Origin of the sequence: Aquimarina sediminis (assembly GCF_002895435.1) — a bacterium.
Taxonomy (GTDB): Bacteria; Bacteroidota; Bacteroidia; order Flavobacteriales; family Flavobacteriaceae; genus Aquimarina; species Aquimarina sediminis.
In genome coordinates this window covers 173,014-288,356 of record NZ_POYJ01000003.1, presented here as the reverse complement: position 1 = coordinate 288,356, position 115,343 = coordinate 173,014, and the positions used below count along the sequence as shown (strand labels likewise).

Annotated in this window: 83 protein-coding genes (2 of these 83 only partly in view); 30 read left to right on the top strand and 53 right to left on the bottom strand. The window is 33.9% G+C overall.

Annotated elements, in window-relative coordinates; genetic code table 11:
• Together C1X07_RS09865 and C1X07_RS09860 are read right to left on the bottom strand one after the other, a co-directional pair.
• Positions 1–421 carry the start of a response regulator gene (locus tag C1X07_RS09865; protein ID WP_103069846.1) on the bottom strand. The gene continues 1,796 nt to the left of window position 1, outside the view, so 421 of the gene's 2,217 nt are visible here — the first part of the coding sequence; the start codon lies at positions 419–421; its stop codon lies off the left edge, out of view.
• Positions 422–811: 390 nt separating this feature from the next.
• Positions 812–3,022 (bottom strand): response regulator, encoded by a 2,211-nt coding sequence (locus C1X07_RS09860; protein WP_164914134.1) that lies wholly within the window; start codon positions 3,020–3,022, stop codon positions 812–814.
• Between the two features lie 225 nt (positions 3,023–3,247).
• Here C1X07_RS09860 and C1X07_RS09855 point away from each other — a divergent pair, with 225 nt between their 5' ends.
• Both C1X07_RS09855 and C1X07_RS09850 read left to right on the top strand, forming a co-directional pair.
• The gene (locus tag C1X07_RS09855) at positions 3,248–3,763 is read left to right on the top strand and encodes a C40 family peptidase (RefSeq protein ID WP_103069844.1); all 516 of its coding nucleotides are present in this window, start codon (positions 3,248–3,250) and stop codon (positions 3,761–3,763) included.
• 168 nt (positions 3,764–3,931) lie between these two features.
• Positions 3,932–5,980, top strand: a complete 2,049-nt coding sequence (locus C1X07_RS09850; protein WP_164914133.1) for a ComEC/Rec2 family competence protein — start codon at positions 3,932–3,934, stop codon at positions 5,978–5,980.
• Between the two features lie 11 nt (positions 5,981–5,991).
• Here the strand turns inward: C1X07_RS09850 and C1X07_RS09845 are convergent, their stop codons facing one another.
• From C1X07_RS09845 to C1X07_RS09820, 6 genes are all read right to left on the bottom strand, one after another.
• On the bottom strand, positions 5,992–7,263 hold the full coding sequence (locus C1X07_RS09845) for a serine hydrolase domain-containing protein (RefSeq protein WP_103069842.1): 1,272 nt from the start codon (positions 7,261–7,263) through the stop codon (positions 5,992–5,994).
• A gap of 247 nt (positions 7,264–7,510) precedes the next feature.
• Positions 7,511–8,923 (bottom strand): amidohydrolase, encoded by a 1,413-nt coding sequence (locus C1X07_RS09840; RefSeq protein ID WP_394335667.1) that lies wholly within the window; start codon positions 8,921–8,923, stop codon positions 7,511–7,513.
• 172 nt (positions 8,924–9,095) lie between these two features.
• On the bottom strand, positions 9,096–9,635 hold the full coding sequence (locus tag C1X07_RS09835; RefSeq protein ID WP_103069840.1) for a thioredoxin family protein: 540 nt from the start codon (positions 9,633–9,635) through the stop codon (positions 9,096–9,098).
• A gap of 89 nt (positions 9,636–9,724) precedes the next feature.
• Positions 9,725–11,290: a peptide MFS transporter gene (locus C1X07_RS09830; protein ID WP_103069839.1), complete on the bottom strand. Its 1,566-nt coding sequence runs from the start codon at positions 11,288–11,290 to the stop codon at positions 9,725–9,727.
• A 9-nt stretch (positions 11,291–11,299) separates the two neighbouring features.
• Positions 11,300–12,691 (bottom strand): peptide MFS transporter, encoded by a 1,392-nt coding sequence (locus tag C1X07_RS09825; RefSeq protein ID WP_103069838.1) that lies wholly within the window; start codon positions 12,689–12,691, stop codon positions 11,300–11,302.
• A gap of 13 nt (positions 12,692–12,704) precedes the next feature.
• Complete coding sequence (locus C1X07_RS09820) at positions 12,705–14,873, bottom strand: S9 family peptidase (protein WP_103069837.1); 2,169 nt, start codon at positions 14,871–14,873, stop codon at positions 12,705–12,707.
• A 346-nt stretch (positions 14,874–15,219) separates the two neighbouring features.
• On the opposite strand from C1X07_RS09820, the gene C1X07_RS09815 reads away from it, so the two are divergent.
• Together C1X07_RS09815 and C1X07_RS09810 are read left to right on the top strand one after the other, a co-directional pair.
• Complete coding sequence (locus C1X07_RS09815; protein WP_103069836.1) at positions 15,220–16,536, top strand: hydroxymethylglutaryl-CoA reductase, degradative; 1,317 nt, start codon at positions 15,220–15,222, stop codon at positions 16,534–16,536.
• Positions 16,537–16,538: 2 nt separating this feature from the next.
• Positions 16,539–17,465: a GYDIA family GHMP kinase gene (locus C1X07_RS09810; protein ID WP_103069835.1), complete on the top strand. Its 927-nt coding sequence runs from the start codon at positions 16,539–16,541 to the stop codon at positions 17,463–17,465.
• 805 nt (positions 17,466–18,270) lie between these two features.
• Here the strand turns inward: C1X07_RS09810 and odhB are convergent.
• Both odhB and C1X07_RS09800 read right to left on the bottom strand, forming a co-directional pair.
• The gene (odhB, locus tag C1X07_RS09805) at positions 18,271–19,485 is read right to left on the bottom strand and encodes a 2-oxoglutarate dehydrogenase complex dihydrolipoyllysine-residue succinyltransferase (RefSeq protein ID WP_103069834.1); all 1,215 of its coding nucleotides are present in this window, start codon (positions 19,483–19,485) and stop codon (positions 18,271–18,273) included.
• A 64-nt stretch (positions 19,486–19,549) separates the two neighbouring features.
• A complete protein-coding gene (locus C1X07_RS09800) occupies positions 19,550–22,324 on the bottom strand; it encodes a 2-oxoglutarate dehydrogenase E1 component (protein ID WP_103069833.1) in 2,775 nt (924 codons plus the stop codon).
• A 114-nt stretch (positions 22,325–22,438) separates the two neighbouring features.
• Between C1X07_RS09800 and C1X07_RS09795 the strand changes: the two genes are divergently transcribed.
• Complete coding sequence (locus C1X07_RS09795; protein ID WP_241507225.1) at positions 22,439–22,963, top strand: alpha-ketoglutarate decarboxylase; 525 nt, start codon at positions 22,439–22,441, stop codon at positions 22,961–22,963.
• A gap of 31 nt (positions 22,964–22,994) precedes the next feature.
• On the opposite strand, the gene C1X07_RS09790 is transcribed toward C1X07_RS09795, so the two are convergent.
• From C1X07_RS09790 to C1X07_RS09780, 3 genes are read right to left on the bottom strand one after another with little or no spacing between them, the layout of a single operon-like run.
• A complete protein-coding gene (locus C1X07_RS09790) occupies positions 22,995–23,615 on the bottom strand; it encodes a hypothetical protein (RefSeq protein ID WP_128755240.1) in 621 nt (206 codons plus the stop codon).
• A 13-nt stretch (positions 23,616–23,628) separates the two neighbouring features.
• The gene (locus C1X07_RS09785) at positions 23,629–23,979 is read right to left on the bottom strand and encodes a hypothetical protein (protein WP_103069831.1); all 351 of its coding nucleotides are present in this window, start codon (positions 23,977–23,979) and stop codon (positions 23,629–23,631) included.
• A complete protein-coding gene (locus C1X07_RS09780; RefSeq protein ID WP_103069830.1) occupies positions 23,972–24,946 on the bottom strand; it encodes a polyprenyl synthetase family protein in 975 nt (324 codons plus the stop codon). Before C1X07_RS09780 ends, C1X07_RS09785 begins: the two co-directional genes overlap by 8 nt.
• Positions 24,947–25,128: 182 nt before the next feature.
• On the opposite strand from C1X07_RS09780, the gene C1X07_RS09775 reads away from it, so the two are divergent.
• From C1X07_RS09775 to C1X07_RS09750, 6 genes are all read left to right on the top strand, one after another.
• Positions 25,129–25,728 (top strand): TetR/AcrR family transcriptional regulator, encoded by a 600-nt coding sequence (locus C1X07_RS09775; RefSeq protein ID WP_103069829.1) that lies wholly within the window; start codon positions 25,129–25,131, stop codon positions 25,726–25,728.
• A gap of 7 nt (positions 25,729–25,735) precedes the next feature.
• Positions 25,736–27,097, top strand: coding sequence for a TolC family protein (locus C1X07_RS09770; RefSeq protein WP_103069828.1), 1,362 nt, complete (start codon positions 25,736–25,738; stop codon positions 27,095–27,097).
• Positions 27,098–27,104: 7 nt separating this feature from the next.
• Complete coding sequence (locus C1X07_RS09765; RefSeq protein WP_103069827.1) at positions 27,105–28,271, top strand: efflux RND transporter periplasmic adaptor subunit; 1,167 nt, start codon at positions 27,105–27,107, stop codon at positions 28,269–28,271.
• A gap of 6 nt (positions 28,272–28,277) precedes the next feature.
• On the top strand, positions 28,278–31,775 hold the full coding sequence (locus tag C1X07_RS09760) for an efflux RND transporter permease subunit (protein WP_103069826.1): 3,498 nt from the start codon (positions 28,278–28,280) through the stop codon (positions 31,773–31,775).
• Positions 31,776–32,242: 467 nt separating this feature from the next.
• Positions 32,243–32,668, top strand: a complete 426-nt coding sequence (locus C1X07_RS09755; RefSeq protein ID WP_103069825.1) for a VOC family protein — start codon at positions 32,243–32,245, stop codon at positions 32,666–32,668.
• Positions 32,669–33,163, top strand: coding sequence for a GNAT family N-acetyltransferase (locus C1X07_RS09750; RefSeq protein ID WP_103069824.1), 495 nt, complete (start codon positions 32,669–32,671; stop codon positions 33,161–33,163).
• A gap of 281 nt (positions 33,164–33,444) precedes the next feature.
• Here C1X07_RS09750 and C1X07_RS25220 read toward each other — a convergent pair whose 3' ends face one another.
• From C1X07_RS25220 to C1X07_RS09715, 7 genes are all read right to left on the bottom strand, one after another.
• Positions 33,445–34,566, bottom strand: coding sequence for a DUF6882 domain-containing protein (locus C1X07_RS25220; RefSeq protein WP_206604225.1), 1,122 nt, complete (start codon positions 34,564–34,566; stop codon positions 33,445–33,447).
• 124 nt (positions 34,567–34,690) lie between these two features.
• Positions 34,691–34,990 carry a hypothetical protein gene (locus tag C1X07_RS09740; RefSeq protein WP_103069823.1) on the bottom strand — a complete coding sequence of 100 codons (300 nt, stop codon included), beginning with the start codon at positions 34,988–34,990 and terminating at the stop codon, positions 34,691–34,693.
• An 85-nt stretch (positions 34,991–35,075) separates the two neighbouring features.
• On the bottom strand, positions 35,076–35,486 hold the full coding sequence (locus C1X07_RS09735; RefSeq protein WP_103069822.1) for a hypothetical protein: 411 nt from the start codon (positions 35,484–35,486) through the stop codon (positions 35,076–35,078).
• Positions 35,487–36,359: 873 nt separating this feature from the next.
• Positions 36,360–37,763, bottom strand: a complete 1,404-nt coding sequence (locus tag C1X07_RS09730; protein WP_128755239.1) for a hypothetical protein — start codon at positions 37,761–37,763, stop codon at positions 36,360–36,362.
• A gap of 209 nt (positions 37,764–37,972) precedes the next feature.
• Complete coding sequence (locus C1X07_RS09725) at positions 37,973–39,142, bottom strand: hypothetical protein (RefSeq protein ID WP_103069820.1); 1,170 nt, start codon at positions 39,140–39,142, stop codon at positions 37,973–37,975.
• Positions 39,143–39,281: 139 nt separating this feature from the next.
• A complete protein-coding gene (locus C1X07_RS09720) occupies positions 39,282–41,093 on the bottom strand; it encodes a tetratricopeptide repeat-containing sensor histidine kinase (protein ID WP_164914132.1) in 1,812 nt (603 codons plus the stop codon).
• Positions 41,094–41,220: 127 nt separating this feature from the next.
• A complete protein-coding gene (locus tag C1X07_RS09715; protein WP_103069818.1) occupies positions 41,221–41,949 on the bottom strand; it encodes a LytR/AlgR family response regulator transcription factor in 729 nt (242 codons plus the stop codon).
• A 550-nt stretch (positions 41,950–42,499) separates the two neighbouring features.
• Here C1X07_RS09715 and C1X07_RS09710 point away from each other — a divergent pair.
• From C1X07_RS09710 to C1X07_RS09690, 5 genes are all read left to right on the top strand, one after another.
• The gene (locus tag C1X07_RS09710) at positions 42,500–44,926 is read left to right on the top strand and encodes a TonB-dependent receptor (RefSeq protein WP_103069817.1); all 2,427 of its coding nucleotides are present in this window, start codon (positions 42,500–42,502) and stop codon (positions 44,924–44,926) included.
• Positions 44,927–44,940: 14 nt separating this feature from the next.
• Entirely contained in the window at positions 44,941–49,962 is a 5,022-nt protein-coding gene (locus C1X07_RS09705) for a fibronectin type III domain-containing protein (RefSeq protein ID WP_103069816.1), read from the top strand.
• A 134-nt stretch (positions 49,963–50,096) separates the two neighbouring features.
• Complete coding sequence (locus tag C1X07_RS09700; RefSeq protein WP_103069815.1) at positions 50,097–54,941, top strand: hypothetical protein; 4,845 nt, start codon at positions 50,097–50,099, stop codon at positions 54,939–54,941.
• Positions 54,942–57,032 (top strand): fibronectin type III domain-containing protein, encoded by a 2,091-nt coding sequence (locus tag C1X07_RS09695; protein WP_103069814.1) that lies wholly within the window; start codon positions 54,942–54,944, stop codon positions 57,030–57,032.
• A gap of 52 nt (positions 57,033–57,084) precedes the next feature.
• On the top strand, positions 57,085–63,834 hold the full coding sequence (locus tag C1X07_RS09690) for a T9SS type A sorting domain-containing protein (protein WP_103069813.1): 6,750 nt from the start codon (positions 57,085–57,087) through the stop codon (positions 63,832–63,834).
• Between the two features lie 85 nt (positions 63,835–63,919).
• On the opposite strand, the gene C1X07_RS09685 is transcribed toward C1X07_RS09690, so the two are convergent.
• The 3 genes from C1X07_RS09685 to C1X07_RS09675 form a co-directional block, all read right to left on the bottom strand.
• Positions 63,920–65,125 carry a hypothetical protein gene (locus tag C1X07_RS09685; protein WP_103069812.1) on the bottom strand — a complete coding sequence of 402 codons (1,206 nt, stop codon included), beginning with the start codon at positions 65,123–65,125 and terminating at the stop codon, positions 63,920–63,922.
• A gap of 191 nt (positions 65,126–65,316) precedes the next feature.
• The gene (locus C1X07_RS09680) at positions 65,317–65,697 is read right to left on the bottom strand and encodes a hypothetical protein (protein WP_103069811.1); all 381 of its coding nucleotides are present in this window, start codon (positions 65,695–65,697) and stop codon (positions 65,317–65,319) included.
• Positions 65,698–65,882: 185 nt separating this feature from the next.
• The gene (locus C1X07_RS09675) at positions 65,883–68,618 is read right to left on the bottom strand and encodes a TonB-dependent receptor (protein ID WP_103069810.1); all 2,736 of its coding nucleotides are present in this window, start codon (positions 68,616–68,618) and stop codon (positions 65,883–65,885) included.
• Positions 68,619–69,055: 437 nt separating this feature from the next.
• Here C1X07_RS09675 and aspS point away from each other — a divergent pair, with 437 nt between their 5' ends.
• The 6 genes from aspS (at position 69,056) to C1X07_RS09645 (ending at position 74,652) form a co-directional block, all read left to right on the top strand.
• Positions 69,056–70,804: an aspartate--tRNA ligase gene (gene aspS / locus C1X07_RS09670; RefSeq protein ID WP_103069809.1), complete on the top strand. Its 1,749-nt coding sequence runs from the start codon at positions 69,056–69,058 to the stop codon at positions 70,802–70,804.
• A gap of 82 nt (positions 70,805–70,886) precedes the next feature.
• Positions 70,887–71,429, top strand: coding sequence for a hypothetical protein (locus C1X07_RS09665; protein WP_103069808.1), 543 nt, complete (start codon positions 70,887–70,889; stop codon positions 71,427–71,429).
• A gap of 37 nt (positions 71,430–71,466) precedes the next feature.
• Positions 71,467–72,237, top strand: coding sequence for a tetratricopeptide repeat protein (locus C1X07_RS09660; protein ID WP_164914131.1), 771 nt, complete (start codon positions 71,467–71,469; stop codon positions 72,235–72,237).
• Positions 72,238–72,252: 15 nt separating this feature from the next.
• Positions 72,253–74,037, top strand: a complete 1,785-nt coding sequence (locus tag C1X07_RS09655; RefSeq protein ID WP_103069806.1) for a chloride channel protein — start codon at positions 72,253–72,255, stop codon at positions 74,035–74,037.
• A gap of 74 nt (positions 74,038–74,111) precedes the next feature.
• A complete protein-coding gene (locus C1X07_RS09650; protein ID WP_103069805.1) occupies positions 74,112–74,369 on the top strand; it encodes a hypothetical protein in 258 nt (85 codons plus the stop codon).
• Positions 74,370–74,454: 85 nt separating this feature from the next.
• Positions 74,455–74,652 carry a cold-shock protein gene (locus C1X07_RS09645; RefSeq protein WP_103069804.1) on the top strand — a complete coding sequence of 66 codons (198 nt, stop codon included), beginning with the start codon at positions 74,455–74,457 and terminating at the stop codon, positions 74,650–74,652.
• Between the two features lie 54 nt (positions 74,653–74,706).
• On the opposite strand, the gene C1X07_RS09640 is transcribed toward C1X07_RS09645, so the two are convergent.
• From C1X07_RS09640 to C1X07_RS09625, 4 genes are all read right to left on the bottom strand, one after another.
• A complete protein-coding gene (locus tag C1X07_RS09640) occupies positions 74,707–75,483 on the bottom strand; it encodes a carboxypeptidase-like regulatory domain-containing protein (RefSeq protein WP_128755238.1) in 777 nt (258 codons plus the stop codon).
• Positions 75,484–75,598: 115 nt separating this feature from the next.
• The gene (locus tag C1X07_RS09635) at positions 75,599–76,264 is read right to left on the bottom strand and encodes a 3'-5' exonuclease (protein ID WP_103069802.1); all 666 of its coding nucleotides are present in this window, start codon (positions 76,262–76,264) and stop codon (positions 75,599–75,601) included.
• A complete protein-coding gene (locus C1X07_RS09630; RefSeq protein ID WP_103069801.1) occupies positions 76,264–78,183 on the bottom strand; it encodes a DUF294 nucleotidyltransferase-like domain-containing protein in 1,920 nt (639 codons plus the stop codon). Before C1X07_RS09630 ends, C1X07_RS09635 begins: the two co-directional genes overlap by 1 nt.
• 18 nt (positions 78,184–78,201) lie before the next feature.
• The gene (locus C1X07_RS09625; protein ID WP_103069800.1) at positions 78,202–78,651 is read right to left on the bottom strand and encodes a nucleoside deaminase; all 450 of its coding nucleotides are present in this window, start codon (positions 78,649–78,651) and stop codon (positions 78,202–78,204) included.
• Positions 78,652–78,846: 195 nt separating this feature from the next.
• On the opposite strand from C1X07_RS09625, the gene C1X07_RS09620 reads away from it, so the two are divergent.
• The 3 genes from C1X07_RS09620 (at position 78,847) to C1X07_RS09610 (ending at position 82,391) form a co-directional block, all read left to right on the top strand.
• Complete coding sequence (locus tag C1X07_RS09620) at positions 78,847–80,613, top strand: 1-deoxy-D-xylulose-5-phosphate synthase (RefSeq protein ID WP_103069799.1); 1,767 nt, start codon at positions 78,847–78,849, stop codon at positions 80,611–80,613.
• Between the two features lie 26 nt (positions 80,614–80,639).
• Positions 80,640–81,650: a Kelch repeat-containing protein gene (locus C1X07_RS09615; RefSeq protein ID WP_103069798.1), complete on the top strand. Its 1,011-nt coding sequence runs from the start codon at positions 80,640–80,642 to the stop codon at positions 81,648–81,650.
• Positions 81,651–81,926: 276 nt separating this feature from the next.
• Positions 81,927–82,391: a lipocalin-like domain-containing protein gene (locus tag C1X07_RS09610; protein WP_103069797.1), complete on the top strand. Its 465-nt coding sequence runs from the start codon at positions 81,927–81,929 to the stop codon at positions 82,389–82,391.
• 54 nt (positions 82,392–82,445) lie between these two features.
• Here the strand turns inward: C1X07_RS09610 and C1X07_RS09605 are convergent, their stop codons facing one another.
• The 4 genes from C1X07_RS09605 to C1X07_RS09590 all read right to left on the bottom strand — a co-directional run bounded on the left by C1X07_RS09605 (position 82,446) and on the right by C1X07_RS09590 (position 88,724).
• On the bottom strand, positions 82,446–83,789 hold the full coding sequence (locus C1X07_RS09605; protein ID WP_103069796.1) for a deoxyguanosinetriphosphate triphosphohydrolase: 1,344 nt from the start codon (positions 83,787–83,789) through the stop codon (positions 82,446–82,448).
• Between the two features lie 179 nt (positions 83,790–83,968).
• On the bottom strand, positions 83,969–86,431 hold the full coding sequence (locus tag C1X07_RS09600; protein ID WP_103069795.1) for a ribonucleoside-diphosphate reductase subunit alpha: 2,463 nt from the start codon (positions 86,429–86,431) through the stop codon (positions 83,969–83,971).
• Between the two features lie 349 nt (positions 86,432–86,780).
• Positions 86,781–87,758, bottom strand: coding sequence for a ribonucleotide-diphosphate reductase subunit beta (locus C1X07_RS09595; RefSeq protein WP_103069794.1), 978 nt, complete (start codon positions 87,756–87,758; stop codon positions 86,781–86,783).
• 396 nt (positions 87,759–88,154) lie between these two features.
• Positions 88,155–88,724: a DUF3109 family protein gene (locus C1X07_RS09590; protein WP_103069793.1), complete on the bottom strand. Its 570-nt coding sequence runs from the start codon at positions 88,722–88,724 to the stop codon at positions 88,155–88,157.
• A gap of 114 nt (positions 88,725–88,838) precedes the next feature.
• Here C1X07_RS09590 and C1X07_RS09585 point away from each other — a divergent pair, with 114 nt between their 5' ends.
• Positions 88,839–89,411 (top strand): MarC family protein, encoded by a 573-nt coding sequence (locus tag C1X07_RS09585; protein ID WP_103069792.1) that lies wholly within the window; start codon positions 88,839–88,841, stop codon positions 89,409–89,411.
• Positions 89,412–89,765: 354 nt separating this feature from the next.
• On the opposite strand, the gene C1X07_RS09575 is transcribed toward C1X07_RS09585, so the two are convergent.
• From C1X07_RS09575 to C1X07_RS09560, 4 genes are all read right to left on the bottom strand, one after another.
• A complete protein-coding gene (locus tag C1X07_RS09575) occupies positions 89,766–90,071 on the bottom strand; it encodes a hypothetical protein (RefSeq protein WP_103069790.1) in 306 nt (101 codons plus the stop codon).
• Positions 90,072–90,085: 14 nt separating this feature from the next.
• Positions 90,086–91,669: a S41 family peptidase gene (locus tag C1X07_RS09570; RefSeq protein ID WP_103069789.1), complete on the bottom strand. Its 1,584-nt coding sequence runs from the start codon at positions 91,667–91,669 to the stop codon at positions 90,086–90,088.
• Complete coding sequence (locus C1X07_RS09565; protein WP_103069788.1) at positions 91,670–92,101, bottom strand: deoxycytidylate deaminase; 432 nt, start codon at positions 92,099–92,101, stop codon at positions 91,670–91,672.
• Between the two features lie 85 nt (positions 92,102–92,186).
• Positions 92,187–92,771, bottom strand: a complete 585-nt coding sequence (locus C1X07_RS09560) for a HupE/UreJ family protein (RefSeq protein ID WP_103069787.1) — start codon at positions 92,769–92,771, stop codon at positions 92,187–92,189.
• A gap of 386 nt (positions 92,772–93,157) precedes the next feature.
• On the opposite strand from C1X07_RS09560, the gene C1X07_RS09555 reads away from it, so the two are divergent.
• From C1X07_RS09555 to C1X07_RS09535, 4 genes are all read left to right on the top strand, one after another.
• The gene (locus C1X07_RS09555) at positions 93,158–93,541 is read left to right on the top strand and encodes a hypothetical protein (RefSeq protein WP_128755237.1); all 384 of its coding nucleotides are present in this window, start codon (positions 93,158–93,160) and stop codon (positions 93,539–93,541) included.
• A 60-nt stretch (positions 93,542–93,601) separates the two neighbouring features.
• Positions 93,602–94,147: a hypothetical protein gene (locus C1X07_RS09550; RefSeq protein ID WP_128755236.1), complete on the top strand. Its 546-nt coding sequence runs from the start codon at positions 93,602–93,604 to the stop codon at positions 94,145–94,147.
• Positions 94,148–94,551: 404 nt separating this feature from the next.
• The gene (gene tssD, locus C1X07_RS25010) at positions 94,552–96,147 is read left to right on the top strand and encodes a type VI secretion system tube protein TssD (RefSeq protein ID WP_164914130.1); all 1,596 of its coding nucleotides are present in this window, start codon (positions 94,552–94,554) and stop codon (positions 96,145–96,147) included.
• Complete coding sequence (locus tag C1X07_RS09535; RefSeq protein ID WP_103069783.1) at positions 96,137–96,799, top strand: hypothetical protein; 663 nt, start codon at positions 96,137–96,139, stop codon at positions 96,797–96,799. Before tssD ends, C1X07_RS09535 begins: the two co-directional genes overlap by 11 nt.
• A 98-nt stretch (positions 96,800–96,897) precedes the next feature.
• Here the strand turns inward: C1X07_RS09535 and C1X07_RS09530 are convergent, their stop codons facing one another.
• The 18 genes in view from C1X07_RS09530 to C1X07_RS09445 are tightly spaced (at most 33 nt apart) and all read right to left on the bottom strand, a layout consistent with a single transcriptional unit that may run on beyond the window.
• Positions 96,898–98,184, bottom strand: a complete 1,287-nt coding sequence (locus C1X07_RS09530; protein WP_103069782.1) for a phenylacetate--CoA ligase family protein — start codon at positions 98,182–98,184, stop codon at positions 96,898–96,900.
• Positions 98,181–99,866 carry a C45 family autoproteolytic acyltransferase/hydolase gene (locus C1X07_RS09525; RefSeq protein ID WP_103069781.1) on the bottom strand — a complete coding sequence of 562 codons (1,686 nt, stop codon included), beginning with the start codon at positions 99,864–99,866 and terminating at the stop codon, positions 98,181–98,183. The genes C1X07_RS09530 and C1X07_RS09525 overlap by 4 nt, the downstream gene beginning before the upstream one ends.
• Positions 99,867–99,874: 8 nt before the next feature.
• Positions 99,875–100,744 carry a cupin-like domain-containing protein gene (locus C1X07_RS09520; protein WP_103069780.1) on the bottom strand — a complete coding sequence of 290 codons (870 nt, stop codon included), beginning with the start codon at positions 100,742–100,744 and terminating at the stop codon, positions 99,875–99,877.
• Between the two features lie 11 nt (positions 100,745–100,755).
• Complete coding sequence (locus tag C1X07_RS09515) at positions 100,756–102,294, bottom strand: phytoene desaturase family protein (protein ID WP_103069779.1); 1,539 nt, start codon at positions 102,292–102,294, stop codon at positions 100,756–100,758.
• Positions 102,291–105,989 carry an MMPL family transporter gene (locus tag C1X07_RS09510; RefSeq protein WP_241507224.1) on the bottom strand — a complete coding sequence of 1,233 codons (3,699 nt, stop codon included), beginning with the start codon at positions 105,987–105,989 and terminating at the stop codon, positions 102,291–102,293. The genes C1X07_RS09515 and C1X07_RS09510 overlap by 4 nt, the downstream gene beginning before the upstream one ends.
• On the bottom strand, positions 105,986–107,173 hold the full coding sequence (locus tag C1X07_RS09505) for a DUF2062 domain-containing protein (protein WP_103069777.1): 1,188 nt from the start codon (positions 107,171–107,173) through the stop codon (positions 105,986–105,988). The genes C1X07_RS09510 and C1X07_RS09505 overlap by 4 nt, the downstream gene beginning before the upstream one ends.
• Positions 107,174–107,194: 21 nt before the next feature.
• A complete protein-coding gene (locus C1X07_RS09500; RefSeq protein WP_103069776.1) occupies positions 107,195–107,566 on the bottom strand; it encodes a hotdog family protein in 372 nt (123 codons plus the stop codon).
• Positions 107,567–107,599: 33 nt separating this feature from the next.
• The gene (locus tag C1X07_RS09495; RefSeq protein WP_128755234.1) at positions 107,600–108,217 is read right to left on the bottom strand and encodes a hypothetical protein; all 618 of its coding nucleotides are present in this window, start codon (positions 108,215–108,217) and stop codon (positions 107,600–107,602) included.
• Positions 108,198–108,824, bottom strand: a complete 627-nt coding sequence (locus tag C1X07_RS09490) for a LolA family protein (protein WP_103069774.1) — start codon at positions 108,822–108,824, stop codon at positions 108,198–108,200. Before C1X07_RS09490 ends, C1X07_RS09495 begins: the two co-directional genes overlap by 20 nt.
• A complete protein-coding gene (locus tag C1X07_RS09485; RefSeq protein ID WP_103069773.1) occupies positions 108,817–109,596 on the bottom strand; it encodes a polysaccharide deacetylase family protein in 780 nt (259 codons plus the stop codon). Before C1X07_RS09485 ends, C1X07_RS09490 begins: the two co-directional genes overlap by 8 nt.
• On the bottom strand, positions 109,590–110,606 hold the full coding sequence (locus C1X07_RS09480; protein WP_103069772.1) for a beta-ketoacyl synthase chain length factor: 1,017 nt from the start codon (positions 110,604–110,606) through the stop codon (positions 109,590–109,592). The genes C1X07_RS09485 and C1X07_RS09480 overlap by 7 nt, the downstream gene beginning before the upstream one ends.
• Entirely contained in the window at positions 110,606–111,805 is a 1,200-nt protein-coding gene (locus tag C1X07_RS09475) for a beta-ketoacyl-[acyl-carrier-protein] synthase family protein (RefSeq protein WP_103069771.1), read from the bottom strand. The genes C1X07_RS09480 and C1X07_RS09475 overlap by 1 nt, the downstream gene beginning before the upstream one ends.
• 1 nt (position 111,806) lies before the next feature.
• Positions 111,807–112,064, bottom strand: a complete 258-nt coding sequence (locus C1X07_RS09470) for a phosphopantetheine-binding protein (protein WP_103069770.1) — start codon at positions 112,062–112,064, stop codon at positions 111,807–111,809.
• Positions 112,064–112,687 (bottom strand): beta-ketoacyl-[acyl-carrier-protein] synthase family protein, encoded by a 624-nt coding sequence (locus C1X07_RS09465; protein ID WP_103069769.1) that lies wholly within the window; start codon positions 112,685–112,687, stop codon positions 112,064–112,066. The genes C1X07_RS09470 and C1X07_RS09465 overlap by 1 nt, the downstream gene beginning before the upstream one ends.
• Positions 112,684–113,829 carry a beta-ketoacyl-[acyl-carrier-protein] synthase family protein gene (locus tag C1X07_RS09460; RefSeq protein ID WP_103069768.1) on the bottom strand — a complete coding sequence of 382 codons (1,146 nt, stop codon included), beginning with the start codon at positions 113,827–113,829 and terminating at the stop codon, positions 112,684–112,686. Before C1X07_RS09460 ends, C1X07_RS09465 begins: the two co-directional genes overlap by 4 nt.
• 7 nt (positions 113,830–113,836) lie before the next feature.
• The gene (locus C1X07_RS09455) at positions 113,837–114,277 is read right to left on the bottom strand and encodes an acyl-CoA thioesterase (protein ID WP_103069767.1); all 441 of its coding nucleotides are present in this window, start codon (positions 114,275–114,277) and stop codon (positions 113,837–113,839) included.
• 5 nt (positions 114,278–114,282) lie between these two features.
• Positions 114,283–114,720, bottom strand: a complete 438-nt coding sequence (locus tag C1X07_RS09450) for a hypothetical protein (RefSeq protein WP_103069766.1) — start codon at positions 114,718–114,720, stop codon at positions 114,283–114,285.
• A gap of 10 nt (positions 114,721–114,730) precedes the next feature.
• A protein-coding gene (locus C1X07_RS09445; protein WP_103069765.1) for an LpxL/LpxP family acyltransferase crosses the window boundary here: on the bottom strand, positions 114,731–115,343 show its 3' portion. Its footprint extends 269 nt past the window's final position; only the last 613 of its 882 coding nucleotides appear in the window; its start codon lies off the right edge, out of view — the gene reads right to left on this strand; the stop codon is at positions 114,731–114,733.

The window sequence follows — 115,343 nt, the reverse complement described above, 5'->3', positions numbered from 1 at the left end:
ATGCTTGGTATCCTTCTTCTTTTTTTCCTTGTACAGATTTATGTACTCCTAGAGCCTCATAATACAACCCTAATTCCCTTTTATCTCCTACCTGTTCAATAATCTTAAGGTAATCAGCCAAATATCCTTCTATTTTTATTGTATCTCTACTGTTCAGAAAAAAATCGATTTTTTTTCTTTTGACTAACATTTTAATATAAAGATCAGGAGAGTTTTCTGCTAAACTTTCTGCAAGTTCTAAAAAATAAACACCTTCCTTATTTCCATCACTTGTTAATTTTGAAAAAGAATCTGAAGATTCCTTTAGGACTTTTCTTATACTATCAGAACTTATTTTACTATCAGAATTCTGTGCTTCCAAAAAGGCAATATTACAGTGCATTAGCAAACACATAATATATGGAAGCATCTTCAATTTCATCTATAAAGATTTAATAAGTATCTTACTATTAAGGTATTAAATAAAATTATCTTTTACTCTATTACCACAAATTAATCGATGAAAAACCGTAATTACATGCTGTACGAATACTTTGTACTAGGATAAAACATCTTATTTTGTCATTACAATCACCAAAAAAACATTTAGTAGTCTCTTAATCTTTTTTGAAAGATGTAGATAAAAATCTATTCTACAATACTTTTTTTTGCCCAAAAGTAAGAGTTATATCATTTTTCAAATCCTGAGATATTGACTTCCAAAAAAAAGCTTGATAAGAGTTTTTAGTCTTATTTCTAGAAGAAAAAACCAATACAACTAGAACAAGATTAGCCATTTTTTGAAGACGTAAGTAAAAACACCCATATAGTATTATTCTTTACAGCAATCTGCCAAAACTTCATATAGCTGTTCGGGAATTACTGGTTTCTGGAGAATTTTAAAAATCCCGACCTCATTAAATCGTTCTTTGTTTAATTTTTCTGATAATGCGGTTAATGCAACTATTGGTACTTCGGTATTAAACCCTCTTATGTTTTCTGTTGCTTCAAAACCATCCATTTTTGGCATCATAATATCCATTAAAATTATAGAATAATTTTGTTTTTTCACCATTGCCACTGCCTCTGTACCATCATATGCAGAATCGCAACAGAATCCATAATTAGAAATTATTTTTTTTGTTATTAATTGATTTACTTTATTGTCTTCTACCAATAAGATATTTACATTTTTCTTTAATGAATTAGAATCATTTGATTGATATGCGTTTTTCTCAGTTACGGGCTCTGGAACACCAAAATTTATTACGAACGAAACCGAGGTTCCTTCATTTGGTTTAGATTTTAAAACGATATCACTATCTAACAAATCTAACATCCTTTTTACTATAGATAACCCTAATCCCGTACCCCCATATTCTCTATTAATCTTTACTGATCCTTGATAAAAAGCTTCAAAAGCTTTATTAACCTGATCCTTTGTCATACCAACACCAGTATCTTTAACAGAAAATTCCACACTTGCATTGTTATCCGTTAAAGTAACTAATGACACTTCAATGTATATGCTTCCATTTTTGGTAAATTTGAGAGCATTTTCCAATATTTTAAGAAAGATTTTTGAGACCTTAAGCATGTCACTTATCAACAAATCGGGGATTGTGTTATCGATTTTTCTATAAATTTTGTTGTTATTATCTTTCACCATTAATGATGAATCAATTAAATTGTTTAGTAGTGATTTTAAGTTAAATTGTTCTTTTTTTAACTCTATAGCTCCCTTCTCCAAATCGTTCAAATGAATTGTATCTTTAATCAAGTTCAACAAAGTATCTGTTGACAAATTAATCAATTGCATTTGATCCATTTGATGCACCGACAACTCTTCTTTTTTCATTAAAAAGGTCGTTCCTTTTATAGTGTTTAATGGAGTAAGAAGCTCATGAGTTACAGAGTCCAAAAATTCTGATTTGGCTTTTAATGCTTTATCTACTTTCTTGTTTGCTTTAATAAGCTTTTTATAATTCTTCTTTAACAGCTTATTCATCTTTGTTTTATAAAAAGATACTCTGTATTGAAGAATACTCATCAAAACTAATCCCAAAATAACCAACGTTCCAAATAAAATAATAAAACGGCTATTTCTTAACTGCTCCGCTTTTAATTCATTTTCAATTTTGATTCTTTCATTCTCTTCTTTCTGAAGGCTCAATTCATTGGACAAAACAAGAGAGGTACTTACTTCTTTAGTTCTTTTATTATGGTACTCATAGAAACTATTTGAAGATTGACTGTAAAAGAACGCTGCTTTTTTATAATTACTTGTTTTTTCATAAAAATTACCTTCTGCAAATAATAATCTCCCTTTAAAGTGAGGATCATTAGCGTATAGAGAATCTCCATTTTTAATGTTCGCAAAACATTCCTCTGCCTTCTCAAATTGATTCAGATTAATATAATCTTCAGCTAAGTACAAGTATAAGTTATTACTTCTATTCTGTTTAATCCCTGTTTTTTCTATTGCATTCAAAGATTTGATACCATGTTTTAACGAAGCTTCCCATTTTTTCTTCTTGAGATAACCTAGGCATAGATTATAATTTACATCGATTACATCCTCTACTTCTCCATATTTACTCAATAACTGTTCTGCGATGAGTGCTGCCAAATGTGCTTCTTTCCTCTTCCCCAATGCCGAATTATAGACTCCAACATCTTCATAATACAACCCTAATTGCCTTTTATCTCCTATCTTTTTAATAATATCTAGATTTCTCGATAGATATTTTTTAATAGTTATTGTATCATCATTATTAAACAAAAAAGATATCCTTTCTCTATTAACCAAAACTGTAGTGTAAGGATCATTTAGCCTCTCTGCTAAATTTTCGGCAAGCTCCAAAAGGTAAATTCCTTTTTCTGTTCCTTCTTCTGTTAATTTTGAAAAAGAGGCAATTGATTCTTCTAAAATCTTCTCTATACTATCACGGTTCACTCTATTATCTGAAACTTGTGCGTATAAATGAGTCATCAAAAAGTACAAGGAAAAACAAGCAATATGTAGGGACAATTTTAATTTCATTTGAAGAACATTAAACATTCTTCAATAAGATATTAAAGTGTATTGATTTTTAACACAAAACATTAATAAAATAAATCAAAAACACCACTTTATTGTGTTTATTATTTTTTTTTAACTAAAAACTAAGAAATTTCTCACACCTTCTTGTAACCCTATTCCCTATAAAGAATAAATCTTTTGAAAATGTTACATAAAAATTCGTACTTTGTTATAAACCCAAATCTAATGAAAAAAGTAGTTGCATTCCTTTTAATTACTATTGCACTAACATCTTGTGGAAGTTCGTCAAAAAATAAAGCAGTCATATCTTCAAAAACCAAAACTGCATATAAAGCCAAACCCACTAGAAATAAAAACAGTAAGAAAATCAAAAGTATAATAAACTATGCCAAGACTTTTAGTGGTACCCGCTATAAATTTGGAGGCACTACCAAAAGAGGAATGGACTGCTCTGGTTTAGTATACACCTCATTTAAGAAAGAAAACATTATTCTCCCCAGAACATCTAGAACTATGGCCACGCAAGGTCATGCTATCTCATTAAAAAAAGTAGCTGTAGGGGATCTTCTTTTCTTCAAAACTAACAAAAGAAAAAATGTCATCTCCCATGTTGGATTAGTTGTTGAAAATAAAGGAGTTGTCAAATTTATACACGCTTCGACATCAAAAGGAGTTGTGGTATCAAGTCTTAACGAAAAGTATTGGAATAAGTGTTTTGCCCATGCCAGAAGAATCTTATAGCATTCACACGAAACACTCTTTTCTTTGAGTTTTTTTATTTTAAATTCTGATCCTTCAATCCAAAATTTTTAAAATCCCGAAAAATGAAACCGGCATCTCTTATTATTGTGATATAAAAATATAGCTCCACCTATATTTTACAGATCAAAATGATAAAAAGTGCCCAACTTGAAACTGATTAATATCCCATTTGTTGCCATTTCCATTTCAACATTAACTGGCATCCTTTTAGGATATTACATTGATATACCACCAAAAACAATATTCTCATTGTTTTCTATTACTGTATGCCTACTCAGTTTTTTCTGGAAACAATCAAAAAAAGCATTCTCAAAAGGACACTTTTTTTCAATAGTAATGATCATTGTTTTTATCTCTTTTGGAGCTACTTTAGTTACAATTCACAACCCTAAGAGTTATTCAAACCACTATAGTAATTACATTGACACAAATAACCTCACAAACCATAAGGTAGGTATCCAGTTTTACATTAAAAAACGATTAAAATCTACTTCATATTACAATAAATACATTATTTCCATTAACTATATTGAAAATAAAGTTACGCAAGGAAGTATACTACTTCAGATTCCAAAAAAGAACTCATCGAACCTTTTGGACATAGGTAACACATACACCTCCTTTACTACTATACAACCCATTTCTAAACCCTTAAATCCAAATCAATTTGATTATGCAAAATATATGCGTACCAAAAACATATACCATAAGATTACTCTCCTACCAAATCAACTTGTTTATAACCATAAAATCGAACATTCTTTACTTAGCATTGCAGATCAGATTAGGAAAAATATCAATCAAAAGTTAGCAAAACACAGTATTCATCCAAGGGAATTATCGGTAATAAATGCGCTGCTTTTGGGGCAAAGGCAAGATATAGATCAAGAAACATTACATGAATATAGAGATGCAGGTGCTATTCATATTTTGGCAGTTTCAGGGCTTCATATTGGCATATTGTTACTTATTTTAAATTTTCTTCTAAAGCCATTAAACAGGTTCAAAAAATTTGGAAAACCTATCAAACTAGTTCTCTCCATCATATTCATTTGGTCATTTGCAATCATAGCAGGACTATCACCATCGGTACTAAGAGCCGCCACGATGTTTTCATTTCTTGCCATAGGAATACAAATCCGATCCAAAACGAGTATTTATAACTCATTATTCGTTTCTATTTTTATTTTGGTCTGTTTTAATCCATTGTTACTATTTTCACCTGGTTTTCAATTGAGCTATCTAGCAGTTTTTTCGATAGTGTGGATTCAACCAATTATAGCCAACCTATATCATCCAAGGTTCTACATTTCAAAAAAACTCTGGGATATATTTACCGTTACTTTGACTGCTCAACTAGGTCTATTGCCTCTTAGCCTATTCTACTTTCATCAATTTCCTATTCTGTTTTTTGTGTCTAACCTGATACTTCTTCCTTTTTTAGGAATACTTCTTGGACTTGGCATTTTGGTAATTATGCTAGCGTCTCTAAATATACTTCCTGATTGTATGGCAACTTTATTTGCTAATTGTATCGAGACAATGAATAATTTTATTCAATGGATCGCACAACAAGAAACATTTATCATCAGAGACATTCCTTTCTCCTGGGGCATGCTTATCATTTCTTATTTTACTATTATTGTTTCTGTTCTTCTAATTCAAAAATATGAACGAAAGAAGTTTTACCTGATGATATCCAACATATTAATTATTACCATAACACTTGTATACAATAAGCAGGCAATTTCTAACAAAGAAGAATTAGTTATATTTCATAATCAGCGCAATACAACTATTGGTGTTTTAGAAAAGCGGATTCTTAAGGTTTATAGCAAAAGTACAATTACAGCAAACACAAAAGGATATCTATTTGGTAATTACCTCATAAGCAACCAAGCCACTATAGACTCTACTTTTTTATTAAAAAATGTATATAAATATAAAGAACAAGTCATCTTCATCATTGACAGTTCTAGTATTTACAACATTCCGAAACTACAACCCGATATTGTTCTCTTATCTAATTCCCCAAAAATTCATTTAGAAAGAGTTATTGACAGTCTACAACCGACGCAAATTGTGGCTGACGCCAGTAACTACAAGACCTTTCTTGATCAATGGGAGATTAGTTGTAAAAAATACAATATTAGATTTTATCGTACTGATAAAATGGGTGCATTTTTTCTTAAATAGTATTTTCAAGTTTATAATAAAACTAAAGATTCTTTAGAGTATTCTCGATTAGGCGTACTTACTATTCTCTGAATCATGTTATGAATTGTTGGAATACAGTCTTTAGCTATTTTATTTTGACTATTGAAAAGTACACAAATCCCTAGATCTTCTTCTGGGTAAATTGCGATTTCACTTCTATAATTATTAACACTACCGCCGTGATGTACAACCCTGCTTGGTTCTCCGGTTTTGGTATCGGTAAAAGAATGAACACGCCATCCTAACCCATAAAAAGATTTTGAATACCCTGGCCATTTTTGATAATACTTTCTTCTTCCTCCAACCTGAATTATTGGCTCAAAAACATCACTCATTGTATTAGGCATCATTACCTCTGGATTATTACCCAATAAGAATTTCATCCATTTACCCATATCGGCGATACTTGCATTGATTCCTCCTGCGGCAATAGCATTATTGTAATATTTTTTATTAATACGCATAGGTTTCCATCCATGACGCATTCGTTTATGAGGTTGTGCAACATTATCTGATTTTTCTATAGCTTCATAACTAGCAGAAGCCGAAGTCATTTGTAATGGTTCAAATATTCTATCATGGATAACCTCTGTTAAAGATTGACCGGTAACCTGCTCTATTATTTTTCCACTTAGGGCAAAAACGGCATTTTGATAACTATATATATTACCCGGTTTCTCAATTGACCTAACATTTTTAAAACGCTCTGCAATTGTAGTTATTGGCAGTCCTGCTTCAACGAGGTTTGTAAAACTATGATAAGGCAAACCGGTTGTATGTGATAAAATATGAGACAGGGTTACGTTCTTTGTTTGTTCCTTACTAGACAAACGAAAATTAGGTACATAATCAACAACTTTATCTTCCCAGTTTATTAAGCCTTCTTCTACATGAATACCTGCTAATATGCCAGCAAAACCCTTGGAGACAGAACCTATTCTAAATATTGTTTCTTCATTAATAGTATCTTTTAATGCTACATTTCGATTACCATATCCTCCTAAGTAAATTACAGAATCACATTTTACAATAGCTACTGCAGCTCCTATAATTTGGTTTTGAAGAATTGCTTTATTAAAATAAGCTTGAATAGAGTCAGCTAGTCGTTGTTTATATTTATCAGGAAAATCAATTTCTGGAATCTGAGATAATTCAGCGATTTGCGATTGTTGTGATAATTTTGGTTGTTTTGTAGGTACAAAAGAAAATAGTAACGCAATAAACAACATAGTCGGGGTGGCTATGATAAGTATTTTTTTCATAAGTAGGTTTACAATTCAAAAAAGGAAAACGTAGCCTAAAGAAACAAGTACAATTATAGTAGGTCTTAAAACTGTACTATTCGTTTATAGGTTTATTTTCATTTTATGAATCCGATTTGGGTATTAAATTAGGTTCATATTGATATGTAACGTATACAATTCCAATTAATTGTATCTCATTCACAATTTATTCGCAAAAATTTATTTTGTAATCAATTTAAAAAAGGTTTAATGTACTAAAATCTTTTTAATTTGATCCGACAGGAATGGGTGGTGGCCCATCGGGTAAAATAGCTTTGTATTGATAGTCTCCTTTTCTCTCCAGAAATTCAGTTTTTACAGCTTGTACCAGTTTTTCATTTTCATACAAATCCACCATCGTCATTGACAATGCTTTTGAAGCTTGAATCATTCCTTTATGACCAATAGACATCCCTCCACATGCCACAACTGCCCATGAATGCCATGGCGTATCAATTGGGGCTGTAGTAACCCCAAGTCGAATCACAGGGACTAGCCAACTCACATCTCCTACATCTGTAGATCCTCCACCAGGATGTTCTTTTGTTTCTTCCAACGGATTTATCGTAGCATCCATTCCTTTTTTTGGCTTCCCCGTGGCTTCTTGGATGCCATGTGCAAATTCAAGTTCTTTTTCGGTATACGTTATATCGCCAAGATATTCGAGATTCTTTTGCATTGCTTCGCCTCCTGTTCTGTTTACCAGAATTTCGTGAAGCCCAGACACCAAACTAATTTTATAATCTACATCAGCCATAATTGCTGCTCCTTCTGCCATTTTTTCTACTCGTTTCCATACTTCTTCCATTCCTTCTCGTTTAGTATCCCGTACACGAACCCATATTTTAGAATAATCAGGCACTACATTGACTACATCGCCTCCATGTTGAATATGATAATGAATACGCACTGTTGGTTTTATATGCTCTCTTAAATAATTAATCCCCGTTGTATACAACTCAAGAGCATCTACCGCACTACGTCCGTTCCAGGGATCGGCAGAAGCATGTGCTGCTTGTCCATTAAATTCTACAATAAAATCTACAAGCGCAAGAGAACTTTGTACATCAGCTTTTGTTTCGGCACTAGGATGCCAATCCAAGCATACGTCCAGATCATTAAACAGCCCTTTTCTAGCCATAAACAGCTTACCAAAAAACTTCTCTTCTGCCGGGGTTCCGTAAAACTTGATTGTTCCTTTTAAATCTCCTTTGGCAATAAGGTCTTTTATGGCAACCGCGGCAGATAAGCTTGCTACCCCAAACAAGTTATGACCACAACCGTGACCTCCTGCCCCTTCTTCAAGAGGTTGTTTGACTGATTGTGCTTTTTGTGAAATTCCTGGTAAAGCATCAAACTCTCCCAAAATACCAATAACTGGTTTTCCACTACCATAGCTAGCAACAAAACCAGTAGGCATTTCTGCCACTCCCCTCTCTACGGTAAACCCTTGGGATTCTGCATAATCTGCTAATATCTTAGACGATTCTTTTTCTTCGAAAGCGGTTTCTGCAAGCGCCCATATCTGATCGCTCATAGCAATCATTTTTTCTTTCTGCTTCGCTACAGCCTCTAAAACTAATTTTTTATTTGTACTGATTTCTGTTTTGTTCTGTGCGGAAAGATAAAAGCACATCATCACAAAAATAAAAGGTAAACTAGATCGTATCATAATTACAAGAAGTTGTGTGCTCTCAAGATACTAAATAATTATAATTAATCTAAGGTTGTTAACCAATGCAATATATATCAAAAAAATTCCCTTTTGCCTTAAAAAACAAAAGGGAATTTATACAAAATAGTATTTATTTCTAATTTGTAAAGGTACTTACAAACGATTTCTCATATTTCTGCCAAGCCTCGCTAGTAGTTAATTTTTTATAATCGTTATTATAGATCATTTTAAGATATATCTCTAATTGCTGTGGTGTTTTATAACCAACTACAGGAGCAATCAAGTTTGCTTTTTCATCAAAAAACACCATACTTGGATATCCTGTTATTTTTAATGCGTTTGCAAAAAAGTGTTGACTATTTCTTCCTTTCCTATCAGGCTTATAATTCGGGTTTGTATAGGTAAAATCATTGTATTTCACCTCTTCTGTACCTTCTGCATTAAACTTTACAGCATAATAGTGCTTATTCACATAAGACACTACATCTTTGTTATGAAAAGTTCTTTTATCCAAAAGTTTACAAGGACCACACCAGTTTGTATATACATCCATAAATATCTTTTTGGGCTCTTTTTTTTGTGCCTCTAAAGCTTCATTCATTGACATCCATTGTATCTCTTGTGCTTGAGTATAACTACACAACACACATAAGAAAATTAAAAGTAGGTTTTTCATAACTATATTTTTTTAACTAGTCGGAAACAAAAATCATTCCTTATTAAAAATTTATTTGCCTTTGGGAGACAAGTAAAGTTACATAATATTTATCGTACTCCATGCATTAGCTTTTTTAATACAGGATTAAGCAATATCATTATTCCTCCTGCCGCAGCTGGCACAACTGTAAATATTAAGAAAAACGTAGTTAATGAATATTTTGCCGTAATACCATCGATCATTCCACCTAACTGACCTGCAGACCAATTACCAATAAAAATAGCTAGATACCATACCCCAAACATTAATCCAATTAATTTGGCAGGAACTAGTTTACTAACATAAGACAATCCTACCGGAGACAGAAATAATTCTCCAAGCGTATGAAATAAATAAGCAAAAATCAACCACATCATACTTACTTTTGCAGTTTCTGCACCTTGTGGGATCGAGATAGCACCAAATGCTAACAAAGCAAAACCAAAACCTAGGAGTATTAATCCCAGTCCAAATTTAACTGCAGCAGATGGATTATATTTACTCTCCCATAATTTAGAAAACATTGGTGCAAATGAGATAATGAACAATGAATTTAGAATACCAAACCATGATGCAGGAACCTCTGTAGTCTCAGCACTAAATTCGCGATATAATTTCCATATCACTATTGCCCAAATAATTGCAAAGCTAAATCCTAAAATAGTATTGGATAAAGATATTTTTTTGAACGTCTGCGCAAAAAGTTTATACAACACCCAGCTAATAATAAGTAATGGGACTATGGTAATCAGTGTGTCAATTATTTTAAAAATATTCGCAGCATTTCCGACCAGAACCCTATTGGTATATTTATTTGCAAAAATGGTCATAGAACCTCCTGCCTGTTCAAAAGCTGCCCAAAAAAACACGGTAAAGAACGCCAAAACTCCAACAACAATGTATCTATCCTTTTGCACCTTTGAACTTACTTTCACCTCTTCTACAACTTCTTCTACGGTATCTTCTACTATATCGTCTATATCATCAAGTTCATACTTCTTTTTTGGAGGTAACCCTACTTTATCAAGAATGCTTCTTCCAAACCAGAATTGAAGCATTCCTAAAAACATGAATATTCCTGCCAAACCGAAACCAAAACTCCAGCTAACCTTTTCTCCAATATACCCACAGAGCATTATTCCCAAAAAGGCACCAGCATTAACTCCCATATAGTAGATTGTATATGCTCCATCTTTCTTTTCTTCATTTTTAGCATACAATCCACTAACTATTGATGTTAAGTTTGGCTTAAACAACCCATTCCCTAATATCAAGCAAGCTAGTCCAATATATAGAAAGGTAGGAGTTTCTAGAGCCATCGAAGCGTGCCCTAAAGTCATTAATAATGCTCCAAATGCTACCGCTTTTCTATATCCTAAAAATTTATCTGCAATAAATCCTCCTAAGATTGGGGTAAGATAAACTAGTCCTGTATACCAACCATAAAGCTTTAGAGCATCTTCATTACTCCATGCCCAACCCCCATTTACAATCTCACTTGTTAAAAACAGCACAAAGAGTGCTCTCATCCCATAGTAAGAAAAACGTTCCCACATTTCTGTGAAGAAAACCATAAATAGAGCTGGTTTATGCCCTAGTAAACTGAATACTTTTGAATCATCTTGAGCTGTCATAGTGTAATTTTATGCGTTATCTGCTAATTCAAAACCTTCTGCCTCTTCATGTATATTTCCTTCTTTATCCTCTACACCATGTGTAAGGATTTCTAGTTTTTTTCTAAACACCATTACCAATAATCCAAAGACTACACAAAAAACTGCTATTCCTGTAAAAATAGTAAACTCACCAAGATCCTCTGCTGATTCACCTAGTAAGCCCGCTAACTTGTTTCCAAGACCTGTCATTGCAAAATATACTCCCATCATTAAAGCTCCATATTTAACAGGGGCTAATTTGGTGATAAAAGATAAGGCTACTGGAGATATACAAAGTTCTCCAATAGTATGAAACAAGTAAGCTAATACCAACCAATACATTGCTGAAGATCCATTAGCATTAAACTCCATAGAAGCCGCCGTCATAAAAAAGAATCCTGTACCCATAATAACGAGGCCAACAATCATTTTAAACAAAGAACTTGAAATTTTTCCTTTTAATTTTCTATTAGCCCAATATAATGCAACTGTTGTTCCCAAGAAAATTATAAACATTGCATTTAAAGATTGAAACCAAGAAGCAGGAACTTCCCATCCCATTAACATCCTATTTGTTTTTTCTTTTGCATAAATATTCATCAATCCCCCTGCTTGCTCAAAGGCTCCCCAAAAAACAATAACCAATAAAAAAGAAATAAGAAGTACTACTATCCTATCTTTTTCTATTTTAGTTAATGGTTTTTTCATTGCTTCTTTATCTTCTGCTTTGTCAGAAGTTCCTAAAAAATTACCCACATGGGCAAGATATTTTTGACCTAAAAGATACTGTAATAACCCCAAAGCCATTCCAATACCAGCAAGACCAAAACCATAGTGCCATCCATGTACTTCTCCTACATATCCAACGATCAAACTAGATAAAAATGCTCCAAGATTAATCCCTATATAAAAAATAGTAAATCCTTTATCTCTTCGTATATCTCCTTGCTTATACAAGCCTCCAACCATTGTCGATATATTTGGTTTTAGCATTCCTACTCCCGCAATAATTAAACCAAGACCAGTATACCATGCCCACATTTCTTCAATAGCTAAAATACTATGCCCTGCTACTAGCAAAAGCCCTCCTAAGAGTACTGATTTCTTTTGTCCTAAGAATTTATCTGCAATCCATCCACCAGGAATTGACGCCACATATACAAGCATCGTATACCAACCATACAGTGCCAAAGCTTCTCCTGAAGACCACCCTAAACCAGGATTTTCATCTACAGTCTTAGTAGTAAGGTATAACACAAAAAGTGCTCTCATACCATAGTATGAAAAACGTTCCCACATTTCTGTAAAAAATAAAATGTATAATCCCACGGGATGCCCAAAAAGCTCTTTTTGATGAGCTGCTTTAACTGTATTTGCCATTATGTTTAATTTATTATAAGTTGTTTTTAATGAAGTTCGTCATTTTGTTGTATAAATGTAATCTTGTATTACCACCATAGATTCCATGATTCTTATCTGGGTATATGGCCCAATCAAAATCTTTATTAGCCTGTACCAACGCTTCAACCAGCTGCATTGTATTTTGTACATGTACATTATCGTCTGCACTACCATGTACTAATAAGAATTTTCCTTTTAATCCATCTACAAAGTTAATAGGCGAATTATCATCATATCCTTTTGGATTCTCTTGTGGGGTGGTCAAATATCTCTCTGTATATATTGTATCATAAAACCTCCAACTGGTAACAGGAGCAACGGCTATAGCCATTTTAAATGTGTCTGGGGCTTTAAACAAACAATTACTAGACATAAAACCTCCATAACTCCATCCCCAAATACCGATACGAGAAGCATCAATATAGTCTAATGCTCCAAAATGTTTTGCCGCAGCTATCTGATCCTTTACTTCGAGGTTTCCTAGATCATTTTGTGTAGCTTTTTTAAACTTAGCTCCTTTTAAACCTGTTCCTTTTCCATCTACACACACAACGATATATCCTTGCTGTGCCAACATCATATACCAATAATCATTGGCGCTATGCCAAGAGTTTTTTACCGATTGAGATCCTGGTCCAGAATACTGATACATTAATAAAGGATACTTTTTACCTGGGTCAAAATCTTTTGGCTTAATCATCCACGTATTCAACGTATCTCCATTAATCTGAATTTCAGAAAATTCTTTCGACAATACATTATAGTTCTTTAACTTTTCTAATAATCCTTTGTTGTTTTTAATTTCGCGAACAACTTTTCCTGTCTTTCCATCATTAAGCGTATACTCATATGGAGTTGTAGCATTAGAAAAATAGTTAATATAAAAACTAAAGTCTGCACTAAACTCTGCATCATTAGTCCCTTCTTTTTGGCTTAATCGCTTTTTGTTTTTTCCATCCAAAGTAATGGTATAGATATCCCGATTGATACTTCCATTCTCTACACTTTGGTAACATATTTTTTTATTCTTTTTATCGAAGCCATAGTAATTTGTTACTTCCCAAGAACCTTTTGTAACCTGGTTAATCAATTCACCAGTTTCTTTATAATGATAGATATGATTATACCCATCCTTTTCACTAGTCCAGATAAAGCTATTATCATCTAAGAATGTAAGGTTATCTGTTATATCCACATAAGCTTCATCTTTTTCATTAAGTACCACTTTAGGCGTTTTTGTCTTGGCGTCTACAAAAATTAAATCCAGATTATTTTGGTGTCTGTTTAGTACTTGTACACTCAAAACATCTGGATTAGCAGTCCATTTAATTCTAGGGACATAAAAATCTTTATAATCTCCCAATTTGACCTCATCCAAAGCCATTTTAGCAATGTCTGCTACAAATAAGGAGACTTTTGCATTCTTCTCTCCTGCCTTGGGATATTTAAAAACATCTTGTTTTTGATATAAATCAGTACCATACACATCCATAGAAAACTCTGGTACTTCTGTTTCATCAAACCTCAAAAAAGCAATTTTGTTACTATCGGCACTCCAATCAAAAGCTCTAACAATAGAAAACTCTTCTTCATACACCCAATCCGTAATACCGTTGATGATTTCATTTTTCTTACCATCATCAGTTAATTGCACTTCTTGTCCTGTTGTCAGGTTGAGCATATAAATATTATTGTCTAAAACATAGGCTATTTTATTACCATCAGGAGAAAGTAAAGGGGATTGAATTTTTTTATCGCTTACCTTAAAGATACTTTTAGAAGGAACATCATAAATATGATAAATTCCTTTTGAAGATCGGCGATATATTTGTTCTAACTGACTAGAAAGTAAAATCCTGTTTTCATTTTCACTAAATGAATATCCTTGAAATGTAGATAAATCATTAAGAGAAGAACTAATTAATGTTCTTGCTTTTTTGCCAGTTTCATAAGTATAAATCTCTATATTAATAGCACCAGAAATAGCATCTTGCTCTATCACAGAATACTCATTTCCATTTTTCATAGAATGTAAAGATTGTAGCCCTTCCGTTCTAAAAGCTCCTCCCCAAATTTCTTTTAACGAAAGTTCTTTTACTTGTGCAGAAGCCACAAGTCCAATAAAAAGTGTAATTATAAAATACAATTTTGTAATTTTCATATCATAATTTTAGAGACTGCTGACGCAAATAATATTTAAAAAATCGGTGAAAAATACAACAATTGCTGTTAAATACCATAAAAACACAGGTGCATCCCTGTTTTTTTTTAACATATTATCAAAAAAATCAAAATTTGCCTATTTGAGGTATCACTTCTTAATCAATATACCAATACCTATTAAGAACATTAAAGAATAGTCATTTTTGATAAAACAGATCTTAAGCAATACTCCTTATTAAAAGAAATCAATAACACAAAAACAGTTTAGGCACATCAAAAACCGTTTAGCTATTCATATGACAAAACAGAATAGTATCTTTGACGCATTACAAATAAAAAATATAATGGCACCTGTAGTTTCTGGCTTCTCTAAACTCTCTAAAACCGACAAAATCAAATGGCTAGCAGAGCATCATTTTAATAATGATCAAAATGCAATAGACACTTTGGTAACCTACTGGAACTCTGATCATGGACTTCAACAGCTTCATGATGAATTTACCGAAAATACTATTTCCAACTACTACCTTCCTTTTTCGGTAGCTCCAAATTTTCTTATCAACGATAAGCGATATACACTACCCATGACTATCGAAGAAAGCTCTGTGGTAGCTGCAGCCAGCAAAGCTGCTAAATTCTGGCAAACTCGTGGTGGGTTTAAAGCAGAGGTTCTATCAACGATAAAAGTTGGTCAGGTTCATTTTACCTTTACAGGAAGTCCTAAAAAAGCACAACAATTCTTTTCTCTAATTAAGCCCGAACTATTTTCTTCTGTATCTCATATAACTGAAAATATGAAAAAGCGAGGAGGAGGAGTTATAGACATTGAACTTCGGGATAAAACTACAGAAATTGACAACTACTATCAACTGCATTGCACTTTTGAGACTGTAGACGCAATGGGAGCAAATTTCATCAATTCTTGTCTGGAACAATTTGCCAAAACAATACAATCAGAAGCAAAAAAACACAATGATTTTTCTAATACAGAAAAAGACATTGAGATCATTATGAGCATTCTTTCTAATTATGTGCCCCAATGTTTGGTAAAAGCCCATGTATCTTGCTCTATAAAAGACTTACCGCACACAAAGACACTTTCTTCAAGACAATATGCTGAAAAATTTGTAAGAGCAGTTCGTATAGCAGAAATAGAACCTTACCGAGCTGTTACGCACAATAAAGGTATTATGAATGGGATAGATGCAGTTGTATTGGCAACAGGAAACGACTTTAGAGCTATAGAAGCTGGAGCTCATGCATACGCCTCCCGAAATGGTAAATATGCCAGTCTCACTCATGCAGAAATCAAAGATGATACCTTTACGTTTTCTATCGAGCTTCCATTAGCTCTAGGAACTGTTGGAGGTTTAACATCTCTTCATCCTCTTGTAAAACTAGCATTACAACTGCTTGAAAGACCTAATGCCAGTAAACTAATGGAAATTACTGCCGTCGCAGGGCTTGCTCAAAACTTTGCAGCAATAAATTCGTTGATCACAACAGGAATTCAACAAGGACATATGAAAATGCACCTTATGAACATCCTAAACCAATTTAAAGCTACTGAAAGGGAAAAAGAACAACTTGTAAAATATTTTAAAACAAACGCGGTTACTCATAGCGAAGTAGTATCACAGATCGAAAAACTAAGAGGTTAAAAATGAAAACATCTTTTTACAGTCATGGCAAATTATTACTTACGGCAGAATACTTAGTTCTAGATGGAGTAAATGCATTAGCAATACCCACCAAAAAAGGACAATGGCTTATTATTGAAGAGTGTGAAGGCAACCAAATTACATGGCAAAGCCTGGATAACGAGGGTAACTGCTGGTTCAAAACTAATTTAACACCAGATGGCATAACTTTTCAACAAGCTGAGGGCTCCACTGACAAAAATGATATCGAAAACACGTTAATCAACATTCTTACTTGCGCAAAAGAGTTAAATCCTGATTTTCTTACTAAACAAAATGGCTACAAAATTGAAAGCAGATTAGAATTTAATCGCCAATGGGGACTGGGATCTTCTTCTACTCTTATTAACAATATTGCTCAATGGGCAAAAGTTGATGCTTTTACCTTACTCGAAAAAAGCTTTGGAGGCAGTGGGTATGATATTGCTTGCGCCCAACATGACTCTCCTATATTATACAAACGAAATGAAGGAAAGCCTGTAGTAACCATTGCAAATTTCAATCCCTCTTTTAAAGAATCCTTGTTTTTTATCTATTTAAACCAAAAGCAAGACAGCAAAGCCTCTATTAAACATTACCAATCACTACCTCTAAAACATTTTGATCAGGCAGAAGCAGCAGTAAATGAAATCACCTCTAAAATAGTAAACTGCTCTACATTAGCTGAGTTTACAGCATTAATTGATTTGCACGAAGAGGTTATTTCTAAAATTATTAAAACCCCTACTGTAAAATCCAGATTGTTCCAAGACTACAAAGGAAGTATCAAAAGTCTTGGTGGCTGGGGCGGAGATTTTATCCTGGTTACTGGGAGCACTTCAGAAATGTCTTATTTCAAAGAAAAAGGATATCTCACAATCATTCCTTATAGTAAAATGATTTTAGACTAACATACCCCAACTACTATATCTATCCCAACCAAAAGCTGTATCGAAAATTATAACACGCAGGAGTAAAACATTCAACACAGAAGCCTTTTTACTCTCTACGGTCATGATAGCCGTCAAATACAAAAAAACGCCAAAGCAAAATTTACACTTTTGCAACTACCCTAACCTACACAAACATCGTAGTTATTATAAATACTCAAAAAAAATAGGGTATTCCATTATTTAGATGTTGTAATACATATAGAAGATAATTTTATAAATCATTTTTCATATTTAACACACCAAATCCATATATCATGAATCTAAAAATTTTATTTTTCATATCATTTTACACATTTAGTAATTTAGCTTCCTCCCAATCTTTAACAAGCACCCTCAATTCGAATCGCACTATAATATATCAACCAAATTATTTCTCCCTTTACACTCCCACAACACCAAATTTCAAAAGTCCTAAAATTACATATTCCAACAGTTTCCTATTTCATCATAATATACCTCTTTACTTTTATGACCAATCAATCAATAACAGCATTATGTATCAAAATGCTAAATCCTTATCAAAAATCCAGAATAAACCTATTAAACCAATATATATGAACAGAGAAGAACCATGGAGCAACCCCTTAAATGCAACATCACTTGAAAACGCTTTTCAGAGTAATTCCGTACAATTTTCATTTGATATTTTGGATTTATTTATTTAACACCATTTATACTTTGAATTTACCGTAAAAGAAAAGCTCCCTGTTTATTAGTAAACAGGGAGCTTTTCTTTTATAACTTGTTTCTTTCTAAAATTGAATTACAATTCTAATGCTCTCGTTACATTATTATCCATTAGTAATTCTTCTGGGTTTTCTAAAGCCTCTTTTACCGCTACAAGAAATCCTACAGACTCTTTACCATCAATAATTCTATGGTCATAAGATAGTGCCACATACATAATTGGTGCGACTACTATTTGTCCATCTCTAACTATTGGTCGTTCTACAATATTATGCATTCCTAAGATAGCACTCTGTGGTGGATTAATAATTGGTGTAGAAAGCATACTTCCGAAAACACCTCCATTAGTAATAGTAAAAGTCCCTCCTGTCATTTCATCAACAGTAATCTGACCATCACGAGCTCTTATTGCCAATCGTTTTACTTCAGACTCAACTCCTCTAAAACTTAAATTCTCTGCATTACGAATTACAGGCACCATTAATCCTTTAGGTCCAGACACAGCAATACTAATATCCTGAAAATCGTAAGAAATCATTTCTTTACCATCTATCATAGAATTAACTGCAGGAAACAATTTTAAAGCCCTAACACATGCAAGGGTAAAGAAGGACATAAATCCTAAACTTACTCCATGTTTAGCCTTGAATGTTTCCTTATACTGGCTTCTCAAATCAAAAATAGGCTGCATATCTACCTCATTAAAAGTAGTCAACATTGCCGTTTCATTTTTTACCGAAACCAAGCGCTCTGCCACTTTACGGCGAAGCATTGATAATTTCTTTCTAGTTTCTCCTCTACCAGCAAGACCTGGAGTTCCCATTGATGGTTTAGCATCCAATGCGTCAGCTTTAGTAATACGTCCATCTCTACCAGTTCCAGATACCTGAGAAGCATCAATACCTTTTTCTGCAAGTACTTTCTTAGCAGCAGGAGAAGCTGATCCTGTAGCATATGTTTCTGTTTTGGCTGACACAGCAGCCGGAGCTTCTTCTTTTTTGCTTTCTACTTTTGGTGCTTCCTCTGCTGGTGCAGCTGCTCCTTCTGGTTTAGCAGCATCTGTATCAATAAGACATACTACCTGACCTACTGCTACAGCATCTCCTTCTTCAGCCTTAAGAGTAATAACTCCACTTGCTTCAGCAGGTAATTCTAGGGTTGCCTTATCACTATCAACCTCTGCAATTGCTTGATCTTTTTCAACATAATCACCAGTTTCTACAAGCCACTGAGCTATTTCTACTTCTGTTATAGATTCTCCCGGTGATGGGACTTTCATTTCTAAAGCCATAATTCTGAATTTATCCTTTATATAATTTCCTTTGGAAACTTCTAACTATATGTATTTACTATATTTATCTTCTTTGATTATTCTTTGTTTTATCAAATACATAATCAATTACTTCTTGATGTCTTCTTTTAGATCTGGTTGCACTACCCGCTGCAGGAGCACCATAAGGTCTTCTACTTGCAAATCTAAAGTTTTTTGCCTGATCATAGTTCATTAACATATGACTCAAAGCTCCCATATTACGAGGCTCTTCTTGTGCCCATATTACCTCATCTGCTTTATACTTAGCAATTATCTTATCCATTTCAGAAACTGGCAATGGGAATAATTGTTCAATTCTTACCAAAGCAACATCTTTTCTATCTAACTCCTCTTTTTCTGCTAATAAATCATAGTAGAATTTACCTGTACAAAAAACTAATGATTTTACATCTTTTGCTTTTGCATCAGGGTCATCCAATACCGCTTGAAAGCTTCCGTTAGCAAATTCTTCTACAGAAGAATATACTTTAGGGTGTCGTAATAGGCTTTTGGGTGTAAAAACGATTAAGGGCTTACGATACTTAGCTTTCATCTGTCTACGTAGCAAATGAAACATATTAGCAGGTGTTGATACATCTGCAACAAACATATTATCCTTTGCACAAAGCTGTAAATATCGTTCCATACGTGCAGAAGAATGTTCTGCTCCCTGACCTTCATAACCATGTGGCAACAACATCACCAGACCATTTTGTAATTTCCACTTATCTTCTGCTGAGGATATATATTGATCTAGCATAATCTGCGCTCCATTACCAAAATCTCCAAATTGAGCTTCCCAAATAGCCAATGTCTTAGGGCTAGCCATAGCATACCCATAATCAAAACCTAAGACACCATATTCTGACAATAATGAATTGTAGATATAAAAATCTCCCTGATTTCCTTTTAGGTTATTCAATAATAATATTTCTTCTTCGCTATCTTCTACCTTTACTACAGCATGTCTATGAGAAAATGTTCCTCGCTCTACATCCTGTCCACTCATTCTCACATCGTATCCTTCTTTTAATAAAGAGCCATAAGCCAGTAATTCTCCCATAGCCCAATCTAATTGATCAGTTTCAAAGAATCTTTTATGTCTATCATTAATTATTTTCTCAATTTTACGAAGGAACTTCTTATCAGAAGGAAGCTTAGTAATTACCTCTGCAATCTCGGTCAATTCATCTTTTGGATATGTGGTATCCACCACTTCCATCATTTTATCTTCCTGCACTCTCTCAAAGCCAGCCCACTCATCTTGCATAAACGGAGTAATCACTGTTTTTTCTTGCTTACGAGAATCTTCCAATTCTTCTTCGAGAGAAGCTTTATATTCTTTCTCTAGTTGAGCAACATAATCTGCTTCGATAACACCTTCAGAAATTAATTTTTCTGCATAAATATCTCGTGGATTTTTATGCTTAGAAATCGCTTTATATAATTTAGGCTGAGTAAAACGTGGTTCATCACCTTCGTTATGCCCGTATTTACGATATCCTAATAAATCTATAAATACATCTCGCCCAAAGTTCATTCTAAACTCTAATGCAAAATTAGTTGCATGAACCACTGCCTCGGCATCATCGGCATTAACATGCAAAACCGGAGACAAAGTTACCTTTCCTATATCAGTACAATATGTAGATGAACGTGCATCCAGGTAATTAGTAGTAAATCCAATCTGATTGTTTACTACTATATGAATTGTTCCTCCTGTTTTATACCCATCCAATTGTGCCATTTGCACAATTTCGTACACTAATCCTTGCCCAGCTACAGCTGCATCTCCATGAACTACAATAGGCAATACCTGAGAAATATCGTTTTTATAATGCTTATCCTGTTTAGCTCTTGTAATCCCTTCAACAACTGCTCCTACCGTTTCCAAATGTGATGGATTTGGAGCGATGTTCATATTAATAGCTTTTCCAGAATCAGATTCTCTTTTAGAGGTCCAACCCAAATGATATTTTACATCTCCATCAAATACAGCCTCTTCATAATCTTTACCATCAAATTCGCTAAAGATATCTTTAGGGCTTTTTCCAAAAATATTAGTCAGAGTACTTAAACGACCACGATGTGCCATCCCCATCACAAACTCTTTTACACCAAAGCCGGCTGCTTTTTCTACCAATGCATCGAGTGCTGGAATAAGAGACTCTCCTCCTTCGAGGGAAAATCGTTTTTGCCCAACATATTTGGTATGCAAGAAGCTTTCAAACGAAACTGCTTGATTTAATTTTTTAAGGATGTGTTTTTTCTGTTCTGCAGAAAATCTGGTTCTGTCAGTATTGAAATTAACCCTAGCCTGTATCCACTCTCGTTCTTCGGGATTACGAATATACATATACTCGATACCAACAGAATCACAATACACTTGCTCTAAGTGAACAACAATATTGCTTAGCGTATTTGGACCAATACCCACAATTTCTCCTGCATTAAACACTGTATTAAGATCGCTTTGACTTAATCCAAAATTTTCTAATGCCAAGGTAGGAGTATACTTCCTTCTATCTCTTACGGGGTTAGTTTTAGTGAATAAATGACCTCTGGTTCTGTAAGCATCTATTAGCTTCACTACCTGAAATTCTTTTTGAACGTTTTGAGGAACGGCTATGGTTTCTTCAGAGGAAGTATCAACATACATGGTTTCTCCTGATTCGCTACCACTTTCTAATCCAAAATCAAATCCCTGAAAAAATGCTCTCCAGCTGGGTTCTACACTATCGGGGCTTTGCAAATATTGATCATACAAATCTGCAAAAAATGCGGTATTAGCCGCATTTAAAAATGAATATTTATCCATAAGTAAGTATTCAACTGTCTTTTAAATAATAAAACGTCACAAAAATACAACAATTAGGGTATATTAAGTATCGAATTATCTATATTTATATTATAATTTTTTATAAAATTAACAATGAAAGTAAATGTTCGTCAAAATACCAAAATCTTGGTATTAGTTCTCTCAATTATTTTTTCCTTACAAAAAAGCAATGCTCAACAAGATGATTTTTGGTCTAATGTAAGTTTTGGAGGTAATCTAGGCATAGGAATAGGTAATGATACGTTTAGTGGAGTAATTGAACCGGCTGCAATTTATAATTTCAATGAGCAATTTTCTTTAGGAGCAGGCATAAGTTTTGGATACCTAGAATCTAACGATTATACAGCCACTAATTATGGAGGAAGAATTCTTGCTTTTTACAATCCTCTTCGCGAAATTCAACTTTCTATGGAGTTTCAGGAAATGGGGGTTTCTAGAACTTTTGAAATTGCATCCGCAGAAGATTTAAAAGAAAATTATTGGTACCCTGCGCTATTTTTTGGAGCGGGTTATCGTATTGGAAATGTAAATGTTGGTGTGCGTTACGATGTTCTGTATGACGAAGATAAAAGTATTTATGGCAGCGCATATGTGCCATTTATCGGAGTATTCTTCTGAAAATCATCATATTCCTTTAGATCAATTACTCCTACCACATATAAAAAATACAGCTGGGTTTATTCCTATAGCTAATAAGTTTTGTTTCGGCTTTTCGAAGTAATCTGTATTTATAATGTACATCATCTACATTATCCTTTAAACAACTACTCTTATTAAAATCTAAAGACTTAAAAAGATCGTTGTCCCATTCTGACAATTTCTCCATATGTTTTTTCTCATAACATCCTGCAGTAAGATAATTATCGAAAAATGTTCGGAATTCTGTTACCTCTAAGACTTTTTCAATCGATGAAGAGTTTTCATGGGCGCTTTTAAAAGAAAAAGTATTAAACCTAGTAATTTCAGAAACCACTGTTTGCAATCTTAGTGTATCATTTTCTATAAAATAGTACTCTAAGCTAACATCCGAATGCTGTTTGTATAGATGTTTTATAAGTTTTAATTTTTCATCTTTATAATAAAAATTAACACTCCCTGAAAAATATTCAGAACATTTATATCGTTTAAACACTTGTTTTATTAAGGTATCTTTTTTGGCTACAGCCTCTAAGAATACTTCATAAGAAGTATTTACTTCATTTTGAGATAACTCCTGACCATATGTAAAAGTCAAAAACAACAAGAAAAAAATACTATTATATAACTTCATTTGCTTTATGTCTTTATAGCTTATTTCTATACCATACTTTTTGCCACTCTCTCTTTAAAATGAGGTAGGTCGCATATTCTGCAATATCTACACTATCTTCTGACCTTAGATTCTTTATTTCAACCTCAGATACATCAACCGCATACAGCAAGTTAATATATTCGTTAAATGCATTTTGCAATTTTTCAATAAGCAAGCTTCCTATTTCAGGAAATAGTTCTTGAGGTTTTTTACTTTTAATAGTATAGTCAATACCTGCCCTATTCAAATCCTTTTGAACCTGAGCCATAAACTGAGGATAAAGATCTGAGTTACCAACCTCATCAATTAATTGTTTTGCTGTTGTAATACTGTATTTAGACACTTCTGTTCATTAATTTCTCTCCAAACAATTTTAACGCAGTTTTCTTATCTTCTGTGATAGAAAGGTTTTCCAAAACCGCAAATGCTTTTGCTGTATATTTTTCGATTTCTAATCGAGTTTGATCTTTTGCTCCTGTGGTTTCAAAAATATGCTTTACGGTATTTATTTTATCCGTAGGATTATCCGGATTTAAGGAGAACAACCCTTTTAGTTGTTTTTGTTCATCTTTATTACCGAATTCGAGCGCTTTTAAATACAAAATGGTTTTCTTATTCTCGATAATATCCCCACCTACTTGTTTCCCAAAAGTTTTTGGGTCACCAAAAGCATCAAGATAGTCGTCTTGTAGTTGAAATGCTAATCCCAACAATCTACCAAAATCATAAATCGAAGCCCTACAGTTTTCTGAGGCATTAGCTACAATAGCTCCCATTTTCATGGCGGCACCTACTAAAACTGCTGTTTTATACTCAATCATTTTGATGTATTCTGAAATCGTCACATCATCTCTGGTCTCAAAATCAATATCATATTGTTGCCCCTCACATACTTCTATCGCTGTCTTAGTAAATAAAGTAGCCAATTCTTTAAAAACATCACTCTTATAATTTTCAAACAATTGATATGCATTGATCAACATAGCATCTCCTGAGAGAATCCCTGTATTGATATCCCATTTTTCATGCACAGTCTCTTTACCTCTTCTAAGAGGAGCATCGTCCATAATATCATCATGAATCAAAGAGAAGTTATGAAAAATCTCTATAGCCAAAGCTGCATCCATAGCCTCTTTATAAGATCCGTCAAAAATCTCAGATGTCATTAAAACCAAAATTGGTCGTAATCGCTTACCTCCAAGATTAAGAATATAATTTATAGGTTCATAAAGATTTTTAGGTTCTTTATCTATAGTTTTTTGAGATAGATATTCTAAAAAATATCCTTGGTAATCAGAAATTGCTTGCACTGTAAATTTTTATGCTAAAGTAATTGAAACTTTTTAAAAATTAGGACTAATTATCATCCCTAGGTCTAAACTTTTACTATCTCAAATTATCTATTGTGTTAAAAAATTGTAAAACCTTGGAAACTTTTAGTGTTTTTAAAGTTTCCATATGTACATTTGACCCAAAACAAGCTACCCTTTTAATGAAAGACAAGATAATAGAAAAGGCTAATGACATGTTTCTAAATTTTGGTTTCAAGAGTGTCACTATGGATGATCTTGCTACAGAGATGGGGATTTCAAAGAAAACTATTTATACCCATTTTCAAAACAAAACAGAACTAATAATGGCCACTACCGACTATTTGTTTTGCAATATATCATGTGGAATCGATGCTATCGTGGAGCAAAAAACCGGACCTATAGAAGAACTATATGAGATTAAAGCTTTTGTGATGAAGCATCTAAAAGACGAAAAAACTTCTCCGCAATATCAACTTCAAAAATACTACCCCAAAATATACAAAACCTTAAAAGTTAAACAATTCGAACTGATGCAAGATTGTGTCATCGAAAACTTAGACCGAGGAATAAAAAAAGGGGTTTTTAGAAAAAATATAGACATTCAGTTTATTTCGAGAATATATTTTAATGGAATAATTGGGATAAAGGATCAGGAGATGTTTCCTATACATATATTTCCCATGACTCAACTTATGGCAGATTATCTAGAATATCACGTAAGGGGAATTGCAACAGAAAAAGGGTTAGAAATTTTAAACAATCTACTAATAAAAGAGTAATATAAACATGAGAAACAACCTTTGGTTAATCTGTCTGGGTTGGCTATTAACAACCACAATATCAGCACAACAACCACCAACAAGTTCTTCTTATTCCTTTACACTGGATGAGGCTATAGAATTTGCATTAGAAAACAGTTATCAATCAATTAACGCAAGAAGAGATGTAGCAAAAGCACTGAAAAGAAAATGGGAAACTACCGCAGATGGTCTTCCACAACTTAGTGCAGCTGTAGATTATCAAAATCGATTAAAACAACCTGTATCATTAATACCGGGAGAAGTAGCTGGTGGAGAACCGGGAACCTTTGTCCCTGTTGTTTTCGGAACCCGACAACAAGCATCAGCAACAGCAACGTTAAGTCAACTTATTTTTGATGGATCATATCTAGTTGGATTAGAAGCAGCAAAAAGTTTTCTTCAGTATAATAATGATGTTGAAGAAAAAACACAACTCGAAGTTCGAAAAGGAGTAATCAATGCTTATGGTAGTGTATTGGTAGCGCAAGAAAGTGTGAAGATTCTTCAAAATAATGTATCCACTTTGGAGAAAAATTACTTGGAAACAAAAAAGATTTTTGAAAATGGTCTGGCGGAAGAAGAAGATGTAGAACAGCTACAAATCACTCTGCTACAAATTACTAATCAGCTTAGTAATGCAGAACGTTTAGAAAAAATCTCTATGCAAATGTTTAATCTAACACTGGGTGTGCCTGTAGACTCCAACATTGTGCTTTCTGATAACCTGGATGGTCTGGCATTAAAAAACATGGAGCAGTCTGTTATTGGCAAACCCTTTATTATGGAGAACAATATAGACTACAGGTTGGCTTATCTCGTTACCGAGCAAAGAAGATTAGAACTAAAATTAGAAAAAAGCCGGGCGCTACCTTCTTTATCTGCTTTTGTTAACTATGGTACTCAGGCCAATAGCAATTCTTTTACTTTTCTGGATAGCGATCAGCGATGGTTTCAGTCTTCTATTTTAGGAGCTAGTCTTAATATTCCTATTTTTAGTTCATTAAAAAGAAGTGCCAGAACGCAACAGGCTCGAATAGCTGATGAACAATCAAGAACAGATCTTCTTAGAACACAACGAGAAATCCAGCTTCAATACGATACCGCTATAAGTGATTATAAGTTTTCTATAGAAAGTTATGACACCTCAAAACAAAACCTTGCGCTTGCAGAGCGAATCGAGAAAAAAAATCAAATTAAATATACCGAAGGTCTTGCCTCTAGTTTTGAATTAAGGCAAGCACAATTGCAATTATACTCTTCGCAAAACGAAGTGTTAAATGCCATGCTTACTATTATCAATAAAAAAGCAGAACTAGAAACGATTTTAAACACACCAAACAATAAGTAACCATATTATGAAAAAGATACTTACCATATTATCTATATCACTTCTTATCATTTCATGTGGACAAAACAACAACAAGTCTATTGATAAAATTATAGAAGAAGGTAATTTACAAGACCTACGTACCAAACGAACAGAAATCGTGGCAGAGCAACAAGCGGTTGCCAATCAATTGAAACAATTAGATGATGCTATTGCTAAGTTGGATTCTGTAAAAAAACTGCCTTTGGTCACTACAATTATGGCAAAAGACACTTTGTTTAATCATTACCTCGAATTACAAGGAAATGTTGAAACCAAGAAGAATATAGTTCTATATCCAGAAATGAGTGGAATTCTTACCCGAGTATATGTCAAAAAAGGACAAAAAGTATCCAGAGGTCAGTTACTGGCTAGAATTGATGATGGTGGGTTAAGCCAACAATTATCCCAGGTAGAAGTACAAGCGCAACTTGCCAAAACTACTTTTGATCGTCAAAAAAGACTTTGGGATCAGAAAATAGGTTCTGAAATCCAGTTTCTGGAAGCAAAAACAAATTTTGAAGCACAACAAAATGTAGTAAATCAGATAAAGCGTCAACTGGCAAAAACTACAATAACTGCTCCTTTTTCTGGAGTTATTGATGATATCATAACTGAGCAGGGAAGCGTTGTTTCTCCAGGGCAAACACCGGTAATACGTATCGTTAACCTAGATGACATGTATATAGAAACAGAAGTACCAGAACGATATATCACAAATATCACAAAGGGTAAAGACGTAGAAGTGTATTTTCCTGTTCTAGGGCAAACAATCAGTACCAAAATTCGTCAGGTAGGAAACTATATCAATCCAAACAACAGATCTTTTACAGTAGAAGTTAGTATCCCTTCTAAGGGAGGTACTATAAAACCTAACCTTACTGCAAAAGTAAAAATCAATGATTACACTAACACAAAAGCCATATTGATCCCTCAAAGTATCATCTCAGAAAATGCAGAAGGAGACCAATATACCTACGTAACTTCTGACAAGGATTCCCAGAATATAGCTCAAGCCCGAAGAGTAATCGTAAAAACCGGAAAAACGCAAGGAGACTTGATAGAGGTTGTTGAAGGTATCAATAATGGCGATGCGATTATTAGTGAAGGTGCCAGAAGTGTAAAAGATGGTCAGAAAGTTAAAATTTTAAACTAACAATCTATGGAAGTTAATAAGAAAAAGGTAGATAAGGAATTTGGATTATCGTCCTGGGCGATAAACAATCCCACTACTATCTATGTAATGATCGGGATTTTTCTGGTCCTGGGGCTTTCTGCATATTTTTCTATGCCCAGAGAAAATTTCCCTGAGATTAATGAAACCAAAATATATATAAGTGTTCCCTATCCCGGGAATACTGCAGAAGATATAGAGCGTCTGATCATAGACCCTCTAGAGGACAAATTAAAGAATGTAAGTAATGTAGTAGAGATTCTTTCTACCTCGCAAGAAGATTATGGTATTATAACAGTAGAGTTTGATGAAGAACTCTCTGTACCTGCTGCCAAGCAAAAGGTAAAAGACGAAGTAGATTCTGAAAAAGCAAATGAAGATTGGCCTACTTTTAATGGAGCCAAGGTAGAACCTAATGTTTTTGATTTGAGTATTTCTGAAGAGACTCCTATTATGAACATTAATATTGCTGGTGATTACCCTGTTGATAAACTAAAAGAATTCGCTGAGTACTTAGAAGATGAAATTGAGGATTTACCAGAGATCAAAAAAGCAGATATTCGTGGGGCTCAGGAAAAAGAAATAGAAGTTGCGGTAGATGTATACAAAATGATGGCTGCCCAAGTGAGCTTTGATAATGTCATCAACACTATACGTAACGGAAATGTTACTATGTCTGCAGGAAATATGATTGCAAGTGGACAACGACGTACCATAAGAATACTAGGAGAAATCGAAAAACCTTCTCAACTTGATGGTTTTGTAGTAAAATCTGACAATGGAGCTGTATATCTGCGAGATATTGCAGAAGTAAGCTTTAAGGAAGAGGACAAAACTACCTATGCCAGAGAGTTTGGTCATAATGTAGTGATGCTAGATGTAAAGAAACGATCAGGAAAAAACATGATCGAAGCTGTAGAGAAAATAAATGTAATTCTCGATGATGCCAAAGAAAATGTGTTCCCGCAAGATCTGCAAGTTACTGTTGCCAATGATCAATCAGAAAAAACAAACAATCAGGTAAGTGATCTTGTTAATAATATCATCTTTGGTATCATACTGGTTGTGGGGGTATTAATGTTCTTTTTAGGATTTAGAAATGCCTTATTCGTTGGTTTTGCTATCCCGATGTCTATGTTTATGTCATTTATGATCTTATCGGCACTTGGTTATACGATGAATACAATGATTCTTTTTGCCTTAATTATGGGGTTAGGCATGCTGGTAGATAATGGTATTGTAGTAGTAGAAAACGTATATCGATTGATGGAAGAAGAAGGCATGTCTAGAATTCAGGCTGCCAAAAAAGGTATTGGCGAGATTGCCTATCCTATAATCATTTCGACAGCGACCACGGTTGCCGCATTTATACCATTAGGAATGTGGCCGGGAGTAATGGGACAGTTTATGATTTATTTCCCGATTACACTATCGGTTGTATTAGGGTCTTCTTTATTTGTAGCCATCTTTATCAACTCTATGCTAGTTTCACAATTTATGGAAGTTGGTGAAAAAGTACTAACCGTAAAACAGTTGATACGATTAAGTCTTATTCTTGTTGGGATTGGAGTTTTTATATTAATTTTTGGAGGAGCTGTTAGCGGACTAGGAAGTCTTATGATTTTTACCGCAGCTATGTTCTGGGTTTATAAATATGTATTGAAAAAAGCGGCAACTTTCTTTCAGAACAAAATTCTGGCATGGTTAGAAAACCAATATAAGCGCTTTTTATCTATGGCATTAAAAGGCTGGAGAATCTATGCTTTTACCATTGGAACTTTTGTTTTACTAATTGTTGTATTTGTCATGTTTTTTGGTTCGATGATGAGTCAACGTACTAAAGTAGAATTTTTCCCGGACAATAAGCCAAATCAAATTGTAGTCTATGTAGAATACTCACAAGGTACCGATATAGAAAAAACCAATGCGATCACCAAAGAAATTGAACAACGTGTATATGCTGTGGTTAATGACTCAGAATATATCGAAGGTCAGAATCACAATTTCCTTGTAGAATCAGCAGTCTCTCAGGTAGGAGAAGGAGCAGGAAACCCACAGACAGATGGAGGGAGTAATGCCGAGATGCCTCACAAAGCTAAGATTACGGCTACCATGAGGGAGTTTAAATACCGAAAAGGAAAAGATTCTGAATTACTACGCCAAAAGGTTCAGGAATCTCTAAAAGGGATCTATCCCGGGGTAGCAATCTCGGTTGAGAAAGATCCCGTTGGTCCTCCTGCAGGATATCCTATTAATATTGAAATCGAAGGTCCTGATTATGACGAGTTGATTAATATCGCAGAACAAATGCGTAACTTTATTAATGAAAAAAATATTCCTGGTATCGAGGAGCTAAAAATCGATGTTAATAAAGGTAAACCTGCTATGCAAGTGGTTGTAGATCGCGAAAAAGCAGGAGAATTAGGTGTCGCGGCAGGACAGGTAGGAAATCAATTGCGCCGTTCGATCTTTGGAGAAAAAGCAGGGGTGTATAAAAAGGATGGAGAAGATTATGATATCTATGTTCGCTTTAATAAAGAAAACAGATATAATACCAGTGCCTTATTTAATCAAAACATCACTTTTAAAGATCAGAACACAGGAAAAATTATCGAAATACCCGTTTCTACTGTAGCTAGGCAAAAAAACACCTCTTCGTTTAGTGCCATAAAACATAAAGATACTAAGAGAGTAGTAACCGTATACTCTGGTCTACAACCAGGATATACAGATGCAGGAGCAATTGTATCGCAGATACAAACTGAGATGGCTAGTTTTATAACTCTACCTAGAGGAGTGAAAATTGATTATACCGGTCAGATAGAAGAGCAAGGCAAACAAATGTCTTTCTTAATGGGGGCATTTTTCTCTGGTCTAGGACTTATTATGCTGATTCTTATTTTTCAGTTTAGTTCTATCTCTAAGCCTACCATTATTATGATTGCTATTTTCTTAAGTTTTATAGGTGTCTTTGGAGGAATCTTGGTAACAGGAGCTTCTTTTGTAATTATGATGACCATGATGGGTATTATCTCCTTGGCTGGGATTGTAGTTAATAATGGAGTAGTTCTTCTCGATTATACACAATTACTGATTGATCGTAAAAAGGTAGAGCTTGGTGTACTAGAAAATGAATTACTACCAAATGAAGAAGTAAAAAAATTAATCATCAAAGGAGGTAAAGCTCGTTTGAGACCTGTATTACTTACTGCAATTACTACAGTACTGGGATTAATTCCACTAGCGATAGGATTTAATCTGGATTTCTTCTCGTTATTTAGTTCTGGGGATCCAAAAATATACCTGGGAGGAGATAATGTGATTTTCTGGGGACCACTAGCATGGACTGTTATATATGGATTAATTATAGCTACCTTCTTAACTTTAATAATTGTACCATGTCTATTCTTTATTGTACATCGTATTAAAGTAAGATTTAGTAAAAAGAAAGTTGCGGAAGTATCCGTAGCTCCTGCGACAATATAATGAATTGTAAAATTGATTAGAAAAACGTCACACCAAGGTGTGGCGTTTTTGTTTTATATTATTTCCGGTCTCTTGCTCCTTACCCTTTTTCTCAGATGATAGGTGATCGATATCGACAACAAGTATCTACAGTACAATACACACCTACATAGCTGCAAGAACGATCTACAGCACTACAATACGCACCTACATCGCTGCAAGAACCATCTACAGTACTACAATACGCATCTACATCGCTGCAAGAACCATCTACGGTGCTACAATACGCATCTACATCACTGCAAGAACCATCTACAGTACTACAATACGCACCTACATCGCTGCAAGAACTATCTGCAAAAAATCATAGGTCATTTTTTTTAATATCCCAATGCATTATATTTACAATAGAGGAAATCACTATACTAAATCTCGACCATTGATAGATATAAGAGATATAGAAGCTTGTAAGTAATAAAACAATAATTATGATTGAAAATAAAGTAAAAGGATTAGGTGAAATTGTTTTACGAGTTAATGACATGGATAAAATGAAACAGTTTTATCAAAATATCGTGGGCTTAGAACTTTTTAATGAAACAAAAGATTTTACTTTTTTCAAGATTGCAGAAGGCTATAATGGGCATACCCAAGTACTAGCATTATTTGCCAAAACTAATGCAGATGCTTTTGATAAGGTACGAGATGATATAAAACAACAACATACCAGCTTACATCATTTTGCTTTAGAGATTGACAAAAAGGATTATTCAGATGTTCTCGAACGACTACAATCTTTGGATATAGACTGTGTAGAAGAATATTTTGAATGGGTACAATGGAAATCTATTTTTATAAAAGACCCAGAGGGAAATATTGTAGAGTTTGTGTGTTATAATAATAAAAATGAATAAATGATAGGTTTAGAAACAGATAGATTGATTTTCAGACAGTGGATCAAAAATGATTTTGATGCTGTCGCAGCCTTTTATAGTGATGAAAAAAATGCAAAATATGTAGGAAATGTAAAAACCGCTGAAGAAGCCTGGAGATTAATGGCTACCTATATAGGACATTATGAGTTAAATGGTTTTTCTTACTTGGCAATAGAAGAAAAAGAATCACATCAATTAATTGGAACGGTCGGATTATGGAAATCAGATCCTTGGCCCGAACCCGAACTTGGATATTGGTTACTTCCTAAAGCACAGGGAAAAGGATTTGGCGTAGAGGCAGGACTTGCTGTAAAAAAATATGCTTTAAACACTTTGAAATTGCCGTCATTAGTCAGTTATATAGATCCTAGCAATACAGCATCAGTGTCACTAGCAAAACGCCTTGGAGCCACATATGACAAAACTATTCATCTATTAGATTTTGGTCCACATGATGTTTACAGGTACAAGTAATTAGTGTAATTTTTATTTTAGGCACCCTTACTATCCAAGCCTGATCATTATAAAGAACATTAATGAGCTACCAAAAAAAGGCATCAAAATACAGAAGTATCTTAATGCCTTACTAAACAACAATAAAAAAAACTTGGGTTACTCTACTTGTCGAGTCTTTTAATAATATGATCAATACATCCTGTATTTATATCCCCAGGCTACAATGATAATTTCCTGGGGTTATTTTACCAGATCTGATGTAATATACTGATCGATATTTCATATATTTCTTTGCGGCATTACACCGTCATCAATGAATTAGATATTTTTACAAGACGTCCCTTAAGATCAAATATGCCTAGTATTTGATCCTCCCCTTTTACAGCAAAAACATTATTATCTGTTAATCTTACATCAAACCCTTTTTGTTGTAAATAATGGTAAAGCGCATGTTTATGAGAACATTCTATAGTAGCTATCATTTTTGTAAAATTAGAAATGATTAGAGAGGTGTCTTGTAACGCTTTTGTATCCAACACTTCCGTTTTTATCAACACATATACTTTCAATCCTTTAAAGCTTAATTGACAATAGCAGCTAGAGTTGGTTAGTGCGCTAGCTAATGCTCCATAAAAATGCCCCGGATCTTCATTACAATCTATTTTTGAAGTGTAAAAATCTTCAATATCTTTTTCGTTTCCTATATCTTTAAGCTCTATAGCCGTTTTTAATAAACGTTCAGGAATTCCACTTTGTTTATTTCCCCATGCCCATAACCATGATTTTTCTTTTTCTGAATAAGTAGCCAACATTTGTACAGGAAATTCCTGCTCTCCAAAAGTCACCGTTCCTGTTGCCATATTAAATTCCCAAGAGGACTCTCCTACCATATCTGCAAAAAGGCATTGTTTCTCATATGATAAAGCCAAATATTGGTTATGTAGCTCATCTATACTAACTGTTTTTTCTTCTTGAGAAGCTAACGTTTCGCGTATTGCTGGACTAACTTCTTCTAGGTTATTTTCTAAAAGAGTAACTATTTGTTTCGTTCGATCTTCGATTTTATCTGCATTTAGAATTGGACTATGATCTATAGTCAGTACTCCATTGCTAAAAGTGATTGCTTTTTCTGGATTATGGTAGTTATCATTATTTATGATAGTTACTTTTTTTAGTCCATCTTTTAACAACTCTTGTCCTAACTTATCAATACAAATAGTATTAAATGCTTCAAGTATCGGTAAAAAATAAATTTTTGGGAAGCTATCATGATATAAATGGGAAAAACGATCCTCTATTAGGGTATCCCACGCGACCTCTAATACCACATCAAAACCTGCAGCTTTGTTAATTCTATTTTTTAACTCTTGGAATTGCTCATTCTTAAATTCTTGAATAGCACTTTTTTCTTTTCCCCCCATACTTTTGTGCAGTATCTTTTATATGCTTTTTTGTATTTGTATTTTTTATTATGACTTGTTACAGTACTTTTTTAATCAATATGTTTATACATTGTATTTATCACCAAAATCATACTAGGTTACTCTAACACGATAGCATTGTATTTCTCGTCTCATTGGCTATGGTTGCTGTAGACAAAGGTTGCCTTATTGTTATTGCAATAATACTATTGGTTGAGAAATAGGTAATCCCGTTTTGAGGTTGATCAAAACAAATATTGTATCCTTGTTTTTCATTTAGAGCGATATCTATAATACTTCCTTCGAGATACAAACCACTTGCTAAAGAAACTCCAACTACTACACGAAACTTACTGGTGTATGCAAGATGTGTTATCTCTGCTATCGATTGTGTTCTGAATTCTTTTAGGTATTCATTTTCCATTTTGTTTAGTATTAAGGCAATTGCAGAAATACTGTTTATGATATTACGTTTCTACAATTGAGGTTATAGATATATTTACTATTAATTACAAAGCATTTTCTAGAATTTGCTGCAATACTTCTACACGCTGATCTACCTGATCTGCATTAAGTACTGGGCTAAAATCGACAGTAAGAATTCCATCTATAAAACTGTATGCTCTTTCTGGATTATGATGATCACTGGTGTTACAAATCACAATTTTTTTAAGACCTTCAGTAAGTGCTTCTTTACCTAACTCATCTTGTGTAATGGCTTTGAACGAATTGATAAGAGGTAGAAAATAAATCTTTGGATACGTCTCATTATATAGGTGCATAAATCTATCTTCAAAAAGAGCATTCCATTCTATCTCCATAGGAATTTCAAACCCCAGTACTTGATCAATTTCTCCTTTTAATACAGGAAATTTTTCTTCTTGAAATGCTTTAGTGAATCTTTTTTCTTTAAGTCCCATACTTTACTTCTTTTTTGTTTTTGATAAAAGGTTCATTCACGCTGTCAAAACCTTGTTTATAATTATACTTCAAATGTAGAGCGATATGCTGTGTAGCAGAACCCCCTTTATAGTGAATTTTGCTACCCCTGAAAAAAGGGGGGAATACGAGTAGCGGTTACTATATGCAGTAATATCATGTACCCTATAAAACAAGAAACCGACCTAAGATCATCAAGTAATGAGTGTAACAAGAAGAGATACTTTACCACATCAACAAAAAAGAGGGGCGTAAATGCCCCTCTACTCATCAACCATACTAAAACTACTTAGCCTTCCTAAGAAGATTTTGATTTGGAATAAAAAATAAATTAACTCAAGCCGTTTTTTGCTATCGGCAAAATATTAATATGGTCGAAACGGTAACTTCATAAAAAATGATATTAATTAATGGTTTTGGTTGTACTACTTAATCTTACAAACATTAAAAAAATCCTTTCTTTGTAAGATCTTGTTTTGGGGTAATTTATGCCAATTCACTGAATCGGGTCATTATCCTTTTCTATAAATTTATCGAGGCAAAACTAATAGTATGGGGCTCCTTTTCTAAATTAATATGGTGTACCTTATCATTTATTTGGTGAGCTATTGATTATTGATGGTGAGCATAAATAATCAGGATTTTGAGCTAAGTTATCTTATTATATTTACGCCAATTCTGATATAACTTATCTTTTAAAGAGACAATAACTCTTGTCATTTTTTATCTCTTTACTTTATTAGAATAATGCTTATATCAGTTTGTAGCGGTATATCTTTGGCTAATAAAGAAAAGCGAAGCATTAACAATCATAATTTGTAAATTGATGAATTCTATTTCATTCGAAAATAGTATTAATTTAACGGTATTTTGATTCCAGAAAGAAAATAATCCGGATTATCTGTGCCAAATGCCATATAGATATATAGCGTTTCGTTTTTTATAATTGGTGATGCAAAAGCACCCAAATGATCCCAAGCCCAATCATAAATAGGGTATTTGTTATGTAACTGTACAGGATTTATCAATAATGGACTTCTGCTATCATGGTTCCACTTGTTTCCATTCCAGTTCATTAAGCCATATTCTCTATTATTTGAGGTTAAATAATTTGAAGCCATTTCTTCACTACCTAGTAATATATATAATTCTGAATTGTACTTAATATATGATGCATCGTCAGCTTTACCTCTTAAGTAACCAGTACTATTAGTCCCTTTATGTATTAATCTAGAAGATATAATACTGTTATTAAATTCTAAGGCATCAAATAGATCAGTAGTAATTACTTCATGAATTTCTCTATCTACAAAATTTGAATTTCTTCTATGAAAAAGTATTCTGAATTTATTTTCGAATTTTGTTAAAGCTAAGGGGAAACTATTTTGATTTTCTCCATGCCATTCAGGAATCATAATTTCTTTTGGTTGTTGTATAATATTAAGATTTTCATCTATAATCATATATGCAGAAGTATAATTATTATTTGGTAATTGTACCCCGAGTAAAACTAGAAAATTTCCATTTTCTAGTTTGTATGGGTTATCAGTAGAGAATACATTTCCATTTGTTTTTGCAAATGGTATCATATTGGTGCTTAAAATTTTCTCATCGTGAAAAGTCCAATCTTCTAAATTATCACTAGTTGCATAATAAATACTCCTTTTTCTGTGAAATCCAAAAACCACAGGCGTTAAGAGGATATAGGTTCCATCAGATTTTTCAATAATACCTCCTGGTTGAATGTAATTAAAAATTCCTTCAGTAACATTAGTTGGATAAGGATTAAACAGTGGACGATCCTTTATAATACTATAATTAATAAAAGGGTTAAAAAACTCTATTTTAGCACCTACATTTTTATTTAAGGTCCCTAAAAAAGTTTCTCCTAAAGTAATCCAGCCATTGTTCAAATCTACATTTTCAACTTCAATCACAGTTGAAGCTTCACTACCTTGAATTACAAACCAACTTTGACCACTCTCGGTCTGAATCAATAGGTTTTCTAAATTAGAATAGTTGGTTTTGATTCGGTTGTTATTCTCATCATATTCTATTATACTTATGGGGTTTTCTCTCTCTATGTTATTGAATTTATCAGAAATTAAAGCATTGGAAAAAAGAAAATTAAGGCTTCCTTTTTGAAAAACTTCTTCTGAACCAGTCTCGGTTTCATTATTTTCTATCAATTTTGAATCGTCATTACTACAAGAAGTGATATGGGAAATTATAAAAACTAGTAAAAGTGTTTTTTTCATATGATAAACAAAAAGTACGGTTTGAGAGAATTTGCTACAAAAAAAAGAGGAGCTATTATACTCCTCTTCTAATTGAACCATGTTTAATTAATTTGTTTTACTAAGTCTAAACCCAGAATCATTGTATACACAATCAACATACACTTATTTCTGTTGAAAAATCAAATATGGTTATGGTTTTAAATACTAATTAGTATGCAGAAATAATATTACTTAACAATCTTAGCAGTGATATCAAGTTTTGCTGGTTCTAATAAGTCATCTATTTCTTCATGATATCTTATTCTAGGATAAAAAACTGCGGTTGTTTTGTAAGTTGTGGCTGGGTAAGTGTCTCCTTTTACAGTTACATTTACATTGGCACTATTTCCTGGTATCATTCCTACACTAGGCAATTCTCTTCTTATTCTAATCGCTCTTACAGGAGGTGCTGGATCTTGATTTTCCTCGGCATCTGCTTTGCCATAAACGAGCATATGATTTCCTTGATTTGTCCATTTTGTAACCTCAAAAGTTTGAGAAGCTCCTTCTGTTACGTCTGGTGTTGTTACAGATACTGTTTCTACTTTAAGAGGGTTTTTTACATCTACAATAACCGTAGTTGTTCTAAACTGATCATTATCACGATCTTTAACCTCTAAAATAAAAGATTTAGGGTATTTAAAGTCTATACTTTGGCCTTCTACTGGATATTCTGTACCGGCACCAGGTGTTTGCGAAGAATCCTGATAATAATACAGTTTTGTGCCATCATAAGTAATTGTTGGGATTAAATCTGTAAAATCTGTTCCTACAGGCACAAATATATATAGTTTATCTAACCCGGTGTCTTCAATAATTCTAGACATTTCTATATCACTTGGCAAGCTTGGATTTTTACTTTTTTCGAATTTAAATCCTGTTATTTTCAAAGTTTCCGGCTCGGGCACTACCTCTCTAATAATACTTACGTTATAGTGTAATAGCTCTTCTTTTTTGCCTAGTGCATTCATAATGGTATACACATTTACTTTTCCGTCGACGTATGATAACTGTACATCGTTACTAGGAGAAATCTCGAACTTACTTAAATTAAGCTCTGAAGATGTAATTGCCGCTCGTATTGCGTCTAAGGTTATCGTGGCAGGTACAGTAATTTTTATCTCGCCATATTTTACTTCTTTATTGTCTGTGATCTCAGGATCTACAATATCTATTGCTGTAGGGTTTATCCCGAATAATGGGAAGGCAGAAAGTTTTCCTTCGTCTATTTTTATTTCTTCTACAGTTGTATTTCCTGGATTCACAATAGGTGTATCATCATCAGAACTACAGGCTGTGATAAGGCTAATAGCTATGATAGCACTTCCTGTTTTTAATAATTTAATTACGTTTCTCATTCCTTATTTTTCTCTGTTTTCTTATTTAGACAAAATTAATATAATGAGATTCTGCATCTAAATTAATTGGGTATATTTTATGATTTTTTTGGTGAATTGACCCAAAAAAAGGGTAAGGAGATTGTATTCAATCTCTTAGTTACATTATCATATCAAATTTGATGGTATAGCAGGCTCCAGGATTAGAATCAATCTCTACAGTACCTTTAATTTGTCTGGTAAGTCCTTGTATAAGTTGCATCCCCAAAGACTGGCTATTTTCCATTTCAAAATTTTCGGGAAAACCAACTCCAGAGTCTTTTACCATAAGTACACAGGTGTCTTCATTTTTAGAAGCTTCTATACTAATATGACCACTTGCATCTTCTTCAAAGGCGTATTTAATACTATTCGCAATAATCTCGTTAACAATCAACCCACAAGGAACCAGATAGTCCATATCCAGATTAATATTATCTACATCTGTGCTAATTGTAATATTTTGCTGTGATAGGTCATAGCTTGTTTTAAAATAATTCAATAAGTTATCCAAATATGTTCCCAGATTAATTAATGATAAATCATTTGACTTATACAATCTCTCGTGAATTATGGCCATTGCTTGTATTTTATTTTGAATTTCCTGTAAGATTTCTACAGATGATTTATGGTCTCCAAACTTATATTGTAGGCGTAGTAAGCTCGAGACTATCTGTAAATTATTTTTCACTCTATGATGTACTTCTTTTAACAATATTTCGCGGTCTTTAAGAGTTTGCGATATTTCCTTGTTTTTTTCGGCAAGTACTCCATTGGTTCTCTGCTTATTCCTATAGCCATACAACAATGTTAATAGTATTATTGATAATGCAAATAATCCTATTATTAATAAAATCCGAGTAATTCTATGGCTCTTGTTTTCAAGAGCTTTTATTTTATTCTCATTGATCAATAGTTGCACTTCTCTTTCCTTACTTTCGATATCAAATTTTGCTTGTACCTCTTTAAGCTCTTTCTTCTTTTCTTCATTGAACAAAGAGTCTTTTACGATGTTATATTTTAATAGATACTCATATCCTTTTTGATAATCCTTTTGCCTTCTATAATACCCTTGAAGGGATTCGTATACTTTGGATAATTGCGGTAATGCTTTTGTCTCTATGGCAGTAGATAGCGCTTCATCATAATGGGATATGGCTGCAATGGTATCTCCTAATTTTTCATAAATATCGGCCAACCTAAGGTATTCGATAGCATTTTCGTAAACCTCTCCTGTTTCTAGTCTTAGTTTAAGAGATTTTTTTGCATATACTAACGCCTCTTGTAATTTATTTTCTTCTACAGCTATTGCAGATAAATTACTCAACCCCGTCATAATGGTTGGAGGAATATTAGTTTTTTCTGCAATCTCAATGGATTCCTTTATTACCTTTTTTGCCTTTTCAAAATTCTTTTGGCGCATATATACTTCGGCAACAGCTATCATAATTCCGGTTCTGTACTCAATATCGCCAATCTTTTCTGATAGTTTTAATGCTTTATTATAATACAATAAAGCATTCTCATCATCTTTTAATTTTAAGGAGTATAGTGAACCTACATTTTCCAAGGCACCAATTTGCAATCCTCTTTCATTACTTGCTTCATATATATTTGCAGCTTTTAAATATTCATCTAGGGCTTGATGATAATTTCCCATTTTTACATAAACCAATCCTATACTTTGGTGACTTTTAGCAACCCCCTGTTCATAACGTAACCCTTTGGCTATTTCCATTGTTTTATTATAATAAAACAATGCTTGCTCAAATTCAGACCTTCCATTACACAGTCTTCCTAGAATAAAGTAGAAATACCCTATGTTTTTAGAATTCTCGTCTTCTAACAACTCTAATCCTTGGTGTGCATACCCAAGGGCTCTAGCGGGGTCAGAATCACTAAGCTCTAGTGCTAACTGTTGAAGTATCCCCACCTTTTCTTGTTTTGAGGCGGTTTTTAATCTTTTTATTAAAGTATCTGTTTGACTTATTAATGAAATACAAGAGAAGAAAAAAAACAGACTTGTATACCTCTTCAAAAAGCGCGCAACTCTTTGCATACTACAAAATATCTAATCGTTCTAAAAGTTGACTTTTATAAGCTTTACTGACGGGGATACTTTTATTACCTACATAAACAAATCTATTTTCTATTTTATCTATCTTTTCTAGAGCAACCATATAGGATCTATGAATTCTCAGGAATTTGTCTTGCGGCATTTTTTCGTAAAACTCTTTTAAAAACATATTCACGACCACTTTTTTATTCTTAGTGATGATTTGAGTATAATTGTCCATGGCTTCTACCCATAAGATATCACTCATTTTTACTTTTATAAGTTGTGATTTATCTTTAATAAATAAAGTATCACCCAACTTGTTATTGGTTATTGAGGTTTCTTCTCTTTTATTCTCTACTTGTTTTTGTAAAGCTATTTGTAGGGCAAAAGACAGTTCTTTTATTTTAAAAGGTTTAAGTAAAAAGCCAAAAGGCTTCGTCTGCAAAGCGTCTTTAAAAGTAGTATCATCACCATAAGCGGTAAGAAAAACAACTGGAATTTTATATTTCTGGTAGATTTCTTCTGCAGTCTCAATACCATTTTTATCACCAGAAATATTAACATCCATCACTACGACATCCATGATAGTTTCTGATGCATATTTCATAGCTTCTGTATAACTACTCGCAATTCCAACCACAAAATACTCTAACTTTTCTAAGCTGATTTTTATATCTAATGCAATTGAAAACTCATCTTCTACTATTAATACCTTTCTGTTTTTTACCATAAAAAGACTCTCTTAACGTTTGTTACTCAAGCTATCCAAATACAAACTCGATAAACACAAAAAAAGTATTACTGTTTTCTAAAAATCGATAAAATTGCCTGTCCTATATTTTGTTTTTTCAATTCGTTTAATGGTGCGAAACTAGACCAGAAAGAAACTTTTACAAAAATAACTTGGTCAAGGGTGTCGATTTATTGGTGAATGGCACCAAAAGGAGGGTAGAATAATTTTATAGACTTCAAACAACTTGAATGATCAGAAAACTATCTATAGAATTTTCTTTTTGGTAAAAACCAAATAGTAAAAAGGCATAATATTCGCTTTTTTCACAAAACCTTTCTTATAACTCTCCATATTTTGAGCCCTTCAGACAACATCAATATAATGCACTAACAATCAATAGTATATATATTTTTTACGTACTAAATATTTATAAATTCTTACTACAATTTTATAAAATTTGAACAAAACTTCTTGCTTTAAAGTTGCTCATTAATCTATATTTGCCATGTTAATTTTATCATAAAAATTCCCCAAAACCATTAACATATTGAGATTAAAATTACTCATCTTCTTCCTAGGTTGCTCTTTTATTACTTCAAGTCAAAACCTTGAGCAGATTGGTAAAGTTCCATTATTACGGTTTAACGGAGGAATTTCTGGAAATAGTGTGTTTTATAATGGTACTGCAAATCGGGATCCATTTACTTATTTCATAAATGGTAATCTAAATTTTAATGTTAGTGGTGTTTACAATATTCCTTTGTCTTTTTCATATACCAATCAGGATTTAGAGTATAGTACACCTTTTAAAATAAATCGTTTAAGTATTCATCCATCTTACAAATGGGTGTCGACTCATATAGGTGATGTTTCTATGACTTTTTCTCCATATACAGTAAGCGGGCATCAATTTACAGGAGGCGGAATTGACCTTACTCCTAATGGACCATTTAAGATAAGTGCCTTATATGGTAGATTTCTTAAAGAATCTGAATACAATCCCGAAGTTCCTGAAGCCATACCTTCGTATAAAAGAATGGGGTTTGGATTTAAAACTTCATATGATTTTAAGAAAGCTTCAGTTGGGCTTATTTTCTTTACAGCAAAAGATGATGAAACATCGATCCAAAATGCAGTTCCGGTTGCATTAGAACTTACTCCAAAAGAAAATGCAGTGGTAAGTGTAGAAACCAATTTTATGGTATTTGAAAAAGCCAAAATAAATCTAGAATATGCTATTTCAGGAATTACCGAAGATACTCGGACATCAGAATCACGATCTACAACAGGAGCTCTTTCTTTTTTACTAAATGAAAACCTAACAACAAACTATCACAATGCTTTAAGGGCACAATTTGATTATCCCGCAGGTAATGGCTCTGTTGGTGTAGGCTACGAACGTATAGACCCCTCTTATCGAACTTTTGGTGCTTACTACTTCAATAATGACCTTGAAAATATAACGGTAAATGCTTCACAAAGTATTTTTAGCAATAAAATTAACCTTAATGTTAATGCGGGTCTGCAACGAGATAATTTGGAAGACACCAAAAGCTCAGAATTAAAACGTATTGTAAGTGCCGTTAATATTACCTATACCAGCTCAGAAAAATTGTCTGTCAATGCCGGATATTCGAATTTTCAATCCTATACCAATATTCAAGATCAATTTGATTTTATTAACGAAGTAAATCAATTTGATAATATAGATACTCTTAATTACCGACAAATATCCCAAAATGCAAATCTTGGGATCAATTACACCTTAAAAAAAACAGAAAGTAAACAGCAGGCAATTAACCTAAATCTCACCTACCAAAGTTCTGACAATAAACAAGACGGAAGAACCGTTGAAAATGGGTTATCAAATTTTTATAACATAGCTTCTGCATATACATTAGGTTATCCAAAAAATTCGCTTAATTTTTCGCTGGCTGCCAATGTTTCTTATAACACTGTTGGAGAAACCGACAATCTTACTTTGGGACCTACTTTTATGGTTACCAAATCTTTTTTTGATAAAAAACTTAGAGCCAATTTCTCTAGTTCATACAATTCTGCATTTAATAATGGAGACAAACAAAATGATATTTACAACCTTAGATTAGGGGGTAATTATACTATTTATGAGAGTCATAATCTTAACCTCAATATCCTTTCATTATTTAGAAATACAGACACGAATAGTAATACCGATTTCACTGCAACATTTGGGTACACCTATACTTTTGACACCTTTAAGATAAAGTTCAAAAAACGGAATAGAACCCTTTTGAATGAAGAGGCTATCAATAAGCTGGGCACTTTACAGTTTAGATATAGGTCTGTAACCTATAGCGGTACTATTCCTCAAGTAACAGAGCAACTGGCTAACGTAAAAAACAGTTCAAGATTTTCAAACATCCCCTCAGAAAAACAAAAAGAGCTTCATTTTTTATTTGCTGTGGTTGAGAAACAGTCTAAAACAGGGCTATATAAAGAAAAAGCTATAGCGTTTTTAACAGCATTGTATAGCTATGAAGATTTCTTAAAAGCTTATGACGCCATTTTACACGATGTTATCAAAAGTTTAAAAGATGATATGCAATATATTGATTTTAAGCTTGAAAGGAGTTTTGTAAAGACCAAGATAGAACTTGATGAGCTAAAAAAGGAGTCTCCAAATAATGTAAACGAAATAGAAGATCTAAAAAAAGAACTTGACAATAGACAAAAGAAATTAGTTGGTCATCGATGGATGAAGAAAAAATTTGACAGGTATACCAGCATTGAAGCAGTTATAAAACCAGATATGCTAGTCTTAGAGTTCAAAAAAAATGAAGCCAAAAATGCATATCGCCTCTATGAAGAAGAAACAGAGGTTAAAAAAATAAAATCATACTTAGAATCCCAAATTATTGATTTCTACTACCAAAAGTCATTAAACGAGGTTAATCCCGATTCTTTTGAACTTAGGTATATTGATAAAATCTAAAACGAACTTAACTTATGAAGAAAAGGTTATATTTTCTGTTCTTAATCGCATTGTTTACCATACAGGGGTCATTATCTCAAACCTTTCCTGTTACATTGGTGCCACAGGTTACTCCACCCTCTCCAATTTACTTTTCTTCATACGCAGATGCATCCAGCATTAATAATCCGTTACAACTTCAGATTATACTAAATGACCTTTCGGTAGCAAATCGGGAAATCAGATTAAAAAGCTATTTTGAAGGCAATGGGATTGCTTTTCAGAGTAAGGATATTGTTATAGGTGCACCTTCATTATTTGTAGAAGGTGGTATCCCCTTAACATTAACCAATGTAGAGCTTGCTCCTTATTTTACTTTCGAAAACATTATCGGAGTCTCACCATCAGTCTATGGTCAGGTAATCCCAGAAGGTTCCTACCAATTCTGTTTTGAGGTATTTGATGTTCTTACTGGTGCTCGTATTTCACAAAAAACTTGCGCTACAACCTATATTTTTCAAAATGAACCTCCTCTATTGATTGCTCCAAACAACAGAAATGATATCACAGAGCAAAATCCGTTAAATCAACTATTTCAATGGACACCAAGACATATAAATGTAAGTAATGTACAATATGAATTAAGTATTGTAGAAATATGGGATCAGACCATCAATCCGCAAGCTGCTTTTCTGGCGTCTCCCCCATTTTTTCAAACAACCACGACAAGCACTTCGTATTTATATGGTCCTGCAGATCCATTATTTTTACCCAACAAACGATATGCATGGAGAGTGCAGGCAAAAGCAATAAGCGGTGCAGAAGAGATAGGACTATTCAAAAACAATGGCTTTAGTGAGGTCTATTGGTTTAATTATATTGCTCCATGCGATACCCCCGATAACGCACGACATGAAGTAAAAGGAGCACAACAGGTCAATATTTTATGGGATGATTTTACTACCGATGTCCCAGAGTTTATAGTACGTTATCGTGAAAAAGGGAATAATAATGAGTGGTTTTTTTCGAGAACCAATGGTAATTGGATTACTCTATGGGATTTGCGCCCGGGAACAACCTATGAGTATCAGGTAAATAAAAAGTGTCTTATTTCTGAAAGTGAGTATTCTATTTTACAAACCTTTACCACATTAGAAGAAAGTGATGAAACCAGCCTTATAGACTGTGGTATTTCTCCCGATATGAATATCGAGAATATGGAACCCCTAGAACGGCTCCTTCCCGGTAGTACGTTTACAGCAGGAGATTTTCCTGTTAAAGTAACCGAAGTAAGTGGTGGCAACGGGCGATTTACAGGAAAAGGATACGTTTCCTTTCCATATCTTAAAAATATCAAAGTAGCCGTAAACTTCACCAATGTTTTCGTCAATAATGAAAATCAACTTGCAGAAGGTACAGTAGTAACCGTTTACGATCCCTCCTGGGGTAATATCCTTGATGTTGACGAAGTTATCGATGTAGCAGAAGATATTGCCGATGTCGTGACCGGTGGCGATAATATTGAAATCCCTCAACTGGACTACGATATAAATACCAGTGATATTAGTATCACAGATGGGCAAATAATTGTCACAAATCCAAATGGTGCTCAGGACACTTTTGATTATGATGAAGGAGATACCTACACCATAACCGATGCCAGTGGAGATGAATGGACAGTAGATGACAAAGGTAATGTTACTCAAACTGGTACTGGAGATCCATCTCCACCATTAACTTCGGATAATGCTAGTGGAATAAAACCTGGTCAGCATAGTGGTACCATAGAAGATCCTTATGTAGATGCAATTACCAATGATATTGTCAAAGTTACTTTTAGAGTACACAAAGAAGATGAAGATAAGACTCGATTTGCTCTTGATTTGGTTAATAATGTATATGAAACTTCTAATTATCCTAAAATAAATGCATCTGGAGATCAATCCTACTACCCTGTACACAAAGCAGCCGTACAAGGAGAAAATGATGTGTTTTATGCAGATATAGAGATTAGTGATGCCAAAATAAGTATCGATAGCCTTATTATCAAAACGGTAGAAAACAAAGCTATAAAACACGAAAGAATTGCAGGTACAAACACCTATAAAGTAACAATATCTGGTGCTAACCCATATCGCACCGAAGAATGTGTAGTTACCTACCTGGATCCTGCTGACAATACTTATAAAATAGCAGCCAGTTTCTTTGTTCATCATATCAAAAAACATACAGAAGTACCTGTACAGGTGGTGACCGTAAATGGTGGGAATGCGATTGCCAATTTTGAAACCGAACTCAATATTATTTTTGGTCGTGCTGGTGGCAAATTTAAGGTTAAACCCGATGTGATTAACCTTACCATTGCTCAAGATTCATGGGATACTGGTGACAAAAATGGTATCATAGATTATGATGGTAGTGGTATTTTATCAGATTATCCTACAGAACTAAAAAATATCTACAAAGAGTTTAAAAACCAATACCCCAATTATGACTCCAGACAGTATTTCATTTTTATTCTTGGAGATGAGTTTACAGTTTCTAAGCCGCTAAGTGGTTTTATGCCCAAAACCCGACAATGGGGATTCCTTTTTGAAAAACATATGGGTGACGGCTTAGAGAAAAAAGATTCTGCTCTCAAGGTTGCCGCTCATGAATTAGGACATGGAGTGTACACTCTAGATCATCCTTTTGGTGAAAATGCAGATAATGCAGGTCAAGCCAGCACTTGGCTAATGGATTATGGCAATGGTACCGAACTAGGGTATCCTAATTGGGCTACTATGAGTGATCCTAGTCTTAAGCTGATGTTGTTTCAGGATGATAGTGATGGGGAACTTATTCAAAATACCATAACAGAGTATTTAAGCATAGATAATAATTATTGGAGAGAATACTGCTACCTATCTCCTGTGGGAACTGCTATTTTATTAGATGATGCTTCTCATGTTTTATTCAATGAAGACGGTGCTGTACTATCATTCATTAAAAACAACGAAGAATATATAGGTACTTTCTATAAAGAAAGTCAAAAATTCCTTGGATATATAAAGAAAGATTACTGGAATAGATTTATCAAAGGAAAAATTGCAACTTCTAGTGAAGAAGCCTTAACTCTGTTTGAATCTCTAAGATATAAAGACATAAAATATGCTCCAGTTGGCAAACAAATATTTTCAATATTTAAAAAGAAATATAAAAATGCTTACTTGGATTGTATTGTTGAAGCACGATGGTCCAATAAAACACTTGCCAACACCCATACCGGTATTGCCTCCCCTCCGTTTTTCCCTGAAGGTGAAGGTATTTTGGTCATTAGTAGAGGAGGAAAACAATGTGGAGACGCAGAAGCAAATGGAGTAATAGACGGTCCAGGAGTGAAAATATATTACGCTCTCGATAATGACACTCCTGATAACCAAAAACAAGATCTTATTGAATTTTCCAATTATATCACTACTAAATTAAAAGATAAAACCTTTGCTTTTTACAATCATGAATTACAGAAAGAATATAGTAATTCTTTACATGGAGTGCTAAAGTATCTCAAAAAGCATAAGATTTATTCTAAGGATAAATTTACCTCTAAAGAGCACTTCCCTATTGAAACCTTTGCCAGAGATGCAGAAATAATATTCTCTAGTATTAATCTACGTGAAGGAATTCCAGAAAATTATAACAAAAACTCTAAAGATTGGAAAAAATTCAGAAAGGATCCTGTTAAAGTCCCGTATGAGTATTCCTTTAATGATTTGAAATCCCGGTTAGGAATCATAAACGGCGACACCGTATTTAAAACTGCAATACTAAACCTAGAAGAAAATGGAAATGCTGAAGCCATATCAATGAAAGACGGCTATATCCAATATACCGCTCAATTTGGAACTGATTCTGGTTTTTATGCTTGGGGTAAATTTGCCGTTGATTCGGGTAAAGATGTAGCAATGGCTGCTATGATTCATAGATTAATTGCACAACATGGGGTTCAAATATTAAGTAGGCTTGGAAGCCAAGCAAAGAAAGAGTTTATAAAGGGAGCAACAATAGAAGCCTTAGGAAATATAAGTGCGGGAGTTCTAATGGTTATGTTAAAGGGAGATAAACTAACTCAAGAAGAAATATCTAAAATCTTTTCTGTAGATTTTTTATTAGACATAACTATGGCTGGATTTAAGGAAATATATTCTGGCCCTACATATAAGTATTATGATTTTTTTTGGGGATGCGCTATAGGAATAGACTCCGGTGCGTTGTTAGATTTGATTTATAAATTCAAGCAAAAACCTACAGAAGAAATAATAGTTAGTATAATTAATTTATCTGGTGAATGTCTTATTTCTGGGGCAATTGGACAGCACTCTGATAAAATTAAAACTTTAATCCTAAAAAATACTCCGCTTGTCAAAAATGGCTTCCTCTTTTTCAAAGACAAATTAAAGATGGGAACTCCCGAAACTGTTCGACTACTAAAAAAAATGATAGATTTTGAAAACCTCTTCAAAAATAAAAACAAATATTATAAAGAAGCTATTGAACAAATGTTGGCTTCAAAATCAGGGGTAAAAGCTATAGATCTCCTTATAAAAGCTGATTTTAATATAACCCGACTTTCTGCATCCAATTTAAAAAGATTAACAACTATTATTGAAAAGCATGGTTACGAAGATAAACTTGTTAACCTGTTCAAAGGCGTTAATGATGTGAACAGGCTTTTGATTTTTCTAGAAAAAAAGATCTGTTCACCCGAAGAATATAAAAAATTGATAAACAAAATTTTAGAAAAAGGAAATAAGCAATTCAAAAATACTGTCACAATCAAAGGAAAAACGATGAGTTACAAAGATGTTTTTAATGACATAAGTGACGTATATAAATATTATCACACGGTTAAAGGAAACAGGCACTATTTTGCAAAAATTCATGAGAAAAATACAATTCTTATAGTAGTTGATTCTGGAATACTTGATGTTGCTGTCGGTACTGTGGATAATATTACTAAAGATTTATATAAAGAAGGGGTTGAAGAATTCTTCAAAGAATTTATAAAAGTGGATTAATCCCTCATAACTGGAAGAGTGCAAAAAAACTATGCTAACAGTATAAATTAAGAAGTAACATACTCAACAATAACTGTAAAATCGAATACTCGTTTGAGCAAGAAAACATTTAAAAATAAAATAACCTCCAAAGGATGAAAAATTACCACCTACTCATACTTACCCTACTCCTATCGGTGACCTGCCTTGCCAATACCGGTAAAGATTCGTTATTAGTATCCAAAAACAATACGGTACCACCCATATTCGAGAATCCTATGGCAAAAGGATTGGATGAAGAAGCTAGTAAACGGTTAGCAGCCTTCAAAGCAAAGCGTATCAAAGACCAGGCGGGTAGTGCCTATGCTTTGCGCACCTATGATACCAGGCAGTTTCGATCTTTTCCAAAATTAGAAACCTCATCAACGGGCGCTCCTACCGAAAATTTCTTTCAGGGACTAGCAGAGTTTACCAAAGATTACATCAAAAAAATCTATAAACCTACCCCAAAAACCGACTCCTTGGTGAGTAAAGCCAAAGAGCTCTTTAAAGAAATAGAAAAACAGGAAAATTTTATAAATATCATCAGTGGTAAAGAGTTACTTCAATTTCCTGTAGGAATCAAAAAACAGGTATCTCCCAATTCATCTATTACTATTGGTATTGTAAAAGCCAAACTGCATGCCAACTACTCAGAAGTAGATTTGTTTGCCAAACTTACTCTGGGTGAATTAAGTACCGAGTTATTTTTTGGAGCCAACAATGTAAAACTATCACACGAAGGAGGAATCTATGGCGAAGCACAACTCAACCTGCTGGGGGATTTCCCGATAGGGCAAAGTGGCGGGCAATGGATCATCACTTTCAAAGGAGGATTAGAAAATGATGGTAGCGCAACAAAACAAACCTATATCACTATAGACTGTACCGGTAAGGTAAAAGAGGTAGCCCTCGAAGCCGATGTGCGAATCGCCAAAACAGTAGCTATCCCACTAAATGAAGATGGCACCAAAAAATTCCCAGGAGAAACAACACCGCAAGACGGTAAAAATCCTGCTGGTAATGAAAGCTATGTTGGTGCCAGCTTTAGTTTTGTAACCTCCTCACTACAGGATCTTTTAATTGAGCTGGATTTACCAAAATTCGAACTTAAACCCCTACCGGGCTGGGCATTCAAAATGCACAATGTAGTGTTGGATCTTAGTGATACCAAAAATTCACCATTAGTAGATTTTCCTAAGATCTATGACGAACAACAATTGATCCCCTCTAGTCAAAAAGAGTTGTGGCGCGGTTTCTATGGTGAAGAAGTAAGCATTACCCTGCCCCCGGAGTTTCAGATTACAAAATCAAAAGAGCGTATTTCTTTTGGTGCCAAAGGTCTGTTAATCGATAACTTTGGAGTTTCTGGTAACTTTTTTGCCTCCAACCTCTTTAGTATTAATGAAGGGAATGCCAACAAATGGCAATACTCACTAGATTCTATAAATGTAGATATACAAGTCAATCATTTTATCAAAGCCGATTTTAGTGGAGATCTGGTACTGCCAATTAGCAAATCAGACTCCAAAGGTAATGGAGCTCTGGCATACAAAGGATTGATTACAGCAGACCAGCATTATAGTATTCGGGTCGAGGTAACGGATGATGTCGATTTTAATATTTTTAAAAGCAAAGCAAAACTATTTCCCGAATCCTATATAAAGATGGAAGTAGAAAACGGAAAATTTCATCCCGAAGCCAATCTAACAGGGCTTATGGCTTTTAACAAGGAACAAAGGGAGACTTTAGACAATACCTCTTCACAAAATATGGAGGATAATGAAATCGAATCCCTTAATTTTGATGGTCTCGCCTTTCAGAATTTTAAGATCCAAACCAAAGTACGCCCTTACCTCTCTATCAAATATATGGGATTTAAAGATACCATAGCACTTCCTAAACTTGCTGGATTCGAATTAGGTTTTTATGATATTAAGGCAAAAGTATATGAAGATGATCGCGCAGAAATAGGACTTAACAGCTACCTCAACCTTGATAAATCAGGGATAAAAGGAGATGTTAAACTTCGCATTATAGGAAAATTACATGAGGGCGACTACCTAAAATGGCAGTTTGATAAAATAGAAATCGATGAAGTCGAAGTCGATGTAAAACGAAAAAGCTTTGAGTTTAATGGTAAGCTTGCCTTCTTTAGAGACAACCCCATTTATGGCAAAGGACTTTCTGGAAAACTTCGATTATACTCTGAAAGTCTAAAAATAGAGATGGATGCCAAAGGAATTTTCGGTCGACAAGATGATTTTAGATATTGGTATGTTGATGCCTTTGGTAAACCTGTATCCGACAACAATAATAAAGCTTTAAAAATTTATGATATCGGTGGTGGTGTATATCACCACATGCGAAAAGCGGGAATGGATGAACGTGCAGGGAGTATGTCGGGAATCTATTATCGCCCTGATAGAGATACCGAATTCGGTTTTAAAGCCATGGCAGCTTTTAAAGTAAAAAAATCAGCAACCTTTACAGGACTCTGCGCTATTGAAATGAGCTTTAACAGCGAATCTGCCGGTGGAGGAATTAGCAGACTAGGGTTTTATGGTGGAGCTGCACTAATGAATTCTGATAGCGGAGGTAGTACTACCCCATTTGGAACGGTCGAGGGGATGCAGAAAAAATTGGCAGAAAAAGAACAGTCTATTAGCAATTTTCATGAAATGTCTATCGACAAAGAAGGCATTAAATACTTTGCTAGTGAAGTGTTTCCTAATATCTTGACCGGCAAGGAGCAATTTGCCGCACAATTGGCAATTGATTTTGATTTTAGAAATGATACCTACTGGGGGATGTTTGATGTATTTCTTAACCTTGGTATGATCAAAGGTGCCGGAGAGAAAAACAGATTAGGGTATATAGAGTTCTATGATGCTCCAGAGGATTGGTATATCTACATCGGTACTCCAACCAAACGTTTTGGTGTAGCCGGTATCCCGATTGGACCTTTTGATGCTTCTTTTGACCTCTATTATATGACAGGAACCATCCTTCCTGATCCTGCATTACCAAAACCTGAAGTTATAGATATCCTTAACCTAAAAGGAGACGAATTACTTTTTGGGAGAAACTTTAACAGCCAACTCGCACGAGGTACAGGATATGCTTTTGGAGCCTATGTAGAAATAGGAAAAAGCTTCGACTGGGGTATCATCTACGCATCGGTAAGAGCCGGTGTAGGGTTTGACCTTATGCTCAAAGATTTTGGCGATGCCCATTGTAAAGGAAAAGCAGGACCATTAGGTATGGATGGCTGGTATGCAACAGGGCAACTCTATGCATTCTTACAAGGAGAGATCGGTGCCCAGATTAAGATCTTTGGATTTAGAAAAAGAATCCCTATTCTAAAAGCAGGAGTAGCCGTTTTGGCTCAAGGTCAACTCCCCAACCCTTGGTTTGTAAAAGGATATGCAGGAGTAAAAGTAAGAATCTTAGGTATCGTAACGGTACAGGCACGACTTAAAGTTACTTTAGGTGAAGAGTGTGAAATTGTAGGTAAAACTGGTCTACAGGAAGTAGTCATTATTTCAGATATTTCTCCAGAAAACAATAGTGACAAAGTAGATGTGTTTGATGCTGTACAAGTGGCTTTTAATGTTCCAATAGGAGAAGTGGTAGAAATCAATGATGATCATGGCACTAAAAAATATCAGGTCGAGCTCAAAGAAATCACCATAAAAGATGGGGCTACAACACTACAAGGTGAACCTGTTTGGAATACCAGTAAAGATATCTTGGTCTTTGAGCCTAACGACATCTTACCTCCAGAGAAAAAGATAACCGCTACCGTAAAAGTGCAATTTAATGAATATAACGGAGGACAATGGGTTGCAGTTATGGAAAACGGTCAACCTATCGTAGAAGAAAAAACAATAGCTTTTACTACAGGTAAAGCCCCAACAAAAATACCACATAAGAATATCGAATATATGTATCCGATAGTAGATCAGCGATATGTGCTTCCCAAAGAAAGCAACACAGGATATGTACAACTAGAACGTGGACAGGACTATTTGTTTGGAACAGATGGATATAAAGATGAACTGTTCTTTATAACTGAAAATGGAGAATCAGTAAAAACACAATTTTCTTATGATCCGGCAGATAATATAATAACCTTTTCCCTACCACGACTACCAAACGAAACAGGGGTAGTATATAAATTAATAACTTCAAAGTTAGGCTCGGAAAGTGATAATAATACCGCTACAAAAACATATACCGATGTAAGTGAAGATGTTTCCATTTCTCAAAACACCCTTTCAGGAAGTGCTTCTTCTGATGCTTCCCTAACTCGATTGGAATTCAATTTTAACACCAGTAGGTATAATACTTTTAAAGAGAAAATAAGAGCAATGGATATAACTGATTACTATACCTTCATTGATGGTTCGTCAAATGCTGCACAACTAGAACTGCGAATTGCAAATTTTGAACCCTTTGATGTCAATGAAGTATTAGGTACCAGATATACTTCAAACAAGCCTTTAATGTCGGGTGTTGGTATGACCAATGATGATTATTATGAAAAAGAAATTTATCCATTACTATATCAAAACTATCCCCTGGATACTGATATCAGAGTGAATAGAGATGAATCCATATTGGGCACACCTCCTTTGAAAAATATCAAGCCTTCTTTAACCTATAGTGAGTATGTACAAAACAATCCTGAAAATGATTATTTAAGAGAACGCTTTCCATTTCGATGGAATCTTGCTGCAGCTTACAAAGAGGATTACGTACACCTGCAATATGTGATCGTAAACAGATATTTAAATACCAGCAGTATAGACATCAATGCTTATGAAAAATATAAATATATCATAGATGGTGTATTTCCGTATATAAATGTAGAAAAATACCAGGTAGAGTTTCAGTATACACTCCCAAACAAAGATTCTGGTAACAAAATCAAGGTAGACTATAAAAATTACTTCTAAATGAAATTAAAACATTGTATTATATATATAGCCCTCCTTTTAGGAAGTATTCCTCTTAGTACCTCTGCACAAGAAAAAGAAGCAAATGTTCCTAAAAAAATAGTGGTAAAAGCCTTTGCCAAAAAAGATGCTATACTATTGCGATGGGCAGTTACCGATAAATATGCCTGGAAATATAGTAACCAATATGGTTTTATCGTAGAGCGCACCACTGTTTTAAGAGATGGAAAACCGTTAACTACTCCTGAAAAAACAATACTTACCGGAGCCCCTATTACCCCCAAACCTCCTCAGGACTGGGAAAGTTTTATTCAGAGTAATGATATGGCAGCTATTGCAGCGCAAGCCATTTATGGAGAAACCTTTCAAGTAGATAATCAAGAAGAAAATCAGTTACTCAGAGTTTTTTATGAAAGTGAAGAGCTAGATCGTCGATTTGGATTCTCTTTATTTGCTATTGATCAGGATTTTGAAGTAGCACAGTACGCAGGATTGGGATATGTAGATACCGATATTAAAGAAAATGAAAAGTATCTCTACAACATCAAAAGTGCAATCCCAAAAGAACAAATGGTAGTAGAACCATCGGGTGTATTTATCAGTACCAAAGATGTTGAAGAGTTACCAAAACCTACAGACTTTTTCGGGTATTTCTATAAAAATGCATTTGTATTGGTATGGGAATATGATCAACTACTACCCTATTATACCGCATATAATCTGGAAAGATCTGAAGATGGTCAGGTATTCAAAAAAATTAACAATGTACCTATTACCAAACTAGCTGACACCCCATATTCTGGAGTTTCTTACACAGATTCTATACCTCAATACGGTAAAAAATATTGGTATCGCATTGTAGGAATCAATTATTTTAATGAAACCAGCCCTCCGTCTGAAGCGGCAGAACTAATAGGTTTTAAAGAAATAAAAACAGAGCCTCTGTTTTCGGCAACAACTATTATTTCTGAAAATGAAGTAGCATTAGAATGGACTTTTGCTAAGGAAGAACAATGGAAACTCAGAAAATTTGAGCTTTTACGTGCTGAAAAAGCAGTAGGTCCTTACAAAACTGTAATCGATAGCATACCTCCAGATCAGAAAAAAATCACCTATGGACCATTATCTGATATTAATTATTTTAAACTAAAAGCATATGGCAAAGATCAGGATTATAAAGAGTCCCCTCCTGCCATGGTACAACCCATAGATAGTATTCCTCCAAAAAAACCACAAGGGCTGCAAGGACTTGTAGATACATTAGGTATAGTGACTATAAAATGGGCAAAAAATGCCGAACTGGACTTAAAAGGATATGATATTTTAAGAGCCTATCGCAAAGATCAGGAATTCACAAAACTGAATAAAGAAAATCTTGTCAATGAAAGCTTTATAGATAGTATTGACATGACCTCTTTTGATAAAGCTGTATATTATAGATTAGTCGCATTAGATAATCGATATAATGAATCTGTACCTTCTGATACATTAACCTTAAAAAAACCAGATCGTATCCCCCCTACCTCTCCTGTTTTTAAAACGTATAAAATAGAAGAAGGTGCGGTAAATTTTTCATGGATTAATAGCTCGTCTGATGATTGGGCTGCAACTATGGTATATCGAAAAAATGTTACAGACACCCTCACTCAATCCTGGGAAAAAGTATATGAAACTACTTTAGATTCTATCACCAGTTTTACAGATACCAAAACTAATCCGGGCAGAAAATATAGATATACACTAATTACAGTAGACCAGAGTGGTTTGGAAAGTGAACCCACTCCCCCCATCATCATAAATATACCAGGGCAATTAATCAAGCCTGGCATAAAAGGGCTATACGCTACAGTAGATAGAGAACAAAAATTTATAGACCTCACCTGGAGATTTAATAGTGAGGCTGCAGTTGAGATACAAGTATATAGAAAAAGTATAGAAGAGTCTTTTACACTATACAAAAGACTAGCTCCCGAAAACAATAGATGGATAGATCAAAATCTAATCCCTAATACTACCTATAGATACGCCTTTAAAGCAGTATTTAATGATGGTAGCGTAAGTGAATGGAAAGAGATTGAAGTAAAATATTAATGACAACGATAAGATAGATACTATCGAATCAAAGTTATCATAAAAGTAAAATATGAAAAAAATAGTACTTATACTACTGGTTTTAACAACGCATGTTGGACTTTCTCAAGATTATGGGTTTTTAATAAGAACACATATCCAAGGATCTGCACATGCTAACCTTCTTAATATCCATGTAGCAACTGATTCGCCAGAGGTTTACCCGGGCATAGGGTATAACGCTACCTTCCAAAATGAAGGTAATATTTACTATGATTTTGTTGAATTAAACAACAATTTCAATACTGCTACTGTGCACCTTTACAGCCATTGGATCTCCCTTAGCGACCCTATTGACTGTACTTCTGATGACACCTACACATATACAAGAAATGAGTTTGAAAACAATCTGGTAGGGTATAATACTACAGATTGTAATTTTCGAACATTTGTATACCCAATTCACATTGTAGAGCCCTCGGCAAATGAATTTTGCCCTGATCAAGAAATTGTTCTAAAATATGGATATCATTGGCAATTCAGTTTTGATGGGTTAAATTGGGTAAATTTTCCCACATCCTTGAATACAAAAAGAGTAACAAGCTTTACACTAACAGAATTATTTAGTTTAAGCGGAATCCCAAATAGTCAGTGGCAAAATGAATCAAACATCAAATTCCAAACCGGATATGGTACAGAATTCACAAATGTTAGAAACATCAATATCATTAATTGCTCTCCCAAATTAGATGGTCCTGTTGTAGACATTCAACCCACCTGTAGTAATAGTATCAATACTAATGATAATAACAATGGTAGTTTTACAGTAACTTTTGATCGCGAACTTGATGATACTCAAAATGAAAAAATGAACCTACAGGTATATCGACAGGTTGGTTCTGTTTTTGATGGTTATGAATCCAAAGTACTTAGCAAAAGTGATTTTACTGGTCGTTCTTATACCTGGACCCCTAGAAACTTACCCGGGGGGACTTATAAATTATTCTGGCAAACCAAAAGTAATAATGGTGTTTTTGATAATATTGATACTACACCAGATGCATATGATCAAAGTGACCCGTTTACACTAACTCCTCCTCCTGCATTATCAGTTAATGGGACTCCCACACCTGTACAATGTTTTGGAGGGGATGATGGTAGAATAACGGTTTCTGCATCTGGAGGAACACCACCCTATCAATACTCAATTGATGGTAGCACCTGGCAAACAAGTACTCTATTTGACAATCTCATTAAAGGGGATTACACTATACATATTAAAGATAATAGCGGTTGCCAAAATTCTAGTAGTACAATAACCGTTATCGAACGTTTTGTCTCGATTCCAGATGTGGTTGGGTTATCCGGACTTATTAACAACCCTACCCTGGTTAATGGTAATAATGGTCGTATTGTAATCACTGTATCCGGTGGGTCAGGAAACTATACCAACTATGCCTGGACCAAAGATGGTAATCCATTTACACCTCCTACAGGATCAACCAATACATCACTGGTAAGTCTCTATGCAGGGGTATATACTATAATTGTAACTGATAGTAATGGATGTAGCTCCGAGGTCGAAACATTTACGCTTACAGATCCGGATCCCATCGTAGTCACTATTAACATGACTCCTAATACCCTTAATTGCTCATATACTCAAGTTAATCTTACTGCCTCTGCAACTGGCGGGTTTTTAAATTCTGGTGGAGATTATAGCTATACCTGGAATACTGGAGCTACAGGAGCAACCCTAACCAATGTAGGGATAGGAACCTATCAGGTTACCGTTACGGATCAGGGAGGTAATAACCTTTCTAAATCCTTTGAAGTGCAAGGACCTGATCCCATTACGGCAACACCTATAATAAATAATGTAAGCTGTAAAAATGGAAAAGACGGAAACATACAATTAAATATTTCTGGAGGGACAGGAGTATATACTGTAAATTGGACAAAGCTCTTTGACCCTTCTTTTAGTCAATCTGGAGTGAATATAGCTAACCTTACCGCCGGGTCGTATGAATATGTTATCACCGATCAAAACAATTGTAGTATCAATAACTTCGGAACCCCAATAGAAATTACTCAACCTACTATAGGAATAGAAGTATCCGAAGTAACTGCATCACACATAGACAATATTGTATTTGGTGGCGCAATAGGAGTTCTCGAGATTAATGTTACTAACAACCAAGGAACAACATCTTTTGATTGGTATAAAAATGGTGCTCCTTTTACTCCTCCCGCTGGATCTACCAATACCAGGTTAATAAATTTAGAAGCGGGAAGTTATACCGTAGATGTTATCGATACTAATAGTTGTATAGCAATATTGGCACAACCCATTTTAATTACAGAACCTCAACTTTTAGAAATAGGGAATATTGCTACTACTCAGGTGACCTGTAAAGATTTTGCTGACGGAAAAATAACAGTCACAGTAACCGGAGGTATTTCTCCGTACACCTATTTATGGAGTAAACAAGGGGATCCTTCATTCATCAGACCCGATGACCCTACTATCGATAGTCTAGAACCGGGAGCATATACTGTAACTGTAACCGATGACAGTAATGTAGAAATATCCTCTGGATCAATAAACATAACACAACCCGATCCTTTGGCAATAAGTTTTACCACTACAGATATTCTTTGCTATGGAGAAGCTTCGGGAGCGATCGATATTACTCCATCGGGAGGAACACCTCCATATTCCTATCTATGGTCTAATGGAGAAACCACGCAGGATATTACAGGAGCAAGTGCAATAGGGTATACTGTAACTGTAACAGATGCTAATAATTGTAATCTGACCTCTACTGTTATAACACCCTCACAACCCAATGCCCCCATTTCTATAACTCAAGCAGCGGTAACCAACCTTACAGGTTTTCAAACGGGTAATGGTAGTATTGCCGTAACCACCGCAGGGGGAACACCAGGATATACCTACCAATGGAGAGTTCAAGGCACCACTCCCGTAATTGGAACTAACCCTATAATCAATAACCTTCAGGCGGGATCCTATCAGGTGACTATTACAGATGCTAATAATTGTAGCCTCATTACTGATTATGTGGTAACACAACCCGATTTACTAGAGGTAACCAATATACAACAGGACAATGCTATATTATGTTTTGGAGATCAAACAGCTACCTTAACAGCTTCAGTTACTGGAGGAGTACTCCCATACACCTATAGATGGTACAATGTCATAAATAGTTCAATAACCTTGGCTACACAACCTAATATTGCTGGACTTGGAGTAGGGACCTATACTATAGAAATTACTGATGCCAACGGCAATCAGGCGAATCGTACCTATGCAATCACAGAGCCTCCATTATTACAAGCAATATATACCAATACTGATGTATCGTGTAATGGTGGTGCTGATGGAAGTATTAATATCTCTGTAACCGGTGGAACAGGAAGCTATTCTTTCTTTTGGAGTACAGGAGCTAATACTGAAGATATCTCTGGACTTTCTGAGGGTACTTATTCGGTAACCGTAAGTGATGCTAACCTTTGCCAAACGGATCTTACAATTCAAATCAAGCAACCGCCAGCAGCACTAACAATAACCAATGCAGATATAACTCCAGCATCAGGAAATGGATTATCCAATGGAAACATAGAAGTTTCAGTAAGCGGAGGGACATCTCCATATAGCTATAATTGGACCAATGCCAACAATGCCCCTGTCGGAACAAACAGTAACATATTGAGTAATCTTATAGCCGGTAGTTATTTTCTAACTATCATCGATGCCAAAAACTGTAGTCTAGGACCAGTAGAGTATCAGGTAACAGAACCAGATCCGTTACTGGTCTCTATATCTAACACCCCCATCTCTTGTTTTGGAGAACAGGGAGAACTTTTTGCTAATGTTACTGGTGGAGTAGAACCTTATTCGTATCAATGGTTTGACGCCGGTAATTCACCAATAAGTACAACTAGCGCTACCGGTAATATCGTTTCTGGAACATACCGAGTAGTTATTGTTGATAAAAACAACAACCAAACAGAACAAAACAATATCATACTTACCCAACCAGATCAACTTGACATAACCAACATTGACGTTACTGATGTCAGCTGTTATAATGGTAATGATGGTTCTATAGAAATTTCTGTAACAGGCGGAACAGGAAATTACCTATATCAATGGGGTACATCTATATCTTCTATTAACACTCATACCAATTTAATTGCCGGAGACTATACCGTTACAGTAACCGATCAAAATAACTGCCAAGTAACCAGTGCTATTATTACTGTAGATCAACCCGTACGATATGACATTGATAGTGTCTCCTTGATAAGACCATCTAATACAGGTGTTAGCGACGGAAGCATCTCTATACAAATAACAGGAGGAGCATCTCCTTACTCCTATCAGTGGACTGATAATACTGGAACAATTATCTTATCGCAATCTAACACCAACAGTATTTCAAGTTCAATAACAAATCAGCCTGAAGGAATATATAATATACTAATCACTGATGCTATAGGCTGTACACTTAGCAATACCTACAACCTTGCAAGCCCGGGAGAGCTCCTGGTTAATATAGAGCAACCTCAACAGATTAGTTGTTTTGAAGGGAATGATGGAATACTAGAGGTTATTACCACTGGAGGTGCTGGCGGAAATAACTATCAGTGGTATAAGGTGAACAATAACACGTTAGTAGGAAATACACGTATCCTTAATGGAATTACGGCGGGAGAATATTATGTTGTCGTTAGCAACGCCGATGGAATATCCGAGCAAAGTGCTGTGTTTACAGTAATCCAACCTCTTCCTGTAACCGCAAATCTCATTGCAGCCCATCCAAGTTGTTTTATGAGCAATGACGGAAGCATAACCATTAATGCCTTTGGTGGCAATGGGGTTTTTGAATACAGATATCGAGCAATAAACGGAAGTTATAACAACTGGAGCCCTTTCCTTAATACCAGTGCTACCGTGATCAATAACCTTACCGATCGTCAATATCAAATACAGCTTAGAGATACCAATGGGTGTACATATCAGGAACTAGGATCAATAGGGACATTATCCGTAACTCTTAATCAACCTGACCTTCTAGTTATAGATACGGCACTACTTAGTAATCCGACCGGGTTTGGACTTACTAATGGAAGTATTACCACTACTATTGCAGGAGGAACGACACCTTATACATATGAGTGGGCTGACGTCAATGGAGTTTTATCAGAAACAACCGCTGTATTATCCGGAGTTGGAGCCGGAACATACACCCTACTGGTAACGGATGCCAATGACTGCACAACTTCATTACCTTTTACCTTAACACAGCCTGATCAACTTATAGTAAGTACAGAAATAACCAGCCTTATCCTTTGTAATGGAGACAGTAATGGTAGTCTAAGAGCTTCTGCTACAGGAGGAGTTCAACCATACTCTTATCAATGGTATTTATCTGGAGACACAACTCCTATTGCAGCTACGAATGTACTTTCGAATATTGCTGCAGGCGATTACTTTGTTATTGTAACCGATGCTAATAATAACACATCCCAAAGTAGCAATATCACTATTGGTGAACCAGAAATGTTAGCGGTTGACCTGACCGCAGATTACATCCTATGTGGGGGTGCTAACAACTGGAGCATCCTTAGCAATGTTTCTGGAGGGACTTTACCCTATACCTATTTGTGGGATAATGAAAATGAAACAACAGCGTCACTAGAAGACATAAACCCAGGAATGTATACCCTAACTGTACAGGATAGTCGTGGATGTACTTCGCAGCAGTCGATAACCCTATCCCCGCCAGATCAGTTGCAAATTACTTTTACAACAACAAACCCTACTTGTTTTGAAGGAAATGATGGAGGTATTGACTTAACTACCTTTGGAGGAACACCTCCCTATACCTTTAACTGGGATAATGGAGTAACTACTGAAGATAACCACGCATTACAAGCTAGCCCTTATAGTCTGGTAATCACGGATAGTAAAGGATGTAGTATATTCAGAGAATTCGAACTCTTTGATCCTCAAGAATTGATTATCGAATTGGGGGATGATAAGACTCTTTGTCTAGGGCAAACAGCATCATTCTCTGCTCTTATTGATGACCCTAATGCAACATACCAATGGACATCTCAAAATGGGTTTTCCAGCAAATCTCCAGAAATAACAGTAAGCAAGACAGGAACATATACCGCAACAGTAACAAATAGTAAAGGGTGCGTCGGCAGCAGTAGTGTGATCGTAAACCAGATAGATGCAGAAATTAAAGCAGAGTTCCTATATGCCAGTCAGGTATTTACTAATGAAAAATTTGTAGTAATTGATGTAACCTATCCAATACCAGATCATATCGAATGGATTGTACCCGAACAAGCTACAATATTGGCAAAAGATCAAGATCTTATAGAATTATCCTTTGACAAAACCGGGGAATACGAAATCACATTAGTATCCAAATTAGGTGATTGTCAGGATATTTTTACCCAAAAAGTACTTGTATTAGAACAGGAAAATCTTGGAAACGAATCTGAAGAAGAGCCGCAGGAACAATTAGGAAACATTAGAGAGTTTAATCTATATCCTAACCCTTCTGATGGAAAATTCTTTGCCAAAGTAACTTTAAAAGAAGTAAACGATATCAGTATTAAAATATTCAATTTATCTAATAACACTGTATTGGCTCAAAAAAAAGAAACAGGACAAAAAACATATGAAATTCCTTTTAACCTTCAAGTACCATCAGGAGTATATGCGGTGGTATTAGAAACGCCTTATGGAAATGCTATTAGAAAAGTGATTATAAAGTAATCCAAATCGTAAATAATTAATAGATACAAAAGATTATAACATTTTGCCAGTAAGGGTTGTATAAAAGCATCCTTACTGGTAGATGTTATTTTGTTATTTCCGCTACTTCTTTTAAAACAATTTCTTTTAATCTTTCAACAGATTTAACTCTATAAAAAGCATATTTATTACCATTGGATACCAAAACCAAATTAGAGTTATTATCATAAAACATAAGCTCCACTGTTTTAAGTGTTTTCGAGGATTTCCCTATATTTTTGGTTTGAAAAAAAGAGTCTTTTTTATTGGAGTAAAAAGACAAGCTATAAATTTTAGAGGATTCTTTAAAAACATTTAGAGTTTTTACATCAGAAAATTTTACATAGTCTAATTGCTTAAGTTCTCTAATAATTACATCGCGAATATTCTCGCTTTTCACTTTACCTTGATTATACAATACCTTTGTATTTTTAGCTAAAGAGTATCTATATATCAAAGAATCCGAATTCTTAAAGAAAGAGGTGTTTTCAGTAACCATCTCATAGTCAGGATTAGCATATTTATTTTCTAGACTTATATTGGACAGCAACCATTCATTACTTGGCTTGGAAACCTCTATTTTGATTTTATATCCTAGAGGCTTAAAAAAAAATGATTTTACTTTACCGTTTAAATATTTAGGATTTAACTTATACGTATAATAGAATGATTCAGTTTTCAATCCGTTTATATAGTTAACTGATGAGCTTGAAGCAGATCGTATCGATTGCAGGTTTTTTACCTTGTGTCTTTTTAATAGTTGGTAAATAGAATCAATAGTCGTTTTTAATTCTGGTCTTGATTTTAAATCATTGTTTGCCAGATCATACACCGATTCAGGCTTATTAGATTCAATAAAGGGTTTTATTTTATCAATAAGCTGAGTATGGGTAACAGTATTTTTTTCTACCTCTTCCGCTTTTTTAATAATTTCTTTCCATTCATCCAAACAGTGCAAACTGTATAAATCAGGGTCTTTCTGTAAGTGATCAAGATTACTCCATCCACTATTAATAGAGCTAATTAAAAAAGTTTTTGCTTTTTCTGGATCTCTATCTAGCGCAGCAGAACAAGCAGCATTATATAGGTCAGAGTTATTGCCTTCAAATATTTTAAAAGCCTTTTCATAATTTACAACAGAGAGCTTATAGTTCTTTGATTTATAAAGACTACTTGCCTCCTTTATGAGTGCTTTATACTCTTCGTTTATTTGTCCAAAAACATTGGTAAAACTAATAATGGTTAGTATTATAAAAGCAGATTTGAATTTCATTTTTTAAAAATATTGTACCGTATTTAACGGCATTCGCTATTGTTTAGAGGGTGACTATTTTTTGATAAAAGATCGAATTAACGCGTATATCTTTTTAGATATGCAAGATTGCAAATTCTACAGACTTTATAAAACTCTACGACCTTTAATCTCAATTATACATAAGCCTTATTACCTCTGGGGTTTCCTTTTCAGATACCGATAATTGATAATACTGCAATTATCAAAAGAACTATCCATCCTGGATGTTTTCCTTTGGTTCCAACCAAAACCAATAAAGACGATAAAATCATGGCATAAATAATCGCCTGAACTATAAATGAATTCATCTGCTCCGGGGCAAATGAAATTTTTATCAGTATCGCTCCTATACTCCAACCAAAAACTGAAGACAAATGCCAGGTTGCCCATAATATTCGCAAATGTCTTTCTCTCAATCCTTCACTTTTTTTTGAAGGGACTAATTTTCCTTTATTTCTTTTATTCTTAAAAATTAAATATTCCCCAAGAATCGAATGAACAATCCCAAGAAGAATGCATAAAATCCCTGCAGTAAAAAAATAGGTATTCATTAGGTTAGTTTTTATTTACTTTCCTTCATTTCTCGATTAATATTAGTAGTAAATATAGCTAAACATAAGGTTTATTAACCCCAAAAAAGAACTTTATTCATACACCTTCAAAAAGTATTACATAGTAAAAGAGAGATGCTATAACTAACACCTCTCTTTTTTTATTCTATTAAACAGTCTGTTTTTTAAAAAGTAAAATCAAGACCTGCCTGTAAAAAAGTACCTGTAAATCCAAACTGATTTACCTCCCATGGATATCTAAATCTTCCTCCTAAGTCAGTTCCAAAATCTCCAAAAGTGTTAATCTCATCAGGATAAACATCTAATAGGTTATTAGCAGTTGCCTTTGCAGTCAACCAATCAGAAAACTTATATGACACAGATAAGTCTGTAACTATTTTTCCGGCAAAAGTTTGATCAAATCCAGGAGTTGTAGGATGCTGCCATGTTACTTCACCAAAATATGTATTGTTTAACACAAAACTAAATTTTGCAATGTCATAATTAAGTCCTAATACTCCTTTTAGATTAGGTCTAGCCGTAGTAATTCTAGACTGCTCTTCTCTATTAAAGATATCGGTATATCCAGCATTTAATATTTTTTCAGGAACAGTAATAGTACCATCAATATCAGTTTCATTCCAGTTAAAAGCTGCATTAATCCCTAAACTTCCTTCTCCTAATTGTATACCTCTATAGTTAGCAACTACATCAACCCCTTGGGTTTTTGTATCTACAGCGTTTACAAAAAATGTAATATTACCAATAGAATTATCTATTAATACTTGCTCTACATCATTCACAGTAGAATCATCTCCGTCAAAACCTAATGGATTTGTTAACAACACTCTATCATCTACAGTTATATTATAATAGTCTACAGCAACAGAAAACTGCGGAGTAAATCTATAAGTTACCCCTCCCGCTATGTTGAAAGACTCTTCTGCATCTAATTGAGGTACTCCTAAACCATCAATCGGATCAAGAATTATTGGATCAGCGTTATTAAAAGTACCTTGTTGTCCAATACTTCCATCTGCCAATTGTAGCGTTTGAATATTACTCAAATAAATCTGGTGTAATGACGGTGCTCTAAATGCTGTGTTTACAGAAGCTCTAATTGCTCCTTTTTCACCAGGCAATAAATATCTAGCTGCTACTTTCCAGGAAACATTTTCACCAAAATCACTATAATCCTCGTAACGTCCTGCTCCACTAATTAAAAATGCCTCACTAACATCCCAGTCCAATCCAGCATAAGCACCAATATTTGATCTCGTCTCACTCAACGCATTTGCTGGTGTTAATCCTGGAAATGATTGTACTCCTCCGTCAACATAAGATGCTCTTTCTCCTGCTTTGGTAACAAAACGTTCTTGTCGTATCTCAGATCCTAATGTAAGGCTTACATCTCCAAAACTTTTTGATATATCTAAATTTCCTATATGATTCCCAAAACTATATCCGCCTGTTTTAAAACTTGTAGGGCTATTTGCGCCTAAAGATGGATTTAAAGAATTGTTCACTTCATAAGACACACCATTTCTCCCGTAGGTATAACTAAGGTCAAAATTCCACTCATTAAACATTTGCCACCTATTTCCTAAAGTAATCGTATTATCTACAATAGCCGTCTCAAAAGTAGGTTGAAACCCCTGATACTCAGTCCCGGCAGGATGTAATAAATTAAAGGGATCCGGCACCCAATATGGTGTTCTGTAAAGCGCAAAACTTTTACCATTTCTGCCTTGTAAGCTTCCAAATAAATATACCTCTGCAGTATCATCTGCATACGGAAAACCTGCATTAAGTGCTAAACCAAATCGGTCGTACTCTGGCTGCCCAACAGTCATACCCAAATCAGGGTTTTGTTGAATCCAAGGATGAGAACCATCCAAAAGGCTATTGGCTAAAGCTTGTTGCGCATCAAATTGTGCCTGAGTTATATTTCCATTAGTAACATCATCAGGATTTGGCTGAAATACGTTTCCAAAAAGCAAATCATTTCCTGGTTCCCCAGATCTGTTTGTATAATCCTGGTGGTAAAAATCTGCAGTCAAATTTACAAACCCACCAAAATCTGGTGTAAAAGAAGTATTTAAACTCCCGCTATATGTAAATCCATCTCCTTCTGTAGTTACTCCTGTCCCTAAGCTAAGAGAAGTTTTATCTTCATCCTCTTTTAAAATAATATTAATCACCCCCGCAATGGCATCAGATCCATATTGAGCAGACGCTCCATCTCTAAGTACCTCTACTCTTTCGATAGCAGCTGCTGGGATACTTTTCATATCTACACCAACCTCTCCTCGTCCCGGAGTCTCATTAACATATACTAATGCACTTTGGTTTTTTCTTTTTCCATTTACTAAAACCAATGTTCTACTAGGTCCTAAATTTCTAAGTTCTGATGGATCAAAATGCGCTGTTGCATCAGATATAGTTTGCTGAGTAGAGTTATAAGATGGTACTCTAAACGCAATCATTTTATCCAATTCTGGCTGTGCACTTACTTTTAATTCTTCAGATGTGATATTATCAATAGCCACTGGTGACTCTATAACCGTTCTAGGTTTTGCACGGTTACCTACTACTACAATTTCATCAAGAAATGCCCCTTCATTCATATATGCAGTTATGCTCGTATTTGAAGATACTTCTAATTCTTCTGTTCCAAACCCAACTACCGAAAACACAAGAGTCGTAGGTAGAGATTGTACCTCTATTGAGAAATTTCCATCAAAATCAGAAGTAGCTCCATTAGAGGTGCCTTTTTCTACAATATTAACAAGCGGTATCGCCTGATTTGTCGCTCGGTTTAATACAGTACCCGTAAGACTCTCTTGAGCAAGTACTATAACTGGAGTAAAAATTAAGAATAACAAAATCTTCATTTTGTTAAAACGAATGTGTTTTTTCATAATGGTTTGTTTAAATGTTTGCCTAAATCTATTAAAAGATATTCATAAAAAAAAGACAAACTAACAATTGTTAGCACTAAAAGTGCTAATTAACCATCAAAAAAAAGCCAAAAACCTTAAAAAAACACAATATTTCACAAAACAAATCGAAACAAAACAAACCTCAAAACACTTTATCTCATTTGGTGTTTCAACAACATATTAATCAATCAGATAACATAAATCCTAGTAAAAACATATACGTTTTTCCGAAGTAAAAGCATATTATGAATTACGTAAAAAACATACTTACCATCCAGTTAAACCCTTGTTTTTTACTAAAAATTCAAAAATTCAAATTCTTTTTTGATTATTTATAAATTTCGCCATTTTATCATTCCTAAAAACTATCAACTAATCCATAAATCTTCTTATTTTTGCAGCCTTAATACGTAATTATGTACAGAAGTCATTCGTGTGGTGAGCTACGCTCCTCAGATATCAAAAAAGAAGTAACCTTATCTGGTTGGGTTCAAAAGACCAGAGACAAAGGATTTATGATATGGGTCGATCTTAGAGATCGCTATGGAATCACCCAATTGATTTTTGACGATGAACGCACTCCTGCAGCAGTTGTAGAAAAAGCAAAGACATTAGGAAGAGAGTTTGTAATCCAGGTTAAAGGGATTGTAATAGAGCGTGAATCTAAAAACAAAAATATCCCTACAGGAGAAATCGAAATTCTAGCAAAAGAGTTAGTTATACTTAATGAAGCAATCGTTCCTCCTTTTACCATAGAAGATCAAACAGACGGGGGTGAAGATATTAGAATGAAATACCGCTATTTGGATATTCGTCGTAATCCTGTAAAAAACAATTTGATGTTTCGCCATCAGGTAGGGATGAAAGTTAGAAATTACCTATCTCAAGAAGGGTTTATCGAAGTCGAAACACCATATTTAATTAAATCCACTCCCGAAGGAGCTCGTGATTTTGTAGTACCATCTAGAATGAACGAAGGGCAGTTTTATGCCCTTCCTCAATCCCCTCAAACCTTTAAGCAATTGCTTATGGTTGGCGGTATGGATAAGTATTTTCAGATTGTAAAATGCTTTAGAGATGAAGATCTAAGAGCAGACAGACAACCAGAATTTACACAAATAGATTGTGAAATGGCATTTGTAGAGCAAGAGGATATCCTAAACATATTTGAAGGACTCACACGTCATTTAATAAAAGAAATAAAAGGGATCGAAATTAAAGATTTCCCAAGAATGACATATGCCGAAGCAATGCAAACATATGGTAACGACAAACCGGATATTAGATTCGGAATGAAGTTTGGTGAACTTAATAATGTTGCCCAGCATAAAGATTTTAAGGTATTTAATACTGCGGAGTTGGTAGTGGGTATTGCAGTTCCTGGTGGAGCTTCATACACAAGAAAAGAAATTGACAAGCTTGTTGATTGGGTAAAACGACCACAAGTGGGTGCATTAGGAATGGTGTATGTAAAATGCAACGAAGATGGGACATATAAATCTTCTGTAGATAAATTTTATGACCAGGATGATCTTGCGAAGTGGGCAGAAACCACTGGAGCAAAAGCAGGAGACCTAATCTGTGTGCTTTCTGGTCAAACCAACAAAGTGAGAGCGCAATTAAGCGCCCTTCGTATGGAACTTGCAGAACGACTTGATTTAAGAAATCCAGAAGAATTTGCTCCTCTATGGATATTAGATTTCCCTTTATTAGAGTGGGATGAAGATACTGAGCGTTACCATGCTATGCACCACCCTTTTACTTCTCCAAAACCAGAAGACATTGATTTATTAGATACTAAACCAGGTGATGTACGCGCTAATGCGTATGATTTGGTATTAAATGGAAATGAAATTGGCGGAGGATCTATTCGTATTCATGACAAAGAAACTCAAGCATTAATGTTTGATCACCTAGGATTTACTCCTGAAGAGGCAAAAGCACAATTCGGATTTTTAATGGATGCTTTCCAATATGGAGCCCCTCCTCATGGTGGACTTGCTTTTGGATTTGATAGATTAGTATCCATTCTTGGTGGACAAGAAACCATTCGTGATTTTATTGCTTTCCCTAAAAACAATAGTGGTCGGGATGTAATGATTGATGCACCTGCGCATCTGGATAACGAGCAACTCAAAGAATTGAACATACAACTTGATGTATAATATAGTATTGAATATTTATATGTCATTAAATTCAAATAGCATAAAATCCCGCTTAAGGCGGGATTTTTATTACCTTTAGTTTATGAGGGGAATAGCTTACTTTATATATAAAAATATTAAAATACTTTTTTTAACACTGTTTATATTCATCATTTCATACTCATGTAGAGAGAAGAATTATTCGGCTAAAAAATATATTAATTATATAGGTTATTTAGATCCTAACACTACAATTTCCTCAACTAGTTTTGCTCTTTGTGGTACTGGAAAAATTGAAGGAACTCATCATGGTTTACCCAAGTTAGCTTATAAACCAAATAAGGGTATCTTTGACAAAACTATCCGATCGAAATACCAAAATAATGAATATACCGATTCTGGATATTTAAATTTCAGGTTCGTAATAAACTGTAAAGGAGAAATCGGAAGAGTAGAAATCATCCAAATGAATATAGATTTAGAAGAAACTGAGCTTAATTCTGAAATGATAGATCAGTTATATCAATTAACATCAGAGTCAGAAAATTGGAATGGATACACAACAAAAGACCAGAAACCAATAGACTATTACATGTATGTTTCATATAAAATAATAGATGGTGAAATTACCGAAATACTTCCTTAGTTTCCCCTTCTTTTTTCTTCTTTTTGCTTGTTCCATAATGAATGAAGAAGAAAAAAAAGCTGAATCCAAAAAAATTATGAACGGTGCTGCTCATTTAAATCAAGGATCCCCGGATACTATGATGGTCATAGAAAAGGCGATCGAATTAAATCCTGAAAACGCAGAAGCATGGAGAGAATTATCGGTAGCCTACTTAAAAAGAGGAATGCCACTAGACTGGAAACCTCTTTTTGATAAAGCGGTAATGCTAGATCCCAAAGAATGGCAAGGTCATAGAGGGTATCTGTATCTATACTTTTATAGAAATTACAAAAAAGCTATAAAAGATTTTGATGCTACTGATATATTAACTCCTAATTTTGATGATGCTCCTCAAGGACAAAGTGTAAATTACATGAGAGGGATCGCCTATCTCGGATTAAAAGAATATACTAAATCAAAAAATTACTTTAACACTTATATTGATAATCAAATTAAAACATCTGGAGAAGACTACGCCGATATAACAGCCTTTTTATATCGTGGGATTATTGCTTATCTTCAAAAAGATTACAAAAGCGCTAAAAAAGATTTTCAAAAAGTATTAAAGTATTCTGAGAATCATTATTCTGATGCTCACTATTATTTATCGAAATGCTATTATGAAGAAAAAGAAATACCTAAGGCTTTAGAACATATTAAGAGTGCTATTGAAGATTTTAATTCTGGATATTACCATACTCGAAATTATGTTGAAGTATTATATCAAGTATACATCCAAGATCTAGAAGAGCAAAAAAACTTAGTAGAAAACCATTCCTTTTATTAGTTCAAATAAATTGATATGTCAACTGCAAAAAAGACTTTACTTTATAAGCTACTTAAATGGAGATATCGTCATATTTCTGACAAGACTTTTGTTCTTATTCTTAGTATTCTGGTTGGATTTACTGCTGGTCTGGTATCTCTTTTACTAAAAAACATCACCCATCTAATTCAGATAGTTTTAGAAAGTGATATCATCTCTTGGCAAGCTTCGTTTTACTTTATTATTCCGATAATAGGACTACTTATCGTATACATATTTACAAAGTATATCATCAAAAAAGATTCAAAATCTGCCATTCCTTTGATTTTATATTCTCTTTCGAAAAAAAATGGAGTTATAAAACCAATTCACAGTTACTTACCTCTTATTTTAGCTCCAATTACAGTTGGTTTTGGTGGTTCGGTGGGGCTCCTAGGTCCGGCTATTAGTTCGGGATCTGCATTAAGCTCTAGTTTTAGCACTTTGTTTCACGTTAATCGAAAAACCAGAGTCTTACTTATCGGTTGCGCTTCTGCAGGTGCAATTTCTGCAGTATTTAAATCTCCTTTGGCTGGTTTGGTTTTTGCTGTTGAAGTTTTTAGTTTAGATCTTACCCTAACCTCGTTATTACCCTTACTTTTTGCTTCGGTATCCTCTATAATAACTTCATATTTCTTTTTGGGAGATGAAGTATTGTTTAGATTTGATGTTTTAGAAAAATTTGATATCTATGATACTCCTTTCTACATTATTTTGGGTATCGGTACCGCAATTGCTTCTATATACTTTACCAAAATGTATTTTGGGATACTCCGTTTTTTTAATCGTTTTCCTAAAAAAATTCACCGCCTTTTAGTTGGTGGGCTAGCTATTGGGATAATGCTATATTTTATTCCTCCGCTTTATGGAGAAGGTCTTGGTTTTATAAACGATTTACTTCGCGGTGACCACTTAACAGCAATTGGCAAAACACCTTTTGACAATATAACGAGTAGTATTTGGGTAGTAATTGCGCTTTTAACAGGTATTACAATTTTTAAGGCTATTGCGATGACCGCCACTTTTGCGGCAGGCGGCTCTGGAGGAATTTTTATCCCAACCATGGTAATGGGTAGTGCATTGGGCAATGTAGTATCTAAAGTGATCAACAATCTAGGTATAGGTTTTCATGTTTCTGAAGCTAATTTTACACTATTAGGAATGGCTGGGCTTATTGCCGGGGTGTTACATGCTCCACTCACCTCTATATTCCTAATTGCAGAGATCACTTCTAGTTATGAACTATTTGTTCCACTCATGATCACCACTTCGATTTCATTTATAATTTCAAAAAATAAGCTCGAGCATAATATTTACACACGTGAATTGGCAAAACAAGGTCATCTATTAACGCATGATAAGGATCAGACCGTACTAACCTTAATGAACCTTGAAAATTGTATAGAAACCAATTTTATAACGATAAGACCAGATTACACCTTAAAACAACTATTAAGTGAAGCGGTAGCCAAATCAAACAGAAATTTGTTTCCAGTAGTTGATGATTCTGACCATCTTATCGGAATTGTATTATTAGACGACATCAGAGACATCATGTTCGATATTACATTATATCATAAAACAACAGTAGATACTTTAATGACAAAAATGTCTGCGGCTATTATATACGAACAGGACAATGCCAAAACAGTAATGAGAAAATTTCAGGATACAGGTGCCTGGAATCTTCCTGTAATCAAAGATGGAAAATACTTTGGTTTTGTCTCAAAATCAAAACTCCTTACGGCTTATAGAAGAAAGTTGATTAATTTTACGCAATAAATTAGGTTTATATGTTAAGAAGTAATCTTTTTAAATCAATTGACATCTTATGACCAACGATCTAAAATAAACATATGAAATACATCATCCGCATACTTTTTATAACTATTATTATCCTGATTTGCATTGGATATTACTTCAAAAATTCTGGTGATCATATTACCGGAGATAAATTAGTCGGTATAGGAATATTAGTTTCTTCTTTTATACTTATGCCTATTTTTATCTATCATAGATGGAAAAACAAAAAAGTAAAAGACTACATGCTTACCGAAGAAAATCTTAGGAAAATGAGGGATTATGAGACGAATAAAGAAAATTCGAACCCATGAGTTTCTAAAATATTCACATTTTGATAACGATTCATAAAAAATTAAAAACTACCTTTAGTATTCAAATACTTATTATTTTATTACAATGGAAGGAACAGTAAAATTTTTTAACGAATCAAAAGGTTACGGATTTATTACCAACAACGAAACAGGAAAAGACATCTTTGTTCACGCTTCAGGAATTGCTGGCGAGGCATTAAATGAAGGCGACAAAGTAGAGTACAATGAAGAAGAAGGTAGAAAAGGACCTACCGCAGCAAATGTTCGCATAATTCACGGGTAGTGCAAACATTTCTCAAGTTTCAAAAGCACTACTCTTGTAGTGTTTTTTTATTTTTCAATCCAATCCATCTTTTGATTTAAAAACTTTGCTTTGATCAATTAAAAATTCAAGAATTCTAAGTTCATTTCCAGACTCTAGAACTTCCTTTGTCATCGTATCATCATTTAAAAAGTCTATAAAATCATATACCTCAGTTTTAGGAATTTTTAATTCTGTAATAAAAAAATCTCCTCTATAAAAATCCGAAAGTTTAGACGAATAAGTCTTTTTTTGCCTCTTGCCACCTTTTTTCTTAAAAAGACTAGCCACCATTCTACCGACAGCAATAAAATTAACTGGAGTTATTGCCATTTCATCCCTTAACACTATATTTTTAACAGTTCCTGCTCCTTTTTCATGGATAAATGGTGTTTCATCCAATTCTTTAGCATCAAACAAAGGCAAATTATCTTCATATGTTTTTATCCTATCTATATCTTCTTTTACCTCTCCAGAAAGATTATATCGAGAAACCCTTACCTCTTCTAATTCATTTACTTTAACCTCTAATACAATTTCTAAATCAGCCTGTTTAATATCTTTCTTTCTAACAACATGTGCTTTTTTCTGATATCCTATAGAAGAAAAAACGATAGTATCTCCAACTTTAGATTTTATCTCAAAAAAACCTGCCTTATCATTAATTGTTCCCTCCCTTCTGGTTATATTTAATATGTTTATTACTTCAGATTTAGAAGCATCAATCTTTACCTTTCCTCTCAGGAAATCACCTTCTTGAGAAATCCCGAAATAACCCATTAAAAATATAACAACAAATAAGATTTTTTGCATTTCGCCTTTGGTTAGTTAAAAGACGAAACAATATAGGTGCAGTTGCAGTCTTCTGGACATAGTTCTATTAAAAAACATTCATTACTCTAATAAACTATATAAGAAACAGCATCTATTATTTAAACAAATCAGACACTTCAATCTGTTTATCTTTCTTTAATTTTGTCAAAATCTTCAGAAAAGCCAATGCGGTAATAAATGCATCTCCAGATGCAGTATGCCTATCGCTTTTCGAAATTTTCAGATCATTACACAATTCATCCAGGCTATAATGAGAATTCTGTTTATCGTTTTGATACACCGCATGCTTAGTCTTTTTAAAAAGAATACTGGTATCTAAAAACCTGTTTTTCAACACACCCAATCCCTGTCTTTTTAATGCTTTATCTATCATTTTTCTATCAAACTCAGCAAAATGCGCCACCAAAACAGAATTACCAATATATTTTACAAACAACTCAAGAGCTTTCTTCTCTGATATTTTACCAAAACCATTGTTTTTTCTAATTCCATGAATTTGTACTGTCTCTTCATTAAAAACATCCTGTTCGAGATAAATTTCTAATTGATCAGATACTATCAGGCTATTACCCCGGATTGCAATTGCCCCAATAGACAACACTCTATCTTTGGCATAATCAAACCCTGTAGTCTCGGTGTCAAATGCTACAAAGCGAACATTATTTATAGGTTCTTTTCGTTTTTTTTTGTCAAAGAGTTCCACATACTCTTTCCAAAACGGCGGGTAGTCTTTGTTCTTTTTTTTAAACCAAAATTGCATTACATCAAATTCTTAAGTTGAAAACGTACTCTCAGCAATTCCTGTATATCTCTAATGGGTCTAAAGCATCGTTTGAGTTTTAATTTATCTTTTTTGCTCAAGGTATTTAATTTTATAAATCTTCCTGAATCGTGATGAAGTAGCCCTTGTCTGGTTCTAAACTTTATTAATACTCTAAAAGCTTTGGAACAACTCTCAAAAAGAGCTGCATTTTTAGGTTCTATCTCCGCAAGTTTGGCATATCGTAATAAGGTATTATTTACTCCTTTTACATTATGATAAAGCGTTAATATTCTTGCTGCATCAATCAACACCATCATTGCCCTGATTTTAATATCAAATGTATCTTTATGTTCGCCATTTTGCTCGACCAAAAATTGTTTAAAGAACCCTAAGGGAGATGGCTTTTGCAAAGCACTTACCCCCAATAACCCCAAAAACCGATTACTTTTATTAACCCCTTCAAAGACTGCTTCAGACAACACATCGGTCATAGTTCTATCTCCATACACATATTGAAAATCAAAAAATATAGATGACAACAACGTCCCTTCTTCTGTTGGAGTAATCATCCAGTTTCTAAACTGATCTTTCCATTTTGATAGAGACATACACCATCTTGGATTACTTGCCATCATCTCGGCAGGACAATATTCAAAACCGATGGTATGTAATCCTTTTGTAATTTTATTTGCCAACTCCATAAAATAAAGCTGTGTAGCTTCATAAGCTTGCTCATCAACATTTTCAAAAACAATAGCATTATCCTGATCTGTTAAAAGTAACTGTTCTCTTCTTCCCTGACTCCCTAAAACCATAAAACAAAACTTAACCGGAGGAGGAGTAGACATTTCTTTTAAAGACAACTCTATAACTCTTATAATAAGTGCATCATTGATCTCAGAAATTATATTGATGATATGCTTGGTAGGAATATTCTGCTCTAGATATGATTTCAGCAACTTCTCTACCTGTTGTCTAATATACCTAAGTTTTTGAGGCTTTTTTATTCTTTTGACTTCTTTAATCAATACAGAAGGATTATTACCAAAAGAGACCAATAGATCGTGATCTGAAAGAATCCCAATAAGTTTTGAATCCTGCGTGCCGTCTTTTGTAATACACAAATGGCTTATATCATGTTTTATTAAAGCAATCTGAGCCTCGGCAACTGTGATTTTTTTTGAATATGTAACTACAGGAGAAACCATAATTTGATTTACCAAAGAGGTAATCTCATACATTCCAGTTGCTATCTTAGCCCTTAAATCTCTATCTGTAATTATCCCAATAGGTTGCTTATTACCATCAACAATAATAATACAACTTACCTTTTTATCGGTCATCTTTTTGGCGATATCTTTAATGGTATCATCAAAAGTGCAGGTTACAGGCTTTTTTCGATAAGAGATACTACGTAGTGCAGAAAGATCCTTGACTGTCTCGATAGAAATTGTATTATCTATTCGTTGTCCTTTCTCTGTTTCAGTAAAATAGTTCCTAGCATGTGCTGCAAAAGTTCCTAACAAAAATTTATTTACTTCTCTATTTTCTTCAATAAATGGTTCAAAAACTCTCGCAGGGATAGCATATACGATAGACTCCTCATCTGCTTTTGCAGACATTCGGTAATCTTTCTTGATAATCAAGATTCGAAGACCAAACAAATCACCGGCATCACATATATCTACCAAATTTTGATCGTCATCAAAGCCTCGATAAAGCCCAATAGCTCCTTCTCTTACAATATAAAACTCATCATGGCAAGGACTATCTTGCCTAAAGAGATATTCTCCTTTCTCAACATATAAAACTCTAATCTGACTAGAAATCAATAGCAGCTCCTCTTTTTTTAAACTATCAAAAGGAGGAAATTGTTTTAAAAAATCCTGTATTCGTTCTGCAATTGTATTCTTCATATTTCTGGAAACTATCTTCTAATTGAGATTGCGTTTTTCGATAAAAAATCGAGTAATTATTTCGGCACATTCTTTTTCTAAAACACCCCCTGTTATTGTTGTTTTGGGGTGAAGCTTTGTTCCCATAGCAGTAAACCCTCTACGCTCATCGACTGTACCATAAACAATTCTTTTTATCTGACTCCAATACAAAGCTCCTGCACACATCTGACAAGGTTCTAATGTTACATATAGTGTGCATTCTTTGAGATATTTACCTCCAAGAAAGTTTGCCGCCGCTGTAATTGCTTGCATTTCGGCATGTGCTGTAACATCATTTAATAATTCAGTAAGGTTATGTGCTCTTGCAATAATCTTATCTTCTACAACAATGACCGCCCCAACAGGTACTTCATCTTTCTCAAAAGCCAATTCTGCCTCTTGCAGGGCTTTTTTCATAAAATAAGAATCATCAAACGGATCTAACATATAACAATCAATTTTAAGTAAAACTAAATAAAAAAAATTGTATTAGCTCTCAAAACAATATAGTATTAGAACTATTGGTTCATCAAAAACCAAAGACTAATTCCTACCATTACTTTAATTACGCTTTCTTTTAAAAATAAATCTTCACTACTAAAAAGTATCCAAAGAACCATTACAAAATAGTATTTTTGCTCTATGCAAAAATCATTGCTTTCAAATATTCGATATCCGTCAGATCTCAAAAAACTATCTCCTGATCAACTACCTAAATTGGCTCAGGAATTACGGGATTTTGTAATCAATATCGTAGCTACCAAAGAAGGACATCTAGGCGCTAGTTTGGGAGTAATCGAGCTTACTATTGCACTTCACTACATTTTTGACACTCCAAATGATCTTCTGGTTTGGGATGTTGGACACCAGGCTTATCCTCATAAAATCCTTACCGGAAGAAAAGATGTATTCCACACTAATAGGCAATTAGGAGGGATTAGTGGTTTCCCAAAACGAAGTGAAAGTGAGTACGACACCTTTGGTGTTGGTCATTCTTCTACTTCTATTTCTGCTACATTAGGCATGGCGATCGCATCCAAATTAAAAGGAGATATACAAAAACAACATATTGCAGTAATTGGCGATGCATCTATAGCCAGTGGCATGGCATTTGAAGGACTCAATCATGCAGGAGTAACAGATACAAATATGCTAGTCATCCTTAATGATAATGCTATTGGAATCGACCCCAGTGTTGGTGCCTTAAAAGAATATCTTACAAAAGCAACTGTCGGGGTTAAGCCCAGAAAAAACAACATTATAGAGGCTTTAAATTTTAATTATTTTGGTCCTATTGACGGTCATGACTTACAGGCACTACTCAAAACCTTTGAAAAACTAAAAACTACCAAAGGTCCAAAACTTTTGCACATCATTACTACTAAAGGAAAAGGATTAAAGCAAGCAGAAGAAAACCAAGTAAAATACCATGCACCTGGTAAATTTAATGCTTCTACAGGAGATCTGATACCAAAAGACAATTCGGGACTACCTCCTAAGTTTCAGGACGTTTTTGGGTATACTATTTTGGAACTTGCTAGAACCAACAAAAAGATTGTAGGTATTACTCCGGCTATGCCAACAGGAAGCTCTTTAAAATATATGATGGATGAAATGCCCGATCGCGCTTTTGATGTTGGTATTGCAGAACAACATGCCGTTACTCTAGCAGCAGGAATGGCAACGCAAGGTTTTGTCCCTTTTTGTACTATCTATTCTACATTTTTACAGCGCGCATATGATCAGGTAATACATGACGTCGCATTACAAGATTTGCCAGTAATCTTTTGTATTGATCGTGCTGGTATTGTTGGCGAAGATGGAGCCACACATCACGGTGTTTTTGATATTGCACACTTAAACTGCATCCCTAACATGATCTTGGCAGCACCAATTAATGAAATTGAGTTAAGACATTTGCTATATACTGCTTCATTAGGTCTAGAGCACCCAATCGCAATACGATACCCCAGAGGAAGAGGGCATATTATCGATTGGAAAATACCTATGCGAAAACTTGAAATCGGAAAAGGAGCAACTTTAAAAAAAGGTATAGAAATAGCTGTAATTTCTACAGGTACCATTGCACATCACGCTACCAATGCAATAGAAGCCACAGAAGAACTTATTGGTCATTACCATTTTTGCTTTATAAAACCACTAGACATAAATTTATTAAAACAAATATTACAACAATACAAAACAATTATCACTATTGAAGATGGTATTATCAAAGGTGGTTTTGGGAGTTCTATTATCGATTTTGCAAATCAACATCATTTTAAAAATAACATCATCAACCTGGGCATTCCTGATCAATTTATCCATCATGGCACTGTCAATGAACTTTATGGCATGTGCGGTATTTCTGCCGAAAAAATCAAAAAAGTAATCCTTGAGAATCTTTAAACAATAACCTTCTAATAATTTAAAAAATGAAGATCAAAATTATATTACCCCTCATCTTCCTGGCACTTTTTAGTTGTTCTGATGACGAAAATACTATAGATGAAAATTCTATTCCTACCCCAGATCCAACTCCAACCAACATTTTAACTTTGGTTGATTCCAAAAGTATCTCTACCACCCCTTTTACACTTCCTAAAGAAACTATTGTATTTGAAGACAATTTGTATGCTATTGATGATTTTAAAACTTACAAATATAATTTCGAGCTTAATATATGGGAAACCATCAATGAAAACAACACAGATTTAGATTTTGAAGTTGCTGACTCCCCTTATTTTGATTATAATGTGAGCTTCATAAAAGATGATAAGTGGTACATTATGCACAGAAGAGCCTTATGGACCTTTAATTTTACTACTTTGGTTTGGACATTGGAAAAACAATTTTTTCACAATAAGCTAACTGCCCCTATAGGATTTTATGAAAACAACACCCTATATGTCTTTTCCGATATTTTCAACACCATCTATACCTACGATTTTGAAAACAATCTACTTGTTGACCATAGCACTTTTGAACAAAGACCTAATTACGGTCAATTAACTAAGTCTATTTTTAAAATTAAAGGTGAATATTATTTCACAAAATTATCAGATTATAACAAAATCTCTGTGTATAAATTCAGTAGTGATTTTAAAACATTTGAATATCTAAATGAATATAAAACAGATTATGTTGCACAGGGATCTGGTTTTATATTTAATGATAAAATTATATTTGGTCTTGGGGGAGAAATTTCTGTGGATCAAAATAATAACATATCTGGATATCAACTGAATAACAAATTCTATTATTATGATACTCAAACTAATGAATTCAACACAATTGCCAATGATTTTTATGAAGGCAGGTATTTAGCACTACCGATAGAATATAATAACGAATTTTATCTATTAGGTGGTATAAACGTTTCTAATAATCAGCAAAAAAACAAAGCAACTCTGGATAAGTTAGCATTTAAACTCATTAAACAATAACTAAAGAGGTCTAAGGCTTGTAAATACCATTACGGTTTCAAAAATTAATACCTATCAAAATCCAAGGCTTCATGAAGTCTTGGATTTTTTTTTAAACTTTCAAAAAAGCAACTCTTTTTTAATTTTGATCCCTGATTACAAACAACATATAACTTCAATATTCATTTTTACAAAGGTAACACACATAACTATTAATATTTTTTTACCTAGAAAAAGGTAACATTTTACCTCCTTAGGACATACACCTACATATAAAAACAAATTATAATTAATCTTATGAAAAAACCAATCTTATTTATCCTACTTATTGCCGCAATATTTACCTCTTGTAGTAGTGATGATGACTCAAGTATTTCTGAAAATACAAAATCTAATCTTATCGGAAAATGGCAATGGACAGCTTCTACAATAAACGGAGAAGATATTTCCCTTGATAAATGCGACATAATGAACACCTTAGATTTTAAGGCAAATGATGTAATTACAAGTACAACTTTTTCAACCATTACTGTTGTAAATAATGGACAAACAACTACAACATGTGAACAAGAGTCTTTAGAGTCAGGTGAATGGTCTTTATCCGAGAATAATATCATTACCAAATTCGGAAACGAATCTAGCTCTGTCAAAATACTTGAATTAACAAGTACTTCAGTAAAATTTGAAGAAACAGAAGAGTATAAAGATCAGGCAGGAAATACAGTAAAAGACACTTATACTGACACCTACAAAAAAATATAAAATCAACATACAGAAAGAATAAAAATGACCTGAACATAAAATTCAGGTCATTTCTTATATATGAAGCCCTTTGATCTTTTGAAATTTCAGTAATGCATTACCATCGGTCAAACTTGCTACATAATTACTTATTCCGATAAGGCGAGCATAAAGATCTTCATTTTTATAATCAAAATTATCTCCTTCTGCTCTTAAAATCAGCTTATCATAATTAGAGCTCTTACCGTTATTAAAGTTATCTGTTGCTATGCAGTATCGGTCTAAAAGTGTTGCCAAAATTTCATAACCTGCAATTTCTTTTTCAGTTACTTCCTGACTTTGGTAGATTTTATTTACACTAATCTTTAAGATATCATTAATCTGAGCTTCGTACTTACTTTTGTCAACCAAAGCAACATCAAAGGTTCCTGATAATATCTCTTCTTCATGCGCAATAAAAACACTTGCAGCCTCTTGTATTAATGTATTTATAGCCAAAGACCTTAAATAACTTAATCGATCGGCTGTTGTTACAAGATTGTTATACTTTGATGTATTGATAGCGTCTTTTACCAGTTTAATCAAATATTCTAAGGCATATTCTTCTTCTATCAGTCCCAAATTAATACCATCTTCAAAATCAATAATGGTATAACATATATCATCTGCGGCTTCTACCAAAAAAGTTAATGGATGACGACTATAAGTAGTCTCTTCACCAACATTATGCTTTAACAACCCAACTTCTTCTGCTACTTCTTTAAAAAAAGAAGCTTCATTCTGAAAATATCCAAATTTTTTATGAGCTATATGGTTTGTCGGTTTTTTTGGCAGCGATTCTTTTGGGTACTTCATAAACGCCCCCAAAGTAGCATATGATAACCTCACCCCTCCTTCTATTCCTTTACGGGTTTCGGTAAGAATTTTAAAACCATTAGCATTTCCTTCAAAATCAATGAGATCCTGATATTGCTTTGGTGTAAGTAAGTCTTTATACCTGCTACCACTTCCTGTTTTAAAATATTCTCCTATCGCTTTCTCTCCAGAATGCCCAAAAGGTGGATTACCAATATCATGAGCCAACGCCGCTGCAGCTACTATTGCCCCAAAATCATTAAATTTGTACCCATGCACAGCAGTAAGGTGTGGGTGTTTTTCTAAAACCTTCTTACCTACTACTCTACCTAGAGAACGCCCTACTACAGACACCTCCAAACTATGTGTTAATCGGGTATGCACAAAACTGGTTTTGGAAAGAGGGATAACCTGTGTTTTATCTTGTAAGCTTCTAAAAGCTGAAGAGAAAATAATACGGTCATAATCCACTTCAAAACCTAATCTTGTTTCGTCTTGTTCTTTTCGTAATCTTTTATTTCTATCTCCTTGTCGCCTTAAAGACAGGAGTTGTTCCCAGTTCATCATATTTACTTGCGTTTGCAAAAAGGATAAACAACAACATTCTTTTATTTAATCAAGAAAGTAAACAAAAGGGTTGTGCATAGCCCTGTCTCGATCTAAATCGAGAATTCGCTCAAAAATAACAAAAAAGGGAAGCATCTGTACAGAAAACTTCCCTTTTGCCCTATATAAATCTAGGTCTAAGACCCACACATTAAACAATCATCTCCTTCTGCAGCTTTTGATTGTGCTATAATTGCACGAAGCTCATCTGGAGTAAGCGCAGATCCTTCTGGAGAAACAGGCTCAACTTTTGATTCTGTTACCGCAGATTGTGCTTCCATCACTTGCGCTGCAGCCACTGCTACTTTTTCTGGTTGTGACTCTTCTTTTGCATTACTTTTTAGTGTAAACTTAATCGCATCTACAGCAGATTTAGTTCTCAGATAATACATCCCGGTTTTCAATCCGCTTTTCCAAGCATAAAAGTGCATGGACGTTAACTTAGCCATTGTAGCACCTTCCATAAACAAATTTAATGACTGAGATTGATCAATAAAATATCCTCTATGACGAGACATATCAATAATGTCTTTCATACTCAATTCCCAGACAGTTTTGTATAACTCTTTTAGATCTTGAGGGATAATATCTATATTTTGAATAGATCCGTTTGCACGCATGATAGCATCTTTAAGATTATCATTCCATAATCCTAATTTTACTAAATCCTCTAGTAAATGTTTGTTTACCACAATAAATTCTCCTGATAATACACGTCTGGTATAGATATTACTTGTATATGGCTCAAATGCTTCATTATTCCCTAATATCTGAGATGTAGAAGCTGTAGGCATCGGCGCTACAAGTAATGAATTACGCACGCCATTTTTAACAACTTGCTCGCGTAATTCACTCCAATTCCATCGACCACTCAACTCTTCATCTTTTATTCCCCATAAGTTATACTGAAACTCTCCTTTAGAAATTGGAGATCCTTCATAACTTTGGTAAGGACCATCTTGCTGAGCTTCTTCCATAGATGCGGTTACCGCAGCAAAATATAGTGTTTCAAAAATTTCCTGATTCAATTTCTTAGCCTCATCACTGGTAAATGGTAATCGCATCATAATAAATGCGTCCGCTAAGCCTTGCACTCCAAGTCCAATTGGTCTGTGGCGCACATTAGAATTTTCTGCTTCTTTTACCGGATAATAGTTACGATCTATTACCTTATTTAGGTTTTTAGTTACACGTTTGGTAATTCTAAAAAGTTCCTGATGATCAAACTCTCCATTTTTCACAAACATTGGCAATGCAATAGATGCTAGATTACATACCGCTATCTCATCGGGGCTAGTATACTCTAATATCTCTGTACAAAGATTGGATGATCGTATAGTTCCCAAATTCTGCTGATTAGATTTGCGATTTGCCGCATCCTTATACAACATATATGGTGTACCTGTTTCGATTTGAGATTCTAGTATTTTTTCCCAAAGCTCTCTTGCCTTAATAGTTCTTCTACCTTTTCCTGCAGCTTCAAATTTTAAGTATTCCTTTTCAAATTCTTCACTGTGTATATCAAATAAGCCTGGACATTCATTAGGACACATTAATGTCCATTCTGCATCCTCTTGTACACGTTTCATAAATAGATCTGGAATCCACATTGCATAGAATAAATCACGTGCACGCATTTCTTCTTTCCCGTGGTTTTTCTTTAAATCCAGAAAATCAAAAATATCCGCATGCCATGGTTCTACATATATTGCAAATGAACCTTTACGCTTCCCCCCTCCTTGATCTACATAACGAGCTGTATCATTAAACACTTGTAACATCGGAACGATACCATTAGATGTTCCATTGGTTCCTGCAATGTATGACCCTGTTGCTCTAACATTGTGAATTGATAACCCTATACCTCCCGCAGACTGCGAGATTTTAGCCGTTTGCTTCAACGTATCATATATTCCATCAATACTATCATCTTGCATTGCTAAAAGAAAACAAGATGACATTTGAGGTTTTGGTGTACCTGCATTAAACAATGTAGGGGTAGCGTGTGTAAAGTACTTTTTAGACATCAACTCATAAGTTTCAATAGCTGCATCCAAATCATTAGGATGAATCCCTATAGAAACCCTCATCAACATATGCTGTGGTCGCTCTGCGATCTTACCGTTAATTTTTAACAAATATGAACGCTCTAATGTTTTAAAACCAAAATAATCATAACCAAAATCGCGATTGTAAATAATTGTAGAGTCTAATTTTTCTTTATTAGCAATAATAACTTCATATACATCATCTGCTATTAAAGGAGCTTTTTTACCGGTTCTTGGGTTTACATACTCATAAAGATCAGTAACTACTTCAGAAAAAGATTTCTTAGTATTCTTGTGTAAATTAGAAACAGAGATGCGTGCCGCTAGTTTTGCATAATCCGGATGTGTTATGGTCATGGTTGCTGCTATTTCTGCTGCAAGATTATCCAACTCACTTGTTGTTACTCCGTCATACAATCCCTCTATCACTCTCATCGCCACTTTTACAGGATCTACTAGTGGATTCAGCCCATAACATAATTTTCTTACTCTCGCGGTAATCTTGTCGAACATTATTGGTTCTTTACGCCCATCTCTTTTTACTACATACATACGCTTTTTTGGTTTTTAATTTTTCTTCTTCCGAAGAATGTTGATGTTAATTCGTGTTATTATTTCTATAATTCTGAAGGTCAAAAATCACACTCTATTCCCCTAAAATTAGATACTAAAAAGAAATCTCAAGGTTCTAAAACCAGAGTAATCCTTGTAGTAATATAATGTAATGACTCGCCCCTTTTGTTTGTAAAGCTCTTTCTTGCAGAGCTGTATCAAACTGAGCCAATCTAGATTAAACAGAAGAATTGTTTTTGACTAGCTCAGAATGAATATATTGTGTTGTTTTATAATTTACTAGATTTTACTTAAAGCTTGTAAAATAATTATGCTCTGGTTTTTTTATCTAAAAATCAGCATCAAAACTTATTTTATTCTCTTCGTTATCTTTATTAAGCACTCCGGCTTTTTGATATTCTGAAACTCGTTTTTCGAAGAAATTAGTTTTCCCCTGTAAAGAGATCATATCCATAAAGTCAAATGGATTTGCTGTTCCATATTCTTTTTCACATCCTAACTCAACCAATAATCTATCGGTAACAAATTCAAGATATTGTGTCATCAATTTTGAGTTCATACCAATCAAACTTACTGGCAGCGATTCTGTAATAAACTCTCTTTCGATATCCAAGGCATCTACAAGAATTTCACGAATTTTTTCTTTTGGCACTTTATTAATTAAATGCTTATTATGAAGATGAACTGCGAAATCACAATGCACACCTTCATCTCTAGAGATCAATTCATTAGAAAAAGTTAGCCCTGGCATTAACCCCCTTTTCTTTAACCAAAAAATAGAACAGAACGCTCCCGAAAAGAAAATCCCTTCTACTGCTGCAAAAGCAATTAATCGTTCTGCAAAAGAATCAGATTCGATCCATTTTAATGCCCAATCTGCTTTTTTCTTAATTGCAGGGAAGTTCTCAAGAGCATTAAATAAGATATCTTTTTCCTTTTCATCCTTTACATAAGTATCTATAAGCAATGAATATGTTTCAGAGTGGATATTTTCCATCATGATCTGAAAACCGTAGAAAAATTTTGCTTCACTATACTGTACTTCATTTATGAAGTTTTCAGCCAGATTTTCATTTACGATACCATCAGAAGCAGCAAAAAATGCTAAAATATGTTTAATAAAATACTGTTCATCATTAGTTAACTTGGTCGCCCAATCAGTAATATCCTGATGCAAGTCGATCTCTTCTGCGGTCCAAAAGCTAGCCTCGGATTTTTTATACCATTCCCAAATATCATGATGTTGAATGGGGAAAATCACGAATCGATCTTTGTTTTCTTGCAAAATAGGTTCTACGACACTCATTTTATTTTTTTTAGCTTTTTTTGAGTTTTTTTTTCTTTCTTCTTAGGAATAACAAAGATCACGAAATACGTCAAAAGTTCTACGAAAAGTTAACAAACGTTTTCAACAAAGTTTTCAACACAAAGTGAATAAGGTACAAAACTGTTCTTTCACAAAACAAACTTTAAGTAATTGAAAATAAACGCGTTATGTATTTTAAAAAAAATAGAAATATTCTGAACTACATCCTTGAAAACCTGCTATTTTCCACTTGTTAACCGTGTTTTTTTAACAAAAATCACCAAAATCAAAAATACACGATTTTACGGTAAAGCCGTAACCAAAAGAATGTCTTTCTTTCGTTAAAAAAAGTAAAGAAAAAACGAGTTTTTACATTTAAAAAAGCAAAAAAGAGGATTATTTTTGCATATTAGAAGCTATATTTTCAAGTTCCAAATACCAATCATCTCCAAATTTTCGAATAAGAGCTTCTTTAACAAATTTATAGATCGGTACTTGAAATTCTTTACCTAATTCGCAGGCATCATCACAAATTTCCCATCTATGATAATTGACAGCCGAAAACTCGGTATATTCTTGTACTCGTATAGGGTATAAATGACAGGACACAGGCTTTTTCCAATCTACTTCTCCTTGATTGTATGCTTCTTCTATTGCACACATAGCTGTGCCTTTTTCATCAAAAATAACATAAGCACAATCTGCTCCATCAATCAGGGGTGTTTCTAGTTCTCCATTCGCCGTTTTAATATGAGTTCCATGGTGTTCTATCGCCTCTATACCTTCTTTTCTCAAATAAGGCTTTACTATTGGATATATATCTTTAAGAACCTGAACCTCTGACTCTTCCAGAGGAGCACCAGCTTCACCATCTATACAACAAGCGCCTTTGCATGCAGAGAGATTACATACAAAGTCTTTTTCAATAATATCTTCCGAAATTATGGTTTTTCCTAATTGAAACATGGCGCAAAGGTAATTCTTATGCCAGATATTTTTTACAATTTATTCACCTTTTTATAATACCTTTATTTAATAAAGTCTATTTACATTTGTACAAATTTTTGAAATCGTTTATACATGAACTTTGACCTTAAAGAAATATTTACTGCAAGTATGATTTTGTTTGCGGTAATAGATATCATAGGAAGTATTCCTATAATTATTGATTTACGACAAAAAGTAGGGCATATTCAAAGCGAAAAAGCTTCGATAGTTGCAGCTATATTAATGGTAGTTTTCCTTTTTGTAGGAAAAAAAATACTAAATCTTATTGGTATTGATGTTAATTCTTTTGCTGTAGCTGGATCCTTTATTATCTTTTTTCTGGCTATAGAAATGATATTAGGCATCCAATTATACAAAGATGATGAACCAGAGACCGCTGCAGTAGTTCCATTGGCTTTTCCTTTAATTGCTGGAGCAGGTACAATGACCTCTATCTTATCATTGCGAGCAGAATACCATACAATCAATATAGTAATCGCGATATTAATCAATATTATTTTTGTTTACATAGTTTTAAAATCGTCTAAAAGAATAGAGAAAATACTGGGTGGACAGGGAATTAATGTAATTCGAAAGATTTTTGGGGTAATTTTACTTGCTATTGCTGTCAAGTTATTTGCGACAAATATCACAGGTCTCTTCTAAAGAATATATATTTAAACAAGAATAGTCAAATACTATAATCTCTTTAAGAACAACTTATCTAAATAAAAGTTAAGTAACTATTATTTTATTAGTCTATTAAAACAAAAACTATAAAACAGATGAAATATTTTATATACGTATTAATCGTTATTGCAGCCGCTTTAGTTATCTATAACGGTACACATTTAGACTTTAACAATTTATTAGTTGGTGATAGCAAAACGGCTCTTATAGGCGTTTTTTGCTCTGCTTGTGTTATTTTATTAATGTGGATTTTATTAATATCCAAGAGCATCCAAAAAAAGAATAGAGGGAAGTAATTCTTAAAATTCTTTACTTTTAAATTAGACCTGTTTAAAAAACAAAAAAACAGGCTATGATTACTGGTGGAATCGAAATCACCATTAAAATCATAAAGAAATTATGTAATCTTCTAAACAAAAGTGCTCGCATTAAAGATTTTTTGAGCTTACTATCTTTAGAGCTATCTATATGTTCTCTAATTATATCACCAGAAACATAAGAGGTATCCACCAAGATATCATGTTTTAGAAAAATAGACGCGCTATTATCCAACAATCTAAATGCAACAGCAATAATAAAGAAAAAGAGGGGTGAACAAATCGCAATGGCTAACAGATATTCTTGAAATTCAGACATATTAGAGATCTAAGTTATTCTTCTTTAGAGAATGACAATACTTTATTTATCATTGTATCGTCTTTATTTATAATTTTTTCAAATGCATCTGTCCCGAAAAGCTGCTGCGCCATCGTAGCTTTTAAGTACTTTTTTAATTGGTTTTTATAATTTTTTAGCTCAATTTCTATACCTCTCCTTCTTGCATATTTTAAAAAATCTTCTGCAAAAGCATCATCGATATCAATTTTTTCTTTAAACTCTTCTTCAGACAAATTATTGTAATATACTCTGTTTTTATCCAATTCTTCAAATACATATCCTCCCATACGCCCCGAGCGAAGCATATAATCCAAAGTTTCACCTACTCGGGTTGTGTCTTTACTTATAAATATATCTGGAATAATACCTCCTCCACCATAAACTATCTTGCCTCCAGGAGTTTTAAATTTTAAAGAATCTGCTACCTGAATACTATCTGCATTTTGTAATTCGCCGTTTTTATATCGCTCCAAATATTCATTAAAATACTCTTTATTTCCATTGGTATACGGCTTTTGTATTGAGCGTCCTGTAGGCGTATAATATCGTGATATTGTTAATCGTATGGCGCTACCATCACCAAGTGCCATTTCTCTTTGCACAAGCCCTTTTCCATAAGAACGTCTCCCTACAATCATCCCTCTGTCATTATCCTGGATTGCTCCAGCAAAAATCTCACTTGCCGAAGCAGAGTTTTCATTGATTAACACATAAACCTTCCCTTTTTCGAAGCTTCCTTTATTGGTAGCAAAATTATTTTCTATTGCTCCTTTTTTGTTTTTGGTAAACATAATCAGAACATCATCCTTAAGAAACTCATCTGCCATTTTTAAAGCTGGGGCAATAAACCCTCCACCATTATCACGAAGATCAATAACCACACTCTCTAAACCCTTATCTAACAAATCATCCATTGCAGTTTTAAACTCTTTATAAGTCGTTTCTGCAAAACGATTTACTTTAATATACCCTAATTTATCATCCAACATATAGGCCGCATCTACGCTTTGCAAAGGCACACGCCCTCTTTTCACAAGTACATCAAACACCCCTTTACCTCTTCTAAACACCTTAAGCTGTACCTGACTATTGAGTTCTCCTTTGAGTCTGTTTGCCAATCCATCCCTTATCAAACGCTCCCCATACAAAGTATCGTTATCAGCCATTAATATTCTATCTCCAGCTTTAATTCCAGATTTTTCACTAGGACCGCCTTTAATAGTATTAATTACAGATATTGTATCTCTATACGGATAATAACTCACACCAATACCTATAAAATCTCCCTGCATACTTTCTGTAATTCCTTCTAATTCTTCTGACGGGATATATATTGAATGTGGATCTAAATTTTCTAATATTCTATTTACAGTAACTTCTACAATACTATCGGTATTAATCTCATCAACATATTCATAATCTATATAATCAATAAGTCTATTGAGTTTTTCCTTTTTGGGGTTATAAGAAAAGAGTTTTGCCGAAGGGTTACTAAAATCGAGTTTACTACCCAAAAACACCCCGGCACCAACTGCCAGACCCAAAAACAAAGGCAAATATTTTTTTGAATATCCCATTTATTCTTCTAAATCCGTAATCTGTTCTATTTCTACTCCAGCTTTAGCAAGAAATTGCAAGCCCGAATCGTCTTTATAGCCTATTTGATACACAATCCTCTTAATACCAGCTTGATGAATCAATTTACTACACTCCTTACATGGTGATAATGTAATATAAAGTGTTGCTCCCTTACATGATTGTGTAGACGATGCCACTTTAGAAATTGCATTTGCTTCTGCATGTAATACATACCACTTTGTATACCCTTCTTCATCTTCACACGGATTCTCAAAACCTGTAGGGGTACCGTTAAATCCATCAGAAATAATCATTCTATCCTTTACAATAACCGCACCAACTTTTTTTCGTTCACAATGAGATAATTTCCCCCATTCATTTGCTATTCTAAGATAAGCTTTGTCGTATTTAAGTTGTTTCTTTTTTGGCATAGGGTAGAATTCTAGTGTATTGATAACAATCAAAATACGAATATATTATTACGATGTGGCAAATACAACCTTAAAGACTACTTATTCACCAAATTTTATTTGCAATAAGCATAGGGATTACCATTCCGATCACAACAGAAGAAATGACAAGTATCCAATCTTGTTTTGAAAACCTAAAAAAGGTTTGAAATATAAAACTAGCTACTAGAACAAATAAGACAATAACAATTTGTGCAGCCTCTACTCCTAATGCAAACTCAATTAAAGGTAAAATTTTTGAACTTACATTACTACTAATCGCTTTAAAATAACCTGAAAAACCTAAGCCGTGAATCAATCCAAAAAAAATAGTAACTCCATACAGTATTCCGACTTTAGTGTTCCTTGAAGTATTTTTGGCTGTAAACACATTAAACAAACCAGCTATCAAAATAGTTAAGGGAATTAAGAATTCTACTAGTTTAGAATTTACAGAAACGACACCATAAACTGCCAAAAACAAAGACATTGTATGCCCAAGTGTAAACAGGGTGACTAGTAACAAAATTCGCTTCCAATTATCAAATGTGTACCCTACCGTAAGGACAATTAAAAACAAGATATGGTCATAGGCATGCCAATCCAGCACGTGACCAAAACCCAGCTTTACATAAAGCCAAAATTCTGACATAATTTTAGGTTTTGAGGTGTTGGGACTAATGTACAATTAAATACAAGAATGAAGAAATTCATAAAAAATTCTTATCAAAATTTTAAGAAATGTTTTTTTTTAGTGCAAATACTTTTCTGAGAATACAGTACTCCTCTAGAATCTTAGGATAATAATCCGCAAAACAATCTTTTACAGCACACACCTTAAGAATCAATCGAATCTCATTTTGATATAATCATTAATGAACGTTTTGAAAAACAAAAGTTATCTTCATTTAGGGGTACATGCCCCTTCTATAAAAGGAATAAAATACTTACATTTACTAGTCAGTTAACATTAACCACTTTATAAGCATCTAAAAAATTAAGAGCTTAGTATCTCCCCGCCAAACACAAAAACAACTCATGAAAAGTATTAACACCAACACTATTTTACAGATAGTAGCACTTCTTTTTTTAGTCATCATTGGCTACATGACTTTTAATTCGGGATCCAATTGGAAAATTATAAAATCAGAATTGGATAAAGCGAGAGAAGAACTCCGAATATCCAAAGACACTCTGGCTGTAACCAAATCTAATTTAAAAAACTCTATTAAAGAGCTTGAAAAAATGAATCTTCAAAAGGATATTGTTGTAAGACAAAGGGATTCTCTATTATTCGATTTTAAAAGAAAAAACGCAAAAGATTGGAACGAATTAGAAGCTATAAAAGATACTATTCTTAAGAACAATGAAAAATTAACCGAAGAAAAAGCTCTATTAGACAGGCTTTTTGGGATAGAATAAATTATGCCACAAACAATACCTTGTCTCCACAATAAACCAACAGATTCAACTCTTAACATCATGAAAAATTTACTCTTTTCTTTTCTTTTAATGTTTATCTCTTTTTCTTATGGTCAGGTAACTGATTCTTTAAAAATCATTGAAATCCCTGAATCCTATGCAGATCGCCAAGGTAAGCCCTTTATGGTAAAAAAAGACAGTCTATATCTATTTAAAACACCAGACATCTACCTTGTCAATAAAAAATCATTTCTAGCTTTAGAGAGTTTTTATAAAAATGTAAGCAACCAAAACGACATGACTAATGCTCTATTAGAAAATTACACCAAAACACTTAGACGCAATATAGAGTTAGAAAGTAGACTAAAGATTAACTTTGATGAGACTGATGCATTGGACAAAGCTATTTATGAAAGAACACAAGCGACACTAACCAATACCCAAAAAGCATTGGATTATACTATTAATAGTCTTGAAAAAGCAACAAACAGTCTTGATCTTGTAGAAAAAAACGTAAAAAGGCAACGAAAAAAAAGTGTGTTCGAAAAAGTGCTGATCGGTCTTGGCGGCATAGGTATAGGTGTCCTTGTAGGAGTATCATTATAAGTAAGATCTCTACGATCCCCTATAAAACTTCGTTAAGCAAAAAATCACCTTGAACAAAAAGGGTTTTCGGAGTTTCCCGAAACCATGCCCTGGAACAGGAGACGTTTTCGGAGTTTCCCGAAACCTTGCCCTGGAACAGGAGAAACTTTCGGAGTTTCCCGAATCCTTGCCCTGGAACAGGAGACGTTTTCGGAGTTTCCCGAATCCTTGCTCTGCATCAGGAGAAACTTTTGGAATTGCAGCATCACCCATTTTGTATTATTACCCCTACAAACCAGCTATTTACAACCATTTTATTTTGTTATTTCTGAAACATCATTGATATTTGTGTCATAAATGACTCATTTTTATCCTATCATAAAATATGAGTGCCTTAACCACTAACTTTTAGAACCAAAAACTTCATGGCTATAATCGCCAAATTTTATGTTGGAGACAAGGCATACAATGTTCTCCTAGCAAATTATGAGTTCGGTCAACATAGTGATGAGACTGGCAGACCCATCAATTACCGATCTGCCTTCAAAGGATTAACTATGATGATCGAGTCTACCCATGATAATTACTTTTTTGATATGGCTACTCACCCTACCAAAAAGGATCAGGGTAAACTCGTATTTACGGATGCCGTAACAGGAGGACGATCCAGAACCCTCTATTTTGCAGATTTTGTAGTCATCGGTCACAAAACAGGATTTACTGCCAATGATAGCAACCCTATGACAGAAACCGTATTGATCTCTGCGGGTGGGATCAAAGATTCGGTATCAGGTACAACATTCTCTAACCATTGGCAGGAAACGGGCTTTCCTACATCATCACCCCCAACAGTAACAACAGAAGAAGAGCTACGACCCAAAAAATGCAGAATCGAATTCAAAGCAAGCAACAGCGATCTGCGAGACGGTCTCTTCGGGTTTGATGCCTATAGTACATCTCTCGACAGAAACTGTCTTTCTAACGGTATCGCCGGCAGAACAGTCACCTACAAAGACTCTTACCGCAGCATACAGGTAGAGGGCGAGGATTATCGTGTACCAAAGATGACTTTGCGTATCAATCGTACCATCACTCTGGATCTGGATAAAGACCTGCATCGGGAAGAAGAATATAACGATATCTCTTTTACCACTCCCGCAGGATTTACCATCACCCCCGTAGACAACCGTGGTAATCCTGTAGATCTGGTCGAAGCCAAAAAAGTACAGATCACCTGCACCACCCATGGTGATCCCGACACCCCTACCACCATACAAGTACTGGCAGACGGTACTGTTGCAGGAGCCATCGATATACGGCACTCGGAACCCAAAACCATAACCGTAAAAACAGTAATACTAGAAGCTAAGGGAATTAGTGAAGACGAAAATGAATTAACAAACAAAACCGCCCAAGAAAAGTTGGAGGAGTATTTTAAAGCCGTACTGGGACCTGCCATGATCGATGTACAACTGGTAGATAATACCCCCGAAGTTTTTGATCTTACTACCATAGCAGCAGATGACCAGATGGGGCAACATTATCTAAAAAAGATACAGGATACTATGACAGAAGGTAGCACCCATAGTGTTAAATTTACTGAACAGGACAAAGATGATTTTTTTAATAATTTGGGGCAACTCTATATAGCAAAACGTACCAATGCAGGACAGCCATATGATCGCAGTCAACTCTTGCTTATCTTTACTAATATGAAGTGTATGAAAACAACCCAAGAAGGTAAAAATCAGTATAGTAATGGAATCACTAAATCCGGAATATCTATGATGTTTATGGCAAACAATGATATAAGACCCCATCAGGAAATACCTCATGAGGTCATGCATGGAGCAGGATTACCGCACCCTTTTAAAGAAACTACAGAAAAAGACAAGGCAAAAACCCATATCTTTAAACTGGGTAGTACTGATAACTATATGGATTATAATAATGAAGCAAAAAGAAAGCACCTCTTGCACTGGCAGTGGGATAAACTATATAAGAGCCGCTATGCAGAATAAAGTAAAAATCATGGCAATACTACTATGTAGTGTTGCCATATACAATTGCAACTCACAAAAAAGGTTTATCAAAAATGATAACTTATGTGAGTTGGATTTGACATTAATAGACAAACTAGAAAAAAATCCTAAAAAATATGATAGTTTGATAGCAAGAGATCGAATAGTCACTATAGCTAATGATAAATTGTATGAATCAAGCATATGGAAACTAAGTAATGGGGATTATTCGTTAAAACAAACAAATAAGCAAACAAACATAGGTAAATGGGGACGTTATTATTCCAATGGTAAATTAAAAAGTATAGTGTTTAAACATGAATATGGGTATGCACGATTAAATAAAGAAACGCACTACGATATAAATGGCACAATAACCAAAGTGATAGATCACAGGCAGGCAGACAAATACCCTATCTGTTACAAAGAAGCCATAGCAATTGTAAAAAGAAGAATGGCTAAGAGAGATACCATATTTAGTCTTGGGAGGGATAAATGGGTAACCAAAACAAAGGATACGCTAAGAACATGGGAGGTTTTTGTGCGAGAAATAGATAAAAAGAAAGAAGAAGAAAAAAGTTGGGTATATAGAGTTAATGCAGTTACCGGAGAAATTATTAACAAAAAGGAAGTTATCTCTAATCCCGGATAAAGAAAACACCTCTGGCACTGGCAGTGGGATAAACTATATAAGAGCCGCTAAAAATTTGATTCTTTTACAGATAAAATCCAAAGCGTTTTCTATGCACGCTACCTCTTATCAATAACAATTAATGGTTTTCTACTTAATTTAGGAAATTGAAGCTTTTGAATTTCTTTTTTATCATGAACTTCAATTTTTGGAGAGACCCTTAGCTTAGCCCTAAAGTGGTCTTTTATATCGTGAAGAAATTCTTCTGATGGATTTTGAGCAGCAATTTTAATCAAAATCTCATCGGTACCAATACTATTATGAGAAATTTCTATAATATAATTTTCTACCTCACTAAAATCATTTAAGATATTATACATTGCAGGAGGGTACAGGGTGGTTCCTTTATACTTAATCATTTGTCTTTTTCTACCTATAACAGGTCCCAATCGCATAGTGTTTCTTCCACATTTACAATTCGAAGTATGGGCTTTTACCATATCTCCAGTTTTAAATCGTAATAATGGCATAGCCTCTACACCTAAAGTAGTAATAGTAAGCTCTCCTACTTCTCCATCTCCAACAGGACTGTTATTATCATCCAAAATCTCTGCAACAATAAGTTCGGGGTGATGATGCCCTCCCTGTTGCTCACTACACTCGGTAAATGCGGTACTCATTTCTGTAGAAGCATAGGTAGAATATAGCTCTATGTCCCAGGCACTTTTAATTTTTTGAGCTAGCGTATTCAAAGAGAAATCTTGGTTTCTTAGAGATTCTCCTATACAAACGGCTCCTTTTATACCAGAAGAATTAAGATCGATATCATGTTCTTCTGCATATTTAATAAGTTTTAACAAAAAAGAAGGGACAACGATTAAATACGTTGGTTTAAATTTTAAGATAGAATCCCACTGCAATTCAGGGATTCCTGCACCAACACGTATAATCCCCGCTCCTAACTCTCTAGCTCCCAAAAAATAGGCTAAACCTGCCATAAAGCGTCTATCTATGGTAGTCATTAGTTGCAATACATCGTCTTGCTTTACTCCGGCACAAGCAAAAGAAATAGCCTCATTATACGCTAGCCTTTTTAGATCATTATCTGTTAACGCAAAAGTAACTGGTTCTCCCAAAGTCCCCGAAGTAGTTACATAATCAATAATCTCATTTTTGGGCACACAGATAAAGTCGTCATTAAATTGTTGTAATTGCTCTTTAGTGGTTACAGGCGCTTTAACCAAATCCTCTAGTGAACAAATAGAAGAAGGGAGAATATTATGTGATCTAAAAACACCTTGATAATAAGTAGAATTATTATACAAGTAGTGCATTAATTCTACAAGCTTTTGTTCTTGTAGTGTTTTTATCTCAGCCAGAGATGCTTTTTCTATTTCAGGAATCATTTGTTCAATTTCCTTTTTAATTTCTTAATATATAAATCAACTTTTTGTTCATCATCAAAAGTGGTAATTTCTTTTTTCTTAGCCTCTTTAAATGATTGTAATGCAGCTGCATAATATTTTTCCTGATAATAATACTTCCCTACCAAATAATATCCTTCCCAGTACTCTGAATTACTACTCAGTATGTTTTTTGGAATACTAGCATCCAGGTGCTTTTTAGTATTAATTGCGGTTATAATATCATTTCTTAACGATCTGTAATATTCATAATTTTGATATGCTTTTGAATATTGAAAAGGATCTTCTTCTATACTTAAGTTTTGGCTGGAAAGAGTTAATAGCTCTGAGTCTTTGTTTAGGTCTTTAAAAATTTCTTTTAAATCATATCCTACAAACTCTCCTAATTGATACGGATTGGAAGAAACCCACACCAAACGTTGTTCTGGCTTAAACACAATAGCATGATGAGCTAACAATTGATTTAGAGCCTTCTCATTGCCATAGCCTATTTTTTTATCCAACAAGCCTTCTTTATTTCTTAAAATATCCACTGCAATCTGCGGCGTTATCTTTGGTTGTTGCTGTAATAATTCTTGCATTCGTTCATATCTATATTGCGAATGACTTTCTTTGATATGAGCACTGTTATTCTTATCCTTTGCATAGGCTTTACTCTGAAAATGATTTGAGCAAATCAACTGATTAGAATTTGAAACCTCGTACACACCAAAATTCTTTGGGGATACTTCTATTAGAATTGCTTTTTTATCATTTGCGCTTCCGACAAATATAGATTCTGAAACAAACACTTGGCGTTTTTTTGCAATTTTGATTGCTTCTTCAATAGTAGAGGCATATTGTAGTATCTCTCTGGTAACAATTGAAATTGGTGTTTTTGCAATCAAAGGAATTTTTGATTTTCCTGAATTAATAGTTACTGTAAGTCCATGTTCATTCATTCCAGAAACTACTCCAATCATTCCTCCCCATGTAACAGACATAAATTTATGACCATTTGTCGGACTGACAAAAGCCACGATTTTTTCTTTTGCAAAATCATCTCCTGCATAAAAATCAAAGTTTCTTCCAATAATGAGACTGCCATCTTCTGTTTTATCTCCCCAGGCAGCAAAAGAAGAACAACCCACCAATGCAAGGTCTTGCAAGGCATGACCAATATCATGGGCACCATGTAGATAAAGAATTCTTAAATATTGATTTGCAATGTGATTATAATCGGGCGAGGCATATCTAGAAAGACCATAAATTTCGGTTTTATATTCTTCGGGAATATGTAAGTACATTTTTCTGTTAAACCATGCCAGAAATCTTCTTAACAATGCTTGTTTCATTTTTGAAGGAACTAATTCTTCTACTTTAGATAAAAATACATGTTCTTGATTTTGGAAAAGTTCTTTGGTTAAACTACCAGTAAGCAAACCTCTTTCTAAAGGATCTCCCGAAACATACAATTCCCATAAACCTTGTTTGTTTTTGGATAAAAAACTCTCTCCAGAGACAAAAGTTGTATCAGATGTTTTAATTCGCTCAGGGATATTTGCATTATAACCATTAACATTAGGAACATCTTTTAATGATCTAGAGATACCACAAGATTGCAGTAAAAAAAGTACTACTGCGAAACACAAAAACCTATGTGTTATAGAATTTACAAACCTCATGTTATTGATTATTTACTCAAATTTTTATTTGTCTTTTTTTCGGCTACTTGTTCTTTATAGTCCAACCAATTTTGTCCTCTAAACCTTCGCATCAAATTATCGAAATGACGCATTACAAACACATTATAAAGCATAAACAGTACTCGTTTTGGTTTTCTTGGCAATGCTCTTAAGGTCATAGAAAACCCACCATCCAAGTATTTTATATAGTGCCAATAACCACTGGGCATAAACAATGCATCTCCATGATTCATATGCGCTTGTATCCCTTCTGCGAATTGCAAGGCAGGATAACGCTCGAAGTCGGGATTATCCATATCAATTTTATCAATATTATGAATAGAAAACGGAACTTTATATAAGTATTTTGTCTGCTCTGGAGAGAATAATGTAACACTTTTGTTTCCATGAAAATGAAAATGCATACTATCTGGTAAATCAATATCGTAATGCATAAACACTTTTGAATTTCCTCCTCCAAAAAATAAAGCCGGTAATCGCTTAAAAAACTTCAATCCTATGTCTGGGTACTCAAAATCTTTTATTAGTTCTGGCATACTATCCAAAATGTTATAGAAAAAAATACGCAAATCCGTAGGCTCTGTTTTTAAAAGTTCAATATACTGGTAAAGCTTCATTTTTTTTACTGGTGCGTAGACACTTTCTTTATCTTTGGCCGGTTTGTTGTCATATAATGGAACTATTTGATCACCTGCTCTTTTTTGTATATAATCTAAGTTCCATTTTTTATATGCCCCCCATTCCTTGGTTAGACCTTCAATTAATACGGGACGTTGCGGCTTATAATAGTGCTCGATAAACTCTTCTTTAGAAATATTCTTAACACGTGTTATTGGCGTTGTTTTAAATTGTCCCATATCAATTGGTTTTACTGTGGGTCTTTCTCTTTATTGCTCTCTAATATTTTGTTTAACAAATATTCTCTACCCACAAGTTCTGATGATGTAATCACTGCACTGATAGTCACTCCCAAAATTCCATGCATATTCAGACTTTGCCCTGTAAACAATAAGTTTTTGATTTTAGTCCTTGGCGACACAAAAGACTTTAAAGGATTATTAACATCTTTTACATACCCATAAGCAGCTCCTCTATTGTTACCGATATAATCTCTATATGACAAAGGTGTAGAGGTATACACTTCTTGAATACAGCTTCTAATTTCGGGAAACTTTTTCTCTATTTCTTTAATAAACGCTTCAGCTTTTTGAGCTTTAAACTCTTCATATGTTTGTCCTCGATCATTTTTATGGGCAACAGTATTAAAAGTATTTTCCCATGGTATTACCTCATCATAATTCATATAGGTCATTGCGGTAATACTTTCCCCCCACTGATCTGTATCTTTTTTTACCCCCATAGAAACCATATATGCTTCTGGCCAACTTTCTTGAGTATAATCCTGAGCAGTCCATATACTATTTTCTCCTTTAAAATGGTAGTAGTTTTTATTACGATATTTAAAAGTGTTTGGCTTTAAAACAATATATAGGCTAAAGGTAGAGATAACACTTTCTATATTTTGCACCCTATTTATATACGATTTTCGGAGTTTTTGCCCTCCTATTAACTTTAATGTTAATTTTGGATCAACATTAGAAATAAAAGTGGTTCCTTTAATTTCTTTCCCGTCTTTTGTAGTTACTGATACTATTTCTTTATCATCAAAATTAAAAGCTACAACTTCTTTATACTTATATGCTTCTCCTCCAAATTTTTTAAGTTTCCGAATTAGTGCTTTAGAAATCTGACTCCCTCCATTTACACAACGATAAGCGCTCTCTATATATGAGTTTACGGATAGTGCGTGAACATAAAAAGGAGTAGTTTTACCATCACCCGCATACAACAAATTTGAACCCGACAGAACAGAAATAAGTTTTTTATTTGTGGTAAGGCTTTCTATATATTCTTTTGCACTTTCTTCAAAAAGCTCTAAATTTTCAATATAGGGCTTACCATGTTTTAAGTGATATAACGGAAACTGATTACAGGTCTCTTTTAATTTTGCACAATAGCTTTTGATAGCTTTTTCTTCCTCTGGAAATTGATCTATAAGGGTTTCTGCAAAGTTTTGATATCCTTGAGCATGCTTATATTCTGTTTGATCATTACCAAAAGTAATGATATCAAAACCATCTTCATCCATTTTTTTTAAATTGAGGTCATCGAGAATATCAAGATATTTGAAATATTGATAAAGATTTTGACCTTCAGAAAGCCCTCCAATATAATGTACCCCAGTATCAAAAATAGTCTTATCTCTTACAAATGTTTGTAAATTTCCGCCATATTGATTATTTTTTTCTAACACACATACCGTGTAACCTTCTCTTGCCAAAATGTTTGCCGAGATCAATCCGCCTAAACCACTTCCGATAATTACTACATCGTATCGATCCTTCATTTTCTAATTGTTATTTGTTTTCTAAAGATTATAAGGTTACTATTTTGATATTCTTTTTTAAATACATCGATATTTATATCTTTTGCATAAGATATACTATCTTTTAATAAAATAATAATATCAAAATCTTGTTGTTTTTCTTGTGTTAATAGAGGACTTTTATTAACAGACAAATTTAGAATCAGCACATTTGCTTGTAGTGCCAGTGCCTCTTTGCATGTATCGGCAATTGTAATCTTACTATTGTTATTTGTGATATAACTATTCCTTACTATTGCGCGTCTTGTTTTATTTTCTAGATAGCTAAAAAGCTTGCGGTCTACAGCACGTAAAGACAATAGAAAATCTAGTTGTCCCGAATCTTTAGACAGATGGGTTATCGTGTCCTTTTCACCAATAGAATTTGTAATTATGTGATATATTTCTTTATACAATTGTAAATCCTTACGAACCTCTTTGTACAGTACATCTCCTTTGTACCTATACTCCTCTAGCACAATAGAGTTGAAATAATCATCTTGTTCGATTTCTTTTCGAAGTAAACTAAATTCTTTTCTAAAATAAACTCCTATTTGTTTTGCTTTTTTTGAATAACTCTCTCCAAAACTAGTATCTGAACTCGATATCCTATCCAATATTTTTACAGTAACACTTCCATCTTTGATCACAAAAGTTCCTTTTGGCAACACTTCAGAGTTACCATGAATCAGTACTGGGATTATATCCAGATCGAACTTTTCTGCAAGATAAAACGCTCCTTTATGAAATCGTTTAATTTTGTTAGTATTAGACCTTGTTCCTTCGGGAAATGCCATTAAAGAATATCCCTGCTCTACTTTTTCTTTTAAATGATCCAAGCCATTTTCAATACCACTAGAGACAGGATAAAACCCAGCTAATTGCACTGCTTTTCCAAAAACCGGAGAATTATACACCCAATCATTTACCAGAAATATAATTTTAGGGTGTAGCATCCCAATCGTTAGAATGTCCAGAAAAGATGTGTGATTTGCGATAATTACAGCTTGTTTATCAAATGTCTCGCTATTTAGGTTGCTAATTTTCTTTTTTACAAAAGGATTCGAATACAATACCGATTTCATAAATTTTGAAACAACCCTATGAAACCATTTCATCTTTACTCGCTTGTTTACAGGAATAACTTTTATTATCGATACACTAAAGATAGATAGCAAAAATCCACCTAATCCAAAATAACCAAAGGATAGCATCCCATGTATAAATACCCGCAATGTAATTGGTCTCTTGGTTTTGCTTCCAATAAAAAGAGTAAATAATATAGGTTGAACTGTAAAAGAAACAAAAACAGCAGATAGAATTCCAATAATAGAAACCAATGAGATTGAATATAACGCTGGGTGTTTAGCAAAAATCAATACCCCTACTCCCAAAATGGTCGTGATTACAGAAAGGATTATTGATGTTTTGTGTGTTGGCAGTGCTTTTTCTCCAGTTTTATATTCGGTAAGCAATCCATTGGTAATAAATATGCAATAATCTATACCAAGTCCAAAAATAAAAGTAGATATAATTATATTAAAGATATTGAACTCTACGCCTAACAGCCCCATAATACCGATGGTCAATAGCCATGTCAAAAATATTGGTATACTGGTAACCAGAGTAAGAGAAAAGCTTCTATAAAATAGTATAAGAATGATAAGAACTACAATGAGCGAGTACTTTATTAGTGTATTAAAATCATTTTTTAGGTTTCCCAAAAAAGTTTCATTCATATGTTGCCGATCAATAAGCATTAGATGCCTTCCGTTTTTAAAGGTAGCTCGTACTTGTTCAGTTTTTTGCTTATCTACTTTAATTAATGAGGCAACAGTGGTAAAACCCTGCCTAGAAGTGATATAATCTTCTAAATCAAATATCGACAAAGAAGCATAATCATTTGTTTCTAATGGCTCGAATTCTCTATCCAAAAGAGTATAAAATGTTTGAAAAGTATTCGCTTTAAACCCTAATTGCTCACCACTTTCTATAAGGTTATTTTTGGTATTTTGTATATTTTGATCACTCCAAAACCTTTGCCATAAAGCAATTTTTCTATTCTGATTTTCTTTAGAATGCACAAATGCTCCTACCGAACTAAAATTGATGATTTCTTTTTGTTTTTTGAGTGCTGCCAATTCTCTATAAATACTATCATTAACGATCAGTGCTTTTTCTTCAGTATTACCGTATGCAACCAAATACATAGATTTCTTAGTAATATTCATCAAGCGATCCAATCGTTTTTCTGCTTCTTTTAAAACCTCGGATTTATAATTTAGCTTTTCTAAATCTTTATCAAAAAAGACTTTCCCGTAAGTAAATGCGCTAATTACCAAAACGATTACAAGGACACTAATACTCCATCTGTTTTTATGCAGCTTATAAGCTGCAAGACGATCTATACTCGTTTTCTTTGTTTTTCCTTTAACAGGATCTGTATATACTTGGGGGATAAAAAGTAGTGCAAAAAAGGAAGCTCCTAAAACACTTATAGCAGCAAAAATCCCCAAATCTTGTAACGCCTGAGAGCTTAAAAACAAAAGACATAAAAATGCGCATGCAGTGGTAAGACTACTCATCAAAACTGGCTTACTTATATCTTTATATAAACTTTTGATATCTGCATTACCCCTAATATGTGTAAGAATATGTAATGAATAATCTAAGGTCACTCCCAATAATACAGATCCAATACCTAAAGAAATAGCAGAAATTTTTTCTCGAACTAAAAACAATACCGTTATAGCTAGCAATCCCCCAAAAACTGTAGGAATAAACAAAATTACTGGAATAGTTATTCTTTTATAAAAGAGCATAAGAATTAACAATAGTATGGTAAGTGCTACACCTACCGTAAACTGAATATCTTTTTTGATTTGTTTGGCATTGGCAACGGCGATTAGTGTCGCTCCAAAATACTCACTCTTTACTTTATCTTCAAATTCTGCATTAAGGATCTTATTGATCTCATATAAATCAGCTACAAATTTTGCATTTTCAGAGGTCTCACTAGATTTTAGCGCGGGGTTTATAAATAATAGAATATTCCTCTGATCTTTGCTTAACAAAAACCCATTATGCAACGTAAATTGATCTCCTATATTAAGTTGCTGTAGTTTTTGAAGTGCTATAAATGACAACCCCAAAGGATCTTTTAGTATTGTTTTTTTGGCAACAATCCCTGTTGGTGAGATTAGCGTTTTGTAATTCTTGTTTGTGATTACATCAATACTATCTTTCTGAATTTTATTTTTTATAACCTGATAATCTTGTTCCTCAAGAAATAATGGTAAGTTTTGATAAACAAAATCTAAGGTTTTAAGAATATTGTCATCATCTACTTTTCCTTGGATACTCTTAATATACGAGCCAGATTTCTTGTTAACATCTTCTAGAAAACGAGAAGCATAATCTGTTAAATCATCGACAGACCCAAGAGAGTCAATCATGATATTTACTATAATCTTATCTGCAAAATTTACTGTTTTAAGCACCTTTTGAGCATCACTGGTCTTATTATTATCAGGAATTAACTTTGTTATATCTTCTTCAAATTCAATTTTTGAAGCCATAAAAATCAATCCTAAAAACAAAAGTGCCACAACAATAATACTCCAAGGTTTTTTGGATGAGAAATATTCATGTATCTTAATAAAAAACGCACTCATCATTCAACTCTATTTCTTTTATTATACAATGACAAAAGAATATAACTAAATCCTCCTAGAGTAACTGCTGTAGCAATTGCTAAAGAAAAACTACCTATAATATAAATTTTCAAATCTTTAAAGAAGTTATAGTTTTCATTTATATCCTCTATCGAAATCTTATGATTATCTCCCAAAATAAAAGCTCCAAATTTTAAGCTTGCAAAAACAATAAAAGGGATAAATGGCGGAAAACTTACGTTAGAAAAAGCAAAAGCTATTACTTTATTTAGTTTAAAAAAAATTGCTAAAAAAATCACTAACATAGTGTGAAACCCCCAAAGAGGAGATAACCCAATAAAAACCCCTAATGCTAGAGACAATGCTTTTTTTTGAGGAGAGTCCTGGCTTTTTAAAAGATCCTCGAAGAAAAAACGTTTAAATCCTTTTTTTTTAATTTTTCGAAATAAATCTCTTGGCTTGACATAAAAGAAAGTAACTATAACTAACCAGGTATTAAGAATACTTATCCTCGTAAAGTCTTTAAAAGGTCTAAAATGTGAAACTCTTTCAGACTCGTCATACAGTACTTGTATAGGAATATTTTTTACCAATATACCACTCCATGCCGCTTTTACAATAGCCTCTATTTCAAATTCAAATTTTGTGGTACAAAAACTTAACTTCTCCATTGCTTGTATAGGGTATAACCTATATCCTGATTGAGTATCCTTGAGCTTTAGCCCTGTCTCTACCCAAAACCAAAAGTTAGAGAATTTATTTCCAAAACTACTCTTTTTTGGCACACTTTCCTGGTTCATATTTCTGGCACCAATCAAAAGGATATTTTTGGGATCTGACAAGTCTAATGTATTAATAAAAACAGGGATATCTTCGGGAAAATGTTGCCCATCTGAGTCAATCGTAATCGCAAATTGGTATCCTAATTTTCTTGCATGCTTAAACCCAAGCCGCAAGGCATTACCTTTCCCTTTATTCTTGGGTATATGAATCTGTTCAATTTGGGAGTATTCATTTAATATTTGTGATGTAGTGTCTGTAGATCCATCATTTACAATAACAATATCGTTGGTGTACACTAGTACTCCATCAATAACTCGTTGTAGTGTTTTGCTATTATTATAGGTAGGAATTATTACACAGCAATTTAAACCCTTTATTTTGTGTTCAATAGTAATTTCCTCCATATATATCTTCCTTAATTCGGATTATCCTAGTATAAAAGTACCATTACACTTTAATGCAATAACGCCATCTGCAAATTTACTAATATTCTTTACTTTGACTACTCCATCTATTTCTGCGATAGAAACCTCCATCAAAAGTTCTGGGTTTACATGTGGATTTATCAATGCTGTAAACTTCACATTAGAAATACGCTCTAAAAAAAGTTTTTTTTCTAGATGTTTTTCTACAATTTCTTTTATAATTTGAATCATACACACCCCAGGAGTCACAGGGTTACCGGGAAAATGCCCTTCGAATATTTTATGCCTCTTATTCAATGATATATGTGCATGTAGGAGCTCCTTTTCAACCAAGGTAACCTTTACTACGGTATAAAAATCTTTTATTAACATTTTTCGTTCATTATTGGATATTTCTAAGCTTTACTAATTCAGATAAAACAGGTCAATGGTAAGTGGTAATTTTTTATGTAGAATCTTTATTTTTTTTGCAATATCTCCTTTCACACTACTGAAGCTAAAAACAATTTTCTCTTTTGTTTTTGTGGTATGTACAATTCTTTGCAATTCTTTAGTCTCCAAGTCAACAAAATAATGATTATATCTCTTATCCAATATCGAGCGATAAATCATATTTTCTTTATCCCGAAACATTTTAACTGGCACAACATTTTCCTTGATAAGAGTTTCAAAATCTCTTTGAAAAATTTTTAAAACTGCACCTTTATTTAACTGTTCAATGGCATAGTGTGTTTTAAAACCTTCTTTCCCTATCTCAAAATCAAAAATCTTATTCCCAAAATCTGTTGTAAAAACTATTCGATGGTTTTGATCTCCAAGTTTTTTAACGATTAGAATTCCTCCAAAATTAGTGTCAAAGGCATTTATCTTAGCCTTATATACATAATCTTGAGTCTTATCAGAAAAGTAAAAATTATGATAAATAGCTACAGAGGGAGCAACCTCTACTGCTGCTTTGGTGGTTGACAAAGCACAAGAAGATAAACCACTAAAAACAAAAATACTAATGATGAAATACCTCATTGAGAACCGTAGTGTTTCTTTTTTTATTTTTGAATACTATTAACGTATAATCGTCTGAAGGTTCTATCATTTTCACTTTTACTACATCAGCCGTTTTTTTATCAAAAGTAAGCTCAAAACTTGCTATAAAACTAAGCATATTCTCCTTTTTAGGAATAAATCTCACCATATAAAAATCATCAACCCTATAATAGTTTATTACAAATTCTTCATCATTAAACATATTCCCTTTTACACTATTAATGATAAGATTATTGAAATTTTTAAACATTTTACTAGAACCAACATCAATATTACTCTTATCTCCTCCATCATTGACAAACAATTTATTCTCGTTAAATATCGCAGTATACTTGTAAGGCTCTGTATATTCCCATTTAATCAGGTTAGGAGATTTAAAGGCTAGTTTACCAACCGTTTTAATATCGTTATTCAAAAAGTTAAGATGTTTATATTGCACAAAATCACTTACAATTGTTTTGGTAGTATTTGCTGTTTTTACAACTGCTTGTTTAAATGCAAGTGCTTCTTGTTTGTCTAAAGGACTTTGTGCAAATACTCCTAGAAATGACATAAAACAAATAAATAGAAAAGTAGTATTACGCATATTCTTTATGGTTAAGTAATGTTTCTAATGATATTGTTTGATAATTGTTGTTTTGCAAAAATATCAATAATTGTTCCAAAACAGGAAGTATCCTTTCGTGAGAATCATGAAGCAAAATAATAGCCCCAGGAGCAATTCTTTTTGTAATTCTGTTTAGTATTGCTTTATCATCTTTTATCACCGTATCTAATGACCTAATATTCCAACCAATAGTTAGATGTTCTGTTTTTTTAACGGCTTTAGCAATTGAGGGATTAGTAACTCCAAAAGGAGGTCTGAAGAACTTCACTTTTTTATCAATATTGTTTTTTATCAACTCATCTGTCTTTTTTATTTCTCCAATAACTTTTCTTGCTCCATAAAAGCCAAAAAAATCACTGTGAGAATACGAGTGATTCCCTATAATATGCCCTTCTGCATCGATTCTCTTAACTATTTCTGGATATTGTTCTATATTCTTACCAATGCAAAAAAAAGTAGCCGTTGCATTATATTTTTTCAGAAGACTTAATACCTCTAATGTATACTTATTACTAGGACCATCGTCAAAAGTGATAACAACTTTTTTTTCTGTAATTACATTCCTTTTATTATATACTTTCAAGTGATAACTCCACCTGATATTAAAAGACCCTACTACCGTAAAAAACAACCAAACAACTGCCAACATCACATAAAATAATGCAGGAAGTAATAGAATAAAAAAATCACAGATCAAAACACCTATTAACAATAGAACAGTTAAAGTATTTATGTTTTTAAATGTCAGCATGCTGTTAATAGGATAAAACTATGATGTTCTCCCTTGTACTGATTGTACAACAAAATGGTTTTGTATTGTGATTTTTTGATGGTATTAATTCTCAAAGCATCAGGAACGATTTGATTTCTCATCACTTTAGAAGCTCCCCACAATCCAAATGCCGAAGCGGTATAGTATTCACCACATAAGTGCTTGTATTCTAGTTGCAACGCATTTTTAAACAGAGAATCCTGTAAGCGAGAATAATACATATCATATTCGTCTCCATTATTACCTAAAACGACTACATCTATATCAGAAGCTGAAAGATTATTATTTTTTAGAAAGTCTCTTACTCTAGAAGATATCTCTTCTACTGCTATTGATTGTATACAGCTTACAGCCTGTAGAGTAGCATAGCTATTTTCTTGTTTTTCCGAAGTAACCGTAAAAAAATGCGCCCCCTCACTAAAAGGAACTTTTTGTGTATCATGGAGTAATGCATAATCTGTTATAAATTTCTTTCCCAGTTCATCGACTCCTCCTACCAAAATAGTATTTGCGGTTGCTTCATGAAGCATTAACTGGGCATCTAATAATGCAAACTCAAATGAATTAGCTCCATGCACATAGGTTACATTGTATGATTTGCATTCTAATCCAAGTGCTATTTGCGCCCCTACCGTATTGTGTGTCGATTGAATAAATGAAGTCGGAGTCAGGTATTCTTCATCATTATTAATGATTGTATTTAAGAATTTTTCAGAATCTTCAATACACCCCATTCCTGTACCTGTAATGATTGCATCTGGCTGTGTTATTCCTCCTTCTTTCAATGCCGTTTTTGCAGTGACTACTCCCATTTTTACACCAGTAGCCATTCTTCGACTTGCAACAGGGGAGATAAAATCTTTATAATTAGGTCTAATAGCGCTAATCATATTAGATTCATGCTCAATTACATTTCTTAAAAAGAGATCACTATTTAATGTTTCTTGGGCAGAAATAGAAGCAATACTATGTATGTAACACGGTTTCATTAATTCTTTGAGAATATAAGTGTTGAACAATTACCTCCAAATCCAAATGAATTAGACAAAACATAATGTAATGCTTTTTCTTTCACTTCGGTTACTGGGCACATACCAAATTCTGGAATTGGGTTGTCAAAATTTAAATTAGGAAATATTACATTATGCTTTAATGCTAAAATCGAATAAACCGCTTCGATTGCTCCTGCGGCTGCCAATGTATGTCCTGTAAAGGCTTTTGTAGAGCTAAAATCAGGTATACTCTCTCCAAAAACACGTTGTATTGCAGCACCTTCTGAGGCATCATTATTAGGCGTAGCTGTACCGTGCACATTAATATAATCTACCTGCTCTGGTTTTATCCCGGCAACTTGCAACGCTTTTTGCATTGCCAAATATGCTCCTTCTCCATTTGCAGAAGAGGCCGTTTGGTGATAGGCATCATTTGCATTGCCATATCCAGCTATAAATGCCAACACCTCTTTCTTTTGTTCTTGTATTACAGTGTTGGATTCTAACACTATAAATGCAGCAGCTTCTCCAAGGTTTAATCCTTTTCTGTCTGCATCAAAAGGTTTACAATCGGTATCTGACAAAATCATTAATGTCTTGAATCCATTAATAGTAAATTTTGACAAACAGTCTGTTCCTCCTACAACTACCCGATCCAATTGTCCTGTTTTTATTAAACGAGCACCTAGCATAATCGCATTAGTCGCAGATGAACAAGCTGTGCTTATTGTGGTTACAAATTCAGAAATCCCCAGCTGCTTAGCTATCTTCTGAGTACTATCGCCTGCATGGTGACTTGTTATGTATTTCTGGCTTTCTATATCCGATCCAAAAGTATTACAATACTTTTCTGTCATGTCCATCCCTCCAACACTTGTTGCAGAAATCAACCCTGTTCTATACTCTTTTATGTTTCTAATCTTGGCATTTGCCAGTGCTTCTTTACCGGCAATACAGCCCAGCAAAGCTGTTCTAGAGTAATTATTCTCTTTAATTAAGCCAAGTCGTTCTGCTAGTTCTTCATTTGTCAATAAAACTTCACCAACTTTAATTACATCCTTATGTTTTGTTTGAATGTTAACAATGGGAGCAATTCCTTTTTTTGAAGAAATCAGTGCATTTAAGTTTTCTTCTACAGTGTTACCTATAGAAGAAATAATACCCATACCTGTTATTGCTACCCCTTGTTCAGACATTTTATTTTGTTCTATGTGTAGTAATATATGAGGCTAAGGATGTAATCGATTTAAAAATTTCTTTTCCTTCCTGAGGGTCAGTTATTTTAATCCCATAATCTTTATCAAGAATTACAATAAGCTCTAAAGCATCAATAGAATCCAAACCCAATCCATCACCAAATAAGGCATCATCATCAGCTATATCAGAAGAGGTAAAATCTTCTAAATTGAGTTGTTCAATAATATTCTCTTTAAGTTCTAGTTTTAATGCTTCCATTAGTTTTTTTGATATAATGTATTAATATTTTCTTCTGTGTGTTTAAATTGACCATCTTTACTTACAAGATACATAAATGCATCATACTGATCCTTGTCGACATCTACCCATCCACATAATACATGAGTACATTTTTGGGCATTAATCAAGGCTGTTGAATACTGCATTAATGCTTTGGCATTAAATTTTTCAAAGACAAAAAAGGCATTTTCTCCTTGTATCTCATGTCTGATACTAATTTCTCCAACTCCAATATTTGGTAATGTGTATACAAATACGGCGGGGCTAGGGAAATAATTATTCTTATCATTTATGGTATCCTGATGTTTTCTATCAGTATCCAAACTAGCACTGTTATTCGACAGTACAATAGCCATGTCTCCTTTATCTTTTGGCAAAACAGAAGCTTGGTTACATATAAATTCTGCAGCCAAAAAAGCGAGTTTACTGATAGTATCCATTTTAAAAAATTTGGCATAGTCATTTACATGTTCTTTGTAAACTTGTTTTAAAAATTCATTACAAGAAAGACTACTGTCTTTTATTACAATTTCCTTTCCATTATGAAAAATCATATTGTCTTTAATGCTACAATAGCTTGCTATACCAAAGTTATTTTTCAAATGTTATGTTTTTTAAAAAGGACTGCTGTATTACAACCTCCAAAACCCGAAGCTGTTTTTAAAAAAGTGTTTACGTCTTTTGATTGTTTACTTTTGATAATATTTATAGGCTCAGACACTCCCAGTTCATCAATTCCTATAGATGTATATAGGGTATTGTTTTTCATAGTATGCAAACCAACAATGGTTTCTAGTAATCCTGATGCTCCCAATGTATGCCCATAATATCCTTTTAGACTATTTATAGGAGTATTTCCCAAATTCGCCCTGTTTACCGCAATAGCTTCCATTTCATCATTGTATAGCGTTGCTGTCCCATGAGCAGATATGTAATCTATATTTTCGGTCTGGATATCGGCTTCTTTTATCGCCGATTGTATACTTTTATACAATCCTTCTCCATTTCTTGAAGGACCAGAAATATGGTTAGCATCATTACATGATCCATCGCCAATAATTTCGACAACCTCATTTGTTTCTTTTTCAGTTGTAATAGCTACTGATGCGGCAGCCTCGCCAATAGTTATTCCTTTTCTGTTTTTTGAAAAAGGTTGGCAAGGTGCATTGCTAATAGCTTGAAAGGCATTAAATCCAGATAATGTGAATTCTGAAACAATATCTCCACTTACAACAAAAGCATTATCATAGAAATTACTCTGAATTAATCTTTTTGCAACTGCGACTGCAAGAATCCCTGACACACAAGCATTAGATACAATAATGGGGTCATTTTTAAATCCAAAAAAAGTTTTGATTTTATTTCCTAGTACTGGCAAATACGCTCTATCTGGCGAAAAAACACTCTTTTCTGAATGCAATACATCAATATTCCCTTTTGTGGTAGAAATGACCAATGCTGTTTTATTGGTGATAGAGAATGAAGCTTTAGAAATTGTATCCTGCAAAGAAAGAAGCATCATTTTTTCAAGTTTTGTAAACCTTGCTTCATCATCAATTTGCCGAAATGCTTGTTCTAATGTATCGTTTTTAATTATTGAAGCATAAAAAGGGGACGCAGACATAGCTATATCAGAGTGCAATGCAATCCCAGTCTGTTCTTGCGCAATCTGAGCAATATTCTTTACACTAGTAAACCCGAGTGGTGACACTATATTATCTGCTGTAATAAAAACTGATCTCATTATTGTTTTATACTATCTCCATTTGTTGTTTCCATATTTCAAAAAAGGGTGGATTTGTTAGTGATAGTTCTCCTTTATCATCTACAAATACCTGAACAGTCTCTCCTGTACATACAATATTTCCTTCTGCATTTAAAATTTTATATAAAAAAATCATTTTGGCCGCAGAGGTGTTAACAAACGTAGTCTCTATTGTAGCAATTTCACCATATCGCAAGGGTAATTTATGTTCGCATAGTGACTTTACAATTGGCGTTGCGTATCCATTTTTTTGAACATCCAGATACGAGATTCCGTATTTTCTTCCAAAAGCTTCTCTCCCATCTTCAAAATAATGAATATAATAACCATGCCATACAATCCCCAGTGGATCGGTTTCATTAAACCGTATTCTTATATCATAGGTTGCCTTATATTTTGTTGCATCGGCATGCTCTTTCTTCTTCATTGCACTTACTTTTTCAAAACAGTTTTCATTTGAGCAGTCATAATAATCTCACCATCTAATCGAGTGGTTCCTTTAACCAGAGTTACATCCATTATTTCCTGTAAAATTACTACTTCTGTTTCCAATTGGTTTCCTACTGATGGAAGCTTACTTATCTCAACTCCTTTAATCGCACCGATATATCCTTCTGGAGCTTGTAAATTATTAATATAAAAATGATATCCTGTATATAGGGCTACGGTTTGCGCCATGTGTTCAATGAGACCGGGTTCGGTAAGTTTATCATTGTCAACAAAAATATTCTTACCAGTAACTGTAAGTCCCGAAATCACTTTTGCCGCATCATAATATAGTAATGAGTCTACCATTATCATTGGCGCTCTTTGTGGAATAAGCTTTAGAATAATATCACTATCTGTTATTTTCTCTTTAAGTAAATTCATTTGCTTTCCATTAATTTATATCATTCCAAAAGTCAAAATAGTTAAACCATTGTAATGGATATTTTTCAAGAATCCATTCTACATTGTTTGTGTATTTTTTAAGTAGGTCTTGAGAATCTCTATGTTTTACCTCTGCCGTTCTTGCATACAAATGATAATGTTTACTGGTTTCTTTCATTACATACACAAAGACTACAGGAACTTTTAATCTTGACCCTATCAAAAAAGGTCCTGCAGGAAATCTTGCTTCCTTACCCAAAAGCTCCCCTGTTAAGAACTTTGCTCCTTGTACATATCGATCTCCGGTAATACAAATCAGTTCATTTCTAGATAGTGTTGTATTAATCTCAAAGATATGTGAAAGGTCATCTTTGATGATAATAAATTTTATATTGGATTTTACCATCACACTTTCCAGGTATTCTTTAATTGCACGATGCTCAGAATCTGTTGTCAACAAACTTATTTCTGGATTTTCATCAAGCTCATTCAGAAAATACTCAGCGATTTCAAAATTTCCAACATGAGCACTAATGAGTATACCTCCTTTTTTCTGACCTAGTAGTTTCTTTAACTCTTCTATACCATCAAAATGATATGTAAATTTATTTCTTAGTCCTGAT

Excerpts from the sequence above, each read along its gene's own strand:
- C1X07_RS09815 (WP_103069836.1), top strand. The coding sequence starts at position 15,220 with ATGGCACCTGTAGTTTCTGGCTTCTCTAAACTCTCTAAAACCGACAAA.
- C1X07_RS09840 (WP_394335667.1), bottom strand. The coding sequence starts at position 8,923 with ATGATGTGCTTTTATCTTTCCGCACAGAACAAAACAGAAATCAGTACA.
- C1X07_RS09560 (WP_103069787.1), bottom strand. The coding sequence starts at position 92,771 with ATGTCAGAATTTTGGCTTTATGTAAAGCTGGGTTTTGGTCACGTGCTG.
- C1X07_RS25220 (WP_206604225.1), bottom strand. The coding sequence starts at position 34,566 with ATGGGGGGAAAAGAAAAAAGTGCTATTCAAGAATTTAAGAATGAGCAA.
- aspS (WP_103069809.1), top strand. The coding sequence starts at position 69,056 with ATGTACAGAAGTCATTCGTGTGGTGAGCTACGCTCCTCAGATATCAAA.
- C1X07_RS09585 (WP_103069792.1), top strand. The coding sequence starts at position 88,839 with ATGAACTTTGACCTTAAAGAAATATTTACTGCAAGTATGATTTTGTTT.
- C1X07_RS09730 (WP_128755239.1), bottom strand. The coding sequence starts at position 37,763 with ATGAAAAAAACACTTTTACTAGTTTTTATAATTTCCCATATCACTTCT.
- odhB (WP_103069834.1), bottom strand. The coding sequence starts at position 19,485 with ATGGCTTTAGAAATGAAAGTCCCATCACCGGGAGAATCTATAACAGAA.
- C1X07_RS09570 (WP_103069789.1), bottom strand. The coding sequence starts at position 91,669 with ATGGGATATTCAAAAAAATATTTGCCTTTGTTTTTGGGTCTGGCAGTT.
- C1X07_RS09810 (WP_103069835.1), top strand. The coding sequence starts at position 16,539 with ATGAAAACATCTTTTTACAGTCATGGCAAATTATTACTTACGGCAGAA.
- C1X07_RS09680 (WP_103069811.1), bottom strand. The coding sequence starts at position 65,697 with ATGAATACCTATTTTTTTACTGCAGGGATTTTATGCATTCTTCTTGGG.
- C1X07_RS09635 (WP_103069802.1), bottom strand. The coding sequence starts at position 76,264 with ATGCAATTTTGGTTTAAAAAAAAGAACAAAGACTACCCGCCGTTTTGG.
- C1X07_RS09645 (WP_103069804.1), top strand. The coding sequence starts at position 74,455 with ATGGAAGGAACAGTAAAATTTTTTAACGAATCAAAAGGTTACGGATTT.
- C1X07_RS09740 (WP_103069823.1), bottom strand. The coding sequence starts at position 34,990 with ATGGAAAATGAATACCTAAAAGAATTCAGAACACAATCGATAGCAGAG.
- C1X07_RS09860 (WP_164914134.1), bottom strand. The coding sequence starts at position 3,022 with ATGAAATTAAAATTGTCCCTACATATTGCTTGTTTTTCCTTGTACTTT.
- C1X07_RS09610 (WP_103069797.1), top strand. The coding sequence starts at position 81,927 with ATGAAAAAACCAATCTTATTTATCCTACTTATTGCCGCAATATTTACC.
- C1X07_RS09765 (WP_103069827.1), top strand. The coding sequence starts at position 27,105 with ATGAAAAAGATACTTACCATATTATCTATATCACTTCTTATCATTTCA.
- C1X07_RS09695 (WP_103069814.1), top strand. The coding sequence starts at position 54,942 with ATGAAATTAAAACATTGTATTATATATATAGCCCTCCTTTTAGGAAGT.
- C1X07_RS09770 (WP_103069828.1), top strand. The coding sequence starts at position 25,736 with ATGAGAAACAACCTTTGGTTAATCTGTCTGGGTTGGCTATTAACAACC.
- C1X07_RS09460 (WP_103069768.1), bottom strand. The coding sequence starts at position 113,829 with ATGAGATCAGTTTTTATTACAGCAGATAATATAGTGTCACCACTCGGG.
- C1X07_RS09490 (WP_103069774.1), bottom strand. The coding sequence starts at position 108,824 with ATGCGTAATACTACTTTTCTATTTATTTGTTTTATGTCATTTCTAGGA.
- C1X07_RS09715 (WP_103069818.1), bottom strand. The coding sequence starts at position 41,949 with ATGGTAAAAAACAGAAAGGTATTAATAGTAGAAGATGAGTTTTCAATT.
- C1X07_RS09795 (WP_241507225.1), top strand. The coding sequence starts at position 22,439 with ATGAAAGTAAATGTTCGTCAAAATACCAAAATCTTGGTATTAGTTCTC.
- C1X07_RS09650 (WP_103069805.1), top strand. The coding sequence starts at position 74,112 with ATGAAATACATCATCCGCATACTTTTTATAACTATTATTATCCTGATT.
- C1X07_RS09665 (WP_103069808.1), top strand. The coding sequence starts at position 70,887 with ATGAGGGGAATAGCTTACTTTATATATAAAAATATTAAAATACTTTTT.
- C1X07_RS09550 (WP_128755236.1), top strand. The coding sequence starts at position 93,602 with ATGAAAAATTTACTCTTTTCTTTTCTTTTAATGTTTATCTCTTTTTCT.
- C1X07_RS09760 (WP_103069826.1), top strand. The coding sequence starts at position 28,278 with ATGGAAGTTAATAAGAAAAAGGTAGATAAGGAATTTGGATTATCGTCC.
- C1X07_RS09700 (WP_103069815.1), top strand. The coding sequence starts at position 50,097 with ATGAAAAATTACCACCTACTCATACTTACCCTACTCCTATCGGTGACC.
- C1X07_RS09630 (WP_103069801.1), bottom strand. The coding sequence starts at position 78,183 with ATGAAGAATACAATTGCAGAACGAATACAGGATTTTTTAAAACAATTT.
- C1X07_RS09835 (WP_103069840.1), bottom strand. The coding sequence starts at position 9,635 with ATGAAAAACCTACTTTTAATTTTCTTATGTGTGTTGTGTAGTTATACT.
- C1X07_RS09455 (WP_103069767.1), bottom strand. The coding sequence starts at position 114,277 with ATGAAGAAGAAAGAGCATGCCGATGCAACAAAATATAAGGCAACCTAT.
- C1X07_RS09575 (WP_103069790.1), bottom strand. The coding sequence starts at position 90,071 with ATGTCTGAATTTCAAGAATATCTGTTAGCCATTGCGATTTGTTCACCC.
- C1X07_RS09800 (WP_103069833.1), bottom strand. The coding sequence starts at position 22,324 with ATGGATAAATATTCATTTTTAAATGCGGCTAATACCGCATTTTTTGCA.
- C1X07_RS09615 (WP_103069798.1), top strand. The coding sequence starts at position 80,640 with ATGAAGATCAAAATTATATTACCCCTCATCTTCCTGGCACTTTTTAGT.
- C1X07_RS09705 (WP_103069816.1), top strand. The coding sequence starts at position 44,941 with ATGAAGAAAAGGTTATATTTTCTGTTCTTAATCGCATTGTTTACCATA.
- C1X07_RS09600 (WP_103069795.1), bottom strand. The coding sequence starts at position 86,431 with ATGTATGTAGTAAAAAGAGATGGGCGTAAAGAACCAATAATGTTCGAC.
- C1X07_RS09485 (WP_103069773.1), bottom strand. The coding sequence starts at position 109,596 with ATGCTGACATTTAAAAACATAAATACTTTAACTGTTCTATTGTTAATA.
- C1X07_RS09515 (WP_103069779.1), bottom strand. The coding sequence starts at position 102,294 with ATGAAGGATCGATACGATGTAGTAATTATCGGAAGTGGTTTAGGCGGA.
- C1X07_RS09790 (WP_128755240.1), bottom strand. The coding sequence starts at position 23,615 with ATGAAGTTATATAATAGTATTTTTTTCTTGTTGTTTTTGACTTTTACA.
- C1X07_RS09590 (WP_103069793.1), bottom strand. The coding sequence starts at position 88,724 with ATGTTTCAATTAGGAAAAACCATAATTTCGGAAGATATTATTGAAAAA.
- C1X07_RS09775 (WP_103069829.1), top strand. The coding sequence starts at position 25,129 with ATGAAAGACAAGATAATAGAAAAGGCTAATGACATGTTTCTAAATTTT.
- C1X07_RS09655 (WP_103069806.1), top strand. The coding sequence starts at position 72,253 with ATGTCAACTGCAAAAAAGACTTTACTTTATAAGCTACTTAAATGGAGA.
- C1X07_RS09470 (WP_103069770.1), bottom strand. The coding sequence starts at position 112,064 with ATGGAAGCATTAAAACTAGAACTTAAAGAGAATATTATTGAACAACTC.
- C1X07_RS09735 (WP_103069822.1), bottom strand. The coding sequence starts at position 35,486 with ATGGGACTTAAAGAAAAAAGATTCACTAAAGCATTTCAAGAAGAAAAA.
- C1X07_RS09495 (WP_128755234.1), bottom strand. The coding sequence starts at position 108,217 with ATGAGGTATTTCATCATTAGTATTTTTGTTTTTAGTGGTTTATCTTCT.
- C1X07_RS09820 (WP_103069837.1), bottom strand. The coding sequence starts at position 14,873 with ATGAAAATTACAAAATTGTATTTTATAATTACACTTTTTATTGGACTT.
- C1X07_RS09505 (WP_103069777.1), bottom strand. The coding sequence starts at position 107,173 with ATGGAGGAAATTACTATTGAACACAAAATAAAGGGTTTAAATTGCTGT.
- C1X07_RS09475 (WP_103069771.1), bottom strand. The coding sequence starts at position 111,805 with ATGTCTGAACAAGGGGTAGCAATAACAGGTATGGGTATTATTTCTTCT.
- C1X07_RS09480 (WP_103069772.1), bottom strand. The coding sequence starts at position 110,606 with ATGAAACCGTGTTACATACATAGTATTGCTTCTATTTCTGCCCAAGAA.
- C1X07_RS09675 (WP_103069810.1), bottom strand. The coding sequence starts at position 68,618 with ATGAAAAAACACATTCGTTTTAACAAAATGAAGATTTTGTTATTCTTA.
- C1X07_RS09530 (WP_103069782.1), bottom strand. The coding sequence starts at position 98,184 with ATGATTCCTGAAATAGAAAAAGCATCTCTGGCTGAGATAAAAACACTA.
- C1X07_RS09830 (WP_103069839.1), bottom strand. The coding sequence starts at position 11,290 with ATGACAGCTCAAGATGATTCAAAAGTATTCAGTTTACTAGGGCATAAA.
- C1X07_RS09660 (WP_164914131.1), top strand. The coding sequence starts at position 71,467 with ATGAATGAAGAAGAAAAAAAAGCTGAATCCAAAAAAATTATGAACGGT.
- C1X07_RS09555 (WP_128755237.1), top strand. The coding sequence starts at position 93,158 with ATGAAAAGTATTAACACCAACACTATTTTACAGATAGTAGCACTTCTT.
- C1X07_RS09595 (WP_103069794.1), bottom strand. The coding sequence starts at position 87,758 with ATGAGTGTCGTAGAACCTATTTTGCAAGAAAACAAAGATCGATTCGTG.
- C1X07_RS09640 (WP_128755238.1), bottom strand. The coding sequence starts at position 75,483 with ATGCAAAAAATCTTATTTGTTGTTATATTTTTAATGGGTTATTTCGGG.
- C1X07_RS09620 (WP_103069799.1), top strand. The coding sequence starts at position 78,847 with ATGCAAAAATCATTGCTTTCAAATATTCGATATCCGTCAGATCTCAAA.
- C1X07_RS09690 (WP_103069813.1), top strand. The coding sequence starts at position 57,085 with ATGAAAAAAATAGTACTTATACTACTGGTTTTAACAACGCATGTTGGA.
- C1X07_RS09725 (WP_103069820.1), bottom strand. The coding sequence starts at position 39,142 with ATGAGAAACGTAATTAAATTATTAAAAACAGGAAGTGCTATCATAGCT.
- C1X07_RS09750 (WP_103069824.1), top strand. The coding sequence starts at position 32,669 with ATGATAGGTTTAGAAACAGATAGATTGATTTTCAGACAGTGGATCAAA.
- C1X07_RS09450 (WP_103069766.1), bottom strand. The coding sequence starts at position 114,720 with ATGAATTTACTTAAAGAGAAAATAACAGATAGTGATATTATTCTAAAG.
- C1X07_RS09510 (WP_241507224.1), bottom strand. The coding sequence starts at position 105,989 with ATGATGAGTGCGTTTTTTATTAAGATACATGAATATTTCTCATCCAAA.
- C1X07_RS09605 (WP_103069796.1), bottom strand. The coding sequence starts at position 83,789 with ATGAACTGGGAACAACTCCTGTCTTTAAGGCGACAAGGAGATAGAAAT.
- C1X07_RS09845 (WP_103069842.1), bottom strand. The coding sequence starts at position 7,263 with ATGAAAAAAATACTTATCATAGCCACCCCGACTATGTTGTTTATTGCG.
- C1X07_RS09625 (WP_103069800.1), bottom strand. The coding sequence starts at position 78,651 with ATGTTAGATCCGTTTGATGATTCTTATTTTATGAAAAAAGCCCTGCAA.
- C1X07_RS09535 (WP_103069783.1), top strand. The coding sequence starts at position 96,137 with ATGCAGAATAAAGTAAAAATCATGGCAATACTACTATGTAGTGTTGCC.
- C1X07_RS09565 (WP_103069788.1), bottom strand. The coding sequence starts at position 92,101 with ATGCCAAAAAAGAAACAACTTAAATACGACAAAGCTTATCTTAGAATA.
- C1X07_RS09500 (WP_103069776.1), bottom strand. The coding sequence starts at position 107,566 with ATGTTAATAAAAGATTTTTATACCGTAGTAAAGGTTACCTTGGTTGAA.
- C1X07_RS09525 (WP_103069781.1), bottom strand. The coding sequence starts at position 99,866 with ATGAGGTTTGTAAATTCTATAACACATAGGTTTTTGTGTTTCGCAGTA.
- tssD (WP_164914130.1), top strand. The coding sequence starts at position 94,552 with ATGGCTATAATCGCCAAATTTTATGTTGGAGACAAGGCATACAATGTT.
- C1X07_RS09685 (WP_103069812.1), bottom strand. The coding sequence starts at position 65,125 with ATGAAATTCAAATCTGCTTTTATAATACTAACCATTATTAGTTTTACC.
- C1X07_RS09825 (WP_103069838.1), bottom strand. The coding sequence starts at position 12,691 with ATGGCAAATACAGTTAAAGCAGCTCATCAAAAAGAGCTTTTTGGGCAT.
- C1X07_RS09755 (WP_103069825.1), top strand. The coding sequence starts at position 32,243 with ATGATTGAAAATAAAGTAAAAGGATTAGGTGAAATTGTTTTACGAGTT.
- C1X07_RS09520 (WP_103069780.1), bottom strand. The coding sequence starts at position 100,744 with ATGGGACAATTTAAAACAACGCCAATAACACGTGTTAAGAATATTTCT.
- C1X07_RS09855 (WP_103069844.1), top strand. The coding sequence starts at position 3,248 with ATGAAAAAAGTAGTTGCATTCCTTTTAATTACTATTGCACTAACATCT.